Below are 115343 nucleotides of genomic sequence, written 5' to 3'. Positions count from 1 at the left end.
TGCGGGAATCATGGATGCCATGATGCTCATAGGTGATGCCATGCCGGCAGAGCAGCAGGACCGATTCAACAGCATGATGAAATACTTCATTGGAATGGATGAGGATTATTATTACAGCCACAGCACCCATATCGCTTCCCTGATGAAGGCAAATCAGATCATGAACGACGGTTCCATTGAACCCAGAAGCGAATATGTGCTTCACAAGCTGTTTGCAGGCATGGATAAGCTGGTACATATTATGCCGGAATTCGGCTTCGCCCTATCCATGCATTCCAGCCGTACCTATGGGCATGAATTGATCAATGATGAGGGCAAGCGCACCTGGAATATCTCTGATGGCATGACCTACCTTTACAACAATGACAGGGACCAGTACGGGGATGGCTATTGGGCTACTGTAGATCCAAAGCGTCTGGCAGGAACCACCACGGAATATGTAACCCGTCCCAACGGGGCCGGTGACCGCACGAAGAATATTTACAGCTGGGTGGGCGGTTCCAGCCTTGGAAATTACGGCGGTGCGGGAATGCATTACAGAACCCTGGGCAACAGCGGCAGCACCAGGTCAGGTACGGACGCCAAAAAGTCCTGGTTCATGTTTGATGACGAAATCGCAGCAGTGGGAAGCGGGATCACCTCCTCCACAGGCAATTACGTGGAGACCATCATTGACAACCGCAGGCTAAATAAGGATGGAAGCAATGAAGTGCTGATCAATGGGGAAGCAAAGGATATCAGGGACGATGGTGAGGAACACGCATCAAAAGGAACAAAAATAACCGATGCTTCCTGGATCCATCTGGAGGGAAATACGGCTGGCTCTGATATCGGATATTATTTTCCGGAAAAAGTGGATGTCATGGCCCTGAAGGAAAAGAGGACCGGCAATTGGAATACTCAGGGAACCACCGAAGGAGAGGAAACAAACCTCTTTGCTACGTTTTGGTTTGAGCATGGGAAAAAGCCGGCTAATGCGGATTATTCCTACGTGATACTTCCTGGAAAAACTGCGGAAGAAACGGCACAGTACAGCGAAACACCGGACATTGAAGTCATAGAGTGCAGCGAAGACGCTCATGGGGTAAGAGAAAAGAACTTAGGAATTACGGCAGTGAATTTCTGGAACAACAAGGTAACGACTGTGGCGGGAATCACATCTAATAAAGCCGCATCAATAACAATGCAGATCAATGGGGACGAAGCAACCATAGGAGTGTCGGATCCGACTCAGGAGAACAACGGAACCATTGAGCTTTCACTCCCATATACAGGCGGAGATATGATAGAATCTGACGCCAATGTAGAGGTGCTTCAAAAAACTCCGTTTATCAAACTGGCTGTAAGGACGGCAGGGCTGGCAGGCCAGACCAGCAAGATCACGCTTAAGGTGCTGGAGCCTGAAAAATGTGAAATCATTGGCTTTTCCGAAGAGTTTAACCAGATCAAGACAGACCCCGGAACAAAGTTCACGGATCTGCAGCTTCCGAAGACAGTGGATGTCTATGACAACGCCGGTGGCACCCACACGCTGGATATTCTATGGGAGAGAGGGGATTATCAGAAAGACGTGTTAGGGACCTATGATTTAACCGGGCAGCTGGTATTGCCTGAGGGACTGTACAATACGGCAGGATTTGCCGCTTTCATCCAGGTCCAGGTTGGCGACGGATATACTCCAGTTATGGATAATGTTTACGTGCAGGGAGGATCGGACAGTGACAAGAATTTCGGCGGTTCTGCTTACCTGATTGTAAAATATGATGCGGGAGCGCAGAATTACACCAGAAAGTCCCTTATGAAGTTCAGCCTGGAACTGGTGCCGGAATCCGCTCAGGCAGTTTATCTGGCCTTTGAGCTGACAGGTACGCCAAGTGCGGATTTTACCAGTGCGGATATTTATCAGGTGGAGAATGATTGGGAAGGAGCAGCGGTAACCTTCAACAGTTTCCCAGCCCGCATTGGCATAAATCCGGTATCTTCCTTTACAAAAGCCATGACATCGGGGAATCTGATACAAAAGTTGGATGTGACGGAAGCTGTTAACAGGGCCAAAATAAATGGGGAGACTGAAATCTCCTTTGAGATCAGCATACCAACGAAAGCCACAAATAACTATGTGGGCATCCATTCCTCCAGAACGGTTGCAGAGGGCGCTGTGAAGCCGTCGCTTGTGTGGGAATCCGATTATGAAGCGGAAAAGGTAATAAAAAAGAATTTGAGTTTTGTTATTGATCTGGCTTCCAATATTAATGCAGAAGATTACAGCAATGTGGATGAGAAAGTTCTGGCCCGGCTGGTTGAAGATGCAAAACGCGTTCTACAGGATCCGGATGCGGAAATGGAAGAAATTCATGAAATGGAGAGACGTCTGACTCAGGAACTGGTAAAATATAGAAGAATGTAAGGAGCAGGAGGAGACAATGAAACAGAAAGCGCGCAGATGGAACGTGGTAATGGGAACGGTTGTAATCTTAGCTTTATTCGTGGCAGGGGTCTGGTGGTTGAAAAGTCCTTCCCATGGAGTGTTTAAAATTGGAAATTACACCATTACTCAGGACCATCTGGCGCTTTATGAAAGCGACTGCCGGGCCGAAGTTTCGTCCTATTTTTACAATAAGTATCAGCTGGACCCAAATGAAGACGGATTCTGGGAGAATAAAATCCAGGGAGAGATCCCAAGGGAGGTATTAGAACAAAAGGCCATGGACCGTCTTGCCTGGGATACGGTGGAACGGATAAAGGCTTCCCAATATGGGATCCCTGCGGATATCACTTTAAAAGACATAAAAAGATCCCTGGAGGAAGAGAACAAAAAACGGCAGTCCTCCCTAAGCGTTTCTTACGGTCCCGGCCAGTATGGACTGATGGAATATATTTCCAGGACACAGATGGAAGTGAGAGATGAACTGAAGGGAAAACTCATGGAGGAAAAGCTGAAGCCATCCGAGGAAGAGCTTAAAGAGCTCTATGCCAGTGCAGATCCCTCCCTGTTTGATAAGGGGTGTAAAGCCAGGATCGGAATCTATATGTATTACGGCATGAAGGCAGGGGAGTATCCGGAGGAACTGAAAAAGGTCTGGGACCTTGTGGAAAAAGGACTTACTGAAGGTATGGAGCCTGCGGATATTGTTACTGGGATCCATGAAGGGTCACAGGTTAAAATCGAATACGAGGAAGCGGAATATGATACGGCTGATTTTCTCAGAGATAACCAGGAAATGACCTGGCTGGCAGAGCAGACCCGTTTTATGGAACCGGGGCAAAGCAGCGGAGTATTGGACTATGGAGCCTCCCAGGGAATCTTAAAGGTACTGGAAAAGCAAGACTATGGAAGAGCAGCTTATGAGGAATCTGTGACGCTTTTAAGGAATCTTTGGCTGGAAGGAGCCTACCAGGAATACATAAAACAGTGCATGGAAGAGTATGGCTATTCCCTGAAACGATGAAAAAAATTATGCTGTTATAAACGTCAATGAGCGGAACAAAAGAGCGGAATGACCGAGAGAGATACATATTTTTTGATAAACGCCAGTTTATTACGATACGGGGTAATAAAACCGGAATACCAGAAGAGAAAATACCTCAGCCCAAAAATCATTGGGAAAAGCAAAAGGGGAACCGAAGCGGGGGTATATAAAGGTAACCGTAAAAATACCTTTGGAGTATTAAATATGTATCGGATCATGATCGTAGACGACGAACCGCTGATTCTGGCAGGGGTCACTTCCCTTTTAAACTGGGAAGAGCATCAATGTAAAATAGTGAGAAAGGTTTCCAACGGCCGGCAGGCTCTGGCCCAAATGGAGGCCCTCCGGCCGGATATTGTGATAACAGATATTAAGATGCCTGTCATGGATGGGATCAGTTTTATGAAGGCATCTGTAGAAAATGGATATGCGGCATCCTTTATTTTCCTGACCAACTTTGAGGAATATTCTTTGGTGAAAGAAGTGCTGCGTCTGGGCGCTGTTGATTATCTTGTGAAGCTGGAGTTGGATGAGGAGGCGTTAATCGCAGCTCTGGAAAGAGCCAAAGACAGATGCAATCTAACTCATCGCAGGATACGGGCGATGGAAGACGGAGAGATGACAGCAGACGAGCGCATTCAGAATTATTTCAGGCGTATTTTGATTTGTGATGAGGAATCTCATCCGGCTGAAGGGCTGGCTGTGATGATTCGGGAACGTTATCCCGTGCTTCTTTTGATGCTGATTCATTTTAACTACAAATCTGAGGAATTTTCCGAGAAATTTACCAGGGCTGATCAGAAGAAGATCTTAAACTATGCGGAAAATATCATTCATGAAATGGTGAAGGGTTTTTTTGACAGAAGCTGTCTTCTGAGAAAGGATCAAAATGGTTTTATCCTTGTTCTTTCAATGGAAGGAATGGAAGAGTATAAAGAACAGGTTGAAGCAATGAGTATTAAATTCCGTAAGGTGATGAAGGATTATTTTGAGATTCCTGTGTCCATTGCAGTCAGCCGTCCGGTAAGGGAAGCAGAAGGGATCCAGGATCTTCTTTACCAGGCTTTGAGTGTTATGAATGATACGTATTATGACAGTTCCAGCCCGATTGTTTTTTATTCGGAAAATTGTAAAGAAAATTTCAGTCACAGCAGCAGCTTTAATATTAATTTTTTAAAGAAGGAATTAACAGGCATTATCCGTCAAAATGACCGGAAGGGCTTTTCCAATATCATGAACCATATCATTCAGCTGTTTGTCCAGTGTAAGCCATCCCGTTCACAGGCAGTAAATGCGTGCAGCAATCTTTATTACTTTATTACATTCCTTTTGGAAGAAAGAGAGGACCAAAGCTTTCCCTATATTTTAGATGTGGCAGGGCAGTTAAACCGGCTGGCTGACCTAAGCGCCGTGACCGCCTGGCTGGAGGGGTTCCGGGACCAGGTGGCAGAAGCCTTGGAGACCTATAAGGAGGGTAAGAAGGACAAGTATATTGAACTGGTTATGGAATATATCCGGGTGCATTACCGGGAAAAGATAACCTTAAATCAGATGTCCGCTTTATTAAATATCAGCCAGGGGCATTTAAGCTGTATTTTTAAAAAACAGACTGGAAAAAACTTTTCAGATTATGTAACGGAGATTAAAATCGAAAAGGCAAAGGAGCTGATAGAAACGTATCAATATATGATGTATGAAATTTCAGATATGCTTGGTTTTGATACACAGTACTATTTCAGTGCCGTATTTAAAAAGACTACGGGTTATACTCCAAAGGAATATGAGAGTATGACAATAAAAAAGAGCTGCTCCTGATTCAAATGCGTTTTTTTGGATGAAACAGTTGAAGGGCTATCCGCCTGGCGGCGGCAGCCCTTCTGTGTTTCTCCGCTATGGATTAGTCTCAATAAAATATTCGTCAGGAGAAAATATAAACTGCATTGAACCTGTCACTTCTGTAAGGATCATAAAAGCCCTCGCTGATATCCCAGCCTCGAAATTCTTCCTTGGAAAACAATAAGTGTTCATCCCGGTGAGACCGCATGGGGATTTCTCCGATCAGCACGCCTTTTTTGGCAACCCGGAGAAGCTCTTTTGTTGCTTTCTCTGCATACTCCTTATTATCAAAATAAAGGTAAACGCCGTAACAGATCAATTTATCAAAGGATTTATCCTTAAACGGCAGGTCTGCGGCTTCACCGGTGAGGACCGAATTTTGCAGAAACTCGATATGCTTTTGAACCAGGGTAGGGGAATAGTCAATGCCTACGTAATCACAGTCCAGATATTGGGCAAGGGCACCTGCGCCGCAGCCAACTTCAAGGACTTTGTCATTTTTATGTATATCCAGCCGTTTGCTTATCTGACGGGCCACCTCTTCCATATCCACCTTGGTGGCTTCATAACCGTCGTAGGCCAGAAGGTCTGTAACGGAGCTGTCTGCCCGTCCTTTCCGGGTCCAGACCTGTTTCCAGGTTTCTTTTGATGCATTTTGTGTATTCATAATGATTACCTCCTTTTATTCCTCGCAAAGGCAGCGAGCCAAAGTCAAGATCGCTTGACCTTGCCGGCTGTTCGCGGGGTATTTGACTAACGTAATATATGTTTCAGCGCATCCGCCAGACGCTCATTGTCTGCCTCTGTTCTGACTGCAATGCGGATAAACTCCCTGCCTTCCAATCCTGGCTTTTGGGATAGATCTTTTACCAGAATGTTGTAGCGGTTTAACAACAGTTCCGCAATCTGGGAAGCGGAACAGCCATCAGTGATTTCACACATAATGAAGTTGGCCTGAGAGGGGTAAAGCTTTAACTGCCTGATGGATTGAAGAGACTGGTATAATTTATCCCTGGTCCTTTTAAAGTGCTCCAAGGCTTCCTGGTAGTCTGATTGGTATTTCTCAAAGATCTGAAGAAAATACTCCGCCAGAGAGTTGATGTTCCATATGGGCAGTTCTTTCCGCACCTGGTCTATAATTTCCGGGTCGCTGCAGGTGAGGAGCCCTAACCGCAGTCCGGGAACTCCGTATGACTTTGAAATACTTTTGATAAGAACCAGGTTCTTATACTCATCCAATATTTCCTGACACATAAGCGACGGCGATTCCTCCACGGAGGAGAAGTCAATAAAGGATTCATCCAGAATGAATGTGATGTTCCTTGCCTTGCAGTATTGGGCTAGGGAAAGGACTTCCTGCTTTGGTATATAATTTCCTGTGGGATTATCCGGGTTAACTAAAACCAGTGCATCCAGTTCCTTATCTTTGTAAAAGTCCATGATATCCTGGGCGGTATATGTATAATCCGGTGTTGATACGTTGAAATAGACGGCATTTTGCGAACAGATCCCATATTCTTCAAAGGAGGGGCGCAGAACACCGACGGCATTTTTAAAGCTTCGGATCAAAGGCTTGATTAATTCTGCCGCTCCGTTTCCGGTGAGAATCTGGTTTCTGTCTAAGCCCAGGGATTTTGCAGCCAGCAGGTTATTGACATCAAGGCCTGAGGGATAACTGGTGGTAAGGACTTCAAAGCTGGCCTTGATCTCTCCCATGAAACGGCTGTTTGGGAAATAGGGATTTACCAGGTAACAGAAATCCAGAAGGCCGGGATACCGCCAGTAGCCGCCGAAGCGCTTGGATAACCGGGACAGTCTGCTTTGGGAATCTGTAAAAATGGATTCCGCAATATCCAGGTCCTGTTCATCGTCGATTTCATACCAGAAGCCGTTTTCCAGCCTGGTAGCTTTTAAATCGTGGTCATCCAAAAGTGAAATGACCTTTAATACCTGTTCATAATATTCATTGTTTCCCAAGGCCTTGCTGTAGGCTTCCAGGAAGGGAACGTAGTGGGTTGTAGAAAAATTGCGGCTGAATTTATAGATGTTGACGGTCTTATAGTAGGAATGAATATCCTCGAAACGGAAATCCTTCCTTGTGAGGAATTTCATAATATTGTCCTGTTCATCTAACAGGACCACCGTTCCATCCATCCAGCTTTCAAAATGGGCCACAAGAGCCAGATTGGGATAAGGATCATTTATGATCTGGGTCAGCACTTCCTGTTCGAAAATCAGGTCTGATTCCAGCAAAATGGTATCATCCATGAGAAGCTGGTCTTTGGCAAGATAAAGAGAATAGATATTGTTTGTCGTTTTGTAGACCGGATTGTCTATGTACGTGACCGGAGTGGAGAGAGGGAGAGAAGATACAAAGGATTGCAGTTCTTCGCCCTTATGGCCGGTTACAATGATGATTCGGTTCAAATGGCAATGATCCAGCTGTTTCAGCATGCGCTCGATCATTGGAATGCCATTTACGGTAATCATGCATTTCGGTTGGTTTTCAGTTAGCTTTTTTAAACGCCGTCCCATTCCGGCGGCCAGGATAATTGCCTGCATAATACACCTCTTTGTTCAAAAATGTAATATTTTATAAATTAATGAACATAATACCAGGTTGATCATGATCTGTCAATAGATTTGGAATAAAAATGTAATAAGAATTTCCAGTGAAGGCTGTGAAGGACCATTCGCCTTTTGCTGTACCGGTTGATATCTGGCAGTTCATGGTTTATCATTGTAATATCCGTTACAACTATTAGGAAAGATGGAAGGTAAAAGATCATGAACCAAAAGGAAAGAATGTTGGCAGGCCTGCCTTATAAGGCATGGCTGGATGGGCTAAACGAGGAACGTATGGAGAACAAGCTTAAGATTTACCAGTATAATCAGCTGTGTCCGGATGAAGAAGAAAAAATGGCTGAATTGATCCGTAGTATCCTTGGAAAGGCAGGAAAGGAAGTTCATATTGAAGCCCCGTTCCACTGTGATTACGGGACAAATATTGAAGTAGGGGATTATTTTTATGCAAATTATAATTGTACAATCCTTGATGTCGGAAAGGTGATAATCGGGGACAATGTAATGTTTGCACCCAATGTTTCAATTTATACCGCCGGTCATCCCATTCATCCGGATTCAAGAAATTCGGGATATGAGTATGGGATTCCTGTGACCATAGGAAATAACGTATGGATCGGTGGCAATGTCATCATCAATCCGGGGGTTACCATAGGAAACGATGTGGTGATTGGGGCAGGAAGCGTTGTGACAAAGGACATCCCGGATCGTGTGGTGGCTCTGGGAAATCCCTGCAGAGTGGTCCGGCAGATTGTGGAGGATGACCGGAAATATTACTATAAAAATAAGGAATTTGATGTGCAGGACTATCGGTGATTCCGGTTTAAGCCATGCCGTTAAAATTTGGACAGGTATTTTCTTTCAGAATATAATAATATTTTCCCAAAAGCGTATACTAACTGTGGATCAAACAAACAGGACGTGACTGAAAAAAACCAGGGAAGAAAATTCATGAAAGGAGACGGTGTAGATGAAAGGGATGTGTGAGTGCGCCGATGTATTTGTTCAGAAAAGCAGCATAAAGGATTTCGCACTATTAAAGATATGCCTGTGTGCAGTAGGGATCATGGTTGGATTATCGATCCCGGAAAAAAAGAGAAAATGGCCTCTTACGGCTGCAGGTTTTGTTTTCGTATTCAGCTATATTTTGATCATGGCGAAATTCATTAAGATTTGTATGGAAGAACGCTAAGACCGAGCAGAAAGGTTGCCGTGGATAGGGTTATTGTTCCGGGATATGACCGGCTGCACCAGCATTTTATGTGAGATAAAATGCTGGTGCAGCCGTTTTTTTGCTGTCTTAATTTACCGTAGAAAAAGTGTCTGGAAATGATAGCGCCATGCTTTATATGATGCTCTCCATAACCGCACTCCCATAAAATTTTTAAAAACATCTAAGTATGTTGTAATAACAACGGACATGATTCTCTTACAGTGGTATCCTTTAAAAAGAAAGCAGGAGCGCTGAAAAAATGGCGTTATGCATAGAAAAATTTACAATAGGAGGTAATGGAATATGAGTATGTTTTGCTATCAGTGTCAGGAGACAGCAAAAAACACAGGCTGTACCATTAAAGGTGTCTGTGGCAAGAATGAGGAGGTTGCAAAGCTTCAGGACCTGCTCGTTTATGCGGTAAAGGGAATTTCTGAAATTGTTGTAAAGTCAAAAGCCGATGCTGCAGAGATCCATACAATCAATCATGAGGTACTTACAAGTCTCTTTATTACGATCACAAACGCAAACTTTGATGCAGATGCAATTGAAAAGCAGATCGTAAAGGTTCTCAAATTAAGAGACCAGCTTGCAAAGGATACAGGATACAACGGAAACCAGGATGCAGCAGTATTTACTGTGGACTCCAGAGAATCCATGCTTTCCAAGGCTTCTCAAGTAGGAGTTCTTGCTACGGAAAATGAAGATATCCGTTCCTTAAGAGAGCTGATCATCTACGGAATCAAGGGTCTGGCCGCTTACACAGAGCATGCATACAACATCGGAAAAGAAGATGTGTCCATTTATTCCTTTATTTATGAAGGACTGGCTGCAACTCTTGACGACAGCCTTACAGCCGATGATCTGGTAGCCCTGACCTTAAAAACCGGTGAATACGGAGTAACGGGAATGGCTCTTCTTGATGAGGCCAATACATCACGCTATGGAAATCCGGAAATCACTTCCGTTAATATCGGTGTCAGAAAGAACCCGGCCATTCTTATCTCCGGCCATGATCTGACAGATATGGAACAGCTTTTAGAGCAGACAAAGGGAACAGGAGTGGATGTTTACACCCATGGAGAAATGCTTCCTGCCCACTATTATCCGGCATTTAAGAAATATGACAACTTTGTAGGTAACTACGGAAACTCCTGGTGGATGCAGGTTGGAGAGTTTGAATCCTTCCACGGACCGATTCTCTTTACCACAAACTGTATTGTTCCTCCAAAAACTCCTGAAGTTGCAGGCAGAATCTTTACGACAGGCGCTGCAGGCTTCCCTGGATGTCCAAACATTCCCGCGGATGAAAACGGAAAGAAGGATTTTTCAGCTATCATAGAGATGGCAAAGAAGCTTCCTTCTCCGGATGAGATTGAAACGGGCAGTATTGTTGGCGGTTTTGCCCATAATCAGGTACTGGCACTTGCAGATAAAGTGGTTGATGCTGTGAAGTCCGGAGCCATTAAAAAGTTCTTTGTTATGGCAGGTTGTGACGGAAGAATGAAATCCAGAGAGTACTACACAGAGTTTGCAAAGCAGCTTCCAAGCGATACCATCATTCTTACGGCTGGCTGTGCAAAATACAGATACAACAAGCTGGAACTGGGCGACATCGGCGGAATTCCAAGAGTTCTGGATGCGGGACAGTGTAATGATTCCTATTCCCTGGCAGTAATTGCGCTGAAATTAAAAGAAGTGTTTGGTCTTGATGATATCAATAAGCTTCCTATCGCTTATAACATCGCCTGGTATGAGCAGAAGGCAGTTATCGTACTTCTTGCGCTGCTTTACTTAGGAGTGAAGAATATTCACTTAGGACCGACTTTACCTGGATTCTTATCTCCAAACGTTGCCAAGGTTCTTGTTGATACATTTGGAATCGCAGGAATTGGTACCGTAGAAGATGATATCGAATTATTCATGAATGCATAATAACCGGATACCGGCATAATAAAAAGGGATGCTGCATCACTGACGAGAGTTGGTTTTGCAGCATCCCTGTTTTTTACTCTGAAGATCAATCGCGAAGCACCAATCATCAGACTGCCAAATAAACAGGAATGTGTTTATTTCTCATAGGGAAAATAATGTTCTGACTTTGATTGAAATTCTTTCAATGCTTTAATCTTTTTATTATCATCAAAATCAATAATTGAAACTCCATCAAATCCGTCTATTTTATTGTTATAATTGCATTTAAAATACCATTCGACAACAGTTGCATTTCCTTCCGAAACAAACCGCTTCATCGTCCACTCTAAAACTGTTCCCACTTTGTTCCAATCAGCAAACCATTTTAAAACCTGTTCGATTCCATGATATTCCGGGCCATAACATTCACTGTATATAATATCATCTGAAAAGATAGTTTTAAGTACTTCTACATCTTTCTCTATCCATGCCCGAAAATAGTTTTCAATCAATATTTTATTCCACATTTTTACTCCCGAGATTTTAATTATTAGTCATATTTGCTTGATTCTAGTACATTTCTCAACGCATGTTTCCAATCATATTGTGAAATCCCATCGTCCATGTATTCCTTCAGCTTCCTGGTTCATCAAATATAATTTCGCTTCGCATCAGTGAAAGTTGTTATCAAAGAATGTACCACATTTCTTTCGGTATTTCCACACATTTATAAAAGCCTGCCAAGTATTAAACAGACTTTTATGATAATAAAATGGAAAATGTTGTAAGTACAACTGACATGATGCTATGGCAATGGTATTCTGAAAAAAATAAAACATATCTTTAAAAAATGGATAATTTGTAAAGAAATTACCAACAATAAAGATATCTTTGGGAAAGGAGTTGTTGATATGAAAGCTACGGTAGATAGAGAGGGTTGTATTGAATGTGGGTTGTGTGCATCGATTTGTCCGGAGGTGTTCCGAATGGGGGATGACGGACCTGCAGAAGCATATGTTGATGAAGTGCCGGAGTCTGCGGAACAAACAGCAGTTGAAGCGCAGGAAGGATGTCCTGTTTCGGTTATAACAGTAGATTAATAAGGAAGAGCGCCTCCTTCTGAGGGGAATGACCCAATCAGATGGGGGTGTTTTTTATACTGAGGGGAGAAAATACATTCCGCAGGAAGAAGGCGGGGGTTCTGGAGAGCGTTTAGGGAAGAACGTTGATATGATAAGGAGGAGTTCTATGAGTGAATATATTAACAATCGTGAAATGAGGCAAAATGCAATAAAAGAGATCATTAAAAAGCTTCATGAAGGAAAATCGGTGGAAGAGGTAAAGCAGCAGTTTGAGGAGGCTTTTCACGGCGTGTCTGCCTCTGAAATTTCTGCGGCTGAGACTGCGCTGATTGCAGACGGCCTGCCGGTGGAGGAGGTACAGAAGCTTTGTGATGTTCATGCTGCAGTTTTTAAAGGCTCTATTGAGGAAATTCACCAGCCGGACGATCCTACCTTAATTCCCGGACATCCCTTGAATGTGCTGGTCAGAGAAAATAAGAAAATCGCTCATCTTATTGAAAATGAAATCCGACCGTACCTGGTCCTGACAAAAAAGAATGATAAAGAGGAATTTTCAAGACTTAAAGAAGGCATAAATCAATTAAAAGATTTATCCATTCATTACGGAAAAAAGGAAAATCTGTTGTTTCCATATATGGAGAAATACGGAATCACGGCACCTCCAAAGGTCATGTGGGGAGTGGATGATGAGATCAGAAGTCAAGTAAAAGAAATCTTGGAAATCCTTAATAAGAATGTGGAAATCGATGAGCCCCTGGTGCAAACGATTGAGAAGTTACTGGATAAGATAACGGAAATGATATTTAAAGAGGAAAACATCATGGCTCCCATGCTTTTAGAGCAGCTGACCCAGGAAGAGTGGAAGACAATTGCTGATGAAAGCGGAGAAATAGGTTTCATGATCGATCATGTGCCGCAATGGAATCCTGCCGCAGCAGACAAGGGAAGGGAGAAGGCGGAGACAAAGGCAGAGAAGGAAACTGGTCTAATAAAACTGCCATCCGGAGAATTTAAGGTGGAAGAGCTGACGGCCATGTTAAATGCACTCCCCTTTGACATTACCTTTGTAAATAATGAGGATGTGGTAAGGTATTTTTCAGAAGGAAAGGAGCGGACTTTTCCGAGAACAAAAGCCATTATCGGCAGAAATGTTTCCAACTGCCATCCGCCGGCCAGTGTCCACATAGTTGAAAAGATTGTAGAGGATTTTAAAGCCGGAAGAAAAGACCAGGAGGACTTTTGGATTAAAATGGCTGGAAAATATATTTTGATCCGCTATTATGCGGTGAGAAGCAATGAAGGAGAGTATCTTGGCGTTCTGGAGGTGACCCAGGACATTAAACCCATACAGGAGATCACCGGGGAAAAAAGACTGATGTCGGAATAGAAATTCCATATGTAAAGCCGTCCGGCCAGAGGTATTCATGCTCTGGCCGGTTTTTTGAGTCCGGCTTATGGCTGTTTCCGGGAACTGTTTTCTGGAATATATTAAAAAGTTCACGAAGAATCAAGTGTTACATACAGGAAAATTGTTTGATTTGCATGAAAAATAAAATAAAAAGACGCAGTATATTTGGTACTGCGGTTACAAAATTATGTATATTTCGACAATATTCATTATACAACAAAAAAATATTATTTGTCAATTATCTATCAAATTAATAATTGAGGCAATAAAAAAGAACTTTTGTGTGAATTATCGTACCAGATTGTAAGTGTTTTTCTAAAAGTTAGTATATCAGCCGTCAAAAGTATCGTCATTTGGTGGGGCCATGTATTTTATCTTTTCTTTATCTTGGTTAAAAAATGTACTGTAACTGAGCTGCTCCAGTCATAAAATGTAATTTTGTTGCAGAGTGTTTTATTACAGCAAATCATTAGCGCCGGGATTAATAGCCGTCATATTCCCCGTCAATACCTTATAACCCCCTTCTAATATCAAGATTTTTCTACTAATTCGCAGTACCAAATATACTGCGAATCCATTCTGTATTCCATGATATTTATAACATACTTTGTATACTTTTTTAATTCAGGAACAATACATCATCATGAACTGTATTTCAAGACTTGAAATAAAGGGGTATTGTGAGGAGTATAAAGTTGTGCGATATCATTGATAAAAAAGTCATATAGTTTTTCTTCTTACAGAATGTGTTTAATGTTATGCAATGAGGACAGAGCTGCATCCTGGTTGGAGAAGCAGATTGTCCTATATTTAATTATACCTAAGAGAACAGGGAGGAAATAAAATGAATAGCTTTAAGGATTTCAGTATTTCTCGAAAACTGCTGACAGGTTTTTTAGGCCTGGCACTTATTATGTTACTGATTGGAGGTGCAGGAATCGCCGGGCTTACCAGGATCAGTCAAATGGATACTTACATGTACAAAGGGCAGACGGCTCCTATGAAAGATCTGTTTGGGGCGGTTGAAAGCCTTTATCAGTTCCGGGTGGACTCCAGGGCCATGGTAATCTATGCGGGAGATGCGCAGAAACTTGATGAGCTGAAGCTTGATTTTGACCGTGGATCGGAGAAGTTCCTGGCAAGCACAGAGGCTTACCGCAAGACAATAAGCAATTCGGAATCCTTTGCCCTTTTAGATGAGTCTGTTTCGCTGTTTAACGATTCTTTTAAGCCGGCTGTAGAGAAGTGTATGGAGGCGGCAAAGGCAGGTAATGAGGCTGCTGCATGGGACGCGCTCTTTCAGGAAACCGATAATATTCAAAAGATGTTTGATAATTTCAACAAATTAATCGATAACCGGATGGCGGAAGCCGGAAATACAAATATTGCCAATCATGATACTGCGTTGTGGCTGACCGCTGTCCTGGTTCTTTTTGTTGCAATTGGAGCCGGTGTAGCTGTATTTTTAGGGTCAAAAATCTCGAAAATGATCAGTCATCCAATTGAGAAGGTAGTGGAGGCAGCCAATCGGATCGCCCTGGGGCATGTGGATGTGGAGCTTGGCAATATTGATTCAAAAGATGAAACCGGTCAGCTTGCCAGTGCCTTTACTAAAATGATCGACAGCATTGGAAAACAGGTAGATGCTGCGGACAGGATCAGCAACGGCGATTTTACGAATGAAGTACCCCTTCGTTCCGACCAGGATATTCTTGGACTTGCATTGCAGAAAATCAGAAAAGATTTAAATAACACACTCTCATTAATAAGCACTTCTTCAGAACAGGTCAATGCTGGGGCAGAACAGGTTTCCTCTGCGGCTCAGGCCCTTGCTTCCGGAACAGCCGAACAGGCAGCTACGATTGAAGAACTGAATGCTTCCGTCAGTAACGTGGCTGAGCAGGCGGAACAAAATGCGAAAAATGTTCAAAGAGCTGCGGTCTATGTTGGACAGGCAGGAGCTGGAGTGAATGAGAGCAACGAATATATGCGAAAGCTGAATGCGGCGATGAAGGAAATCGGGTCGGCCTCTGATAAGATATCAAGCATTACAAAGGTAATTGAAGATATTGCATTCCAGACGAACATTCTTGCCCTGAATGCGGCTGTGGAATCCGCCCGCGCGGGAGAGGCTGGCAAGGGATTTGCAGTGGTTGCAGATGAAGTCAGGAGTCTTGCCGGAAAATCTGCGGAAGCAGCCAAGCAGACGGCCGATTTGATCAGACATTCGGTGACCAGCGTTGCAGAGGGTGAGAAATTAGCAGATGAGACGGCAAAGGTTCTTCTGGAAGTCGCAGAAAAGGCGGTGTCAGTGGAACAGGAGATTAAGGAGATCGAAGTATCCTCTTCTCAGCAGGTACAGGTGATAGAGCAGATCAATCAGGGGCTATCCCAGGTATCTGCTGTTGTCCAGACAAATGCTGCGACAGCAGAAGAAAGCTCTTCTTCCAGTGAAGAACTGGCTGCCCAGGCGCAGTTACTTCAGCAGGAGGTGGGCAGATTCAGACTCTTAAGGGAAGAGATTCATACTGCCGGTTCCTATTTGGGCCGATAAAAAGAAACGGAAAGAATTGCTTTACAGCTTGCCTCCATATTATGTATAATGTAAAAAATACAAGGAATCAGGATAATTGTGGAGAGACGGAATGAGAGAGCTGAATGAAATAAAAAAAGATTTGAACTGCTGCGATCAGGAGATTTTAGATCTATTGAAGCAGCGTCTTGGTTACGCAGCAGAAATCATGGAATATAAAAAGGAACAAGGTCTGCCCATATTTCTTCCGGAAGAGGAGAACATCCGGCATGAAGATTTACTTGCAGCAATAGGAGACCACGCTTATTGCGATGAATTATTAAGTATTTTTAAACAGATCCATGAGGAAAGCAAATGTGTACAGACCAAAAGTCTGTTTGGCCATAATATTGCCCTCATTGGGTTTATGGGAACAGGAAAGAGTACGGTATCCAAGTACTTGAGGAATATGCTGGCCATGAAGGAAGTGGATGTGGATGCCATGATCGTGGAAGACCAGAAGATGCCGATCCGGGATATATTTGAAAAATATGGAGAGGAGTACTTCAGGGACTGCGAAAGCAATGCGATCCTTAACCTGCAAAACTGCCGCCAGACCATTATCTCCTGTGGCGGCGGCGCGGTTATGCGTGAGGAAAATGTTAAAAATCTTAAAAAGGGCAGCCGTATCGTACTTCTCACTGCCAGACCTGAGACCATATTGGCGCGGGTAAAGGATGATGGCGGGCGTCCAATCTTAAATGGAAATATGAACGTGGAATTTATAAAAGAGCTTATGGCAAAACGTAAGGATTTTTATGAAAAAGCGGCGGATATAATCGTAGAAACCGATCATAAAAGTGTACAGCAGATATGTGAAGAACTGGTCGTTTCCCTGATGTAATTTGAACATTGACTTGTATCCGAATCGTGCTATAATACAGGCATGAACAAAGATTTCAAACGAATGATAAACGATGTACCGGCTTTATGAGCCGGTATATTTTACAGAAAGGACAGGATAACAATGCTTTGGAAGGACAAGTATGAGCTGGGGGTTCCGTTGATTGATGTACAGCATATGGAACTGTTTCAGCGGGTAGAGGTTTTTATGAAAGTGTTACGTTCCTCCGCTTCCTGGGATGAGAAGGTACAAAAGGTTAATGAAACGCTGGAATTTATGAATGCGTATGTGGTAGAGCATTTCCGTGACGAGGAGGCATACCAGGAGAAAATCGGTTATCCAGGCAGGGAGGAGCATAAGAAGATCCATACCGATATGGTAAATTATGTCCTTACAGTTACGGAAGAATATGAGCGCAGCGGTTATGACGAGCAGCTGATGCAGAAGTTCGCAGGAAAGCTTATGGCATGGCTTATCAACCATGTTGCGGCGGAAGACCAGCGCATTGCCACTTATGCGATTTCAAAGGGGGTGGCTGAGAATGACTGACCTTTACGGCCCCTTTTTAGAAGCAACCCGGAATGTATTTAAGCTGATGCTTGAGCTTAACGATGTTTCCGATCACCCTGCAGATTCCTTTGCGTGCGAGGACGAACTGGACGTATCCATCGGCTTTATTGGAGATCTTAAGGGGGAGGTAATTTACCGTCTTCCTCATGAGACATCTCTCGGTATCGTAAATATCATGAGCGGCATGGAATTTGATGCAGTGGATGAGTTTGTTACCTCTGCCGTATCTGAGGTCGCCAATATTATCAGCGGAAATGTTCTTACCATGCTTGCAGGTGAGGATCTGACCTGTGATATCCTTCCCCCTGTTTTGCGCAAGCCGGATGAGAACGGAGAATATACATTCCACACTGCCTGCTGTGTGACCACATCCATCGGAGACGTTTGTCTGGATATAAGGCTTAATCAGGCGGAGTAATTTTAAATACATATTGTGCACGTGCATGTCGTTTGAAAGAACGATATGCACGTGTTTTTTTGTATGATACTCATTGTCCCCAACCTGTTTCCTTCCGCCTTTTTAATTGCCAGAATAATAACAACGATTATCAGACGGATTTTATTTGAAAAAAATCCTCATCTACACAATTTCTACATATCGTCCTGCTATTCTTTGATTCAGAAATTAAAAAGGAGGACAGACGATGGGATCTGCTGTAAGAACTAAGAAAATACGGATCGGCGGGATGACCTGCATAAGCTGTCAAAATAAAATCGAAAAAAAATTACGTAATACGGCTGGAATCGAAAAGGCGGAGGTAAGCTACAGCGCCGGAACTGCTATCATTACCTTTGATACAGATATTATTTCGTATAAAAGCATAGTAGGGATCATTGAGGGTCTGGATTACAAGGTATTAACAGATCATGAACAGCAGAAACCGGATACCAGCCGGGCCATTGGAATTCTGATCATCATTGCATCCCTGTACATGCTGATCCAGCAGTTCGGGCTTCTAAATCTGCTCGTGCCAAGTCAGCTGGCAGACGAAAAGATGGGCTATGGAATGCTGTTTGTCATCGGCCTTGTTACCTCTGTTCATTGTGTGGCAATGTGCGGCGGCATCAATTTATCCCAGTGCATTCCCAGAAGCGGAGATGCTGCTTCAGAAAAGAGCCGCTTTTCTACATTCCGGCCCACTTTTCTTTATAACCTGGGACGGGTGATCTCCTACACTGCAGTAGGCTTCCTGGTGGGAGCGTTGGGTTCGGTGGTAACATTCTCAAATACTCTTCAGGGAGTCTTGAAGCTGGCAGCCGGAGTGTTCATGGTCATTATGGGCATAAACATGCTGGGAATTTTCCCGTGGCTTCGCAGGCTGAATCCGAGAATGCCCCAAATTTTTGCAAGAAAAATTGACAAGGAAAAATCAAAAAACAGCAGTCCTCTGATCGTGGGCCTGTTAAACGGGCTCATGCCATGCGGCCCCTTACAGGCGATGCAGATCTATGCATTGTCAACCGGTAACCCCTTTTCAGGCGCTTTGTCCATGTTCCTGTTCAGTCTCGGTACCGTACCTCTTATGTTCGGCCTTGGAGCCCTTTCCTCAGCACTGGGGAAAAAGTTTACAAGCAAGGTCATGACAGTAGGAGCGGTGTTAGTTGTGGTACTGGGAATGTCCATGTTTTCCCAGGGATTAAGCCTGTCGGGATTCCAGGCGCCGGACTTACTCTCAAATGGAGGTAATAACGCCTATGCGGCCGGAGAGCAGGAGAAAAAGAATGATATAAAAATAGAAGACGGTGTTCAGATCATAAACAGTACACTTTCTCCGGGAAGGTATCCCAACATCAATGTTCAGAAAGGGATTCCGGTAAAATGGATCATCGATGCGCCCAATGGTAGCATAAACGGCTGCAACAACCGGATGATCATCCGGGATCTTAATATTGAATATTCCTTTAAGACCGGTGAAAACGTCATTGAATTTATTCCTGAAAAAACAGGGAAGATCTCTTACAGCTGTTGGATGGGGATGATCCGTGGTTCCATCTCCGTGACGGAAGAAGGAGATACAAAGAATAGCACAGGCTCTGATGGAGAGGGCGTATTAAAAGAATATGCGCCGGAAGAGCCGGTAGCAGCCGGTTATACGATTCCAACGGATGAGATTGCGGTAGCGGAAGACGCCACAGATGAATACGGAAACAGCATTCAGAGAATTACCATGGAGCTAACGGATGATGGTTTTAAGCCGGCAGCGGCAGTGGTGAAATCCGGTGTTGATGTGGAGTGGAATATCATTGACAATACTTCTGATTCCACCTATGGAACCCAGCTTATTGTTCCGGATTTCGCAACCCAGCTTCCTCTTGACGAGGGAGAAAACAACTTTTATTTCACACCCGCAGGAAACTTTGACTTTTCCACAGGGGACAATGCTTTTTATGGGTATATCAAGGTTGTGGATGATTTAAATAACTTAGATATGGACGCCATTAAGAAAGAAATAAGCAGCTTTAAGACCCTTATCTGGCCCGAAGATACCTTCCAGGGAGCAGGCGGTTCCTGCTGCGGATAAACAGGGAATCTATCTGTTTAAGTGAGGAAAGGAGAACTGATTGATGAGCTTGTTATTAAGTCACTGGCACTGCATACTCCCGGTTTTTGGTATTATCATAGCAATGTTTTTTATGGGAAACAAACAGAAAAAGGATTAACAAAGTATAAATTCAGGAGGATATTTTCATGTTACAGAAATTTCAGAGCGGTTATGACAAGAGAAACGGAAAGAAACGCAGTGGGCTTCCAATGAAGCTGGCAGTGCTGGTGATAGCTGCCGCAGCCCTGACCGCATGTTCACCCAAGGAAAAGGCGGAGAAAACAGAACCAACCAAAGCAGCGGCAGAAAGCACCCAAAAGGTAGGGAATGGAGAGACACTTGTAATTCCAGTAAAGGATATTTCAAGTACGGCCCAATTTTATCCGGTTGATGTAGACGGTACCCAGATGGAGGTCATTGCAGTCAAGGCTCCGGATGGAACGATCCGGACAGCATTTAACACCTGCCAGGTATGTTATGATTCAGGAAGAGGATACTATAAGCAGGATGGAGATGTTCTTGTGTGCCAGAACTGCGGAAACCGTTTTCCTATGAACCGGGTGGAAGTGGAGGCAGGCGGATGCAATCCCTGGCCTATTTTTGACAAGGAAAAGACCGTGACAGACGAGTCCATCACGATCTCTTATGATTTCCTTAAGGAATCCAAGGAGATATTTGCCAACTGGAAGGCTTCTTATTAAAAATCTTTTGTGGGGAATTTCATGGAGCAGCTTACGGTAAGGCCATTCTGCCTTAAGTAATCTGCTCCCCAATTATACATGGTTTCCAGTATAGGACGGATGCTGTTTCCCAGATCCGAAAGCATATACTCCACCTTTGGCGGCACTACCGGATATACGGTACGGATGATCAGATGATCTTCTTCCAGTTCCCGTAACTGCTGGGTGAGCATTTTGGGCGTTGCCTGGGGGATAAGCTTACGAAGCTCTCCAAACCGAAGGGTATTGTTGATTAAGTGCCATAAGATAAGGGCCTTATATTTCCCTCCGATCATATCCAATGTGGCGTCTACCGGGCAATGATAAGTTGTGCAGTCGCTGTTCATCAATAGTCTCCTCCTTTAGTATCGTTTTGGGTACTATAACACAAAAAAGTGCATACTTGCAATTTTCGCAATTAGTGCCATAATAATAACATGAGTGCTCGAAAAATACAAGACAACAGGATAGCATATTTTTGGAGACCATGGAAAAATTAGCATTATAGTGATCATTGCCGACGCCGGAGGGGACGCCTAAAGGAAGGGCAGTAAAAAATAGTGAGGTGAATAAGTATGGAAAGTCAAATCCTAAATATAAGAGGAATGACCTGTGCAGCCTGTGCGCAGAGAATTGAAAAAACAGTGCGGAAGCTTTCCGGTATCAGCCAGGCAAATGTAAATCTGGCAAGTGAAAAGCTTTTTGTGGAATATGACAGCAGCACCCTTGAGCTTTCCTCTATTAAGGCAGCAGTATCAAAGATCGGATATGAGGTGGTGGAAAAATCCGATGATGCCAAAGTGACCATACCCATTGGCGGAATGACCTGTGCGGCCTGTGCCAAGCGTGTGGAAAAAGCCGTTGGAAAGCTGGAAGGCGTGATTAGCACATCGGTAAATTTTGCAACGGAAAAAGCTACGATTACCTACGATCCCCAAAAGGTCCGGATGTCGGCCATACGGGCAGCCATTGAAAAAGCAGGCTACGAGGCCCTGGAAGTGAACAAAGCAGATGCAGCGGATGAGGACCGGGCCCGCAAGCAAAGGGAGATCAAGACTCTTTGGACGAAGTTCATCGTATCCGCGGTGTTCTCTGTTCCCCTTCTCTACATTGCCATGGCGCCCATGATCAATATCATACAGCTGCCCTTCCCGGCAGGGATCGCCCCCATGCAGTACCCCCTGATCTATGCTCTGGTGGAACTTCTGCTGGTGGCTCCGGTCATAGGCGTTGGCTATAAGTTCTATACCATTGGTTTTAAAGCCCTGTTTCAGAGAAGTCCAAACATGGATTCTCTGATCGCTATAGGAACCACGGCTGCTGTTCTTTACAGCATCTACAACATGTTCCAGATTGCAGAAGGACATTTTATGGCAGTGGATTCCCTGTATTTTGAATCGGCAGGAGTCATCATCACCCTGATCCTGCTGGGAAAATCCCTGGAAGCTGTTTCAAAGGGAAGAACCAGTGAAGCCATCAAGAAGCTGATGGGCCTTGCTCCCAAGACAGCAATTATTCTTGAAGACGGTGTGGAAAAGGAAATTCCTATTGACGAAGTGGAAATCGGTGATATGATTTTAGTAAAGCCCGGCGAAAAGATCCCCGTAGACGGGACTGTGTTAGGCGGCCACACTGCCATTGATGAATCCATGCTGACCGGTGAAAGTATGCCGGTGGATAAAAAAGAAGGGGACCAGGTTTATGCTGCTTCCTTAAATACAACGGGTACCATCCGGTTCAGAGCGGAAAAGATCGGCAGCGACACCGCCCTGGCACAAATCATCAAGCTGGTGGAGGACGCCCAGGGATCAAAGGCGCCCATTGCACAGATGGCTGACATTGTTTCCGGATATTTCGTTCCTGTCGTTTGTGTGATTGCCCTGCTTTCCGGTATTGCCTGGTATATCGGCACAGCCGGAGACTTAAAGTTTGCCCTTACCATATTTATTTCAGTTCTGGTTATCGCCTGCCCCTGTGCCTTGGGTCTTGCGACACCTACTGCTATCATGGTTGGAACCGGAAAGGGCGCGGAAAACGGTATTCTGATCAAGGGCGGAGAGGCTCTTGAGACAGCTCATAAAATCAGTACCATTGTATTTGATAAAACAGGTACCATTACCGAGGGGAAACCAACGGTGACTGATGTTTTGACCGTAGAAGGTCTTTCCAAAGAAATGCTGCTGCAGTTTACGGCTTCGGCGGAAAAAGGCTCCGAGCACCCTCTGGGGCAGGCAATTGTCCATGGCGCGGAAGATGCAGGACTTACCTTATTTTCAGCGGAGCATTTTGAGTCCTTAACCGGACGGGGGATAGAAGCGAAGATCAACGGAGAAGATATCCTTGCCGGGAACCGGAAGCTGATGATGGAACGCAGCATTTCTTTAGCAGGAATGGAGGATGCGTCGGACCAGCTGGCCGGGGAAGGAAAAACACCTATGTATGTGGCCATTAACGGAAATCTGGCAGGTATTGTAGCTGTAGCGGATGTTGTAAAGGAATCCAGCCGGGCGGCTATTGAACAGCTCCATAAGATGGGCATAGAAGTAGCCATGATCACCGGAGACAATAAGAGAACTGCAGAGGCCATTGCAAAGCAGGTAGGAATTGACCGGGTACTTTCCGAGGTACTTCCTCAGGATAAATCAGACGAGGTCAGAAAACTGCAGGCCGAAGGCCGCAAGGTAGCCATGGTTGGTGACGGAATCAACGACGCTCCGGCACTTGCCCAGGCTGATATCGGTATCGCAATCGGTTCCGGTACAGACGTAGCCATGGAATCCGCTGACATTGTTCTCATGCGTTCTGATTTAATGGATGTGCCGACAGCAATCAACTTAAGCAAGCAGACCATCCGCAACATCAAGCAAAACCTTTTCTGGGCCTTCGGTTATAATGTGATCGGAATCCCCATCGCTGCAGGGCTTTTGCATCTGCTCTTTAACGGGCCGCTTCTCAACCCGATTTTTGCGGCAGCAGCCATGAGTTTAAGCTCAGTTTCCGTGCTGACCAATGCATTGCGGCTGAAACGATTCAAACCAACCACAGGAACGAGGTGAACCGGATATGAACAGTAATGGAAAATTAATTGCAGCAGTGGGAGCAGCCGTCGTATTGGTGGGAGCAATCATTGCAGCGGTTGTACAGACAGCGGGGGGAAAACTGGATGTAGTCGGAAAACAATCTATCACATCCTTTGAAACAATTTTAAATACGATCCCCGACAATGTGAAAGCTGATGAAATCAATGGAGGCTGGTCCTTAAATGCGCCGGATGGCGGTGTACGCTTTATCTGGAGCGGAGATTACAGCCAGAGCCCTTTACATGATGTTATGCTGGAGATTGATTCGGCCCCGTTTGTAAATGCAGGACTTGATGCTGATAAGCTGCCGGATAACTATTCGGCCTATGATGGAATGCTGATGGTAGGAACCAAGCTTGGAACTGAAAAGCCGGTTTATAAGGGAGATGCAACTCCTCTTGCAGCCTATGGGCAGATCGTAAATAAGCACCGCAGCTTTATCAACTACCATATGGATCTTGACCACTATGGGGTAAAGCTGGGAGGCGGCAACATGTTTGAATGGGCGAAAAACATGGAAACAAATACCGTTAAAAACCAAAATCAGGATAAGGACATTGTTTTTGTATTGAACCCCGAACCTCTCATTGCAGCCGGTGTTGATCCGGAGAAAGTGGAAGGCTGGGTATATGCCCCGGTTTCTGTAATGGAAGGCGGAAAGACATTAGAGGTTTATAAATTTTTAAAACCCTTTAATTTAAAATAATAAATCATAACGGAGGTAACTCAAATGGCAAAATCAGTAATAAATGTAGATGGAATGGCATGTGAACACTGTGTAAAGGCGATCACAAATGCGGTAGGTGCGTTAGCCGGCGTATCCGGTGTATCGGTAGATCTGGCAGCAAAGACCGTAACCGTGGATCATGACCCGGATCAGGCATCCGTCCAGACAATCAAATCTGAGATTGAAGACCAGGGATATGATATCATTGAATAACAAATAGAGAGGACGGGAACCGCAAAATAGGGCGGTTCCCGCTTTTCGCGTTTTATTTTCTAATGAGTGCAAGAGAGTGAAGATGAGCTGGCTCATCGGCTCGAAGGTGGATGCTGATCATGAACCTGCGGTTCATGATATCGCAGATAGAGGTGCTAGAATGCTTAAAAACAGCAAAAATGTACTGGTCGTGGATGATGAACCTAAAATAGTGGAGGTCGTCTGCCTGCTTTTGGAAAGCAAGGGATTCCACACATTCCCTGCCGAAAACGGCGGTCAGGCCCTGGAGATATTTGATTCGGAAAATATTTCTCTTGTTATTTTGGATCTTATGATGCCGGATATCTCAGGAGAAGAGGTGTGCATTGCTATCCGAAAAAAATCCCGGGTTCCCATTATCATGCTGACCGCCAAGGTGGATGAAAACGATGTGGTGGAAGGGCTGGGCCTTGGGGCGGATGATTACGTTGTAAAGCCCTTTGGTTTAAAAGAACTGTATGCCAGGGTTGAGGCTGTTCTCCGCAGGACAGAAAGCGACCTGGTACCCCTTGTTAAAAGGAATTCCTGGAGAAACGGGGATCTTGTAATTGATTTTGAGAAAAATGAGGTTCGTAAAAAGGGAATCAGCCTGACTCTGACGCCCAGCGAACTGAAAATCCTGTCAGTGCTCATCAAATACCCAGGGAAAGTCTTTACCCGGGAGGAGCTGATCGAGGCGGCTATGGACAAGGGCTTTGCAGGATATGACAGGGCGATAGACAGTCACATTAAAAACATTAGGAAAAAGGTTGAAGACGATCCCAAAAACCCGGTGTATGTGCGTACCATACCGGGACTGGGATATAAATTCGGAGGGGATGGAGAGTGAAGAGCTTAAGAAAACAGCTGTCTCTTTCTATTTTACTGACGCTTCTGGTCACCATTGGGCTGATTGGCCTTCTTTCCAACTGGTTTATGAACCGGGAGTTTGAGAAGTATATCACTGAGCTTGGGCGGGAGCGCAGGGAAAATATCGTAGATGATTTAAGCAGGCAGTACGATGGGTTCAAACGGAACTGGAAGCTTGACTACGTTCATGCCATCGGCATGAATGCCCTGTATGACGGGTATATTTTGAAGCTGTATGATGTAGGAGGAAACATGGTATGGGATGCGGAAAACCATGACATGAGCCTTTGCGGACAGATTATGAATGAAATTTCAGCGCGTATGGAAGAGAGGGGGGCTGAGGGCGGTTTTGTGGACCACACCTTTGAAATTGATCAGAATGGGAAAACGGTCGGAGCCGTCTCCATTAAGTATTACGGCCCGTTTTTTATGAACGAGGCTGATTTTAATTTCATTAATGTCATGAATACGGTCCTTCTGGTCATCGGTATCTTATCCAGCGCCTGCTCGGTGGTGGTAGGCTGTCTCCTTGCACGCAGAATATCCCGTCCTGTCACAAAAACGGCCTATATTGCCAAACAGATATCAAAGGGCAATTATAACATCCGTTTCGAGCCTGGAACAAGGATACGGGAGCTTGATGATCTTGCGGATGCAATCAATCATCTCTCCGATGCACTTAATAATCAGGAAAAACTGCGCAAACAGATGACTGCGGATGTGGCTCACGAGCTGCGGACGCCTTTAACTGCCCTTGGTTCCCATTTGGAAGCTATGATAGAAGGATTGTGGGATGCAACACCTGAACGGCTGAAAAGCTGCCATGATGAGGTAAAGCGCCTTGGAACCCTGGTTGAGGATTTAGGGCAGCTGGCAAAGATTGAGGGCGAAAACCTGGTTTTAAATAAATCCCGGGTCGATTTACTGGAAATAGTGGGCACGGTGTCAGATACGATGAAGGGAGAAATCAGCAAGAAGAATTTGTCCCTATCCATAGAGGGCAGTGCGGTCTTTGCCGAGGCGGATAAAAACAGATTCAGCCAGGTCGTCGCCAATCTGCTTTCCAACGCCGTCAAATACACGCCAGAGGGCGGAGCCATAGGGATAGAGGTTTATGAGACGGAACGGTGGGGGATTGTTAAGGTAAAGGATACGGGAATCGGGATTCCTGAAAATGAACTGCCTTTAATCTTTGAACGATTTTACAGGACCGATAAATCCAGAAACCGGAAGTCCGGTGGGGCAGGCATTGGCCTTGCCATTGTCAAATCCATTGTTGCCGCCCATGGCGGAACGGTGACAGCAGAGAGTGTGCAGGAGCAGGGAAGCTGTTTTACGGTAAGCATTCCAAAGGAAGGTTAAATGTGTTCATAGAAACCAACGGCATGAGGGATCCTATTGATAAGTTTTGGGATATAAGGGAAACTTTGTTGATTTATTCATGTCATTGGGTTTATACTTTACTATATATGTATTATTTAACCAGAGGAGGAAATTTATATGTTCGAAAATATGGTTGACGCATTGAAAGCACAAAAAAGAAAGATCGTATTTACCGAAGGCACTGATCCGAGAATTCTGGAAGCAGCCAGCCGCCTTTTTAAAGATGGTGTTCTTACGCCGGTCCTTCTTGGCAATCCTGGTGAAATAGATGCAGCTGCGAGAGAATACGGCTTGCCCGTAGACGGCATTGAAAAAATAGATCCGCTTAACTATGAGGGATCAGATGAAATGGCAGCTAAAATGGTGGAATTGAGAAAGGGCAAAATGGATGAAGCAGCCTGCCGGGCAGCCCTTGAAAAAGCCAATTACTTCGGCACCATGCTGGTTAAAATGGGAAAAGCAGACTGTCTGTTAGGCGGAGCCACCTATTCTACTGCTGATACGGTAAGACCGGCTTTGCAGCTGATTAAAGCCAGACCTGGCAGCAAGATTGTTTCCAGCTGTTTTATTCTATACCGGCAGACAGAAAGCGGCAATGAAATGTATGCGATGGCAGATTGTGCCATCAATGTTGACCCTAATGAAGATGAACTGGTGGAAATTGCATTAGAGACAGCCAGAACAGCCAGAACATTTTCCATTAACCCCAATGTTGCGCTTCTTTCTTACAGCACGCTGGGTTCCGGTAAGGGCGAATCCGTTGATAAAGTGCGCGGTGCTGCTGAAAAATTGAAAGCCATGGATCTGGATTTCCCGGTAGACGGAGAATTGCAGTTTGATGCCGCTTTTTCTCCTACTGTTGCTAAAGTAAAGGCGCCGGGCTCTCAGATAGCCGGGCATGCCAACACATTTATTTTCCCGAATATCGATGCAGGAAATATCGGCTATAAAATAGCACAGCGCTTAGGAGGCTTTGAAGCTTTCGGTCCAATTCTGCAGGGTTTGAATGCTCCGATCAATGATCTATCAAGAGGATGTAATGCAGATGAGGTCTACAAAATGTCGATCATTACAGCGGCTCTGATATAGGACTGCTTTCGAATTTAGAGATATCATGAAGTATCAAAAGCATCAGAATGGAATATTTTGATGCTTTTGTTATTTATAAATCGGAAAGTTGTTTTACATATCCATGATTTCCAATACTATTATATTAATAATGAAAAATACAGCCGGACTACGGCAAACATTAAAGGGGAATGAACAGGGGGGCTAATATTTTGAAGAAAGTCATATATATTTGTATAGGAATTGCGGCCATGGCCCTGGGAGTCGTGGGAACGGTGGTACCGGGCCTGCCTACCACGCCGTTCTTACTGCTGGCTTTGCTCTGTTTCACAAAAGGTTCTGAAAAACTCAATTGCTGGTTCAGAGGCACAAGCCTGTATACAAAATACGTAAAAGATTATGAATACGACCGGTCACTGACAAGAAAACAGAAGCTTACTATTCAGGCTTCCGCAGGCCTGATGATGCTTATCGCCTTTTTATTGACCGGAAATCTGGTTATACGTCTGCTTCTTATAGGAGCATTCATTTTGCATAATTATGTTTTTATTTTTGTTATTAAAACGCGTCAGGCTGGCAGGCCGGAAACAACTATAAATGAATTGGGCGGTGACAAATATGAATTATGATGGAATTTTAATCGGTATCGGAACGTTTCTCATCATCGGATTATTACATCCTGTTGTTATCAAATCAGAATATTACTTTGGCGGGAAGATCTGGCCGGTTTTTTTAATTGCGGGAGTCCTGTGCATCGGCTTCTCCCTTGCATGCACTGGAAGAGTTCTATCCGCGCTTTTGGCAGTGCTTGGCTTCTCGCTCTTATGGAGTATAAAGGAGCTTGCAGAACAGAAGCAAAGGGTAGAAAAGGGATGGTTCCCTAAAAATCCCAAGAGAAAATGACTATGATATGCAAAAAAACGATCCCATAAGGATCGCTTTTTGAGCTGAGCAGAAACGGTTGTTTATGCCAGCACTGAAGGAGGAGAATCCCGCTGCCGGGATTCTTTTCTTCTTCTTAATCATCAGACGCAGGTAAACATATCGATCCTGTTCAGTGAAATTCCGGTATATGACCATCCAAATCTTCGATCCCAACGGAACCCTGCAACGGTATTTGCCCAGATCTGGACAGGGAAAAACCAAAACTCCAGTCCGTTGCTTAACCAGATATAAGTAAATCGCCCGATGCAATTTCTCATGGATCCAGGATTGACCATTCTGGTCCCGGCGCGTGCTTGCGCAGGCTTTTGAGGAACGTTGGACGGGGGAGGTCCCATAGGTACCGGACCACCTCCACTTGGGGGCCTGTTAGTGGGAGGCGAAGGGGGTATGTTAGTGGGAGGCGATGGAGGCCTGTTAGTGGGAGGCGACGGTGGCCTGTTAGTAGGAGGTGATGGGGGCCTGTTAGTAGGAGGTGACGGTGGCCTGTTAGTAGGAGGTGATGGAGGCCTGTTAGTAGGAGGTGATGGAGGCCTGTTAGTAGGAGGTGATGGGGGCCTGTTAGTAGGAGGTGATGGAGGCCTGTTAGAAGGAGGTGACGGCGGCCTGTTAGTGGGAGGTGATGGAGGCCTGTTAGTAGGAGGTGATGGTGGCCTATTAGTAGGAGGTTGAGGTCTATCAGTAGGTGGGAATGGGGGCATAGTTTTATTTCCTTTCCGGATGTTGATAGTAATATTATATGAGATATCGGAAAAGGAATTGACATGAACCGGAAGTAAAATTAGGATTGCACCAAATCGGATATAGTTATAGGCGGTTCTCATCTTAATATAGGCATTAAACTAATTATCTTACTTTACGATTCCTCCATGGAAATAACACTCATAAACCTGTAAATCTTTATAATATATTTCTTCATATCCCTGATACCATTTGAAATCTCCGCATACCTTGCAGTTATAAAAGTAATCGTTTTCTTGATAGAAAGCAGGACCACGAAATGGTTTATCCCGGGGCACAGCCAATAAAGCTGCTTTTAAAAAATTACCGCTAAAATTACTGCTTGTTACCCGCCCGGAGTAATTCATTGCATAGATTGGGATGCTGTTTTTCCACACAGCCTCTTCTCCGGAAAAACACTCGCCGCCGATATACGTGTCTAAATATAAAAAAACGCCTTCTTCATATCGTAAATCATGGGAATTTGGCCTTGAAGAAGCGCATTCCGCACTTTTTGCAGCATAAGTTTTGCATTTTGCCTGAATAAGAAAATCAATTAATTCTTTGCTATTGCAGGAATCCTGAGTTACGATGGAAGTAATGCAGGGATCATTGTCTTTTACCAGATGGTCAATCGTAGTTTTATAAAATTCAGAAATACTGATAAGATTGGAAATATCAGGATATGCCTGGCCGCTTTCCCATTTTGCTATGGCTTGACGGGATACGGATATTTTTTCGGCTAATTCTTCCTGCGTTAAGCCTTTGCTTTTTCTTAGAAGCAACAATTTTTCTGGAAAGATCATGGAAATACACCTCCGTGTTTTTTACTATCTTACCATATTTATATAGTTGTTTTGTATCCCCTTTCGGTTGCTTATTTGCTACTTTTATTTGCTTAATTCTCATGGAACTATGATTGAAGATGATATGGACGATTTAGAGGCGGTCTTTTAAGGATTATACCTATTCCTCTTTTAACATAATTTGTAAGGATAAATAAGTTAAGATTTCACATACATTGAAATGCGATGTTGATCGTTAGCAGGTTAGGTGGTAGTATAATTATATAAATTATTTATATTTGACCAAGCGGAGGTGAATGTAATGAAACTCGAAAAAATGGGAGAATTTTTTGATCGTCGTTTAGATGGGTATGAGGACCACCAGTTTAACTGTATTGATTCTGCAAAAATATTTTATCCCTATACGGCATCGCAGCTGCCTAAGACAGAAGGATGCAAAGTGCTTGATCTGGGCTGCGGGACAGGGCTGGAATTGAATGAATATTTCAAGGTTAATCCACATGCAGTAATAACAGGGATCGATTTGGCAAGTGGTATGTTAAAAGCTTTGCAGGCTAAATTTCCTGACAAACAGCTGTCTCTTATCAATGGCTCATATTTTGAGGTTCCGTTTGGAGAAAATGTATATGATGCTGCTGTTTCTGTGGAATCTTTGCATCATTTCACTTCAGAGCAGAAAATTTTGCTCTATAAAAAATTACATAGTTCTTTGAAAGAGGGCGGCTATTTTATTTTAACGGACTATATGGCGGAAAATGATTCAGAAGAAGAGAACAGCTTTTTAGAGCTTTCCCGGCTGAAAATAGAATTGGGAATAAGTGACGGCGAATTCTATCACTATGATACCCCTCTTACAAGGGCACATGAAACAGAAGCCCTGATCACCGGAGGATTTTCAAAAGTCGAAGTTCTGAATAAATGGCAAAGTACGAATACTTTGAAAGCATATAAATGAGTTTTCTTCGGATTATGGCATGATGTGAAGCCAATAAAAGAACATGCAAAGGAAAGCCTCACAGATTGGAAGAGAAGAATTATGGATTTAAGATATGTAAAAGCTGAAAAGAAAGATGCAGATTTATTAATAAATATATATAATGCAGCATTCTATGATGATTATGTTAAACATGGAGAGTGTCCTGCTTATGGGAAAACAAGAGAAAAAATGGAAGCATCTATTGAAAAGTTCCCGAAGCTAATTATTTTTAGCGAAGACTATCCCATTGGAGCCATTTCAGTTGTTGACAGAGGAGATGGAGAGTATTATTTGGGCTGCCTTTGCATTATTCCTGAATATCAGGGCAAGGGGATTGGCACACTGGCATTTCACTATATGCTGGACTCTTATTGCAATTGGAAAAAGATAACATTGGTGACTCCAGCGGACAAAGAGGAAAATATAAAGTTTTATACAGAAAAATGCGGCTTTATAGTAAATGGTACGGAAATGGATGGAAATGTTAAAGTAGCGCACTTTTTATTAGAGCGGTAATCACAAATTCTATCATTATTATTTAGAGGATTGCTGACTTAATCTCAAAATCAGCAGTCCTCTGTTCATAACAGGAAGCTCCATTGCTTCATCTTATGCTATAATTTGCATATCATCATATGTAGATCCCGATACGTACCATCTTTTAATTTTTCTGCATTTTCAATTGTCCCGCATACCTTAAATCCATGTTGTTCGTAAACATGGACTGCTCTTTTGTTATCTGCGACGACCTCAAGCTCAACCTGTTCATAGCCTAGCTTTTTAGCATTATTGAGGCAGCACTTTGTTAACATGTTACCTATTCCCATATCCCAGTAATCTCTTAATACAGCAATTCCATATCCGGCTCTGTGTTTTGTTTTCATATTTCCCCTAATGCAATATATAGTCCCGTTAGCCACCAGTTTATTATCTACAAAGGCGGAGACATCGAAGCTTTTTTCATCTTCCAGCTGTTTGCAAATATAAGAATTTTCTTCATCAACGGTTTTGGTGATTTCTTCAGGATACCTCCCTAAATAATCGGTCTCACCAGCGCATGTTACTAAATATTCAAGTAAATCTTTGGAGTCGGATATTTCAGGACTTCTTAAAACAACTTTTTCACCATTTTTTGATGCATATGTGATTTCTTCTATTTTCATAACAGTTCTCCACAATACTCAAATATTATTTTTATAGTTAAATAGATTTCTTTTTGTATATAATATATTATCAAAAAAAGTATTAGCGTACAATATCAAATTTCCAATCTTAGGTAGTCCGTTAAATTTCTTACCAGATAAGTATTTTATGTCATATACAATCATCTTGCTTATTAATTTGACTATTTTTTTCTGTATTGTTATAATATTGTCGATTACAAGTTTATTCGTAATCAAAAGGAGGCCATCCCGATCTGGACATAACATGTTTGGTATTGGGCAGGATAATTATATGTAAAACTGCAGTTCAGACAATGATCCGTTGAAGAGGATGCCCCATAATTACCATTTAAACTAAGAAGATGAAAGAGGATTGCAATGCAAACAAAGGTTGTTGTAGTAAATGATCATTCTAATATGAGAAAGTTTCTTGAGTTTGTTGAGATACGTACCAAGATTACAAGTCTGCTTCCGTTTCTCATGTCTCTGTCCTATCTGTTTTACCGCAGACTGCCGGTGAACTTGGAGCGTACGCTTTTGTTTTTTAGCTCAATGTTTTTGTTCGATCTGACGACAACCGCAATCAATAACTATATTGATACCAAAACGAACGGCCAGGAGCTGCCCTTTCCGCGGGGTATGGCAAAGCTTATTATTTATCTGTTATTCGGCGTGAGCACTGTTTTGGGCCTTACTTTGGCGTACCGCACGGATCTGGTTGTGCTTCTGCTTGGCGGATTGTGCTTTCTCTGCGGTGTATTCTATACCTGGGGGCCGATTCCGATTTCCCGTTTACCCTTGGGAGAAATCTTTTCGGGGCTGTTTTATGGTCTGTTTATTCCTTTTCTGATGCTTTATATGAACATGCCTTCAGGAACGTTTCTTACATTGACGGTGGATTGGAGTGCAGTACGGTTTGACTTAAACCTTGCGCCTGCGTTCTCCCTGCTTTTGGTTACGGCCGGTCCAATCTGTGCGACTTCCAACATTATGCTGGCTAACAATATCTGCGATTTGGAAAAGGATATTACGGTAGGGCGGTACACGCTTCCTTACTTTTTTGGTAAAAATGCGCTGGACGTTTTTGCCGGGTTATATTATGTTACTTATTTGACATGGGCGGTGTCTATCGCGCTGAGGATTCTGTCCCCGGTTTGTCTGTTGGCGCTGCTCACCATTATTCCTGTGCATAATAACATCTGCCGTTTCAGAGCGGAACATATCAAAGAGAAGACCTTTGTCCTATCGGTTCAGAATTATATTATCATTGTGGGAGCGCAAACGCTGATGATCTTTTTAAGTGGTGTATTGCTTTGACGGGAATGCATTTATTGTATGTTCCTTTAGATAAGATTCTAATTTCCTGACCGGAGTCGCAGCTCCGGTCAAGCAAATCCAAGCCGAAGGGCAGGAAATCAAGGCTTGATTGTCAAGCTGGCTAAAATCTATTGCAAAACCAATAAAATAAATATAGTTAATAAAAATAAGCATTAAGGTGAAAGAAGTCTCCCACACCTTAATGCTTATTTTTATAATAGATAACGAATGCTTAAGTCAGCTTTAAAATCGTTCTTATTTTGAACTACATGAACTTTTTAAAAGGATTATAATAAAAATGTAAAACGTTTTGCGATAATAGTTTAAGAGAGGAATACAGAAAAAATATGAGTATCAAAGGAAATTTTTTATGGGGCTCGGCAACCGCTGCTTACCAATGTGAAGGAGCATGGGACGAAGATGGGAAAGGCTTAAATGAATGGGATGTCTTCAACCATGAAAGTTCCCTGAATATAAACAATGTAGATGGTGATGTTGCCAGTGATTTTTACCATAGGTATAAAGAAGATATAGACCTGATGGCAGAAGGAAACCAAAATACTTATAGACTCTCAATTTCATGGGCTAGAATAATTCCGCGAGGAGTTGGCGAGGTCAATCCGAAAGGAATTGAATTTTATAACAATGTTATTAACTATTGCCAGGAAAAAGGAATTACTCCTAATGTGACATTATTTCATTACGACCTCCCAAATGAAATGGCTAAAATCGGTGGATGGGAGAATCGAAAAGTTGTAGATGCTTTTCATGAATATGCAAAAGTATGTTTTGAAAACTTTGGAGACCGGGTTAAGATTTGGTCTACCATAAATGAACCAAGATATTATGCTTATTGCAGTTATGTTGTAGGAAATTATCCGCCAAACTATAAAGCTGATTTTGGTCGTTTTTGGAAAGTTCTTTATAACCTGATGCTGGGAAGCGCGAAAGCCGTTCATAGCTTTAAGGAGTTAGGAATCGGCGGAATAATCGGTGTGGTTCATGACAATGGAAATGTTGAAATAGACCCTGACACGAAAGAAAAAGAATTAGTTAAATTAAGGGCTGATATTTTTTACAACCGTATGGTCTTAGATACCGCCGTATTAGGTAAAATGCCGGCTGAACTAAACAAGGTTTTAGAGGATAACAATGTCAACGCTTCATTTATTCATGACGAAGATATTTCTGCTTTTGAAAAAGGCAGGATCGATTATATTGGTTTGAATCTTTATAATCGTCAGTATGTAACCGACTATTCTGAGGGTGAGACAGAAATTTTCCATAATAATAAGGGAAAAGGATCAAAGTCCAAAGAAGGCATTCGTATAAAGGATCTGTTTGAAACATCATTTGACCCTGATGTAAGACGCAATCTCTGGGGAAGAGAGGTCTATCCAAAATGTATGTACAATGCTTTAAAGGAAATCAAGGCAAAATATGGAGATATTTTGGTTTATATCACGGAAAACGGATGCGGTCAATATGAAACTCCCGATGATAATGGCTATGTAAAAGATACTGAAAGAATAGAAATATGCAGTGAATTTATTGACTACATGCTACAGGCAAGAGAAGAGGGAGTTAATGTACAAGGGTATTATATGTGGTCTTCCATGGATCTCTATAGTTGGATTAATGGCTATGAAAAGCGGTATGGCATTGTCAGGGTAGATTTTAAAAATAACAATAAACGAATTCCCAAGGAAAGCTACTACTGGTATAAAGAACTTATCGCAGCCAAAAGGGGCATCTAAAAAGGGGAGAAAATCTTATGTTATCCACCTGAAGCTATCGCCACCGATTACAAGGTATTTTTCTATTGAAGGATACGAATATGGTAACGATTAAGCTGTTAACATGGTTGATAAATTTTGATATAGCAATATACTGATAAATTATAATGAAAAATAAATTTGGGTGGAGGATATATAAAATGAAATATGTTGAGATGTCAAAGCAAGTATTAGAACATGTTGGTGGTATTGAAAACTTAAATCATGTTGAACACTGTGCAACCAGGCTTCGTTTACACTACAACAGCAAGAAACTTGTAAATGAAGAAGCGTTAAAAGGAATTGAAAATGTCCTGGGCATTGTCAGCAAAGCCGGACAGGTCCAAATTATCATTGGGCCTAATGTGAATGAAGCATATAACGATTTCTTAGATGCGTCAGGATGGAAAGAAGGCGAAACCAGTGAAACAGCTTCCCCAGAGGAACCGGAAGAAAAAAAGGCGATGTACTATGTAAATAAATTTGGTAACTTCATGGCAGCAGTCTTTATGCCGGTTGTTCCAGCACTGATTACAGGCGGAATGATTCTGGCATTCAAAAACTTATTGGTTAACTACTTTGGTGTTGCCATGGATTCTGGTACTGCGATAATTTTATCTTCGATTTTCAGTGCTGCGTTTACCTTTTTGCCAGTGTATATTGGATTTACAATGGCGAAACGTTTAAAGATGGAACCAATCATGGGAGCTTTTTTAGGTGGCCTGCTGGTTAGCTCACATATTAGCGGTGCAGCAGGATTAAGCTTCTTGGGAATTGGAATTCCGGTGGTAGAATATACAGGCAGTGTGCTGCCAATTATGCTTGGCATTGGATTCATGTATTTTGTGGACAAGCTATTCCAGAAGTATATTCCTGAAACAGTGAGATACTTTTTGAAACCATTATTTACAATGATCGTTGTTGTTCCTGTAACATTGATTATTTTAGGGCCAATAGGAACCGTTTTAAGTACGTATGTAGGTGTTGGAATTACAAACTTAATGAAAGCAATTGGCGGAATAGCCATGCCAATTTTTGCGGTAGTTTACCCTTACATGGTCATGCTGGGATTAGACAAAGCGATTATGCCAATTGGATTTAACAGTGTTGCGACGATTGGATATGATCCGGCTATTATGGTTATGGGATTTATCTCTAACCTATGTATTGGTGGAAGTGCATTAGCGGTAGCTACGACAATACAAAATGATAAAAGCAAAAAAGGTATGATTGCCTCCTTTGGTATTACTGCACTTTGCGGAGTTACGGAACCGGCATTTTATGGGTCATTAATCATGAGGCCAAGAGTATTGATTGGTACTGCAATCGGAGCGGCAAGTGCTGGATTAGTTGCTGGTATCTTTGGATTAAAGAGCTATGTTATGGGAGGATGCCCAGGATTATTAACAGCTTTGTTCTTTGTCGATAAAGATGGCGGCTTGGGAAATTTCTTTTTGGCTGCAATCGTAGGAGTTGTGGCAGTAGCGGTATCTTTTGTATCATGCAAGATTATTCTTTCAAAAACAGAATGAAAAAAGCAAAATAATTGATTTTTAAATTAGGGTGACTGAATCGATTGTATAAGAATATTATAAAAATCACTCCTGTGAATAATATTCATAGGGGTGATTTTTTCTAGTGAGAGGCACACTTTTAACTGTATTCAGGAGGTAGAATGTAATGAAAGTATTGATTGCCCAATTTGTTATTGAATCCAATGCAAATATTCCGTATAAAAGCAAATTAGAAAATTTTAATCTTTTATTTGGAGAAGATTGCATTCGGGAGATGAAATGTGAAGATGTATTTGCGAGAGAAGGAGTCGAAATCATCCCTTCCATTTATGCCAATGCGGCAGCCGGTGGTGTATTAGAGAAAGATGCATTTGATTTTATTGAAAATAGAATTTTGGAAGATGTAAAAAAGCACATTCATGAAATTGATGGTATATACCTTCACCTGCATGGAGCAAGTGAAGTCGAATGTTTAGAGGGCGGATCAGGTGATCACCATATTGTGAAGGAGATTCGCAAATTAGTTGGGCCTTATTTACCGGTTGCAGTGGTTTGTGATCCTCATGGCAATTTATCTAAGGAATATGTAGAAAACACAACACTGATTCGCAGTTACCGGAATTCTCCTCATACAGATATAAAGGAAACGGTTGCGTTTATTTGCAAAAAGATGGCAGCGCTGTTGAAGACGCGTCAAAATATTACACCGGCATATCGTAAATTACCGATGATTTTGGGCGGGGAACAAAGTGTATCTGCTGATGAACCAGTAAAATCCATCAATCAATATTTGGATGAATTAGAAGAAGATAAAAGAATTTTGAGCTGTTCGTGGCATGTAGGATATATTCGCCATGACTGTGATGTTGCAGGATGTGGTATTGTTGTTATCCCATCAACAGAAGCCGACCAGGAATATGCAAATAAAATTGCAGATAAATTGGCCAAGTATGTATGGGATAAACGGCATGAATTCCACTATACCGGACTGACTGCACTGCCGGGAGAAGCAATGAAAATGTCAGTAGAATTTAAAGGTAAGCCTGTATTCATTACTGATTCCGGGGATAATGTAACCTCTGGGGCTGTGGGATGCAATACATTCCTATTGCGCCAGGTGCTGGTACTTGACAATACCGGCAACAAGAAATTTTTGTTTGCCGGCATAAATGATGCAGAAGCATTAACAGAGTTAGCCGGATTGGAAGAAGGGGAAAAAACAGCAATTTCTTTAGGAATGAATTTGGATGAGTTATCCGCAAAAGTAGATTTAGACGTTGCAGTCAAAGCAAAAGGATATTTGGCTGGCTACTGTTATGTAGGAGAAGGGAATTTTGGCGAATGTATTACCATTGGTGTCAAAGATAAACCAATCGATATTATTGTTTCGGGAAATAATCATCCTTTTGTGGAAATTCACCAGTTTAATGCTGCTGGTGTAAATTATGAAGACTATGATATCATTATTGTTAAACAGGGATATATTTTCCCGGAATTAAAAGAAGAAGGCAAATTAACTGTTATGTCATTAACCCAGGGAGCAACGTTGCAGGACACTTCAAAGCTGCTTTTCAAACGTATTATGCGGCCTATGTTCCCGATTGATAACATTTAAAGAAGGAGAAAATAAAATGATACAGCTAAAAGAAATAAAAGTGCCGGAATTAGAACAGAATCTTGTACCGGTTGCATTAAGTGATGAAACAATGGAAGAAAGAAAAGAAAAATTGTTGGCAAAGATGAAAGAGAAAGGTTATGATACAATTGTTATCTATGCCGATTTGGAACATGGAAGTAATTTTGAATACATATGCGGTTTCCTGCCTCGTTTTGAAGAGGCCTTATTAGTGCTTCATTCTTGTGGTAAGGCTTATATGGTATTGGGAAATGAAAATTTGAACAAGGCAGCAAAATCAAGAATAGAAGTGACGGCTGTGCACATGCCGTATTTTTCGCTGCCAAACCAGCCAATGAATACAGATAAAAGCGTCGCTGAAATTTTAGGGCAGTGCGGATTGGATAAAGCAAAAAATATTGGTTTCGCTGGTTGGAAGAATTTTACCGGAAAATCAGAGGATAATACTTCATTATATGATATTCCTTACTTTATAGTACAAGCAATCATGAGCATCTGCAAGGAAGCCAAATTTTCTAATGCTGCGAGCTTGTTTATTGGAGATGGAGGTGTACGAACAACAAACAATGCCAATGAATTTGCACATTATGAATTTGGAGCTGCACTTGCAGGAAATTGCATACTAGAAGCCATGGAAGAGTTTGATGAGGGGAAAACAGAAATGCAGATTGCAGAGAAATTAGCTGCATTTGGACAGCCTCATAATGTTGTAACAATCATGGCGGCAGGGGAACGTTTTGAAAAAGCCAACATATACCCAACTAATAAGGTAATTAAAAAAGGAGACCGTATTTCAATCACTACGGGATTCAAGGGAGGATTACAAAGCCGTGGCGGATATGCGGTATTCTGCGAAGAGGAATTGCCGGAAAGTGAAAAAGACTACTTGAATAAGATAGCATTTCCTTACTTCACTGCTGTAAAGACTTGGTTAGAAACGATTTATATTGGTATGGACGGAAAAGAATTGTATGATAAGATAGAGGAAGTGCTGCCAAAAGTCCAGTATGGATGGTCATTAAACCCTGGTCACTTATGTGCCGATGAGGAATGGCTTGCTTCTCCAGTATATCCAGGCTCTGATGAAATATTAAAGAGTGGAATGCTGTTCCAGATTGATATTATTCCAACCGTTCCCGGATATGGTGGAATCAGCTGTGAGAGCGGAGTTATGCTGGCTGACAAGGCATTACGGGAAGCAATAAAAAAGGAATATCCGGAAATGTGGAATCGAATCCAGAAACGTAGGTCTTATATCAAGGAAGAATTGGCAATCAATCTTTCAGAAGAAGTTATTCCAACAAGTAATGCGACTGCTTACTGCCGCCCATTCTTACTGAATAAGAAAGCGGTATTCACAGGTTCCAAAAAGGAATACTGATGGCTGTTTAAATGTTTATCCTAAATACTTATATTTGCATACCCGTCCGGTTATAAATAGCTTATATTAGAAGAGTAATCATACATTAATAAGCTCAATGGAGGATTGTAATGTGGAAATCAATAACTTAGGTCTCTTAAACTCTTTATCATTAATAGTAAACGCAGGAAAATCAGATAATATTGAATATGTGTTAGCACAGTATATTTTAAAAAATCTATATAGAATTTCCAGTGTTAGTATTTCAGAAATTACGGAAGAATGCTTTACATCTATATCAGCCATTAGAAGATTCTGCGAACAACTAGGATACGATAATTTCAGCAAATTAAAAAGTTCAGTGACTAAATTAGTATTTCCAAGTAATTTAAGATATCGAGATAATGAAGAATACTCCAATTATCAAAGCCATATAAAAAGTCTAATTAATGACATGATTATAGATATTGATGAGCATTTTAATTTTGAAAAGATAAGTTTTTTATGTCAGCTGCTTCATAAAGATGTTAATATCGTGTTCTTATGTGCAAATAATACTAGCGGAACAATCGTAAAGTTTCAGCAAGAATTAATGTTTGCGTCTAAGGTTACTCATGTTATTTCAAATTCATTTACTAAAAACACTGTATTAAAAGCTATCAATGCTGAGGATATCATAATTACCGTATCAGCATCTGGAAAATTTGCAGAGCTGTCGCTGGAATTTGTTAAAAGTTTAAAAGGCCATAAATTTTTAATAACGGGAAACAGGGATCAAAGTTTAAAAAATGCATATGAAGATGTTTTTTATATAAGTAAAAATAGTATCTCAAATGACTACCTTAGTATTTATGGGAAATATGGCATTACCTATATACTTGATCTATTATCTATGCAATATATATACTTATATTCTTAAATGATTAAAAAATAAAGCTTCCTAATAACTGATTCTGGACAAAGTCAGTTATAAGGGGGCAATATATGCAACCTTGACTTTTAAATTATCATACGACGTCAGCGAAAGCGGCGTCTTTTTTTGTGGTAGGCCCAGCGTTCGTGCATACAAACCCCGCATGTATTGTGCGGAAAGCGGTTGATGAACCGCCATATACCTATCCATTCAAAAAAAGTGAAACAAATTGGATTTGCCTGCGGATTCAATGGAATGCTATACTTATCACATAAAGGAGGAAACCATGGAAAACCGACTTTTAGAAATATTCCGCCTTGTCTGTCAGAGCAACCGTGAGTTTACCGTACGGGAGCTGGCACAACAGTTTTCTGTAAGTAGCAGGACTATTTACAGTGATATAAAAAAATTAAATGAATTACTGGAGGCTTCCGGATATCCTGAAATCAATGCAGATAAGGGGAAGATGTTTTATACGGAACCGCTGATGATTGAGTTTGAGAGTCTGATGCACTCAACTCCGGCTTTTGTTTTATCGAATTTAAGAATCCGGCGTCTGCGGATCACCACGTCCATTCTTTTGTCCGGCGATCAGTTCACGGTGGATGACCTGTTGAAAGAACTTGATATTTCAAGAAATACCCTCATCGCTGATCTAAAGGAAGTAAGGGAAATGCTCAGCTTTCATTCCATCGCAGTAGAGGCCACACCCTTTAAAGGGTACCGGATCTCTGGCAAGGAACAAAACATCAGAAACCTTCTGATTCTTTCAATCAGTGAAGATCCGCTGTTTTTTGAAGACAGGTCAGGAAAAGAAGATATGCAGATCCTGTATTCCTGTGAGGCCTTTCTCGATGATGTAGCCAGACGGCTTAATGTAGAACTAAGCGATGTATCATTTAACCGTATGCTGATCGCCATTTATGTCACTTATGCAAGGATCTCCATTGGAAAAGCTTTTACCGGTGGACCAAAGGATGTTTTAACGAGAGAAGAAAAGGCTTTTGTGGAACGGCATGAGGAAATTGAGGCGATATTCGGCAGGAAAGTATCGATTGATGACTGCTTTTATCTGGCAAATAAGCTGGCAGAAGCATCTGTCGTCAAATCCGAGGAGCTGCTGTCTGAAAAATGGCTGCCTTTTAATCTGGTAACGAACCAGTTTATCGATGCAGTGGCACAGGAATACCCCTTTGAAGCTTTTCGCACCGATTCTAAGCTTTATGAGGGACTGCTCAATCATCTGCGTCCTGCCTATAAGCGGGCTTTGGCTGGGGAATGGGCTGAAAATCCATTATTGAGCTATGTTTTGGAAAATTTCTTCCAGCTTAACAAAGCGGTGGCAAAGGGCGTAAAGGTACTTGAAGAAAAGCTTAAAGTGCATTTTAATGAGCACGAGATATCTTACTTCACATTGTTTTTTGCTTCAGTAATAGAAAGAAATGAAAAACAGATCCGCAGGACGCCCAATGTCATCATTGTCTGCAACGCAGGAATCAGCACTTCTGAGATATTGAAAAGCAGGCTGCAAGCCATCTTCCATGTGAATATATTGGGGACATTCAGTGTGAGAAATGCGGCACTGTGGCTGAAGGAGCATACTCCGGACCTGATCATATCCACGGTACCTTTTAAATGGAAGGACACAAAGGTGCTGAAAGTAAGTCCTTATTTATCGGATTATGACATAAAGGAAATACAGAGCCAATTATCGTTTTTAACTGCCCGGATCCATATGACCGAGGTGATGAACATTATTGGCAAATATGTGGAGATCGAGGATCATAATCTGGCACCTTTAAAAAATGAATTGAGCACATATTTGGGAATTACAGAAAATTCAGAACCAAAGAAAGGAATTTATCAACCGATGTTAAAAGAAATTTTGACCACAGATTTAATAAAAGCAAAATTTGAGGCCGCCAGTCGGGATGAAGCCGTTATGGAAAGCGGCAGGCTCCTTGTAGATAAGGGGCTGGCAGATGAGTCTTACATCCAGGCTATGCTTAAAAATGTTGAGGTGAACGGAACCTATATCGTCATCTCACCAGGAATAGCCATGCCACACGCCAGACCTGAGGAAGGCGCCCTGGATATCGGCCTTAGCATTGTAACTTTAAAAGAACCCGTTGTATTCGGACATCCGAAAAACGACCCGGTTAAAATCGTGGTGGGCCTTTGCGCCATTGACCACCAATCCCATTTAAAAGCGCTTACCGAGCTAGCGGACATTTTAATGGACGAAAAAAAGGTAAATGAAATAAATAATGCAGATTCCGCAGAGGAAATATTACAGATCATAAAGGGGGATTCATTATGTTAAAAATTGTTACAGTATGTGGTGCAGGAGTAGGAAGTTCCATGATGCTTCGCCTGTTTACCCAGCAGATTCTTGATGCTGAAAAGATTGAAGCAACCGTGGATGCTTCTGACATCGGTTCCGTCAGCCCGGATTCCTATGATATTTTAATTACAACTTCAGATTTTGCCGATGTTTTAAGAGATTCTAAGGCGCACATTATCCGGATCGACAACATGATGGATAAGCAGTATTTAAAAGAACAGCTTCTGGAAGCAATAAACAAGAGATAAAGGGAAGGCTGATGGCAGCCTTAGAAGGGAGAGAAAAATGGGAGTAGTAATGTATTTGATTAATAATGTTTTCAGCCAGGCTGTTTTCATTATAGGAATTGTTGTAATCGCCGGTATGGTTGCCCAGAAGAAAACCTGGGATCAGATCCTTCCCAGCGTAATTAAGACGATGATCGGCTTTACCATGATCAACGTAGGAGGGCAGACCCTCGGTATGTCTCTGCTGCCTTTGCAGGGAATGATTTCCAAGATATTTAATATGCCGCCTGTGTCAGTGGATATTGGAGCGGCTCAAGCCGAAAGCCTTACCGGGATCGGTACTGAAATGGCATTGATCTTTGCACTTGGCTTTCTGGTGAACCTTTTGCTTGCAAGATTTACGCGCTTTAAATATGTGCATTTGTCAGCCCATGTATCCTTCTTTTATGCCGGATTGATTGCGGCGCTGTTAAAATTCGGAACCAATTTGTCTTTTGTACCGCTTGTAATAACCGGTTCCATATTGTTAGGCCTGTATATGACCTTTTCCTGCGCCTATGTGGCGGTATTTATGAAGGAAGTAAAGGGAGGAGAGGGCTTCACCCTTGCCCATTCCAGTTCCATCGGAATTCTGATTTCTTCCCTGCTTGCCAAAACCTTTGGGAACAAGGAAAATGATCTTGAAAACTTAAATGTTCCAAAGAAGCTTAATTTCTTACGGGAGATGACGATTTCCTTAACCATTGTTATGACGGTTCTCTTTTTGATCATAAGCCTGATTTCCGGCCCGGCCTGGATGCGTGAAAACATTACCGGCGGACAGGATATCGTTGTATTCAGCTTTTTACGGGGCTTGTCCTTCGGTATGTGGATTACAGTTATTATAACAGGTGTAAGAATGATGCTTTCCGAGATCATCTCTGCATTCCACGGCTTTGCCAATAAGATCATACCTAATTCCGTACCAGGGCTTGATATCCCTCTGCTTTTCCCCAATTATCCTAACTCCGTGATATTGGGCTTCCTGACCAGCTTGATTGCCGGTCTGATCGGTATGATGATTCTTGGATTTATCAATTATCCGATTGTGGTATTCCCGGCTCTGATCCCCACCTTTTTCACCGGTGCGGTAACTGCCATCTTCGGAAATGCCCATGGCGGACGCAGAGGTGCGATCATAGGCTCCTTTGTAAATGGTTTGATCCTTATTTTCGGACAGGCTCTGCTTCTTCCCATGATTGGAAGTTATGCGCCGATCATGCGTATTTTAAGCGAGACAGATTATTCCTTCTACGGTCCGATCTTAGGCTGGGTGCTTAAGCTGTTTGGAGGCATCTAATGAAAAATTTAGTGTTTTATCTTACTTTGCATTATCCGGACAGGGACACTTTTTTCCAGATTTTAGAGTTATTGGATAATGAAAAGGCCGGTTTTGTTGAAATCGGCATACCGGTTTCAGATCCTTTTGTAGACGGAGCTGTGATACGGCAGACTCATAAAGAAGCGTTGGAGCAAAAGATAAGCTCAGACGATGTGATACACACGCTGGAAGAAATCCGCAGGCGTTTCACGTTTAAAGTCGTGTTAATGACTTATAAGGAAGGTGTGGAATACTTTCACCTTTCTGATGTACCGAAAGACTTATATGACGGTTTTCTATGTGTGGATGGAGAATTTCCAACCGGATCTTTCCCGAATCAGATCACTGTGCTGGGCCGGTCCCTTAGTGATGAGAGCATAGCAAAGGCTCTTGAGTATAATGACCTGTTTGCCTATATCGTTTCCGGGGAAGGGAAAACCGGATCGTTTGATAAGCTTCCTACGGAATACGTTGAAGTTGTAAAAAAAGTAAAATCTGTTTCAAAGACACCGGCCTATGTAGGCTTTGGTATAAAATCCGCTGAGGACGTGAATGAAGTCATAAAAAATGGTGCCGATGGTGCTATCATAGGTACGGAGTTCATAAAACGTTACCAGGTTGGAGGTATGGATGCTTTGAATGCTTATCTGGAAGAGTTGAAGAAAGCCGATGCATAGGCTGTTTTCCCAATCTGCTTAAAATGACAAGGGGAGTGTTATGATAGAAGCAGAAAAGATGAGAGAGCACATCCTTATATGACCCATTCCGGTACAGTATGTGATTTTCAGTGTAAATAAAGAGATAAGGCGGCAGTTTTCCTGATTATGGATCAGGAGAACTGCTGCTTTTTTAATCTCACTGGATTTATGATTGAGAATTCCGGGATGTCATGCCAAACGGCTCACCTGTTTATTAGTCTGATTCAAAGGAAGTACTATTATAAATTCATGTACCGGTTCAGTCAGAAGAATTTCAGAAAAAAATACAGATCAGTCTTAAAAATAAAAAAACAGTTGACAATAAGTGAATGATCATTTATTATAGAAATATAGAGGTGATGGCATGAGAAAAAAAGACGACGAAAAAGTGAGAAGCATAAAAGAAGCAGTAATAAAGCTGATCCTGCAGGAGGGCTTCCATGGCACTTCTGTCTCTAAAATCGCTAAGATGGCAGGGGTTTCGCCGGCAACGGTATATATCTACTTTGAGAATAAAGAGGATATGCTGCACGATATTTACCTGGAATACTCGGAAGAAATATATGATTATTTATTGGACAGCGTAAAACGGGAAATGGAAGGACGGCAGCAGATCGAGGTGCTCATCCGAAGCTACTATAATTATATATTGGAGAACAAGGAAATTTTCAGCTTTGTGGAGCAATTTTCCAATTGTCCCTCCTTGGCCAACAACTGTTCCGGGAAAAAGGGCATTTGTAATATTTACAGCCTGATGTCGGATATGAAAAGGAGTAATCTCATAAGGAATTACAAAGAGGATAATCTGCTGGCCATCATATTTCAGCCTGTGAAAGCAATTGCTGTTGATAACCGCAGAGACGAGGCACAGAAAGAGGATTTGCTGCAGGAAATGATTCAAATTATACAGAATGCAATATTGCTGTAGGTTTTTACAAGCGGGATTATTTTGTGAATTCATTTTACAAAAAAGTCTCGCAAAAAAATAAATCCATATTAAATGAACATTCACTTTAGGAATACGCACAGAAAGGATAAAACTATGACAAATCATGATAATAATAACATAGGAATCGTTTTTCCAATTTCCAACAAAGTTTTATTGCCGGACGTCGTAACTACGGTTCGTTTGGAAGCCCTTGACGAAACACATATGATGTATCTGGAAAACGAAGAAACTGTAAAGATAGCTTTGCCGCTGAAACAGAATTTTGGTAAAGAACCAAAGAAAGAGGAGGATTTTTACCACACAGGATTGATCTTTGAGGTCACAGGGCTGGACCAGACAGATAAGGGGATCCTGCTTTCCGTAAAGCTTAGGAACCGGGTCAAAGCAAAAGAGCTGCACATAGAAAACGGCATCATTCACGCCCAATATGAGCTTAGTCAGGATCATGAGGATCTGGACGAAAAGAGCCGGGAAGAAATGCTTGGCTACATCAAAAACGTTACCAGTGAGATAAGCTCCAAATTTTCAGGAGGAGAACAGTACCAGAGGATTGTCAATGAGTTTAAGGATCTGAATTCCATTATTGTGTATCTGTCTCAATTTCTTCAGATACCTAACGATGAAAAGCATGAGCTGCTGGAAATGTCCTTAAAAGAAAGAAGCCTTCGTTTCCTGGATTACATGCTGAAACAAAAGGAAATGATCGAACTGCAGATGGAGATTTCCGAGAAGTTTTCAGAGAAGGCAAACCGGTATTACAGGGAGTCCGTACTTAGAGAACAGTTAAAGGCCATTCAGGAAGAACTGAATGAAGGCAAAAAGGACGAAGGAAAAAAGGAGCCGGATTATTTAAATAAGATCGAAGAGGCAGGTATGCCGCCTGAGATCAAAGAGGCGGCTCTTGATGAACTGGAGAAGCTGGATGATCAAGGTCCTAATAAGCTGGATTATAACGTGATACGCAATTATCTGGACCTTTTGGTTCAGCTTCCATGGAAAAAGGAAGAGACAAAGGACATTGATCTTGACGAGGCAAGACGGATTCTTGATGAACAGCATTATGGTCTGCAAAAAGTAAAAGACAGGATCATTCAGCATCTGGCAGTCATGCAGCTGAACAAAGATAAAAAAGGTTCCATCCTCCTCCTTGTGGGGCCGCCGGGAACCGGAAAAACAAGCCTTGGAAAAAGCATTGCAGAGGCCCTTGGAAGAAAATACATCCGTTTAAGTCTGGGCGGTATCCGGGATGAATCGGAAATCAGAGGTCATCGTAGGACTTATGTCGGAGCCATGCCCGGAAGAATTATCCAAAGCATCCGTAAGGCAGGGAAAACCAATCCTGTCATGGTGTTGGATGAAGTAGATAAGATTATGTCCGGAGGCTTCAGCGGAGATCCTGCCAGCGCGCTTTTGGAGGTCCTTGATCCGGAGCAGAACAACACCTTTACTGATCATTACATGGATCTTCCTTATGACCTGTCCGATGTTTTCTTTGTGGCAACGGCCAATTCCTTAGAAAGCATTCCGGGCCCGCTGCTGGACCGTATGGAGATCATCCAGATAACCAGCTATACTATGGATGAAAAATTCCATATCGGCAAAAATCATCTGATCCCGGAGGTTCTTAAAGAACATGGCCTAAAGCCGGAGCAGCTGGTGATCGAAGATGAGGTATTGCAGAAGATTGTAAACGATTATACGCTGGAAGCCGGAGTGAGAGGGCTGAAAAAGCAGCTTTCCAGCCTGGCCAGAATTACAACGGAAAAAATCGTATCAAAAAAAGCAAAGCTGCCTATTAACATAAAGGCAGAGGATTTGGAAGAATTCCTTGGCAGACAGGTTTCCCGACATGACAAGGCACAGCTGGACAATCCTCCGGGAGTGGTTACAGGCCTTGCATGGACTCCAGTGGGAGGAGAAATACTCTTTATCGAGGCAACCGATATGCCGGGAAGCGGAGCGGTCCTTTTGACCGGAAAGCTGGGAGATGTGATGAAGGAATCTGCTAAGATTTCCTTAAGCCTGTTAAAATCCAGACTTCCTTTAAATGCCTTTAATTTTAAAGAAAGAGACCTTCATATCCACGTTCCGTCAGGGGCGGTCCCAAAGGATGGCCCATCAGCCGGAATCGCATTATTTACCGCTTTGGCTTCTCTTGTTACCGGCAATAAGGTAGACTCCAGGCTTGCCATGACCGGAGAAATCACCCTGCGGGGAGCGGTGCTGCCCATTGGAGGATTAAAGGAAAAGCTCCTGGGGGCACAAAGGGCCGGGATCAACAGGGTTTTGATTCCAAAAGACAATGTAAGTGATTTAAAAGATGTACCGGAAGAAGTGAAGAACCAGATTACGATCATACCGGTGGAAACGGTAGAGGATGTACTTAAAGAGTCTTTGGGGATTTTCCTTCCAAGAGTTGAACATGTATATTTTCAAAAGGCGGGGAACGGATTGTTTTCCGAAGGTTTAAATACACCATATAAAAATATTGAAAGAAAAGAGGTAATTTAAATGAATATGACAGTGTCAAAGGATACTTTAATCGGAGAGGTCTTAGAAGCGGACCAAACTACTGCTCACTTCTTTTTTGAAATGGGAATGCATTGCCTGGGCTGTCCTGCATCTGCCGCTGAAACCGTAGAAGAGGCCTGCATGGTCCACGGCGTTCCGGTACAGGAGCTGATCGATAAGTTAAATGACCATATGTCAAAGTAATGATTTTATCAATTTAAAAGGAAGGCGTCTTCAGATGAAGATGCCTTCCTTTTGGTGCGCCCAGCATGGGCAAAAGCGTTCTTACCTGAGGAGGTCTCATAGGTAGGTGTTTATTAACCTAAAGTTAAAAGAATATGGAAGTATGTCTGTACGGCATATACTCTGACAGAGCATGATTAAAAACTTTTTATTCGACTTATATAGGCAAAAACTCGAAAATAGTATTGAACAGTCAAGTATATCTTTGCTATAATAAGAGCAACATATAAAAAGTGAGAGTGATTTCTTTGAATAAATATTATGATATATACTTGGACTTAGTAAAGGATATAAAAGAAAAGAAATATTTGCCGGGAGATTTTTTACCTGTTGAGATGAAGTTGGTTGAAAAATATCATGTTTCCAGAGAAACGGTCAGAAAGGCTCAGGCCCTTTTGATGGAGAATGGCCTTATTCAAAAAAAACAGGGCCGTGGGGCCATAGTTCTTGATATTAATAAACTTAAATTTGCCGGCTCTGGTCTGGTTAGTTTTAATGAAATGCAAAAAGAGCAGCATTTAAAAAGTGAAACAGCCATTTTAAAAAACAAAAGAGAAAGAATTTCAGGAGAATTAGCTAAAAAGCTCGATTTAAGTAAAAGAATAGAAGTGCTTTCCCTTGAGAGATTGCGAAAAATAAATGGAGAAGCCATTATCTTAGATAAGGATTACTTAATAGCTGATATTATTCCGGAGATTCCAACATTGGCGGCGCAGCTTTCCATCTACAATTATATTGAACATGATCTGGGACTGAATATTGGATATGCGAACAAAGAAATTACCATTGAACCTGTGACAGAAGAAGATAAAATACTGCTGGATATTCATAATGACACGCATGTGGCGGTTATTAGAAGTGAAGTTTATTTAGAAGATACGAGGTTTTTTCAATACCATGAAGCAAGGCAGCGTGCGGATACATTTCGGTTTGTTGATTTCGCAAGAAGAAAAAATTTAATAGATTTTTAAACGAGATGAGGCTATGAAAAAGCAATTAATATTTTCATAGCCTCATTCCATATGTTAAGTATAAAATTAATCCTCTTGTAATTGCTTTTCAAAAATTTTCATTTTTGAGAATACAAGAGTGAGAACAACCGTGATCGCAATGGAAGTTCCCATTGCCAGGAAATATACACCCCAATATTCCGTAAAAATAGAAAGGAAGGCAGGTAATCCGGAAATTCCAATTGATCCGGCTTTAACACCGGCAAATGAAACAATTCCTCCTGCAACTCCGGCACCAATCATTGATGCAACAAATGGGAAACGGTATCGTAAATTCACCCCGAAAATAGCAGGTTCTGTAATTCCCAGCCATGCTGAAATAGCGGCTGATACTGCAACACCTTTCATTTTTTTGTTTTTACAGATGAAGAATATTGCCAAAGCTGCGGCACCTTGTCCAAGGCTTGCCATTACCTGGATTGGCCAAAGTGTTGCATAACCAAGAGCCCCAATCATTTGTAAATTAACTCCTAAGAATAAGTGATGCATTCCGGTAACAACAAGGGGAGATACGATAGCTCCGAATATAATTCCGGCTATTACAGGAGAAATATCAAATAAACCGACAACTCCGTTTGTAATCAAGTTTGCGAACCACATTGTTACAGGTCCAATAATTGTAAAAGTAAAGAATCCGGTGATTAATAATGTCAGTGGAGCAACAAAAATCAGCTGAACCATATCCGGAATTCTCTTGGATAAAAATTGCTCAGTTTTCGCTAAAAGGAATGATGAGAATAAAATAGGAATTACTTGCCCTTGATATCCGATTTTTGCAATATTCAGTCCTAAGATATTCCAATATTGAACTTCCTCAGGTGTTTTAGCATATTGTGCACCTGGCATCAATGCAGGGTTTATTAAGATAAGTCCAAGTACAATACCTAAAACCGGATTCCCGCCAAACTTTTTAACAGCTGACCAGCCCACTAATGCAGGTAAAAATGAAAATGATGTACTTGCAATAACATTTATCATATTTGAAATGCCAGCCCAGCCAGGATGAACTTCTAAAACGGGCTGTTTATAAAAAATTCCCGGATTGGCAAGAAGATTGTTCAATCCCATTAATATACCGGCAGCAACAATAGCTGGTAAAATCGGGATGAAAATATCAGCAAGGACCTTTACACCTCTTTGAACAGGGTGTAATTTTTTATTACTCTCCTGTTTTACTTCTTCCTTACTGGCTTCCTTTAACCCTGTTTCCTTGATAAGTGAAGCAAATGCTTTGTTAACCAATCCTGGGCCGACAATGACTTGAAATTGTCCATTGGCAGAGAAGCTGCCTTTTACAATTTCTATTTTTTCCAATTCTTTTGTATCAACCGCCTTTTCATCTTTTAAAATAAATCTTAACCGGGTGACACAGTGTGTTGCGGATGTTATATTGGGAAGTCCGCCGACAGCATTAATAATTTGTTTGACCTGCTCGTTTAAATCCATAGAAACTACCTCCTCCTTAATCGTATGCCCTTTTAAATTTGACTAGACAAATTATAAACATAATTTAACATGATTGAATCATACATGTCAAGATATACTTTAAAAAAACACTGATTTATCTGTTTTTATATTGATTAAATTTTTGCTTTTCATAAAAGTATTGCATTTTTTATAAATAGTGAATATAATTGCTATGTAGGATTTGTCTAGTCAAATTTCAACTAATTGCCTTTGAAAATAAAAATGTTTTAGTTTTAGACAAGAAAAGAATGATAGTGGAGGAGATTACAATGAGACCAAATATTCTGTTTATGATTTCTCATGATAGCGGGAGGAAATTTAGCAGTTACGGATATAAAGTAGATACTCCTGCGATTCAGCAAATGTCAGAAGAGGGTATTCAATTTAATCAATACTTCTGCACAGCGCCGCAGTGCAGTCCCAGCAGGGCCAGCATTCTCACAGGTCTGTATCCCCATAATAACGGAATGATGGGGCTGGCTCACTTAGGTTTCTGCATTGATGGAAGTCATACAACCTTACCTAATGAATTACAGAAGAACGGATATGAAACAACATTGATTGGATTAAGCCATGAAACAATCAACGTAGCTCCGCCTATTGAAGAACGGGTTTTTTCTTCAACTTATGACTTGGGGTATGATAACTTTATTCCTGTTCCAGGTGACAGAGCTCCGAGAGTTGCAGAAGAAGTGATTACGTTCTTAGAAAAGCATAAGGGCAATCAGGAACAGCCATTTTATCTAAATGTCGGTTTTTTTGAAACTCATAGGAGCTTTAACGAGTATGCACCATATGCAGACAAACGGGTAGAAGTTAAAGTGTTTGACTTTCTGCCGGATACGTATAATGTAAGAAAAGATATTACGCTATTTAACGGTTCTGCTAAGGTTTTAGATGCTGCAATTGGAAAGATCAATCATACATTGTCAGAAACAGGATTAGATAAAAACACAATTGTTATTCTTACAACAGATCATGGAGTGGATTTTCCGGGAGCAAAAGGAACTCTAAAGAATGCAGGATTGGAAACCGCATTAATCGTTGTTTTGCCTGATGGTGAACAAAAGAACACTCAAAAAGAAGCATTGCTGTGTAACGTTGATCTGATGCCAACGATTTTAGATTTAATTGGAGCAGAAATTCCGGAAAATCTCGATGGAAAAAGCTTTGCTCATTTATTGAAATCAAAAGAGGATACCGGAAGAGAATCGTTTTATTCAGAGCTGACCTGGCATGACAGGTACCACCCAATGAGAGGAATAAGAACCAGGGAATTCAGTTATGTGAAAAACTTCGCAGATGGTCCGAAAGTGTACTTGCCCATAGATTCTCATTTAAGTTTATCCGGTGTTGATACCAGAGATAAATATTATGTTCCAAATGAAGAAGAAGAATTGTACGATTTACAAAAAGACCCTTTAGAGAAAAATAATGTAATCAATCATCCGGATTATCAGCATATTGCTGCTGAATTTAGAAAGAAAGTAGAGAACTGGATGGTTCAGACGAAGGATCCTCTTTTAAAAGGCCCGGTCGCCGGTACCGGTTCAAAAAGATGGGAGAAAGAGATAGAAGAGGGCCGGGCATACCCTGGAAGAAAGAAGTATTACGAACTGCATCCGGAAGCGGAAGGAGTTCAATCATGAAAGATTTCAAAAAAAGTGTCGTGTATCAAATCTATCCAAAATCATTTAAGGATTCAAACGGGGATGGATTTGGAGATTTAAAGGGTGTAACCGAAAAGTTAGATTACTTGCAGGAGCTAGGTGTGGATTACATTTGGCTGACTCCATTCTATGTATCACCCCAAAATGACAACGGCTATGATGTTGCGGATTATCGGAATATCGATCCTGTTTTCGGGACGATGGAAGATTTTGAAGAAATGGTAGCTGCCGCCAGGGAAAGAAATATCGATATTATGCTTGATATGGTATTTAATCATACATCTTCTGAACATGGGTGGTTTAAAAAAGCAATTGCAGGAGAAACGAAATACCGGGATTACTATATTTTTAAAAAGAGTGAAGTCGGTAAGGAACCAACCAACTGGGTATCTAAGTTTGGTGGTTCAGTTTGGGAGCCTGTTGAAGGAAAAGATGAATGTTACCTTCACCTGTTTGACAAGACTCAGCCAGACTTAAACTGGGAGAATCAAGAAGTAAGAAAAGAAATTTTTGAAGTTGTAAACTTCTGGATTAATAAAGGCATTAAAGGATTCCGCCTGGATGTCATTAACCTTATTTCCAAGCCTGATGATTGGAAGGACGATCATATGAGAGATGGAAGGCGTTTCTACACAGACGGTCCAAGGATTCATGAATATTTAAAGGAATTGAACAGAGAAACATTTGGAAAATGTGATGATATTATTACAGTGGGAGAAATGTCATCTACAACCATAGACCATTGTATTCGCTACTCCAATCCAGAGGAAAAAGAATTATCAATGGTGTTTAATTTCCACCATTTAAAAATTGATTATAAGGATGGAGAAAAATGGTCGTTAAAGGATTTTGACTTTGAGGAGTTAAAAAACATCTTTGATTTATGGCAAAAAGGAATGGCAGAAGGCAATGGATGGAATGCAGTGTTTTGGTGCAACCACGATCAGCCCCGTATTGTTTCACGAATTGGGAATGACAAGGAATACCACAAGCAATCTGCAAAAATGCTTGCCACGGCCATTCATATGCTCAGAGGAACCCCGTATATTTATCAAGGCGAGGAGATTGGAATGACAAATCCTTACTTTGATTCCATTGAACAATATAAAGATGTGGAAAGCTTAAATTATTATGACATTTTATGTGCTCAAGGAGTACCAAAAGAAGAAGTATTAAGGATTTTAAGCGTAAAATCCAGAGATAACTCTCGTACACCGATGCAATGGAATGATAAGGAAAATGGTGGTTTTACAACAGGAAATCCATGGCTGTCCGTTGGAGAAAGCTATCGGTCAATCAACGCTGAAACTGCTCTCCGTGACGAGGATTCTGTGTTTTATCACTATAAGAAGCTTATTAAGCTTCGCAAACAGTATGATATTATTGCTTATGGAAACTATGAAACGTTATCAATCGAGCATCCAAAAGTATATGCATACATGCGGAGCTTTGAGGAGCAGAAATTAATTGTTATAAATAACTTTTACGGAGAAAATACCGAATTTCTCTTACCGCAAGAAATAAATATAGATAGATATAATTCTAAAGCCTTAATATCCAACTATGAAGATTCTCCTGAAATTACCCGTTCAATTTCCCTGCGTCCTTATGAATCAATTTGTTATCTGCTTGATTGATTTCACTCCAATGGACTGTGTGAATTTGACTGCCAAACTTGAGAACGCATTGCTGGGTAACTAATACGTGCGCTTTAAAGGCCTTCCAATGGCAATTATGTGACTGGAAGGCCTTTTAACTGTATCCTAAATATCTTTTAATAGTACCAAAGGGGTGTTCCACAATGCATCTTCGCTGTTTGTAAATATCATTATGCTCCAAAGTCTCTTCTTTGACTTTTTCCAATATCGCCTCATGTTCCCAACGCTGAATATTTCGTCCAGTTTTTGATGTAGTACACAAATTGTTTTCAGAACATTCAGAGCAATCCTGAGGTCGGTAGCTGAATTAATCAGCGACCTCCTACTTATTAAATGGCTGTAGGATAATCTGTTAACCTCTGCCCAGAAGGGCTTCTGCCATGCTATCATAGCCATAAATTGATGATACGTATCTTAATCCGTCGGTAATTTCATTTTTGGAAAAATCATGCTCTTCAAGAAAACTGTAATCGACCTGATTTAAATGATAATAAAACATGAGCGCCATTTTATAATGCTCCATATCTTCGGAATCCAGCTCATCCAATAATTTGTTTTCTGCCTCATTGATTTTTCCGGCTTGGATGAGAGTTAAAAGTTCCTGATATTTAGATACTGTCTCTTGATCTTTAAAATTCAGTTCTTCATTTTCCCCTAATTCAATATGAAAAATCAACTTCAGCAAAGTTGTTACCATTTCATGAATCATGCGCATGATAAAATCTTCTTCTAACATAAAATTCTCCTTTTTTAATCGTAGTTTATGATATATGAAAATGTTTTTGATAAAAGATAATTTACCACAAATCTATAAAAAAGTAAATCCGGGAATCCTCTGCTATTGAAGGGAAAAGCAAAATATGGTAAGCTGTTTCTTAAAATGATGCTGGAAAATAAGACAAACGATTAGCTCCGGGAGGACGCAGATGATAGAAACGGAATTGGCAAAGAAATTCATTGAACAGGTCACACAATATACAGAATACAATATTAACATTATGAATGAGCAGGGAGTCATCATCGCCAGCCGGGATCCGAAACGGGTGGGATCGTTTCATGAGGTCGCCTATTATATTGTAACCGGAAACGAGGACATGGTGGTCACTTCTACGGAAGAGGATTATCCAGGAGTAAAGCCTGGGATCAACATGGTTATTAACATTGACGGCAGGCGGGAGGGTGTGGTAGGAATCACCGGAGATCCGGGTGAGATAAAGCCCGTCGCCCTGATCACCAAAATGGCCATTGAAGCTATGCTGAAATATGAGAAACAGCAGGAGGAACTGAGGCGCAGGAGGAACCGGAAGGAGCATTTTACAAATCTTTTGATCCATGTGGAATATCCGGATCCGGGAGAGCTTCGGAACGTTGCAAAACAGCTTAATTATTCGGAGAACATAATCCGTATCCCCATATTGTGTAAAATGGAGGACATTAAGCCGGAGCCATTTCTGGACATGATCAAGAAAAGTCCCAGGCACGGGTCGGAGGATATCAGTATTGTCCTGGATAGTAACTATATCCTCATATTCAAAACAATGCCGGAACAGACACGAAAATTATTTGCAGATTATAAATACATTATTGCGGAATATTTAAGCACTGCTTTAAAATGGCTGCGGGAGCAGGAGAAGAGCTGTAAATTTTACATTGGCTCGTTTCAGGGAAGCTTTACCCAGTATTATAATGCCTACCGGCACTGCAAATGGCTGGAGGAAAATGCGGTTTCCGGTTCCTCCGCCTTTTTTTATGACTATACTGGAAATTATGTGCGTTCCATAGTACCGATGAATGAATTGCAAAGGATGTTCAATATTTATGAAAGAGAGCTGGGGGAAGAGTTTAAAAAGACATTTATGGAAATTGCCGGTGCTCTCATAAAGACAAATTATAATCTGGTGACAGCATCAAAAGAGCTTTTCGTGCACAAAAACACGCTTTTGTACCGTTATAATAAGTTGAAGGATACCTTGAATATCAATCCCATGGAATCTTCGGCAGACCGGTTTTTTCTGGAAACCTTTTATAGTTTTTTAAGAAAAGAACACTAGTTTTGTATCAACGATACAAAAATCAGGGTCATATTGATACTCATGACAGTAGAAATCTCATGTTTAATGGTGTTATGATACCATAAAGCAGCAGAAACTGTTGTCAATGTTTAAAAGGGGGTCATTTTATGACAGGTTTACCACTGATTTTTATTTTTGTATTGGCAATTATCTTAATGATCGTTGCAATCTCCAAGTTTAACATTCATCCGTTTATTGCCATCATGAGCATCTCACTGCTCCTGGGACTTATTGCAGGGATTCCGCTGGTCGATAAGACATTGGAAGATGGGACCAAGGTAAGCGGCCTTGCAAGCGTAATCGGGGCCGGATTTTCCGGCACATTCTCCAGCATCGGTATTGTTATCATCCTTGGAGCCCTGATCGGGACCATATTGGAGAAGACAGGCGCAGCCCTTAAGCTGGCTGATATGGTGATCCGGCTTGTTGGGAAAAACAATCCGGTCCTTGCTATTGAGATGATGGGCTGGGTAGTATCTATCCCGGTATTCTGCGATTCCGGTTTCGTAATTTTAAACCCTATCCGGAAAGCCCTGGTAAACAGGACTGCCGCATCATCCGTAGCCATGACGGTGGGCCTTTCTTCAGGTCTCTACATTTCCCACGTTTTCATTCCTCCCACACCAGGACCCATTGCGGCAGCTTCTACTCTTGGCATTGGGGAAAATCTGCTTCTTGTTATGGGAATGGGCGCATTGTGCTCTATCTTTCCACTGATTGCCGGGTTCTTTTACGCAAAATACATCGGAGGAAAGGTACGTTCTGACGATGAAGCGGATATGGGAGAGACAGCAAAAACCTATGAGGAGCTGGTTGCCGAATACGGCAAACTTCCCGGCGGTTTCAATGCACTTGCTCCGATTATTCTTCCTATCCTTCTTATGGCTTTTTCCTCAATCGTAGCCATGGCCAATATGGAAGGCTTTGGGGCTGATGTTATTAAATTTTTAGGAACTCCCATCATCGCTCTGGCAGCAGGTACTTTATGCGGTATCCTTCAGCTGAAGGGAGCAGGTAAGATGGAAGAGTTTTATGAGATAACCAATGATACTTTAAAGACTGTGGGGCCGATTCTGTTTGTGACGGCTGCCGGCGGCGTGCTTGGTAAGGTAATTTCTTCCACCGATATGGTGAACTATATCAAAGATCATGCTTCGGTACTCAGCACCATGGGTATTTTCTTCCCATTCTTCCTGGCAGCTATTTTAAAGAGTGCTCAAGGTTCCTCTACCGTATCTTTGACAACCACCGCAGGAATTGTAGCTCCGCTGCTTCCAATGCTGGGTCTTGAAAGCCCTGTACGTGCAGCCCTTGCCTGCATGGCCATCGGGGCGGGAGCAATGACCGTTTCCCACGCAAACGATTCCTATTTCTGGGTGGTGACGAATTTTGGGGCCATGACTCCGGAAAAGGGGTATAAGACACAGACTATGGCAACGCTGATTTTAGGAATCGCAGGAATCCTGGAAATCTTTATTCTGTCATTAATCCTGCATTAATAAGAACAAACGAAAATTAAAATTCACTGGTCAAAGGAGGACTTTGTATATGAAATTACTGTTTGCATCTGACTCGTTTAAGGGGACTCTTTCCAGTGAACAGACCATAGAACTGCTTAAAAAGGCTGCGGCGGAAGTGTTAGATCAATGGGAATGTACCGGAATCCCCGTAGCTGATGGAGGAGAGGGAACCACGGATGCTGTGATCGCAGCCATTCAGGGAGAAAGGATCCCGGTAACTGTCTGCGGACCGCTTCTTGCTCCTGTTAACGCTTATTACGGAAAACTGGATGAGAAACGTGCTATCCTTGAGATGGCAGCGGCTTCCGGGCTTCCCTTGATCCCAATAGACTTAAGGGATCCAAGAAACACGACCACCTATGGAACCGGGGAGCTGATAAGAGATGCTTTGGACCGGGGATTTACCGAGATTTCCATTGCAATCGGCGGTTCGGCAACCAATGACGGCGGAATGGGATGTATGAGGGCGTTGGGTGTAAAATTCCTGGATTCAGAAGGAAGAGAGCTGGAAGGAACGGGAAAGGATCTGGAAAAGGTCGCACATATTGATATTTCCGGCCTCCATCCCAGGGTCTCTGAAGTGAAACTGACCGCCATGTGTGATGTCAATAATCCATTATGCGGAAAAGACGGAGCCACTTATACGTTTGGAGAGCAGAAGGGCGGTACCCCCCAGGTCCTTGATGAACTGGAAAAAGGGATGCGAAACTACCGGGATGTGATTTTAAGGGAATTGGGGATAGATCCCGATAAAATGCCTGGTTCCGGAGCCGCAGGTGGCCTGGGTGCGGCGCTTTTAGTATTCCTTCAAGCGGAGTTAAAATCAGGAATAGAAACAGTTCTGGATTTGATTGATTTTGATTCCCGCTTAGAAGATGTGTCCCTGGTTGTGACAGGAGAGGGGCGGACGGATTGGCAGTCCTGTTTTGGAAAGGTGATTCAGGGGATTGGAATGAGGTGCAAAAGAAAGGGAATCCCGGCTGTTGCTCTGGTGGGAGCTATGGGAGAAGGTGCAGATAAGATTTATGACTTTGGAATCTGCTCCATCATGACAACGGTCAATGGGGTCATGGAACTGGATAAGGCGCTTGAAAATGCCGGGGACTTATATTATCAGGGAGCCCTCCGGATGTTCCGCTTTATAAAAACTGGTATGGCAATACAGGAAAAGGCTGCGGGTATTTGATACCCGCAGCCTTTTTATGGACATTTTTTAAGAGACAGAAATCCTGTCACTATTAATATTTATAATAAGCTTCTTCCGTGTCAGAAACCTCTGATGGTGCCGATGGCTGGACGGACGCAGAAGGCGCATTATCCATCAGCTGAAATTTTCCTACCAGGGATTTTAAATTAAGGGCCTGGGCGGTCAGTTCTTCGGAAGTGGCAGCACTTTCTTCCGATGTTGCGGAGGTGGTCTGTACAACGGCAGATATCTGGTCAATGCCGGTTGTGATCTGCACCAGAGCATCGGACTGTGAGGCTGATGCTTCCGCAATTTCTGCCACCCTTACGGAAGAAATATTTGATTTTTCTACCACAAGCCGCAGCGCTTTAGCAGTTTCATCTGCAATTTTCGTTCCGTTTCCGATGGCTGAAATAGAGTTTTCAATAAGTGCAGTGGTATTTTTAGCAGCTTCCGCAGACTTGCTGGCCAGATTGCGGACTTCATCGGCTACGACTGCAAAACCCTTTCCAGCAGAACCGGCCCTTGCGGCTTCTACGGCTGCATTTAACGCCAGGATATTGGTCTGGAACGCTATATCGTCTATGGTTTTGATAATCTTGTTTATTTCGCCGGAAGTACTTGCGATTTCATTCATTGCAGAGATCAAATCCCTCATCTTCTGATTGCTTTCCAGCATGCCCTCACACGCTTCCAGAGACAGGGAATTTGCCTCTAAGGCATTGGACGCGTTTTCCTTTACCCGTTCTGAAATTTCGCTAATGGCTGCTGACAACTCTTCAATGGAAGAGGCCTGTTCGGTGGCACCCTGGCTGAGAGCCTGGGAAGCGTCGGATACCTGGGACGCGCCGGTGGAAACCTGCTCGGAAGCCTGGTCGATCTCTGAAAGCGTATCGCTTAAAGTAAGGCGGATGTTATGCATTGCTTCTAAGATATGCCGGTATGCGCCGGTGTATTTTTCTTCGTTTTTGGTCATTACCTTAAAGTTGCCCCTGCTCATTTCGCCCAGAACATCATTGATATCCTGAATAATGAAATTTAAGTTTTCTGCCATTTCCATAAATGTCTTGGACAGTACCCCGATTTCATCCTTAGACTTAACCTCCATCTGGATATCTAAGTCACCTGACGCAATGCCGGCGGCAGCGGCCACCACACCGTCAATTGGGCGGAGTGTCTTTGTTAAGAAAACCGGGATGACTATATTAATAAAGACCAGAGCAAGGACTGCAAGAAGGATCATTAATTCAATGATCTGTGTTACATCCTTTGTTAAATCCCTCTTTTCCAGACAACTGGATGCCCACCAGGTCTGTGATCCGCAGGTGATCGGATAATAATGTCTGGATTCCATGGTCCCATTGGATCCCTTGGTGTCAATATGGAATTCAGTTTTAGCCTGCTGTAAAGCTGTAATTTTTGCAAATTCGGAAGAAGAAATCATTTCCTGTAAGTTTTTCCCGATGTGATCGCTGGATTGGCTGTCAAAGACGGTCATGTTTTCTTCTGTGTAAATATTGACATACATGGTGGGATATTTTGAATCCGAAGTTTTAATCTTGGAAAAGTTCGATACATTGATATCGGCCAGAATTACTCCGATGACATCATCTCCCTTCATGATGGGGAACGCAATGGTACTCATCATAATTCCTTCGTAAACATAAGGATCGGTAATATAAGAAGCCTTTGTTTCCTTGGCAACACTGTAATAATCCTTTGTAGAATAGTCGCTGTATGCCCCAAGGGACTGAGCTGTTTTGTTTTGAGCCTCATTTTTATCCACATAGAGAGAATAATCTTTGACCGCAGGATCAAATTTATCAGGTTCAAAAAACGCACCGATTCCATAGATATCAGGATTGTTGCCCACGGTTGACCAGGCAGAATTTAAGATATAATTCTCGATCGCATAATTAACTTCCTTTAGCTGAACATTGTATAACTGGCTCTTGCGGTCAGTGTTTTTCCAATCACCCATCGCGTCCTTGTCGTTGTATGCTCGGTTTAAGTAATCCTGCAAATTCTTGGCAGTGCCGGTGGCATCATTGATTACGGCTTGTACCATAAGGCCGTTCTGTGCGGATATTCCCGAAAATTCTCCGTTGATTGCCTTTGAAACTGCTTTGCTTGCCTGTAACGCAGAGACCGTAATCAGCAATGTCATGCTTGCCGCCAGAATGATTCCTGTAGTAATGGAGGTTTTTGCAGCAAGTTTTAAATTGCCGAACTTCAGCTTTTTCATTATCTTCATAATTGTAATATACTCCCTTTGATTTATTGTTCAGTAAAAATAAGCCCCCAGATGGAGAAAATGGAAAATTTTACCATCAAAGACTGAAAAAAATATACTGCATATTATGCAGTAAAATTTTTAGGTCTTATGCAGATAAAATAGAAGAACCTCCTTTCCAGTTTAAAAATATTTGCATTTATTGTTATACCATCTATATAACAATTATATATTCGACATGAAACGACAAAAAATAATAGTTTATCATTATTTTTCAAAGAATTGCTGTAATTACTGCGCCAATTTCCAAGGCTCATAGGAAGATCTTTGGCCGCCCATTATTTATGGAAGCGGCCATTTTAAGAGAGCAGGGATCGCTCCCGGTGTTTTCTTAAACCACATATAAGATCGTCATTCCTCTTAGCTTTTCTTCAATCTGCTGTCTTAAAAACTGTTCCCCGTCGCTTCTTAAATCATCCCGGTAGCAGTATTTTCCCTTTCCCCGTCCGGTCATGAGTTCTTTGTCATAGAGACGTTCTGCTTTAGGAAATGCATCGGTGTTGATCGCGTTCTGAACGTAGCTGTAGGTCATGAAAATGATCTCAATAGGCGCCTGTTCCCTTACTTTTTGGGAAAGCCGGTCTGAGAGAGTATCAATCAGTTGGGAATACAGATCTTTCCAGTCTTCAGTCATAATGATGGGAGCGATCAAAAGTCCTACCCGGTATCCGGCGTCACACATGCTGTTTAAGGCGGTAATCCTGGCGTCTAAGCCGGAGGTACCTGGTTCAAACCGGGAGATGATGGGCTGGGGGTTGACACTCATCCGCATGATGACACGGCCGCCGTGGCTGATGCCCAGAAGGGGTTCTACCTTATTGAATTTCGTGGGAAAGGTAAGAAATCCATATTTGCTCTTGCTGAATTCTTCAATCGTCCATGCCAGATTTCCGGTTATGGTATTTTCAAGAACAAGGTCACTGTTGCTTCCGATTTCATAGGTATAATTTTTTTCGGAGCGGGCTCCATGGTCCATGATTTTTTTCAGCATCTGCTCCCGGTTTACAAATAAACGCAAATAAGCGCATTTGTTGTAGTTGCATACCAGATAGCAATAGTGGCACATGGCGGTGCAGCCGGACGAGGTATAAGGTACAAGAAAATCCGATACCTTGTGATTGGGAACATAGTTGTGGGTTTTGCGGACCCCTATGATGAGATGGCGCTTCATGGCCGGAAAGTCTTTGTTTGGGCGGGTGCGTAGCTCGTCTATTTTATTGTGGCTTTTAATGGGAATCCATGGAATCGTGCTGTATTTTTCCTTTAGACACTGGCCCAGCTCATATTCAAGGGATTCTGGTTCGTAATAAATCTTATCTGGGAACATAGGATACCTCCAATAAGGAGTAGTATGCGTGAAAAATAAAGAGGTAAACACTTAGAACGGGAAAATTTTTTGTGAAATTTTTGTTGTAATTACAACGGACAGAATCTCAGGATCATAGTATGATAACTTCAGAAAGCAAATTAGAGGAGGATATTAGGAATGGTTCGTAGAATTATTCAGATTGATAAAGAAAAATGCAATGGATGCGGCCTTTGTGCAGCAGCATGTCACGAGGGAGCCATTGGTATGGTAAATGGAAAAGCAGAGCTTATGCGGGATGACTATTGCGATGGACTAGGGGACTGCCTTCCCGCATGTCCTACCGGAGCCATTATATTCGTAGAAAGAGAAGCAGCCGCATATGATGAAGAGGCGGTGGAATTGAATAAGAAAAAGGCTGGGGCAAAAGGAAGCGCTTCCTTTTGCGGATGTCCAGGAAGCCGTGCCATGCAGATTGATCGCTCGGCTGAAGCAAAGAAAACGGCTGAGGCTCCCATCCAGTCCCAGTTAAGACAGTGGCCGGTTCAGATCAAGCTGGTTCCTGTGAGAGCTCCTTATTTTGAGGAGGCAGATTTATTGATCGCAGCGGATTGCAGCGCCTATGCTTATGGAGATTTCCATCAGAAATTCTTAAAGGATAAGATCGTTCTTGTGGGTTGTCCCAAGCTGGATCAGGTGGATTACAGCGAAAAGCTGACAGAGATCATAAAGAACAACGCCATTCAAAGCATTACGGTCGTCCGGATGGAGGTACCATGCTGCGGCGGTCTGGAACATGCGGCCTTAAGAGCCCTTGAAGACAGCGGAAAAGAAATTCCATGTCAGGTAGTTACCATCTCTGTTGATGGGAATATTATATAAAATTAAAAACGGAATCCGGCAGGTAATGATGCCGGATTCCGTTTTTTATATAGTATTTAAAAATTATCCTTCATGAAAATCCTCTTTTAACGTAAACCGGTTCTTTTTATAGGTTAAAATCCCTTCGTCCTGTAATTTGCTCATTTCATTGGACAGGGCGCTGCGGTCAATGGACAGGTAATCCGCCAGCTGCTGCCTGTTAAATGGAATATCAAAGGTGGAGGAATTGGCTTTTAAGGATTCGGCGGAAAGGTAGGAGAGCAATTTTTCCCTGATGGTCTTTTTGGACATATGCTGCATTTTTTTCGTGAGGGTTAAATTCCTTCTGGCAATGGAAGATAAAAAATTTTGTAACAGGCGTGTATGAAAGGTGCATGCGGAGGTGCACACATTCAGTATCCTGTTAAAATCCATAAACAGCACATCGCATTCAGAGTCGGAGATAACACTCATTTCAATCGGAATGGAGGGGATGCAGGCATAGGTTTCTGCAAAAATAGTGCCAGGCATAACATCGGAAATAATGGTCCGTTTGCCCCAGAAATCCTCCTGTATGATGAGAGCGGACCCGGAGAGAAGCATTCCGACGGAACGGATGTAATCTCCGCTTCTTATGATAAATTCCTCTTTTTTAAAATGCTTGATCCGTGCCGACAGACATTGCAGCATTGCTCTTATCTCCTCTGGCTGGACTCCGGAAAACAGGTTTGATTTTTTTAATATGGACAGGTATTCCTCCATTTGCCGTCTCCTTTAAAATTATTTTCATAATGTTGTAATTACAACAGAAATGATGGAATTATTATATTATAATCAGCTTATAAAAGCAAGAGAAAAACAAGGAGGCAGCCATATGTCAGAGAAATTCATTAAAAATATAAAGCATGAAGAAATCGTAATGTTATCTGATCTGGTTCAGGCAAATGAAGGCCAGATTGTCAGCAAGACCCTCGCGCAGAATGAAGCTCTTAGCATTACGTTATTTGCATTTGATAAAGGGGAAGAAATCAGTACCCACGAATCCAACGGGGATGCCATGGTGACTGTTTTGGAAGGAACCGGAAAGTTTACGGTAGATGGTAAGGAATATCTGTTAAATGCAGGTGAGACCCTTATCATGCCTGCCAAAAAGCCACATGCAGTTTATGCTAAAGAACGCTTTAAGATGGAATTGGTTGTGGTATTTTAACAAGTTGGAATAAAAAGACAGAATAGAAAGGTTGGATATAGATATGGATAGTAAGATGTTTTGCTTTCAGTGTGAGCAGACTGCAGGCTGCAGCGGCTGTACGGGCAGCGCAGGAGTGTGCGGCAAATCCGCCAGCACTGCAAATTTACAGGATGAACTGACAGGCGCGCTTATCGGCCTTGCAAAGGCATGCGGTAATAATTCCCCTTTGGAGACCACCACAAGAATCCTTGTGGAAGGGCTTTTTACCACCATCACAAATGTAAATTTCAATGATGAAGTTTTAGTAAAGATGATCGAAAGGGTGCGGGAAGAAAAAGAAAGAATCGTGCCGGATTGCAGCAAATGCACTTCTGTTTGCGGAAATACTTCTGATTATGATATGAAGAATGTCTGGGATGCACAGGAAGATATCCGTTCCTTAAAATCTTTGATTTTATTTGGACTTCGGGGCGTTGCGGCCTATGCCTATCATGCCATGGTTCTTGGATATGAAGATGAAGGGGTCAATCATTTCTTCTATAAGGCATTGTCAATCATTAGCTATGATCTGCCCATGGAGAAGCTTCTTCCGGTGGTCCTGGAAGTGGGAAAGATAAATTTAAAATGCATGGAATTGCTGGATAAAGCAAATACCACCGCATTTGGAACTCCTAAGCCAACCAAGGTGCCTCTTACCATTGAAAAAGGTCCGTTTATCGTAATTACCGGACATGATTTATATGATTTAAAACAGCTCCTGGAGCAGACAAAGGATAAGGGGATCAATATTTACACCCACGGAGAGATGCTTCCGGCCCATGGCTATCCGGAATTAAAGAAGTATCCTCATTTGAAGGGGAATTTCGGAACTGCATGGCAGAACCAGCAAAAAGAGTTTGATGACCTTCCAGCACCCATCCTCTTTAATACAAACTGCCTGATGCCAGTGAAGAAGAGCTATGCTGACCGTGTATTCACAACAGAAGTGGTTTCCTATCCGGAAATGGTCCACATAGGAGAGGACAAAGACTTTACTCCTGTCATTGAAAAGGCGCTTGAGCTTGGCGGATATGGGGAAGACCATAAAATGACGGGAATCAACGGCGGCAAGGAAGTTATGACAGGATTTTCCCATGGAACTGTATTGGGAGTTGCGGATCAGGTCATTGACGCAGTGAAGCAGGGAGCAATCAGCCACTTCTTCTTAGTGGGCGGTTGTGACGGCGCTAAGACAGGAAGAAATTATTATACCGAATTTGTAAAGCAGACCCCCAAGGATTCCATCATCCTGACCCTGGCCTGCGGAAAATACCGTTTCAATGACCTTGACCTTGGAACCATTGGAGGGCTTCCAAGAATCATGGATATGGGACAGTGTAATGATGCATTCAGTGCCATCAAGGTAGCGGTGGCTCTGTCAGAAGCCTTTGGATGCGGAGTCAATGAGCTCCCATTGTCCATGGTATTATCCTGGTATGAGCAGAAGGCCGTATGCATTCTTCTTACCTTGCTGCACCTTGGAATCAAGAACATTTATTTAGGACCATCCTTACCTGCATTCTTATCACCGAATGTATTAACGTTCCTTGTTGAAAACTATGGAATATCACCTATCAGCACACCGGAAGAGGATTTGAAGAAAATTCTTGGATAATATAAATAATGAATAATAAATGATAATTCAGGAGGAAAACCATATGATAACGAAAGAAATGTATATTGGTGAAATTTTAAGAAGCAATCCAAAGGCAGCGGAGATTTTAATGGGCTGCGGCATGCACTGTCTGGGATGTCCGTCATCCCAGATGGAATCCTTAGAGGATGCATGTATGGTTCACGGACTTGATGTAAACACAGTACTGGACAAGCTGAACCAGTAAAGGAAAGAGGTGTAAAATGAGTGCCTTTTTAGGACCAATCCATACTTGGTTATACAACAAAATAAAATTTCAGGATGCAATGACTGATGCAATTTTAGACCTTGCAGAAGAAAATGGTTACAGCAAAGAACTTAGACCCAGGACTGACAGCAGATACGGAGTGCTTGAAAAGGGAAATCTGGAAGATATGATTGATACGGGCAATATCCACGGCTGGCTGCAGGAAAAAGTGAGCCTGGTGGAAAATAGGATGGCTTATGTGGTCACCGAACTTTTAGAACCGGATCAGGAAAGGTTGTCTCATATCATTGATGCTGTCCTGGAATTTGGAAAAAGAAATTCTGCGGATAAAAATATCACAGTCCGTAAAGGCTATGATTACCTTGAAAGCACCTTGCTCAACGGCATGCCCTGTGATAGAGTGAACGAGCTGATCCAGGAATCAGAAGACAAACTGGTATGGAGACAGACCCAGGATATCCATGGCGCTTATTGGGCAATGATCCGCGGAGATGTAACACATTATTACGCCTTAAGAGAATCGCTGATAAAAGGAATGTTTGAGGATTCCGAACTGGAATTTCATCAGATTGAGGATCAGGTATATGAATTGAGGAGACGCTTATGTACGGAATAGATATATTAATGAAGGAGCATGAGAACATTCTGGTTTTCACCGGCTTTTTAAGAAGTATCAGCTCCGATATTCTGGAGGGGAAGCCGGTGGATGCCCCCCTGCTGCGGGAGTGCCTTGAATTTGCAAGAAATTACGCAGATAAGCATCATCACGGAAAGGAAGAAAAGATCCTGTTCCGGATCATGATGGAAAATATGGGGCCTGTGGCGGAAAAGCTTATCAGGAATGGTATGCTTGTGGAACATGATCTGGGAAGATTATACCTTTCTGAGCTGGAAAAAGCCATTGATGAATATGAGAAAAATCCGGGAACAGAGCCAAAGCTGGATATCATATCCAATGCGGTTGGATATGGTGCCTTATTAAAGCGCCATATTGAAAAAGAAGATGAGGCCGCCTATGCATTTGCAGTACGTGCACTGGCAGAAGATAAGTTAAAAGCTGTGGATGATGAGACGGAATCATTTGAAAGACAGGCAAAGGATCAGGGCGTACAGGATAAGTACGAATCCTGGATCCGCGAAAAAACAAGGTAACAAGGACAGGACGGCTTAAAGGGGAAATAAGCCGTCCTGTCTGTTACAGATAAGTTTGAGGCTGTACACTAATACTTAGTGCAACAGTCTCTTTTTTGCTATAAAACCGTAAAAATGGGAAGGCTATTTTTAAATTCCTTTGTATAAAGAAAGCATACAGATTTGATAATATTCAATATCATTTGATAAAATGGATTTACATTGTTATCTTTTTTTCTTATACTTTTTCAGGTGACCTCTTCTCTAATTGAGACCCTGGAAAAGTCCGTAGAGCTGGATATGACTAACGAAATTGTAATTGTGATAAATATTATCTGTGTGCAGGTTTGCAGGCTTTTATACGGTTATGAAAATTTAAGGGCGACATTGCGTTCCCGGTCAGGGAGCTCAAGGACTTATCGGTCACGGAAGAGAAGCTTAAGGAACCAGTGAATGAAACATCTTAATTGAAAGGAGGAGGATTAAGTGGAAAATTGTTATGTAACGAGCGTAGCAGAGACACTTGAGCACTTTAACACGAATGAAAATACTGGATTATCAGATCAAGAGGTGGCAAACCGACAAGGCAGGTATGGAAAAAACGAGTTTGCAGAGCAGGAAAAAACAAGTCTGATTAAGGAAATCCTGCATCATCTGAAAGATATTTCTACGATAATCCTGCTTCTGGCTGCTTTGCTATCTTTAGTCATGGCATTGAGGGAAGGCCATGGCTTTTTAGAGCCAGTTGTAATCGTGTCTATTGTTATCTTAAATCTGATACTGGCAATTACCCAGGAGCGAGGCGCTGAAAAAGCCTTGGAGGCATTGTCAAGCTTAAACTCCCCAAACTGTATTGTATTGCGGGAAGGCATACAAAAAGAAATGGATACAAGTGAATTGGTTCCGGGTGATATCATTCTTCTTCATCTGGGAAGCATTGTTCCAGCCGACGCACGTCTGCTTTCCGGCACCAATTTACAGGTGGATGAGTCGGCACTCACTGGAGAGAGCGAGCCGTCAGAAAAAAATGCAAATATCCTGCTGCAGGGAAGTGTTCCCCTGGGAGATCAGCTTAACATGGTATTCTCCAGCTGTCATGTAACCTCCGGGCATGGGGCAGCTATTGTTACTGCCACCGGAATGCAGACGGAGATGGGAAAGATTGCAGGATACTTAAACAATTCACAGAAATTAAAAACACCGTTACAGCAACGTCTGGAGCGGATTGCAAAGTCCATCAGCATGATCGCTGTTATAGCAGCCGTACTGCTCTTAGTTATCGGTCTTTTACAGGGAGAATCCTTTTGGACTATGGTTATGCTTGCGGCAACGCTGGCTGTAGCAGCGGTACCGGAAACCTTAAATTTAATTGTAACCTTATCCCTTTCCCAGGGAGTTAAAAATATGGTGAATAGAAATGCGCTGATCCGAAAGCTATCTGCAGTAGAAACCCTTGGAAATACATCGGTCATTTGCTCAGATAAGACCGGAACACTGACGCAGAACCGAATGACCATCGAAAAGCTTTGGATTCCTGGAAATGAACCGTTTGAAGCTGTCGATGAATTTGTGAAAGATCAGACAGAGCTGCTTACGCTGTTTGCTCTTGCAAGTAACACGTCTGTACAGGAAAAAGAGGATGGTACCTTAACCATCATGGGAAATCCGACGGAGAAAGCCATCATGCGTCTTCTGTATGAAAAGGGCTTATCCATAGAACGTATTTCTAAACAATACCGTATCGTAGGAGAAATCCCTTTTTCTTCCGAGCGTAAGATGATGACCATTGTTTTGGTGGCTTCCTCGGGAGAATATTTAATTCTTACCAAAGGTGCTCTTGATCGATTGCCTCTCAAGCCGTTTGATGAGGAAACGGAAAAAGAAGTTGGCCGCGTTCATAAGCTTTTTGCCGGAGAGGCACTTCGTGTCCTAGCCCTTGGAATCCGATATGTGAATGAGGCTCCTTCCATGGATAAGCCGGAGGAAATCGAACGGGATCTGGCTTTATGCGGGCTTATTGGTTTAATTGATCCTGCTCGTCCGGAAGCAGCCAAAGCCGTAGAAAGGGCGAAGATGGCAGGAATTCGTACCATCATGATTACCGGCGACCATGCGGCAACAGCAAGTGCGATCGCAAGAAATATTGGAATTCTTGGTGAAAATGAAAAGGTTCTCACCGGACAACAGCTAAAAGATATGTCTGATGAAGCGCTTTGCAGGGATATCCATCATTACTCTGTTTATGCCCGGGTATCCCCTGAGGATAAGATCCGCATTGTTGAGGCATGGCAGGAAAACGGGGAAGTTGTTTCCATGACCGGGGACGGTGTTAATGACACGCCGGCATTGAAGGCAGCAGACGTGGGGATCTCCATGGGTCAAAGCGGGACGGAGGTGGCAAAAAGTGCTTCTGACATGGTTTTAACGGATGATAACTTTGCCACGATTATTGATGCGATATCAGAAGGAAGGAATGTTTTCTCAAATATCAGAAAAACCATTTACTTTCTGCTGGTATGCAATATTTCAGAAATTGTCATTATGCTGGTTGCCCAGTTAAAGGGCTGGGGTATCCCTGTAACACCTATTATGCTGTTGCTGGTCAATGTGCTGGGTGACGGTATTCCGGGACTTTGTTTGTCCAGAGAAACTTCGGATCCTCGTCTTATGGACCGGGAGCCTATACGCAGAGACGAAGGATTTTTAGGCGGAGGTCTTTTTACGGTAATTATACAGCAAACCATAGCATGTTCGGTCGTGGTTCTGATTGGATATTACATCAGTACGTTCCGGGCACTTCCGGGAATGCCTGGACCCTCTCCTGCAATCGGGCAGACCGTTGCCTTTCTAGTTTTGGGATGGACCTCTATCCTTCATTTATTTACAGTCCGCAGCAGAAAGTCCATTTTCAAGAGGGCGATTATGGATAATCCGCCGGTATTATACAGTACCTTTGCTATGATCGGAGTATTCAGCCTTCTTGTGGCTTTCCCGCCCGCTGGAAAAATCTTTGGTTTAACTGCCATAGGAAGTTATCACTGGCTTCTTGCAGTAGTTCTTTCCCTAATACCGACGGTAGTAGCTGAGATTGGAAAATTCATTGATGACCAGACAAACATTCGCGAGATTCGTGAATATCGGAATCGTTTGATCCGTCACCGGATAAATAGGGATGATAGTTTTTAATATTTTTCTTATATAGTCAATAAAGATAAGAGGTAGTTTGTTAAAACCCTAAAAATAGCAGGCAACGAAAAGCCACTGAGAAATCAGAGGTCCAGTAATTGTTTGCTATTTTTTTCTGCCCGTAAATCAAGAATGAAAAAGAACATAAAATCAATTGCCCAAATAAGCATTTAGAAGTATAATAATTTGAAGTGTATTTTTTATTCCTACTAAATTGATAGAAAATTAAAGAAAGAGGTTGAATCAATTGTTAAACCAGTTTTCAAGAACCCAGTTGTTATTGGGTGAAGATGCCATGGAAAAATTGATGAGTGCAAAGGTTGCTGTTTTTGGCATCGGCGGTGTGGGCGGATATGTGGTAGAAGCCTTGGTAAGAAGCGGAGTCCGTTCCTTTGTGCTTGTTGATGATGATAAGGTTTGTCTTACTAATTTAAACAGGCAGATCATAGCTACCAGAAAAACGGTAGGTAAATATAAAGTTGAAGTAATGAAAGACAGAATATTGGAAATCAATCCCGATGCCCAGGTGGAAATGCACCAATGCTTCTACTTACCGGAAAACGCGGATGATTTTGATTTTAAAAATTATGATTATGTTGTGGATGCAGTAGATACCGTCACCGCAAAGCTTGAACTGATTATGCGGGCAAAAGAGGCAGGCGTGCCGGTCATCAGCTGTATGGGTGCAGGCAATAAGCTGGATCCAACAAAATTTGAAGTTGCGGACATTTATAAAACCACCATGTGTCCCCTTGCAAAGGTCATGCGGAGAGAGCTTAAGAAAAGAGGCGTAAAGAAGCTTAAGGTTGTATATTCCACAGAAAAACCTACAAGGCCCCTGGAAGATATGTCCATCAGCTGCAGGACAAACTGTATCTGCCCGCCGGGAGCCAAGCATAAGTGCACGGAACGGAGAGATATTCCCGGAAGCGTAGCCTTTGTTCCTTCTGTGGCAGGGCTTATCATAGCCGGAGAAGTGATCAAGGATCTCTCTCTAAATGGAAAGATTGGGAGGCAATCACATGTTTGACGGCAAAATAGCTCATGAGCAGGATCTATCATTGGAACAAATGAAGCAAATGAGCCCGGAGGAATATGTGCTTGTAGACGTCAGAGACCAGACGGCGTATAACCATGGATTTATACCGGGAGCCTTAAATATAGAAAAAGAGGCATTGTTAAACGGAAATACTTCCCTTCCAAGGGACAAAAAGATCATATTGTATTGCTTAAAAGGGATCATCAGTGAAGAGGCTGCAGTTCATCTGTCAGAAAAGGGATATGAAGCATATAATCTTCGCGGCGGCTATGGGGAATGGCTGCTTCGTGCCATGGAGAAAGAGGACAAGGGAAAAGAACGCCTGGAAGAGATAGAAAAGAGTATCAGGAAGAAATTCCATAAGGAGTTGTTCAGCAGATTTGCAAAGGCTGTCAATGAGTATGAGCTGGTAAAGGAAAACGACAGGATTGCCGTCTGTATTTCAGGGGGAAAGGATTCCATGCTCATGGCAAAGCTGTTCCAGGAATTAAGGCGGCACAATAAATTTCCTTTTGAGCTGGTTTTTCTTGTCATGGACCCAGGCTACAACGAAACCAACCGGCAGGTAATCGAAAGCAATGCAAAGCTTTTGGATATTCCCATCACCGTATTTGAAACCCAGATTTTTGACGCAGTTTATGACGTGAAGAAATCCCCGTGCTATTTGTGCGCCAGAATGAGAAGGGGATATTTGTACAGCAAGGCAAAGGAACTGGGCTGTAATAAGATCGCCCTTGGACATCACTATGATGATGTCATTGAAACGATTCTGATGGGAATGATGTACGGAGCACAGATCCAGACCATGATGCCCAAGCTGCACAGCACGAATTTTGAAGGAATGGAACTCATCCGCCCCATGTATCTCATACGGGAAGATGATATTAAGGGCTGGAGAGATTACAATGATCTGCACTTCATTCAATGTGCATGCCGGTTTACGGATACCTGCACGACCTGCAGGACCGACGGCAGCACCGGATCTAAGAGAATGGAGATAAAGAACTTAATCAGCCAGTTAAAGGAAGTCAACCCATATATTGAAAGCAATATTTTTAAGAGTGTGGAAAATGTAAATTTAAATACCATAATTGCTTATAAAGAAAATGGAAACGTACATCACTTTCTGGACGGTTATGATTTGGACACATAATAATGAATCTGGAGGCTGTTTCTTATGAAGATTTCAACGAAAGGCCGCTATGCGGTCAGGCTTATGATAGATCTGGCGGAACATAATCATGGAGAATTTATTCCTCTCATGGATATTGCAAAGAGACAGGAGATATCGGAAAAATACTTAGAATCCATTGTTTCGATTCTGAGTAAGAGCAATCTGCTCATTTCCCTGAGAGGAAAGGGCGGCGGATATAAGCTGGCGAAAAACCCGGAGGAATATACCGTAGGCAGCATATTAAGGCTTACGGAAGGATCTCTTGCTCCTGTTTCCTGTCTGGAAGGGGATGTGAATAACTGCACAAGAGCCTGTCATTGCCGGACACTTCCCATGTGGGAGGGGTTCAATAAGCTGATCAATGATTATTTTGACGGAATAACCATAGCTGATCTGGCTTCCAGCAGCGATTATGGAGACGATTATATGATATAAAAATCAAACGGAAGAGAGTGCCAAAAGAATTCCCAATTATTTCCACTGGAAAAATGGAAACAAGAGTGTTATCATATATTTGTAACATAAATGAAATACAAACGTAACACAAATGTAACAATTTCAAAGGAGGCAAAAGAATTGAGAAAACTAACGGCACTTGGAATGATTACACTTACTTTAACGAGTATGATACCACTGACAGCTAGCGCGGCGGTGGCAAGACCTTACAGCCAATGCAACAATGGAAGAAATGTGGTAACAGTGAGCAAGAACTGTAATTTAGATGATTTAAAGTCCAGATTGCAGCAATTAGGAGTTGATGGAAATAACGTTGACTGGTCTAAGCTCATCAATAACGGTAATGCAGGCAAGAATTGTAATAATGGCAATAATGGCAATACCGGAAATAATGGCAATACCGGAAATAATGGCAATACCGGAAATAACGGCAATACCGGAAATAACGGCAATACCGGAAATAACGGTAACGGCGGTACAGACAACAACACGAACCCAGGCACGAACCCAGATGACTCAACTGACAATACAACCAATAAGTCTTATACCCAGCAGGTAGTAGACCTTGTAAATGCAGAAAGAGCAAAGGAAGGACTTGCACCTCTTACCATTGATCCTAATGTGGAGAAGGCTGCAACAGTAAGAGCCAAAGAAATACAGTCAAATTTTGACCATACACGTCCAAACGGAAGCTCATTCTCAACTGCTTTAAAGGAGCAGGGTGTGAACTACCGCGGTGCAGGCGAAAATATTGCCTGGGGACAGAAAACTCCTCAGGATGTCATGAACTCCTGGATGAACAGTGCAGGCCATCGTGCAAACATCATGAATAAGAGCTATACACATATCGGTGTAGGCAATATACAGAACGGCTCAGGAACACAGTACTGGGTACAGTTATTTACATATTAATGGTATAAATGCCTTGTGGAATGCGATAAAATAAGGATTTACAAGGGATTTACAAACAAAAAAGTGGATAGTGGCTACCATTTGACAACCCTTTTCGTAGATGTTGTCAAATGGTAGCCACTTTTTCGAATATATCCACGCTCCTAGAAAAGTTTACAAACACAAAAAGGCACCCGCCACAACTGGCGGATGCCCCAAATTTCTAATGGGGTAGTGATTCCTACCGGATCTCCCTGCTTTAAATCTTTATTTTGTTACCAAACTAATCCTTAAAAATAGTTATCATTACCTCTACAATAATTCCAATCAAAATAACAAGAACAATAGTTCCAAATTCAGATTTTATAATATTTAACCAAGAAGCATTAGTTTTAACTCTTTCTCCAATAATTATTACTAAAATTATTGCAATACAGCCCAAATTGTTAATAATGAATTTTTTGATATTACCACCTAATCCTTATAATCTTTTGCATATACAGTAGTTGTAGCAGAACCAATTACTGTTGCGTAATTACTATCGGTATAAAATTTACGTATAGTGCGTTCAACTGCACGCTGCTGCAGAGTTACATTTGGTATTTTAGTCCATCTGAAAGAGACATTTTCTATCACATAAGTCCTTTTAACATTTTCTCTAACAATATAATTTACTATTGCGGATATAGCAGTAACTGCTATTTTAGCATATGGGTTAATGTTCGCAACTTTTACAATTGCAGTAATTGTTGCTGTAACAGCCGTGGTAGTTGTTCCAGTTATACTATAAGAATATTTAAAAGATCCATAATCCTCATAAGTATTGCTTACCGGCCAGCCATCCCATGTCCCTCTTGGGGTAGGTGTATTTATAAGCTCAGATTTATTACTGCTATTAAGATCTAAAACGTTGGTTGTTTCCTGCCCATTTTCGATAATAGTTGTAGTTACCACATTATTGGCTACGTTGACAATTTCACGCCGAATAAGCGTTTCCTCTTGATTTTTTCCAATTTTAAAAATTGATGAATGAGTATAAGTTAAATCACTATTGGCATTATCATATACTCGATAACTTTCACCATTCTGATCATAAGTATAAATTAATTCTTTTAAACCACTTCTGGCGGAGGTAGAATCTAATAAATCCTCTATACTACCTTTTTCATAATGAATATTAGATTTTTCTCCATCGTAAACATTTTCTTGAGCAAAAGCATATGTTGCGGATGATGAGATCATTGCAATTAATAATAAAAAGCTAACAATTTTTTTTAGAAAGTTTTTCATTAGAATTCCTCCCTTATTGTAATCTTATGATATAAGCCCTCAAAATATTCAGTATCTAAATATACCATAATTTATAAACACCAATGGATTCACCCCCAATGTTTACACCCAGCGACACTTAACATCACATGGTTACTTAACTATTATTCGTACTGGCATTATACCATAATAATACTTTAATGAAATATAGTTGCAATTTTCGTAGTTTTTATCTTCCTATGTGTAAATTGCTTTTGCATTAGCCGCAACTCCTTTGATCCTCTCCTATGGCTATGCGTTACCTCTACACACCACCTTTATTGATAGTGTACTAATATGTATTAGTTATACTATCATAACCCACTTGCAATTCAATATATTAAAAATCAGCCTAAACTCATGCCTTATAACGCCGATCACAGCCTCACACCTATATTCATTTACTGGTTCATTGTCATATGTTTTTCATCAGTGCTTTTATTATAATCGCTGACACCGTCTGTATAGCACCTTCCTGATCTTCATACTTAATAAGCAGCGGCCTGGGAGCGTGGCCTGGCGTAAACAGAGCCATGCAAGCAATGGGGTATGTTTTGCCTCTTATTATTCCGCTATCAATTTTCCTTACATTAGCAAATACTCCCATTTGTTTTCCTACCTATCATAGTACTGTTCAAACCATTTAGGTACTTTTTGATTAGCTATTTCCTTTTCCTTCTCCAGTTTCCGGTAGAATCCGCAGTCTGTATGGTCTGCGCCGCAATATTTAATCATAACTACTACTTGGAGGGGAAGATGCTACCGGTATACATATGCGAAGATGAACCGAAGCAGCTCAACATTTATATCGAGCAGTAAATGATATGTTTTATATTGGTGTATATAATCACATATTAATTGACTGAACAAAATAATCCAAATCCCTAGCAGTAAATTTTAAGGGATTTGGATTATTTTGCTTGCAAAGATTTTCAGGTTGAACTTTGCATAAGAAATAGTTATACTTAATTTATGCGGGGCCAGCCAGCATGTAATAGAGGTATGAGCCATGCAGGAAAGGGTATGTTTAACCGAAGCGATCAGGAAGATGAGATTACGAAGACCACGAAAATGCATGTCGATTCAAAATGTGACAATCGTCACATTTATCTGTCTGTTCCTTTTGTCCCTTGTAACTATTGAAAAACTTGTGTTGAACAATTGGCAATCTTCCATAACCAAAGAGACTGCCGGGATGTCTGAAAAGATGAACCATGATACGATTGAAAAGGTGAATTCATTTTTCAGGGTTCCAGTTACGGCAAATGAACTAGGAAAAAAACTGATTGAAAATAAAACCATTAATTTTATTGATGAAAAGAGCCGCAACTCTTTTTTTCTTGGCATTTTAAATTCTTATGAGAAAGAGATTTACAGTTTTGTTTATGCATCGGTTGATGGAGAATACTATGGAGCCCTCAGAAATAAAAAGGGGGAACTTGAACTCATAAAGAACAATGATGAAACTGGAGGAGAAAGCTTGCATTACGCTGTAAATGCGGATTTAACAGCAGGGGCGTTAATACAAAACACCGGCTCCTTTGATCCCAGGCTGCAGGAATGGTATCAGGCGGCCAAAACAGAGAGGGGACCTTCCTTTTCTCCTGTATACAAAGACCTCATCGTGAATGATCTGGCAGTATCTGTTTCATGCCCTGTCTATGATGAAGAAGGAAAGCTTATGGGCGTTTTAGGAGCCCATATACTTCTTTCCGATATCGGCGATTATTTAAAAAACGAGGCGGCTGGTTCCAACGGTTATGTATCTGTTATTGAGGTAGGTACCCGGTATTTAATTGCAAATTCCATGGGGGAGGAAAATTATACCATAGCTAGAGGCGGGGCACTGATGAGAAATACCATCAATGGCCTTTCTCTTCCGGCCGCAAAGAACAGTTATGAGAAGTATCTTAAATCCCATGAGGAAGAATTTGCGCTGAAGATTGGAGATGCAGACTGGTATGCGAACGTACAGAAATACCGGAAAACAGGTCTTGACTGGGTCATTATTTCTGTAATTCCGGGAAGTCTTTTGACTGCGGAACTGAACCGGAATATCGGGGTTTCAGCAGAACTGGCTGTTATTGCAGGCATTCTTTCAATTGGTATCTTTTCCTTGATCATCCGAAGGCTCTATAAGCCAATCAATGGCTTACTGGCCATTGCGGAAAATATTTCTGCGGGAAATTTAGGGCAAAGGGTGGAGATCGTAAGGAATGACGAAATCGGAAGAATATCCAATGTATTTAACCGTCTGGCGGATAATCTGCTTGATATGGTCAAGCACTTAGAATGCATTGTTGAAATGCGGACCAGGGAGTTAAATAAGGCAAATGAAATATTAAAGGAGAGCCAGTCCCAGCTTCAACTCATACTGGATACCGCGGCGGAAGCCATATTTGGTACGGATTTAAACGGATGTTGTACATTTTGCAACAAAAGCTGTCTTCGTCTTCTGGGATATGCAAAGCCTGAGGAATTGCTGGGAATCGATATGTGGTCCGCTTTGGGCTGCGGTGGGCAATCTGGGGAGGCAAGTTTGAACGGAAAGCAGTTTTTTGCCGATTTTCTCAGTTCGGATAAGGCCGGAGGGGAAAAGACCGGCGTGCTAAAGCGGGCCGACGGCACCTGTTTTGATGCGGAGTACCGCGCCCTGCCCCAATTAAGGGAAGGGGAGCATGTTGGATATGTCATAACCTTTGCCGATATTACCGAGCGAAAAAAGGGAGAGGAAAAGATCCGTTTTTTAAGCTATCATGATCCCCTTACCGAACTGGTAAACCGAAGGTGTTTTGAGCAGGAGATGAAGCAGGCGGACACTCAGCAGAACCATCCGGTTTCTTTGATTTTTCTTGATTTAAACGGCTTAAAGCTTATCAATGATACATTCGGGCATACGGCCGGAGATGAATTCATTGTTAAAGTTGCCAAGGTCTTAAAAAATAACTGCCGGGAAGGGGATGTTGCTGCCCGGATCGGCGGTGATGAATTTACGGTTTTGCTTCCACGCACCTCCAGGGAAGAGGCGGAGGTCATTGCTGCAGGGATAAAAAATCAGATTGCCGGAGAAAAGGTAAACATGGTGTCATGCAGCGTTGCGGTGGGAATTGCGACAAAGATCAAGCACTGGCAGAAGATTGAGCGGATACTGGAAACAGCAGAGAACGAGATGTATAAGGAAAAGAGCATTTCTTCCATAAACTTTGGAATTCATGCGATTAACGGCATCATCACCTCTCTTCACATGAAAAGTCCATGGGAGAAAATGCACTCGGAAGAAGTCAGCAAGCTGTGCGAAAAGATCGGTACGGCCATGGAGCTTCCGGAAACAGAGATTAAGAAGCTGCGGGATGGGGCATATCTCCACGATATCGGTAAGATCACCTTAAGTGAGTCGATACTTGAAAAGACTCCGGAACAACTGACGGAGGTTGAAAGTGAGATGATGAGGCAGCATCCGGCCATCGGCTACCGAATCCTCAATCTGTCCCAGGAAACACTGGACCTTGCCAACGGAGTGTACGGACATCACGAATGCTGGGATGGTTCCGGGTATCCCAAGGGCTTAAAGGGAGAGGAGATTCCGCTTATTTCACGTATTCTATCTGTTGCAGAAGCGTATGAACGGATTTTAAACCGGGAAAAGGACCGGAAAGCGGGAATGGAAAAGGCGCTGCAGGCCATTTCAATGGCTTCCGGACAAAAGTATGATCCGGCAATCGCTGAATTGTTTATCAGCATTATGGTGGAGGATAAGTAGCACCGCCTTGGCGCACTTTACTTCACATCTGCTTGTTAATACCGGCGAAGAAAAAAATATAGATGTGAAGGGTTAAAAGGTTATCGATTTGTCAGTCGATAACCTTTTTCGACGAGAAAAGACGGTATGGAAACTGGTTAGAGGCAGAACTTTTACCACATCTGTGCCATGAAATACTGCCTTAAATCATTTTACTTTATCAGAAGTGTATTTTATAATTTGGTCAAGGGAATGAAGTAAAACCTTTAGCTAAAGTGCAACTGCTCAAACCTTAGAATATATGAATAGGAGCATAGCTTATGAAAAAAAGTATTATGTGGCGGCATATCGATCAGGAAAAAGAGATGCTGGAGCGGCTTTTGGATAGCGGTCAGGTTGGAGAATGGGCATCAAGGTGCAACCTGGAACAGATTCAAAAAGTTATTTTCATTGCTTCCGGCAGTTCTCTCAATATTGCGTCTGTGTCGGGTAAACTGTATCAAAAGCTTGCGAAAGTGGAGGTGGTATTAAAAAATCCTTTTCAATATCTTGATGAGGAAGATACGGAAAAGTCGCCGGAGAAAACCCTGGCAATCGTCATTTCTCAGACAGGAACAAGCAATGGTACAATACATGCCATGAAAGCTGCAAAAATGAAAGGAATTCCTGTTCTGGCTTTGACGGAGCGTGAGCAGACACCTATTCAGCAGCTGGGTGATTATTATATGAATTTCCTGTGTGAGCAGGAGGATTGTAATGCCAAAACAAAGGGTTACAGCAATTCGATGGTGCTTTTGTGGTTGATTGCCTTAGAGATTGGCAGAGCCAAAGGCCAGGTGGACGAAAAGACGTTTGATGCATATATGAATGAGATCAGAGCCTGTGTCATGGACATACCGGAGACTGTGGAACAAACGAAAGCGTGGATTGAAAAGAATAAACACTGGGCAATCATCGGGCACTTTCTTGTCATTGGCGGCGGTATGAATTACGGTACTGCGGAAGAGGGAATGCTGAAGTTAATGGAAACCCTTTGCATTCCGGCTTCCGTGTGTGAGACAGGAGAATTTTCTCATGGCGTACATCGGACAATTGGGTCTTCGAGTAATGTGGTTACTATAGTTACCAAAGAAAGCGGTTTTGACGATATGATGAAGATAAACCGTTATCTGGAAGGAAAAGTGGCCCGGCTGCTCATTATCGATGCTGCAGAAGGACCCAGGGCGGACAATAAGATCTGTGTGAATTTCAGGCCATTGACTGCTTCTGCCTTAAACGTGGCGGTGGTATTTCAGGTGTTGGCTGCGGCGTTGCCGGAGATTATCGGCTATGACCCGAACCGCCCTTCCAATGATGAACTGACAAGGCTGGTTGCGACAAGAAACTGATAAAAGTTTTCCTGAAAGGCGTTAATATGGACAAGTGGAAAAAGATATTGCAATTTTTAATAGAAAATGAAAAAATGGTTTCGGCTGCGGAAATTGCACAATATTTGCAGATTTCAGTTAAAACGGTGAGAAATGAACTGCAGAGGCTGGAAACATATGTTTCGGAATATCAGTGTTCTATTGTCAAAATACCTGGAAAAGGGATACGCCTGGATGGGGAAAAGAGTAACATCAGGAAATTGGAAAAGGCTTTGGACAGGCGGGAAAAGAATTGGGAAAATACGCCGGAAGAACGTCAATACCGCATTTGGAATCTGCTTCTGGGAAGCTCTAAGTGCGTCATGATGAAAGAAATCTGTGCGGAGTACTATGTGAGCAAAGCTACGGTAAATAACGATATGAAAGAACTGAACCAGCTTTTGAGCCAATATGGAGTTTCCATTGTTTATGAAAAGCAGCAGGGACTGCGCCTGGAGGGAAAAGAACAGGATATCCGCAGTGCCATGATTCATATTTTTCTGAATGTTCATATGGGAAATCTTAATGACATTATTCGGTTGGATGGGACAAAAATTCTGTACAACGAAAAAATCAGAAATATGGAAGAAATGTGGAATGTGGATTTTTCCAGTCTTGTCCACATAGTTCATGAAATTGAGGCGAAATTCCAGTACAAATTTTCATCTGAATCGGTATTGGAACTGGCAATGTATCTGGCTGTCATGCTTAGAAGGGCGGATTGTGGCTGCAATGTTTCAGTGAGCCGGGAAATCGCGGGTTTTTTATACGGCAGCGTTCAGATGGAAGTCTGTGATCAGGTGGCAGATAAGCTGGAAGAACGTTATGGAATAAGCTTGCCAACGCAGGAGCGCAAGTATTTTCTGGTGCAGATTTTAGGGGCCAGGCGTCTGCAGCAGCCTGACAGCCTGATGAAAGAAACGGATATAGGGGATAACGATATAAAAGAAGCAGTTGAAATATTCATAGAAGCGGTAGGGCGGGAGTTGGGAGTTGATTTTTGTAATAACCGACTGTTATATGAACAGCTTCGCAATCACATAAGGCCGTCTGTCTATCGGATTCTGTTCGGTTTAAATTTAAATAATCCTCTCTCGGTAAGGATTAAAGAGGAATACAGGAAAGTTTTTTCCGTTGTTTATGAAAAGACAGATATATTGAATGAGGCATTTCATGTGGTGTTTCCTGAGGAGGAAATAGCCTATGTTACCATTCATTTTGTAATAGCGCTGGAAAAACTGACACCTAAAATTCGTGTTCTTCTGGTATGTACAACCGGTTTGGGATTATCTCAGCTTATGGTGTCCAAGCTGGAAGGACAGTTTAAGAATATTGAAATTGTGGCCGCTATTTCGGCGTACGATATAGAGCATTACCGCAATGAAGATATTGATATGATTCTTTCGACAATTGAGATTGAAGAGCTGGATTGGGTAAAAACAATTGTAGTGAATCCTATCTTTTCCAGGAAGGATATCGAAAATATAACTCGGGAAATCTGCTTTTGTTCGACAAAAGGTAAGATTGCCTATCTGTTTCAGAAGCAGAATATTTATTTTCTAACGTCACTCATGGATAAAAAAGCGGCCATTGGCTTTCTGGCAGCGGCACTCGTACGCCATGGATTGGTCACAGAAGAATTCGAGGCAGGCATGGAACGGCGGGAACGTCTGGGCTCTACTTATATAGGGAATGGGACAGCAGTTGTACATGGAGAGATGGAACAGGTTCTTAGCAGTACGCTGCAGATTATGCGGCTGGAAAATCCGATTGAGTGGGGAGATGGAAATCGGGTCAACTTGATAATTAATGTTGTTTCAACGAAAGAGGATTCGATTTCTTATTCCAAAATATTCCGGGCTTTGGGAAATTATCTGGATAATGAAGATTTTTGGAAGCGGCTGAAGGCATGTGAAACACCTGAAAAGATGGCCGAATTATTGAATAAGGAGTTAGCTTATGATTATTGATAAAGGATTGGTTGAAGTGAATTTGGAAGTAAAGGATAAATATGAGGCGATTGAATGGCTGGCTAATTTAGCTGGCGTGGAAAACCGGCTCTCCGACCGTTCGGTTTTCTGCCAGAAGGTGAGGGAGAGGGAAGAACAGGTTTCAACAGATATGGGATTTGGGATAGCGATCCCCCATGGCAAGACGGATGCGGTAAAAGATCCCTTTGTCGCAGTTGCGAAGCTGAGAGATCCGATTATCTGGAATGAAGAAACAGGAAGTAAAATCGATTTGATCTTCATGCTTGGCTCTCCGGCAACCAGCGAGGATAATGTTCATCTCGTTATCATGTCAGAACTTGCCAGACGGTTGATGGACGATGAATTTTTGAAGGAAATCAGATCAGCAGAAAGACCGGAAACCATTTTAAAGTATTTTGACAATTTAGTGTCAGTTCCATACTAAAGAAAGGAGTTTTTATGGAATTTGTGAGAGAAGAAGTAATAAGAGTCAAAAAGGCATTGATGACTGGTGTTGGTTATATGATTCCCTTCGTTGTTTTTGGTGGAATCCTGATCGCGCTGACAATTGCGTTCTCGAAAATTGGGGAGGATGGCATCAATATTACCAACCCGCTTCTGGCCAGATTAAATGAATTGGGTTCTTTATCTATGAGCTACATGGTGCCTGTTCTGGGAGCATTTATTGCATTTGGCATTGCGGACAGGGCAGGAATCATGCCTGGCTTTATTGGCAGTGCGATAGCGGCAGAGGCCGGAACAGGTTTCCTTGGAGCATTGGTGGCAGGAATTCTGGCGGGATATATTGTTAATTTAATTAAAAAGATCCCGCTTCCGGTTATGCTGAAATCTTTAATGCCCATTTTTATTATTCCTCTGCTTGGAGGGTTGGCTGTTGCGCTGCTCATGGAATATGTCATCTGTGCGCCGCTTACGTCTTTCAATCAGGTGATGACCGATTTTCTGACCGGTATGCGGGGAAGCAACATCGTGGTTTTAGGAGCAATTCTTGGATTTATGACGGCACTTGACCTTGGGGGACCGGTGAATGTAGTTGCCTGTCTGTTTGCCTGGGCTATGTTTGATGCCGGAATCTATACCCTCGCAGGGCCGGTTGCGGTTGGAATCTGTACTCCGCCGCTTGGAATGGGACTTGCCACGCTGCTGTCGAAAAAGAAATATGATAATGAAGATAGAGAAGCGGGGAAGGCAGCGCTTGCTATGGGCATGATTGGTATTTCAGAAGGAGCTATTCCGTTTGCGGCAAAAGATCCGCTGCGGGTAATTCCGGCCAACTGTATCGGCGGCATGGTGGGGGGAATTATCGCTATGGTGCTAGGGGTATCCTGCTACGCACCTCATGGAGGACCTATTGTAACCATGGTGGTGGATAAAAAGATTCCGTACCTTATTGCAATTCTGGCAGGGGCCTTGGTGACGGCCGTTATTGCTAATACATTAAAGAAAGAAGTTTCCCGGGAAGAGGGATAAATAATAAATTTATGGAGGTAAAATTATGTACATTATCGGAGTAACGTCTTGTTCCACAGGCATTGCGCATACTTACATGGCTGCGGAAGCGATCAAAAAGGCAGCGAAAAGGCATGGGTACAAAGCGAAAATTGAAACGCAGGGTTCCATTGGGATTGAAAATAAACTGAACACAAAGGATATCGAATCAGCTGATCTGATTTTAATCTGTGCAGATGTATCTTTAAGAGAACCGGAGCGCTTTGACGGGCGGAAGGTGTACGAAAGCAAAACTGAACTATTTATCAAAGATGCTGAGAAGGCATTAAAAGCGGCAATGGATTATATGGGAGTGAAGGAATGAGCTTAAAGCTTTAGTTCACTGAAAAAATAAAAACATCACACAAAGTGAAATGTGCCCTCGGAGTAGACGATGATACGATAAAGACACCGTTTATCCTGAGGGTATTTTTTATTGTTTTAATAACCTGCCAGCATAGGCTTTTTCACCCATGAGTATTTTCAAAGCTGCCGGTAAGAATCTTCAGAATTTCTTACTCTGTTATAGCGAGTTCCTCCCTTGACCATATACAATACCAGAATCGTTTCTAGTATGCCATCTCTGCTCATGTCCAGCTCATCCATGGTAAACGTGCACCCATGCTTCGAAAAAATGATGAGCATGATGCGTATTACTGCTAAGTCAATAATATCCTCAAGTACAAACATAATGATAAATTTACCACATAATGTTTGCATACTAATCATATATGTTAAATATGATATTGGTTGGAATCGGGTAGTAGTATTCCTTACGTTTCATTGATCCGCCTTTACCGGACTCATCTTAAATAAAGGTTTACTATGACTCTCTTTTCTGCCGGATAACATATAGGCAATAATAGCTCTTTCAAAAACAGTATCATTATGGTTGTTCCTCGTGAATATATTTTAAAATCCGGGGGTGTTGGGAAAATGAATATTTGATGTCGTAAAAATTCCAATTCCGCCGTAGAATCAGCGTACTATGAAAGGTTTCAGTAGATCACAGTCATTCCCCGTTAAACAAATTTCTGATATTGCAGCGCTCAATATGTATGGTCTTAAGGAGGATATTTATGGATTTATTATGGACTTTGGTCACAATAGCAGTTATTCTTATGCTTGCCGGTATTCTTTACTATATGCAGAAGAAACACATATCATTTTCAAAGAGAGTATTTTCTGCCCTGCTTATGGGAATTGTAGCAGGCAGTATACTGCAGATTTCCTTTGCATCTAATGGACCAATACTTGCAACTTCGCTGGATTGGATATCCATTATCGGTACGGGTTACGTTAATCTTTTGAAAATGATTGTTATCCCACTTATTATGGTCTCCATTATATCGGCCACGGTTAATTTGAAATCCCATAAAAGCTTGGGGAAAATCAGTACATATGTGCTGGCGACATTACTGCTGACTGTATTCATTTCCTCTTTGGTCGGTATTGCAACTGCAAATATATTTCATTTGACGGCGGAAGAAATAACCGTAGGCCAGGCAGAGACAGACCGGGCCGAGTATCTTGAAGGAAAAGTTACAACCGTGCAGGAACAGACGATACCACAGCAGATTTTGAGCTTTATCCCCCAAAATCCCTTCCAGGATATGACCGGAGACAGGGCAACCTCTACCATAGCCGTGGTTATCTTTTCCGCGTTTCTTGGGATATCCGCATTGGGAATACAAAAGAAAAAGCCGGAAGAAGCGGAAACTTTCCTGAAAATCATTAATTCCCTCTATGCCGTAGTTATGCGGATGGTAACTCTTATCCTGAGATTGACGCCGTATGGCATTCTGGCGCTTATGACAAAGACAATCGCAACGACGAACACAGCAGGCATTATTGCCCTGTCCAAGTTTGTTATTGCAAACTATGCCGCTTTGATTGTCATGTTTGCCATACATCTTTTGATTATCCTGCTGATGAAATTGAATCCCGTAACGTATATCAAGAAGGCCTTCCCAACGCTTACCATTGCGTTTACATCCAGATCCAGTGCAGGTACGCTGCCCTTAACGATTGAAACACAGACAAAGAAACTTGGCATACCCGATGGTATTGCTAACTTTGCGGCATCTTTCGGAACCACTATTGGCCAGAATGGTTGTGCAGGCGTTTATCCTGCTATGCTGGCTGTAATGATAGCCCCTGTTGTCGGTATTAACCCTATGAGTATTGGTTTTATTGCAAAACTGTCTATTATCGTTACAATCAGCTCCTTTGGCATTGCCGGTGTCGGCGGCGGTGCGACATTTGCCGCTTTGATGGTTTTATCCGCCATGAATTTACCCGTGGGCCTGGCTGGACTGTTAATATCAGTGGAACCTTTAATTGACATGGGACGGACCGCTTTGAATGTGAATGATGCCATGCTGGCTGGCCTTGTAACAGCAAAGATGACATCGGAACTTGATGTGAATTTGTATGATGCGCCTGTAGACGAAGATACGGCAGTTTCATTATAAAACAATTATTTAAGAGCTGGGCTTGTCCCCAAGTTTAAGACTAATCTGAATTAGGTTAGTCTTTTCTTGTGGTTTTTTCAAACGGGGACCCGGTCTGATATCATATGGATTCAGGCATTTAAGAGTGGAATTCTTATATGCGAAGTTTCAGTTAAAAAAAGGTTGACAAATAGGCAATATAACAGTATATTAAACATATAGGTTTAGTATGAATGAGGAGAGCCAGAAAATGAAAACGAGCTGCAAGTGGAACATAAATCATATGATGAAATGTTGTTGCTGTAGATGCTTCATGAGAAGAGATACAGTTTATTTGCGTGCGCGTCTTGGTTTCTGATTTCCAATTTTTTGTCTTGTGACTAAGAGAAAACAAATGGAAGGAAGCAGGTATATGCGAATGCCTGCTTCCTTTTGCATTTATTAATAAAAAGGGAGGAAAACAATTGATGGATCATATAAGAAAAAAGGAGGGGGAAAAGAAAAATCATGGATTTTGAGTTTATACGTGCCTATATGCCGCTTTATGTAGAGGCGGCAGGTATGACACTTCGAATATCTTTTCTGGGAATCCTGCTGTCAGCGGCCATTGGCCTTTTGTGCAGCCTGGTCAAAATATTTAAGATACCGGTGTTAAAGAGTATTGTGAATGGCTATATTGAGATATCCAGAAATACGCCGCTTTTGATCCAGCTGTTTTTTTTATACTTCGGACTTCCTAAAATCGGCGTTGTTTTGAGCTCTGAAAGCTGTGCTGTGACAGGGCTGGCATTTTTAGGAGGAAGCTACATGGCGGAAGCGTTCCGCACGGGAATTGAGCAGGTGCCGGTCATCCAGTCAGAATCGGGTCTAAGCCTGGGACTTACAAAGGGGCAGGTATTCCGGCATATCATTCTTCCTCAGGCGGTCACCACCTCAGTCCCCGTATTTTGTGCCAACATCATATTTCTTATAAAAGAAACATCGGTGTTCAGTGCGGTAGCGCTGGCTGACTTAATGTTTGTAGCAAAGGATCTGATAGGAATTTATTATAAAACAGATGAGGCCCTCCTAATGCTGGTGGCAGCATACTTAATCATTTTGCTGCCAATATCCTTACTCTGTTCCTGGATAGAAAGGAGGGTCCGCTATGCAGAATTTGGGAATTAGGATACTGTTTGAGGGAAATAATTTTCTGCGGTTATTTGGCGGACTCCTGGTATCACTCAGGATTGCGGTCATATCCATGGTTTTATCCGTGGGACTTGGAATACTTCTTGGAATGGTGATGACCAGCAAAAAAAGGCCGGTTAAGTTTTTTACAAGGATTTATCTGGAGACAGTCCGGATCATGCCTCAGCTGGTTCTTTTGTTTCTTGTTTATTTTGGGGCTGCAAAGCATTTGAATGTGAACTTTTCCGGGCAAATGGCTGCGGTCATTGTATTCACCTTTTGGGGGACGGCTGAAATGGGGGATCTGGTGCGAAGCGCTCTGGAATCCATACCGGTTCATCAGTATCAAAGCGGTTTTGCCTTAGGTCTGTCGGAGCTTGCAGTATACCGGTATATTGTGATTCCCCAAACCATAAGAAGGCTGTTACCGTCAGTCATGAATCTTTTGACGAGAATGATCAAAACCACGTCTCTTGTTGTATTGATCGGCGTGATTGAGGTGGTTAAGGTTGGAAAACAGATCATTGACGCCTCCAGATACTCGGTTCCTGATGCGGCCCTCTGGGTATATGGAGTGATCTTCATCCTGTACTTTGTAATCTGTTACCCGTTTTCCAGGGCCGCTGCCCTTCTAGATAAAAAATTAAAGGATTGATAAAAATGAATCAGGAAATGATTTTAAAGACAGAAAATCTAAGAAAGTCCTACGAAAACGGGCAGCCGGTTTTAAAGGATATTTCCTTTACCTTGGAAAAAGGAGAAGTAGTGGTGGTAGTAGGGCCTTCCGGCTGTGGAAAAAGCACCTTTTTACGATGTCTCAACATGCTGGAGCCTATTGATTCCGGTACGATTCAGTTTAAGGACCAGATCATAGACAGGAGCAAACGGGATGTTTATGAAATAAGACAGAAGATCGGCATGGTATTCCAGAGCTACGATTTATTTCCCCATAAGACCATTCTGGGGAATATTCTCCTGGCCCCTTTAAAGGTGCAGAAAAGAGATAAAAAAGAGGTGGAGAAGGAAGCGGAGCAGCTTCTGGCCCGGGTTGGGCTGCTGGATAAAAAGGATTCTTACCCAAGACAGCTGTCCGGCGGACAGAAGCAAAGAGTGGCCATTGTACGGGCGCTGATCATGCATCCGGAAATCCTGCTCTTAGATGAGATTACGGCAGCCCTGGACCCGGAAATGGTGCGGGAGGTTTTGCAGGTGGTGCTGGAACTGGCAAAGGACGGAATGACCATGGTCATCGTCACTCATGAAATGGAATTTGCCAGGGCGGTGGCTGACCGTGTCCTGTTTATGGATCAGGGTGTGGTGGTGGAAGAGAGCCTGCCGGGTGAGTTTTTCACCTCTCCGCGTACAGAGCGTGCAAAGCAGTTTTTAAATACGTTTCATTATGAAGCGTTATAAAATAAAAAATTTAATGGAGGATGTAATTATGAAGAAGAAATTACTGGGTGCATTATTAGGCATTACCATGGCGGCAGGTCTTTTAGCAGGCTGCAGCCAGGCAAAGGACAATGGAGGAAACACAGGCGGGGCAGCGGCTAAGGCAAATACCCTGTCTGAAATCAAGGATGCCGGGACCATTAAGATCGGCGTATTCAGCGATAAGAATCCATTTGGATATGTGGATTCCAACGGAAAAATCCAGGGCTATGATGTGTATTTTGCAAAACGCCTTGCAAAGGACTTACTGGGAAGTGAGGATAAGGTTGAATTCGTATATGTAGAAGCTGCCAGCCGGGTGGAATATTTAAAGTCCGCCAAGGTTGATGTGATCCTGGCCAATTTCACTGTTACAGATGAGAGAAAAGAGCAGGTGGATTTTGCACTGCCTTATATGAAGGTAGCTCTTGGAGTGGTATCTCCTGATGCCGCTTTGATTACTGATGTGGCACAGTTAAAGGATAAGACCCTGATTGTGGTAAAGGGAACTACTGCGGAAACTTATTTCTCCGAAAACCATCCGGAAGTCAAGCTGTTAAAGTTTGATGAGTATCAGGAAGCCTATGATGCACTTTTAGACGGAAGAGGAGATGCTTTCTCCACCGATAATACAGAGGTTCTTGCCTGGGCCATTCAGAACAAGGGATTTACCGTAGGAATCGAATCCATCGGAAATCTGGATACCATTGCTCCGGCTGTTCAGAAAGGAAACAAAGAGCTTTTAGACTGGATCAACAGTGAGATCGAGACTCTTGGCAAGGAAGAGTTTTTCCACAAGGATTTTGAGGAAACCTTAAAGCCGGTGTATGGAGATGAAATTGATCCGGAAAATCTGGTTGTGGAAGGCGGCCAGGTTTAGGAAACAGGATTTGAGAAAAAACATCAACAGCCGTTTTAAAATGGCTTAATGAGAAAAATAACCGGCAGGGCGTATTGACGTCCTGCCTTTTTCATTCCATAATAGCATTGTTATATAACGGTGTTATAAAAGGAGAAGGAATGAGCGCTCAAATAAACGATACACGTCTGGCTATTTTGGTGGCGGGAAAGAAAGAGTTTTTGGAATACGGCTATGAAGGGGCGTCTCTAAGAAGGATTGCCAGGGAGGCTTCTGTAACAACAGGAGCCATTTATGGATATTTTCCCAGCAAGGAAGCGTTGTTTGATGCCTTGACGGGAGATGCGGCTGATGGACTTTTGGAAAGGTACAGACAGGTTCATGAAGAATTTGCGAACCTTCCACCCATTGATCAGGCGGCTTCCTTAGAGGATATTACCGATGATACGATTCCTTGGATGATCAATTACATTTATGACCGGCTTGATGTCTTCAAGCTGTTATTTTGTAAGGGAACTGCTGGAAGCTGTGACAGCTATTTTGCACAGCTTGCTCAGATCGAAGAGAAGTCCAGTTGGGATTTTATCGAGGCCATGAAGGAATTGGGTCATGAGGTCATGGATATTGACGGTACTCTGATCCATATTTTGGCCCGTTCCTTTTTCCAGCAGATCCTGGAGTTTGTAGCCCATGATGTTCCAAGGGAAAAGGCTCTTTCCTATTCCCTGGTGCTTGGGAGGTTCCAGCATGCAGGGTGGAAGAAGATCATGGGGCTTTGATGAAGCGAAAAATTCCTGAATTGATTGGTTAGCCAAAACTAACTGAGGCGGTTATTGGAATGGCATTACCATTATCTGTTATAGGCATTGGGATCCGTTATGAAAAACAGTTACATTTTAAAAGAAAGGTGGTTTGTTATGAAACAAAATAATTCTGTAGCAGCTAAGCCCAAAACCGGTATGGCCAGGCTGATGGAGCTTGCGGCTACTAAAAAGCCTCTTATGGTTTCTTCAGTGATCTTGTCGGCGCTGGCATCTGTTGCATCGTTTATCCCTTATATTGCCATATACTTTGTGGTTAAGGAAGTCATGGGGGTATTCCCTGATTTTGGGAATCTCGATCTGCAAAAGACCATTGGATTTGGTTGGCTGGCATTTGGGGGCATCATCCTAAATATATTGCTGTACTTTGCGGCTTTGATGTGTTCCCATTTGGCGGCCTTCGGCACCCTGTATGAGCTGAAGGTGAACTTTGCCTCCCATCTGGCCGGATTGCCTTTGGGGTTTCATATGCTGGTGGGCAGCGGTAAGCTGCGAAAGATCATGGATGAAAACATTGAGAAGATTGAGGGCTTCATCGCCCACCAGCTGCCAGACCTGGTGGCCTCCTTTGTGGCTCCTGTGGTCATGTTCATCATTCTCCTGGCTGTTGACTGGCGTTTTGGTCTTGCTGCTGCGGCAGGCATTGTCATTTCCCTTGTGATTCAGATGAAAGCCTATGGCAATGACGGGGCGAAAGTCATGATGGAAAAGTACCAGACTGCCCTGGAGGATATGAACAATGCTTCCGTGGAATATATCCGGGGAATCACCGTTGTCAAGGCCTTTAAGCAAACGGTCTATTCCTTCCGCCGGATGCACAGTGCCATTAAGGAATACACCCGCATGGTAATTCCCTATACCCTTAGCTGGGAAAACTACATGTCGTCTTTTCATACGATTATCAATAACATTTACCTGTTCCTGATTCCCGTGGGCATCCTGATCGGGTTAAATACCACTGATTATACTGACTTTGCCGCCACATTCATTTTTTATCTTATTTTTGTTCCCTCCATTGCAGCAGTTCTGATGAAAATCATGTACGTTTCCACCAGCGGAATGCAGATCATCGGAGGAGTGGAACGAATGGATGAGATCCTGCAGACCCCGCAGCTGCAACAGCCCCAAAATCCCAGGGAAATTTCCAGCCATGAGATCGCATTTGAAAACGTATCCTTTTCTTATACCGGTCAGGAGGCACAGGCACTTTCAGGCATTTCCTTCCGGGCGGAGGAAAACCAGATTACCGCCATTGTCGGCCCATCAGGAGGCGGGAAAAGCACCATTGCCCATCTTATTCCCCGGTTTTTCGATGTGACGAAGGGCAGGATCCTCATCGGAGGCGTTGATGTGCGTCAGATGAGAAGCGAATACTTAATGGAAAAGGTCAGCTTTGTATTCCAGGATGTGTTCCTCTTTAAGCAAAGCATTATGGACAATATCCGGCTGGGAAACCAGAACGCCACCGACGAGCAGGTGATCGCTGCAGCCAAGGCAGCGCAGTGCCATGAATTCATTGAAAAGCTGCCGAAAAAATACCATACGGTCATAGGAACAAAAGGCGTCCATCTCTCAGGTGGAGAGCAGCAGAGGATTGCAATAGCCAGAGCCATTGTAAAAGACGCACCCATTGTACTTTTGGATGAGGCAACTGCATTTTCCGACCCTGAGAATGAACATTTGATCCAGCAGGCATTTCAAAAGCTGATGCATGGGAAGACGGTAATCATGATCGCCCACCGTTTATCAACCATCCGCAGTGCCAATAAAATCATAGTGATAGACAAGGGCAGGCTCATTGAGCATGGCCGCCATGAAGAATTGCTGGAGAAACAGGAGAAATATTTTGATATGTGGAACGTGTATACGAAAGCTCTTGACTGGAAGATGGACAGAAAGGGGATAAGGAAACATGTATAAATGGAAGGAAGTATTGATGCTTACCGATAAAGGCTATTCAGATTTAAAAAAAGCCGTTGCCGCCTGCACGATCACCAATCTGGCGCTCATGCTGCCTTTTGCGGTGACCATTCAGGTTTTTGCCGAGCTTTTAAAGCCGTTGATGGCACAGGAGATTTCCTGGACCAGGATGTGGTTTTTATTTGGCTGCGGTATTGCTTCGGCAGTTCTGGTGTTTCTTGCCAGCAAAAACGATTATAAAAAGACCTATGTCACTTCTTATCTGGAAGCGGAGAATTCAAGAATCAGCATTGCCGAGCGGATCAGGAAGCTGCCCATGAGCTTTTTCAATTCAAAGGATCTTTCCGAACTGACCACAAACATTATGGCCGACTGTTCGACGACGGAACATGTGTTAAGTCACATCCTCCCTCAGCTAGGCGCCAATGCCATCTCCATTACCATTATCTGCATTATGATGGCCGCTTTTGACTGGAGGATGGCTCTTTCCGTATTCATTACCGTGCCTGCTGCACTCCTCGTCATCCTGGGCAGCAAAAAGATCCAGGCACGTTTCAGTGAGAAACAGGTGGAGGCAAAGCTGAAAGCGTCCGATCATGTGCAGGAGTATCTGGAAGGAATCAAGGTTATCAAGGCCTGTGGATTAGACGGCTCAAAGTTTGCCGCGCTGGATGATGCCCTGCACTTAATGATGAAAATGGCGATCAAAATGGAATTTGGAACCGGGATATTTGTCACCGGCGCCCAGATGATCTTACAGGCAGGTGTGGGCCTTACTGTTTTTACCGGAACTTACTTACTGACGGGCGGCAGCATCCAGCTGATTCCAATGCTGATGTTTTTTGTCATCGTTGTCAGGATTTACGGCCCGGTTCTTGTGGAGTTCACTCTTTTGCCGGAACTGTTTTACCACCGGATCGCTACGAAACGGATGCGCACACTCATGACTGTTCCGGTCATGGAAGGAGGATCGGAAAAAAAACTGACACACTGGAATATTGACTTTGATCATGTTTCTTTCGGCTACAATGTGGAAAATCCAAAAGAGGACATGGTGATCAAAAATCTTACGGTATCCATTCCTTCCGATGCCATCACGGCACTGGTAGGACCTTCGGGCTGCGGGAAGAGCACCATCTCAAGGCTGATCGCCCGGTTCTGGGATGTAAACCAGGGCAGCGTAAAGATTGGCGGGACCGATGTAAGAACCCTTGACCCGGAACATTTAATGAGCTATATGTCCTTTGTGTTTCAGGATGTGGTGCTGTTTAACGACACGGTATACAACAATATCCGCATCGGAAACATGGAAGCCACGAAAGAACAGGTCATGGAAGCGGCGAAGGCAGCCTGCTGTGACGGCTTTATAAGCGCTATGCCCCAGGGATATGAGACAATGCTTGGAGAAAACGGCAGTACACTTTCCGGAGGGGAACGGCAGCGAATCTCCATTGCCCGGGCACTGTTAAAAAATGCGCCTATCGTACTTTTAGATGAGGCAACCGCCTCCCTTGACCCTGAGAATGAGGCGCTTATCCAGCAGGCGATTTCCAGGCTGATTGAAGGCAAAACCGTAATCGTCATAGCTCACCGTTTAAGGACTGTGTCAGGGGCGGATAAGATTATCGTACTCAATGAAGGTAAGCTGGCCGAGGAGGGAACCCATGAGGAACTGATGAACAATAAGGGGCTTTATGAAAGGCTGTACCGGATCCAGCAGGAAAGCATGGGCTGGAGTGTCTAAAGGGAACATGGAGGAGGTATATTAAATGAAATCGGAATTAAATTCCCAAACAGTACAAAACACCATGCTTTTACCGCTGTGGGGCCGCGCCACGGCCAGTGCGAAAAACCTTGAAATATTAAATGATAAGGAAGCCATGGAAATCATCAAAAACTGTGATTATGATTTCAGCACCATTGCAAAAACCTTCGGTGAATTCGGTGGAATCTGTTATATCGTCCGCGCCAGGAAAATTGATGATGCAATCCGTAAATTCATCCGAAAACATCCCCGTGCTTCTATTGTAAATATCGGGGCAGGGCTGGATACCACCTTTTCCAGGGTGGATAACGGAAGCATCAACTGGTATAATCTTGACCTGCCTGATGCCATCGCTTTCCGTCAGAAATTCCTTCCCGATTCCCCACGTAACACAAGCATTGCCAAATCCCTGTTTGATACCTCCTGGTTTGATCATGTTATTTTTAATCGCCGGGACGGCATATTATTTGTGTCGGCCGGAGTTTTTTATTATTTCAAAGAAGAACAGCTGAGAGCAATCTTTCAGGCGATGGCTCAACGTTTTCCCGGAGGCGAAATTTATTTTGATGCGGAATCAAGACAGGCGGTTAAGAAGTCAAACCGTATGGTTGAAAAGACCGGGAATAAAGGTGCCATGATGTATTTTTACGTCAATCATTTAAATGATTTGGAACACTGGTCCCCGGATATCCAGGCAATTGCCTGTGAAAAATACTTTAAGGGCATACCGGTTAACAGGCAGTGGGGCTTTGGTATCCGCGTTATGATGAAAATCTCGGACCGGATAAACATGATGAAATTCATCCATCTGCGTTTTTCAGAATAATTAATCATATTAATAATAACCCTATAACGGATAGGAGGAGTGTACCCAGGTGAAAACCAGCCATATTATATATAAAGTAGATGACTTGTACCGGGCAGTAAAAGAATTTAAGGAAAAGGGATTTGAAGTGGAATATGGGGCGGAGAAAAATCCATATAATGCGATTATTTATTTTTCCGAAGGTCCTTATCTGGAACTGCTTGCTTCAACCGGAATGCCGAAATTCATGAAGAGTATTTTACGCATGTTTGGAAAAAGCAAATTGGTAAACCGTCTGGATTATTGGGATAACCATAAAGGAGGCCCGTGCGGAGTCGCAATTGAGAACTATAAAACAGATTTAAGGGAAGAAAAAGAGATCCTGGAGAAATATAAACAAGGATATTTTGAAATGCTCTCACGGAGGAATGATACGAAAGGAAGAAAATTACGGTTTAAGTGTCTGTTTCCGGATGAGATGCAGCTTCCCTTCCTCATGACCTATTTTAACATTGATCCGAAACCTGTGAACTTTATACACCCGAACGGTATAAGAAAAATAAAGAACATATCCTTCGGAACAAGGGATGAATTGATACCAATTATCAAGGAACTCTGTGACGATCCTGTATTGACTCTGTTTATAGGAAACGGAATCAAAGATCTGGAATTTGAATATGCAGTTAAGGAAATATAAAGATGTTTATCAGGGTATTACCGAAATAATGTTTTCATTTTTAGGCCGCCATTTTTTGGCGGCCTAATTGTTTGGGAACAGGATGATCTAAGTCTTATGGATCATTATAACGACTAATCCAGTGGTAGACTTTTTATGTTGGGGATTAGGAAATATGTACATGTAAAATTGAAATAACAATAAAAAATAGTGCAAAAGTTCAGGATGACAAAAGAAATGTAAGAATATTAAATGGAAAAATGCACATTAAAACCTTATAATTAGACCATCAGAACTAAATATTTCCATATAAGCGTGTACCCAAATAATTTTATAAAGGAGAGGTTATTTATGAAAAAAAGATTATTAACAGCTTCACTGGCAGCACTGGCAGCATTAAGCTTATCCGCCTGCAGCGGCAGCGGAAAGCCTGCAGAAACCACAGCAGCTCCCCAGACTTCTGCGGAGACAACGGCAGCTGCTGAAACAAAGGCAGAGGAGACCAAGGCCGGAGCCGGGGCGGCTGCAAAGGCACCGGGGGATTACAAAGGAACCGTTGTCGTATATTCTCCTCATGATGCGGACCCGCTTAATGCAGGCGTGAACTTATTCATGGAGAAGTACCCCAATGTGAAGGTGGAGGTCGTGGCGGCAGGTACTGGTGAGCTGTGCAACCGTATTGCAGCCGAGTCTGCCAACCCCATTGCAGACGTATTGTGGGGCGGCGGTGCTGACTCCCTGGCGGCGTTTAAGGATTATTTCGCTCCCTATGTATGTGCCAACGACGAGTTCATTGGTGATGCTTATAAGGATGCCGATGACATGTGGATCGGTGAAAGTCCCCTGCCTATGGTCATTTTTTACAACAAGGATTTGATCCAGAAGGATGGCCTTGCCATTCCCGAAACATGGGAGGATTTAACAAAGCCTGAATGGAAAGGCAAGATCGCATACTGCCTGCCATCCAAGTCCGGCTCCGCGTACACTCAGCTTTGTACCATGATCCTGGGCCATGGCGGCAAGGAAGCCGGCTGGGATTTCATTAAGAAATTATATGATAATCTGGATGGCAAGATAGTCGATTCTTCCGGCAAGTGCCACAAGATGGTTGCAGACGGTGAGTTCTACGTAGGTCTGACTCTGGAGAAATCCGCAGTCCAGTATAAGGAAGATCCGTCGGTTGGATTCGTATATCCCAAAGACGGAACCAGTGCAGTACCAGATGGTGTAGCTCTTGTAAAGGGTGCCCCCAACGAGGAGAACGCAAAACTGTTTATCGATTTCGTCACATCTAAGGAGTGCCAGACGGAGCAGAGCAAGAACTGGGGACGCCGTCCGGTAAGAAGTGACATGGAAGTAGGCGAAGGAATGGCGAAGTTACAGGATATCGTGCTGGTGGATTATGATTTTGACTGGGCGGCAAATGAGAAAGAAGCCATTATTGAGAAGTTCAATGACATTATGGTGGATTAATAAAAAAGGATAGGAATACATTCTGACGAAAAAAGACTGTCCCGGCCCTTCGGGGACAGGACGGTCTTTTGATGTAAGGGACAGGAAGACATCTGAGGGTTTAAGGAGGAGCGAAAAATATGAGCCATGCAGTAATTATTAAACAGGCCGTGAAAAAGTACGGTGATTTTACAGCGCTAAATGGAGTGGATCTGGAGATGAAGCCGGGGGAATTTTTCACTTTGCTTGGGCCCTCCGGATGCGGCAAGACGACACTGCTTCGTATGATTGCAGGCTTCAATTCTGTGGATGGAGGGGAGATCTGCTTTGATGACAGGGTGATCAACAATTTGGATGCCCACAAAAGGGATATCGGCATGGTGTTCCAGAACTACGCCATCTTTCCCCATCTGACCGTGGCGGAGAATGTGGCTTACGGTCTGAAAGCAAAGAAATATCCGAAAGACCAGATTTCCCGCAAGGTGGAGGAAGCCCTCGACTTAGTGCAGATCAAAAACCTAAAGGACAGGAAACCAAATGAGCTGTCCGGCGGCCAGCAGCAGCGGGTGGCCCTTGCAAGGGCATTTGTCATTGAGCCGGGGGTGCTTCTCATGGATGAGCCCTTATCCAATCTGGACGCAAAGCTCAGAGTGCAGATGAGAACGGTTATTAAGAAACTGCAAAGGCGGCTTGGGATCACTACCATTTACGTTACCCACGATCAGGAGGAGGCTCTGGCTATTTCCGACCGGATCGCAGTCATGAAGGAAGGCAACATCATGCAGGTGGGATCGCCGGAAGAGATTTACAAGAAGCCGGGTAACACCTTTGTGGCCGGATTCATCGGAGTATCAAATTTCATTGAGTGCGAGGTAGATGGAAGCGTACCGGACAGAGCCGTTTTAAACATCAAGGATGAATGCAGCTTAACCTGCAGGCTGAAATCCGCTTACAAGGGGAAAGGGATCATTTCCGCAAGGCCGGAGCAGCTATTCTTTGATGAAAGGGAAGGGCTTCCGGGCAGGATCGTCATTTCCACGTTCCTGGGAGATTTCATTGAGTATGAAATCCAGCTCAACAATGGCCTGTCCATTCAATTAAACGAATACACAAAGGATGCCAGTGATCTCCGGCCGGATGGTCAGGAAGTGCGGGTGAATTTTGATATCAGTGCGGTAGGCGTATACGATGCCCAGACCCAGGAGGTGATATCATGGTAAAGAAAGGATGGAAGCTGGACTTCTGGTTTTGGGTGAAAGTGGCGGTGGTAGGCTTTATGCTGCTGTTTCTGATTTATCCATTCTGCACCCTGATCACGCGAAGCTTCTTCTCCGGCAAGGTAGAAGGCTTCACCCTTGAGAACTATATCCGGTTCTTCACGAAAAAGTATTATTATTCCTCTTTAGGCCGAAGCCTGTTCGTCTCCATTGTCACCACGGCTACGACTCTGGCCGTAGGGGTGCCCATGGCCTATCTGATGTCCAGATACAACGTTTTTGGAAAACGTTTCATTCATATCTTCATCATTATGAGCCTTATGAGCCCTCCGTTTATCGGCGCTTACAGCTGGATTATGCTGTTCGGGCGCGCTGGTTTTGTCACACAGTTTTTTGAAGGCATGGGAATCCATCTTCCCAGTATTTATGGAAAGCTGGGTATTATTCTTGTTTTTACGTTCAAGCTGTTTCCCTACGTGTATTTATATACGTCAGGGGCAATGGGAAGCATTGACTCAAGCCTTGAGGAGGCGGCAGAGAATCTGGGAAGCAACAAGCTGCGAAGGCTTTTGACCATCACCATACCGGTCATCCTGCCCTCCATCGCTGCCGGAGCCATTATGGTATTCATGACCAGCCTCGCGGACTTTGGAACGCCCATGCTCATCGGAGAAGGCTATATGGTTCTTCCCGTGCTGGTATACAACGAATATATGAGCGAGATCGGCGGAAATGCTCATTTAGCAAGTGCCCTGTCCGTAATTGTGGTGCTCTGCTCGACGACGGTGCTTTTGCTGCAGAAATATTTTGTGACCAGAAAAAATTATGTCATGACAGCCATGAGGCCGCCTAAAGAAGAAAAACTTCACGGCCTGAAACGGTTCCTGGTAACAATGCCGGTTCTGCTGGTGACCCTTATCGGCATCCTCCCCCAGATCGTGGTGGTGGTCAGCAGCTTTGTAAAAAGTGATTTTACAGGCTTTAAAAAAGGCTTCAGCATAGAAAGCTATGTGACGATTTTTAACAGACTGTGGACCAATATCCGGAATACGTTTGTATTCTCTGCCGCAGCCATTGTGTTTATCATCGTACTGGGCATGCTGATATCCTACATCGTGGTGCGCCAGAAAGGAATAGCGGGGCAGCTGATGGATCTTCTCATTATGTTCCCCTTTGTCATTCCGGGCGCGGTACTGGGCATCAGCCTGATCGTGGCGTTTAATAAGCAGCCGATGATCCTTACGGGTACGGCCGCTATTATGATTATAGCCTTTGTAGTCAGGAAGCTGCCTTATACGGTGCGGTCGGGAAGCGCATTCCTGCAGCAGATGGACCCCAGTGTGGAGGAGGCCTCTATAAGCCTTGGCGTGTCCCCCATGAAAACTTTTGTCAAGGTAACGGCAAGGCTTATGGCCCCCGGCATCCTGTCAGGAGCTATATTAAGCTGGATCACCTGTATCAATGAGCTGTCTTCCAGCGTTATGCTTTACGGCGGCAAGACAAGTACCATATCCGTTGCCATCTATACGGAGGTCGTCCGAAACAGCTATGGTACAGCGGCCGCACTGGCATCCATATTGACGGTCAGTACAGTCATATCCCTGCTTATTTTCTTAAAAGTAAGCAAGGGGAAGGTTTCGGTTGTATGAGCTTCAATGCGGACTCACGGCAATTAATCCACCCAATACAAGGCTTTGGATGGAATAATAGAAAACAGGGAGGGATACAAAGGATGGTAACATTTGGCACCGGTGGCTGGAGAGCCATTATCGGAGAGGAATTTACAAAAGAAAATATCCAAAAGCTGGCGCTCGCCGTCAGTCTTAAAATGAAAGCGGAAAACGTAGAAGGAGAAGGAATCGTCATAGGATATGACAGACGTTTCCTGTCCAAGGAAGCGGTCATATGGGCCTGTGAGATATTTGGAAATCAGGGAATCAAGGTATTTTTCATAAACCGCAGTTCCCCCACGCCTCTTATCATGTTTTATGTGATGAAGCACCGCTTAAGCTACGGCATGATGGTAACAGCCAGCCATAATCCAGCGATATATAATGGGATCAAGGTCTTCACATATGGAGGGCGAGATGCGGATGAGGGCCAGACAAAAGATATTGAAAAATATCTTTTAAATGCGGAGGGCATATACCAGCCAAACCATGAGGAGGCCGGACAGATGCCGCCAGCCTCTTATCTTCAGCTTGTGAAAAAGGGAGTGGTGGAGGAAATCAACCCATTAAATGAATATCTGGACAATATCATATCCGTCATTGACATGGATGCCATACGCTCCCGGGATTTTCGGGTTGCCATTGACCCCATGTACGGAGTGAGCCTTACGGCCTTAAGCACCATACTTTCCGTTGCCAGGTGTACCATTGAAACCATCAACGACCAGCATGACACTTTATTTGGCGGAAAAATGCCTGCGCCTACGGAGCAGACTCTGCGGAGCTTGCAGAATTATGTGCTGGACCGGTACTGTGATATCGGGATCGCCACGGATGGGGATGCGGACAGGTTGGGAGTCATTGACGATCAGGGCCGTTACCTCCATGCCAACAACATTCTGGTGATGCTGTATTATTATCTTCTGAAATACAAGGGCTGGAGGGGGCCAGTGGTCCGAAGCCTTTCCACCACCCATGTACTGGACCGGGTTGCGGAGAGCTTTGGACAGAAATGTTACGAGGTTCCCGTGGGATTTAAGTTTGTATCCGCAAAGATGCAGGAGACGGATGCCATCATCGGCGGAGAGTCCTCCGGCGGTCTGACGGTTAAGGGGCATATCCATGGCAAGGATGGAATTTATGCGGCCTCCCTTCTGGTAGAAATGATGGCTGTATCCGGGAAAAAGCTGTCTGAGATTGCAGCAGACATCCGTAGAGAGTACGGGACAATCCATATGACGGAGCGGGATTACCGTTTTACAACCGAGGAAAAGGAGAGAATCAACCGGATTCTTATGGTTGACCGGAAGCTTCCCCAATTGCCTTTTGAGATTGAGAAGATCTCTTATGCGGATGGCTGTAAGGTTTACTTTAAAAACGGCGGCTGGGTGATCGCAAGATTCTCCGGCACGGAGCCGCTGTTGCGGATCTTCTGTGAGATGAAGGCAGAGGCAGATTCTGTAAGCGTGTGCAGTTTATTTGAGGAGTATTTAGGGCTGCAGGAAGGATAGGAAAAAGAAAGGCTGCTGCAAAAGGAAATCATTACTTTTGCAGCAGCCCCTCTGTGCTTTCTTTATAAAGTGTCGAAGCGGATATAGGTGCGGTCGTCAAAGCTGTCATTTCCTTTCACCAGCCCTTTGGTGCCTTTATTTTCCCGAAAGCAGAGAGGATCCTTTTCTATGAGCTCCCTAAGGGCAGCCTCACTTTCTGCCAGAGTCTCCTTAAGGACGGGATAGCCGTCGCTTGCCAGGACTAGCCGGGAGCAGGGGGGGACGGGATGTATGATGACATGACCAGGGTGAATGGGGAAGCCGTTTAATACATCATATCCGTAGGGAGAGTCCTCATTGGCGAAAAGAAGCTGGCGGCGCAGGAGGGGAAGGATATATTCCCGTCCGGTGTCGTGGCCGGAAAGAGATGCTTCTGTCCGGCCGGAAAGCAGCTCCGTCTGAATATAAAGGCTTCTGACCTGGGATAGCAGGCTGTCGATGGCCTTGTTATGATGGTAATGGGTGCCGTTAATGAGACACTGGCAGTCACCAAAGGCCCATACCTCTCTGCGGCAGAGGCTGTACAGGATGATGACTGCCTGCAGGCGTTCTTCGGGCTTTTCCTTAAGTATGGAGCGGCGTGTGCGGCAGGCCCGGGCCAGAGCTTCGTTTAAATAGTCCATGGCACCGGCTCCGTCAATGTCGGAGGGCATGGTGCTTAAGGCGTCCAGCAGCACTTCTTTTGCATAGCGGCCGCTGGTCATGTTTCCCGTGCCGTCCCCCAGGTCTTCGGGCCAGGTAAGGACTCCCTTGCTCGTAACTCCGTCAATTACGGCGATAAAGTTCTCATTTACGAACAGTCCATCCTCACATAGGCTGCTTCTGGTGTGTTTTGGGATAACGGATTGTTCTATGATATGTACGGCCATGGCAGGCACCTCCAATTGTTTGTTAGGTAAAGTTTACCATAAATGCGGTCTTCTGCCCATGGAAAAACAAGTATAATATTGATATAATGGATAAAACGAAGCCATATTGCGGACAGGAGAGGAGGAGGCGTCTATGAGTCTTTCTAACAGCACCAAGGGAAAATGGCCGGGGGTCTGCGCGCTGTCTCTTATTTGCTGCGTCCTGCTATCTTCCTGCAGTCCGGAAACGGGAGGGCAGCCCATGCTTTCCCAGGCGGATCTGGTGGTTTATACGGTTCAGGAGAAAGGAATCTGTGAGCCTGTCGTCAAGGAGTTCGAGGAGCGTACAGGTTTGAACGTAAAGGTAGAAGCCGGATCTTTGGAGGAGCTGTTAAAAAAGTTAGAGGAAAGCAGCGGTCCATACGGCGATGCCGGAGAAACATGGGATGTGGTATTTGGGGTGGGAATTGAGACTCTGGAAGAGAAAAGGGAATACTGGCAGTCCTACGAAAGTCCTGAAATCCCATTCATCGCCGGTGCGTTCCGGTGCGAAGATTATAAGTGGACCAGCTTTTCCGCCTGCCCCTTAGTCATCATGTACAACACCAATGTGGTGACATACCGGGAGGTGCCTTTAAGCTGGACCAGTCTGTTGGAACCAAGATGGAAAGGCCGGGTGGCTTTTATGGATCCCGGCATGTCGGATATCTATTCTTCGGCTCTGGCCATGGCTGTCTATACGTACAGGGGAGAAGGAGACTATATAAAGCATCTGGCGGATAACCTGGAATATGGGAGCCTTTCCAGCTTATCGGAGGTGAATTCCGGCATTCTGGATGGCAGGTATTCCCTGGGAGTCACCATAGAGGGGGCTGCCCAGGCTCTCCGCTCCGGAGGAGCGGATGTGGACTACATTTACCCGAAAGAAGGGACCACGGTGCTGCCGGATGGTACGGCCATTGTAAACGGCTGCCTCCACCCGGAGTCGGCAAGGCGTTTTTTGGATTTCACGGTCAGTAAGGATGTTCAGAGGATCCTTGTTTCGGATTTAAACAGGCGCTCTGTGCGGATGGATGTACCTCCTCTTCCCGGACTTTCCCCTGTCAACAGACTTCCCATCATTAATATGGATTTAAAGGAGCTGTCCCGGGAAAAAGGGGAAATTTTAAAACAATGGAATGGGGTCCTTTCCCTGCATAAAAGGAGGGCCGGAGAATGAAGTGGTACGGTCAGTTTTCTTTCAAAACACGGGTGTTTCTGGGATGTCTGCTGGTAGCTCTGGTACCTCTTACCTTTTCAAGCGTGGTGGTGACCAGGCTTTTTACCGCTTCCATTAACCGGCAGCTGGCGGTGGAAGGGAACCGGCAGCTGGACGAGGTAAGTACAAAACTAACCCAGTTATTTGAAAACTGTGAGAAGGCCTGTGAGACCTTTACAGCAGACGGTACAGCGGCCAGGGTAATGATCGACAAGGATGCCATTGAGATGCAGAAGGATTTGTACTTATCCTTATATCAGGCGGTTCAGGAAATATACAGCAGCGCCCAGTTCAGCATTTATGATTCCGGGGGAAAGCTCCGTTTTACAACGGATACTGTTTCCAAAAACAGCACTCTTCCCGTCCGTTGGGGTCTTTTAAGGAAGGTACAGGAGGTGAAAGGGATCACTTATTACAGGACCGATCCCTATCTTCCGGAAACGGATAAAAATATCCTGATGCAGGGAGCCTATTCCCTGGAAAATTCTCACGGAGCCAGAACCGGGTATGTGGTCCTTGATTTTACCCGGGAGAATTTTGATAATCTCTTAAATGGCTTCTATTCCTCAGGGGATACGTTTCTGCTGCTGGATTCCCATCAAAGGCCCATTTACTGCTCAAGGCCGGATTATGGGGAAGAGGAGATGGGCGACATCATCCTCCATGGAATGACGGGACAGGCAGGAGAAAAGGGGAGGGGAGTGTATACCAGATATTTATGGACCAGGGAGCCCTCCCATGGAATCTATATCATCTTAAGACGCTCCGCGCCAATCAGTGCCGGAGCCATCCATACCATGAGGACGGTAAGTTTTCTTTTATCGGCTCTGGGGCTGATCCTCTGCCTGATGATTTCCGGTGCTCTGTCCAGAGGCATTGCCCAGCCGGTGAGCCAGTTGGATAAGGCGATGGCAAAGGTAAAAAAAGGGGATTTATCCATCCGAATTCATACAAACCGGCAGGATGAACTGGGAAGGCTGACAGAAAGCTTTAACCAGATGACAGGGGACTTGCAGAAATACTTAGAGGACACGGTTCAGAAGCAGAAGGATTTGAATAAGACCACCATTAAATTATATCAGACCCAGTTAAACCCCCACTTTCTCTATAACACTCTGGATACTATTAAATGGAATGCCAGGATTAACCAGATACCGGAAATCGCCATATTGGCGGAGAATTTAGCGGTGATCCTGCGAAGAAGCATTTCCAGCCGTCCTTTCATCACCTTGAGGGAGGAGCTGGAAACCATTGAAAGCTATATACAGATCCAAAAGATCCGTTTTACGGGACGTTTCCTCTATGAAACCGAGATACCGGATCAGTTGGAGGACTGCATGGTGCCCAGAATGTTTTTGCAGCCATTGGTGGAGAACGCCATTATCCATGGGCTGGATGGGTGTGAAAATGGATACATCTGCATTTTTGCGGATCAGAAAGACGGAGTGTTAAGCATCTCCATCACGGATGACGGGTGCGGAATGGACCGGGAGATGGTGGACTGGATCAACAGTGACAATCCTTTTAAAAGAGATGGGCACTTAGGTCTTTACAATGTGATCCGCATACTGAAAATTTATTACGGGCAGGAATACGGGATCAGTGCGGAGGTAACAAAGGAGGGAACTACCATCGCCTTAAGGCTGCCGGTCCAGAGGGAGGTGACGGATGTATAAAGTCATAGTTGTGGAAGACGAGACGATGGTCCGCCGGGGAATCATTTTGACCATTAACTGGGCGGCTTTGGACTGTGTCATAGCGGGCGAGGCCGCCAACGGGGAGGAAGGGGCCCGTCTGGCAGAACGGCTCTCCCCGGACATTATCGTGACGGATGTGAAGATGCCCCGCATGGACGGTGTGGAGATGATCACCAAACTGCGGGCAGAAGGGTGTGTGGCCAGGTTCATTATCCTGACTGCTTACGGGGATTTTAAGTACGCACAAAGCGCATTGCGCTTAGGGGTCAGTGATTACCTCTTAAAACCCTTAAAGGATGGAGATTTAGAACAGGCCATCTTTCAAATCAGAAGCCAAATCGAGCAGGGCACGGAAAAGGCGGCAGGTGAGGCTGCGGCACCGGTGCTTCGTTTTAATGCAGACAAGAAATCCAAAAACAAATATGTGGCTGAGGCCACCCGGTACATCCGGATGCATTATCAAGAGAACATCACCATCAGCACGGTGGCGGAATATCTGGAAATCAGCGAAGGATATTTGAGCCGCGTGTTAAAAAAGGAAACGGATTATACATTTACCAGCTATCTCACCTTTTACCGGATGCAGGTAGCCATGTCCTTACTTAAGGACTGCCGGGTCAGGGTGTACGAAGTGGCGGACCAGGTGGGATATTCGGACACGGCCTATTTTAGCGCGCAGTTTAAAAAGCTTTTGGGAGTGTCGCCCTCGGAATACCAGGAAAGATGCGGTAAGTGAGAAGCACTTTGTTTGCCGGCCGGAATCTATTGTAAATTATTGGTATTTATGATATAATGAGAATATAATTCAATAAAGATTCAAAAGACGAAGGAGGTTATTGCTATGAAGTTTTTAAAGTGTAACCGTTGTGGTAATATTGTGGCGGTTGTAGAAGAAAAGGGCGGTACAATTACATGCTGTGGAGAAAATATGCACGAATTGGTAGCCAATACAACAGATGCTGCAACTGAGAAGCACGTTCCGGTTATTGAGATTGACGGACAGCATGTAACAGTTACTGTTGGTTCCGTTGAACACCCAATGCTTCCTGAACATTTCATCGGTTGGATCGCATTAGAGACCGAGCAGGGCAATCAGAGAAAGATATTGAACCCGGGAGATAAACCGGTGGCTGAATTCATGCTTTGCGACGGAGATGAAGTAGTTGCTGCATACGAATACTGTAATCTTCACGGATTATGGAAAGCTGATATCTAAAAAGTTGAAAAGCTCACGGGCCGGATGGTCCGTGAGCTTTTTTTTGCTTTTTTTGGTGTTACCAATTTCTTGACTTCTGGCCTGATTTGCTCTAGTATTAAATTTGCAGTTTTACTTTAGAATAGGAGAATATTGTAGAATGAACAAGAAAGAAGCCAATGAAATAAAAAAACTTTTTACTCCGGCCAACTGCGCCATCAGCCGCATCTGTGGCTGCTATGTAGACGCAGAAAAGAATAAACGAACGGAGCTTAAGGAAGCATTTTTATCCCTCCCAGAGGAAGAAGCGTTTAAATATTTTAACATCTTTAAAAGTGCTTTGTCAGGAACCGTCGGCAAGAATATGGTCAATATGGAATTTCCCTTACATACGGAGGCTGAGGGCGGAACCCAGAATTTTCTGCTAAAGCTCCGGGACAGCCAGTTAAAGGATGATGTCCTGATCGAGGAATTATATGATAAAGTGATCGCCAGCTACGATTTCGGCGAGAATTTTTACATCATCCTCATCCATTGTGCCTACGATATTCCCGCAAGGTCCTCCGATGGTCTGGAAATGGAAGATGCCTCTGATTTTGTATATGAATTCATCCAGTGCTCCATTTGCCCGGTGAAGCTGTCAAAGGCCGGCCTTTGCTACAATTCCCAGGCTAACGTCATTGAAAACCGCAGCAGGGACTGGATCGTGGAGGCCCCTGATACCGGCTTTTTATTTCCGTCCTTTACGGACCGGAATACCGATATCCACAGCCTTTTATACTATACCAAAAACCCGGAGCAGATGCCGGAACGCCTGGTTGACGAGCTGCTTGGATGTGTGATGCCTATGTCTGCCAAGAGCCAGAAAGAAACGTTCCAGGCCATTGTGGAGGAAACACTGGGAGATAACTGCGATTTTGAAACGGTTAAGAGCCTTCATGAAAATTTAAATGAGATTCTTGAAGAAACAAAGGATGAACCGTCTCCCTTTACCCTGGACAAGTACCAGATGAAAAGACTGTTGGAGAACAACGGGGCCAGTCAGGAAAAGCTGGAGGAATTTGAGCAGCGTTATGGCGAAGACGAAGAAACATCTGTGCCCCCCTTCCTTGCTTCCAATGTGATCAATACCAAAAGCTTTGAGATCAAGACAGCGGATGTGAGTATAAAGGTAGCGTCTGATAAAACCCATCTGGTAGAAAACCGGATGATCGACGGCAGGCCATGTATTGTCATCGGCATCAGCGAGCATGTGGAAATAAACGGAATTACGGTAAGGCCCATAGCAGCAGAACGAACAATGGAGCCGGAGGAGTAAAACTCACCGGCTCCTTAGTGGTTGGACCAGCCTTTTAAAAAGGGTCTGAACACAAAGGACTACTGTCTGGTCAAAAAGAAAGGCCGCCGCGGCCGATAAGACCAGAACCAGGAGAAAGGAAAGCAGGGTGCTGCCTGCCGTTCCAAAGGAAAGCCAGTTTATATGAAACCGTTCTCTGACAAAATAGAGCACAGCCCAGTGAACCAGCAGGATGGAATAGCTGTGCCGGATCAGGAAGTTCATTCCCATCCCCGGCTTTGGAAGCCGGTTTTCCAGGGAACGCAGTATAAGAAAAACCGAGGCCCCCAGGAAGAGCGTGGCGGGAGCGCCTTCTGCCATCAGAATGGCCTTGTAATCAGGCCGCAGGGCGGTGCAGAGGATGGTAAATAAGATGGAGGCCATGCCAAATCCCAACCAGGCTTTCCTGTATTTCATGGAAATAGGGTGGGAAAAGTAATAGCCAAGCAAAAATACCCCTTCCCATGGACTGATCATAAGCTCAAAGTTTAAGGGCAGGCCCATAGCAGGCAGATAAACTGCCAGACAGCGGAAGAGGAGGATCAGGACTGCCAGTCCGTGAAGCATGGAGTCGGTAAGGTGCTTTAAAAGAACGCTGAAAAACGGAGCCAGGATATAGAGGGACAAAATGACATAGATCACCCATAAATGAGGCGCCCAGTCAATAGGGCCTGCTGCCATATCCTTTAGTGCTCTTAAGATTCCGTTCATGAAGCCGGAATTGAAATACTGGCAGGAGAGCAGTATATAAATACAGTAGTAGCAAAAAAAAGGAAGAGCAACCTGAAGAAATCGTTTGTAGTAAAAGGCAGCCAGGCCTTCCCTTTGCCCCTTTAGGATCAAAGCGCCGCTGTTCATGATAAACAGCGTGTTGCAGACCAGAAGAATGGAGGAAAGAGACTGCACCGCCACCCATCCTTTCGTCCCGGCGGTAAGCCCGGCTGTGGAAAAATCAAGGCAGTGGACTAAAATAACGAAAAGGGCAGCAATAAGACGGACATAATCCAGGTAGAGAATCCTGCTTTTTCCTGCATCATTTCCTGAAAACAGATGTTTTATGTAATCGCTGTCCTGGAGCTGCCTCCTGATATGAATGCAGCAGGAAATTGCAATAAAAGCAAGTATTGTCATTTGTAATTTTCCCATAATTTCTGTTCCTTTCCGGTCCTGTAATTCTTGCGGAAGCAACGAACTAAAAGTAAGCCCGATTGACCTTGGCGAAGTCTCAACCATTATAACACAGGAAGCCGGTCACCACAAACCAAACCCTTTGGCTGTGCCATGGAAAATTACGTGGTCAATCCCTGGCGGCTATGGTATACTTAAGAAAACACCCTGCGGGTATACCTTTATGCCCAAAGAACATGGGCGGATAAAAGGAAAAGTACAGAGAGGAATTAACAGTGGCAGATCGGACATTTGGCTGGGTACAAGAGGCCTATACCCTGGAAAATTTAAAAAATGTGGTATCCGCATTTGTGCCGGATTCAAAGATCAACAGGATCCTGCGAATGGATAAGATCCCCAGGCTCATATCGGAAAAAGACGGAAGAGACGAGTTTATACAGGAATTAAGCGGTAGGGAAATTTCCATTCCCTATACCCATTTGAAGGGAAAGGGGACGCCTGTAGGCTATACAAGGAGCAATGCCCCTTGTTCCGGAATTGTTCAGGCCGTCCTGCCGGGGCAGCGAAAGGAATACCAAAGCGACTGGCCTGCAGATTCCTTTCTGAGGTGGGCAGTGAGCATCGGTTTTCTTCATTACAGCCGGAAAGAGGATATCTGTTCCCTGTCCCCCTTAGGACAGCAGTACGCGGATGCGCCTGCGGGCAGCGAGGTGGAGACTTTCGCATTAAAGACCGCCCTCCTTTCCTATCCGCCCGTGTGCCGGGTTCTGTCCCTGATGGGAGAAGAAGGGCATCTGACAAAGTTTGAGATGGGAGCAAGGCTTGGCTTCATCGGGGAGGCAGGCTTTACCTCCATTCCCCAGTACATGATCCTGCAGGGGCTGATGGAAGCTGAAACCCGGGAAGAAAAGACAAAGCTGCTTCAGGATACGGAAGGCACCAGCGATAAATACGTCAGGACTATTTGCAGCTGGCTCTTACAGATGGGCTGGATCAACAAGGTGCCAAAGGAGGTAACCGTTTCCATTGGGGGCAGGTCCTGTACCGGAACCATCCCCCAGTCTTACCAGCTGACGCTAAAGGGAAGGACCATATTAAAGCATGTGACCGGCGTTTCAAGATTCCCCAGAATTCCCAAACGTGTGATGTGGGATATGCTGGCTACCAAGGTGGCTGACCGGGAGTATCTCCGCAACCGAAGGACCCATATCATAAAATACTTAGAAGGAGCCTACCGCTCCCCATTGCAGGTAAAGGAGTATCTAAAAGGCATGGGTATGGAAGAGGAGGAGGAGACGATTCTTGATGACATCCGAAGCCTTGAAAATATTGGTCTTCATGTGAAAAAAACCGGAAATACCTATCGGATCATGGATGAGATAACCGGCCTTGAGCTGCCTTGTGAAAACCAGGGACCGGTGCCTGTGAAATCAGAGGTGTCTCTGTGCAAGGATTATTTAAGATCCCATTTGATCCATGTGGACCATAGGTACTTAATCCTTTTGGATTTGGGATTTGACGGCACTTCAGACAGGGATTATGAGATACAGACCGCCCAGCTTTTAACAGCCGAACTGGATTTTAAGGGAGCCAGGCTTGGGGATACCAGAAAACCGGATGTGTGTGTATATTATGGGGAAGATGGGCTGATCATAGATAATAAGGCTTACGGGAAGGGGTACTCCCTTCCGATCAAGCAGGCTGATGAGATGTACCGCTACATAGAGGAAAATAAGGAACGGAATGAGAAGCTTAATCCAAATAAGTGGTGGGAGATCTTTGATAAGGGCGTGATACGCTATCACTTTGCTTTTGTATCCGGAGCATTTACCGGCGGATTTAGGGAAAGGCTTGAGAATATCCGGATGCGTTCCGGGATCCGCGGAGCCGCAGTCAATTCCATGAATCTGCTTTTGATGGCGGAAGAGCTGAAGTCCAAAAGACTGGACTACAACGAATGTTTTAAGCTTTTTGACTGCAATGATGAGATTGGGTTTCAACGTTCTTAGGCACATGGAGGTTTGATGTTATGGTGTTTGGAGAGTACCTTCCTTTCTGGAATAAGCTGACAGAGAAACAGAGAATGCTCTTAAAAGAAAAATCCAGGGAAGCCAGGTTTGAAAAGGGCATGCTGGTCCATGGCGGGGCTGACGGCTGCAGCGGGCTTTTGCTTGTGACCTCAGGGCAGCTGAGGGTTTTTATGATATCGGATGAGGGGCGGGAGCTGACGCTTTACCGTCTGCTTGAACGGGATATCTGCCTTTTTTCCGGTCCCTGTGTGGTCAAAAACATACAATTCGATGTTACGGTGGAAGCGGAGCAGGATTGCGTGGTCTCAGTGATCCCGCCGGAGGTCTATAAGACGTTAATGGAGCAGTCGGCAGTTGTCTCTAATTTTACCAATGAGCTGATGGCCTCCCGGTTTTCCGAGGTCATGTGGCTGATGGACCAGGTCTTAAGCAAGAAGATGGACGGCCGTCTGGCTGCCTTTCTTCTGGAAGAGGGGCTGCTTACCGGTTCCAGAGAACTTTCCATCACCCACGAGCAGATTGCCCATCACTTAGGTACGGCCAGAGAAGTGGTGACCCGTCTCTTACGGCTGTTCCAGGCGGACCGCCTGGTAAAGCTCACCAGGGGAAGCGTGGAGCTTCTTGATGAGAAGGGCCTGGAGCTGCTGGCAGCGGACAGCCTGAGATAGGAATCCTTGTATTATTTGAGGAACATGGGAAATTCCCTTGCATTCTTTTCTTTTCACAGTTATATTATAAAAAGTTTATAAAAAATTTATAATATAAAAGGATAAGAAAAGATGAAGGATATCATACCCCAGTTTTTTATATCAATGAAACATTATACAAGAGAGCAGTTTATAAAGGATATTATTTCCGGAATTATCGTGGCAATCATAGCCCTGCCTCTTTCTATCGCTCTTGCTCTGGCTTCTGGCGTTACCCCGGAGCAGGGGCTTTATACGGCCATTGTCGCAGGCTTTGTGATCTCATTTTTAGGCGGCAGTAAGGTGCAGATTGCAGGGCCAACGGCGGCGTTTGCTTCTATTGTAGCAGGTGTTGTCTTAAAAAACGGGCTTGACGGTCTGGCCACGGCAACTGTCCTGGCCGGAATTATTCTGGTTATCATGGGATTTTTACGGCTGGGAAGCCTGATACGTTTTATACCGTATACCATTACAACCGGGTTTACTGCCGGTATTGCGGTGACTATTTTTATCGGCCAGATAAAGGATTTCCTAGGGCTTACCTTTGAAAAGGCGCCGGTGGAGACCATGGAAAAGCTGGAGGAAGTGGTACGTTCCATCAAAACGCTGAATCCCATGGCATTGGCAATAGGAATGCTCGCTCTTGCCGTACTTATCATCTGGCCAAGGTATTTTAAGAAGCTCCCCCCATCCCTGGTTGCAGTCATTCTTACGGCTGTTCTGGTAAAGGTACTTGAGCTTCCGGTTCATACCATCGGGGATCTGTATACCATTTCCCCCAGTCTCCCGTCTCTGCATGTTCCCAAGCTGTCCTTTGCCATGATGGGAAAGGTCATGCCAGATGCAGTGACCATTGCGGTGTTGGCCGCCATTGAATCATTGCTGTCCTGCGTCGTGGCTGACGGCATGATAGGCAGCAGGCACAATTCCAACATGGAACTGATTGCTCAGGGACTGGGTAATACCTTCTCAGCCTTATTTGGAGGAATCCCGGCCACAGGCGCCATTGCGCGGACGGCCGCCAACGTTAAAAACGGGGGGAGGACCCCTGTGGCAGGAATGGTTCATGCAGTTCTTCTTCTGTTGATCCTCATATTTCTCATGCCATATGCAGCCCTTATCCCGATGCCGGCCATTGCGGCGATCCTGTTTATGGTTGCTTATAATATGAGCGAGTGGAGAGAGTTTGTTTCAATTGTAAAAACCTCCCCGAAAAGCGATTGGTCGGTGCTTTTGATTGCTTTTGTCCTGACAGTGGTATTTGATTTAGTCATGGCTATCGGGGTTGGCCTGGTGCTTGCTTCTCTGCTATTCATGAAGCGGATGGCGGATGTGGCTGAAGTAAACGGCTGGAAGTATCTGGAAGACGAAGAGGAAAATAAAGGTGACCACATTGACTTAAAGCCTGTTCCGGGACATGTAGCCGTATTTGAAATCAACGGACCAATGTTCTTTGGAGCCGCCGATAAGATATCCAAGGTGGTTCTGGAAGATGGAAAGAGAGTGCTGATACTCCGTATGCGGAGCGTTCCGGCCATGGATACGACAGCTTTAAAAAGTTTAAAAAAGCTTTACAACAGCTTAAAAAGAAAGAATGTCACACTGGTATTATCCCATGTAAACGAGCAGCCTATGTCAATGATGGAACGGGCTGGATTTGTAAATGATGTGGGACGAGAGAATATTGCAGGCTGCATTGATGATGCTTTGATGCGCGCCTCCTTTTTATAAAAATACCGGCAAGCCGGAAAACAGGCCATAAGGGCTCAGAGAAAAGGTATGCTCTGACTTCTTACGGCCTGTTTATTTTTTTTGTCAGTCATTTTATTCCCTTCTTAAGACCGGTCAATCACGATCCCTTTTG

98 protein-coding genes and 1 pseudogene (1 of these 99 only partly in view) are annotated in these 115343 nt (G+C 43.4%); 83 read left to right on the top strand and 16 right to left on the bottom strand.

Translation table 11 applies throughout. The annotated features are described in order from the left end of the window. From AC27IJ_RS05215 to AC27IJ_RS05205, 3 genes are all read left to right on the top strand, one after another. Positions 1-2407: the end of a polysaccharide lyase family 8 super-sandwich domain-containing protein gene (locus AC27IJ_RS05215; RefSeq protein ID WP_487147812.1), read on the top strand. It extends 3662 nt beyond the left edge of the window; only the last 2407 of its 6069 coding nucleotides appear in the window; its start codon lies off the left edge, out of view; the stop codon is at positions 2405-2407. A gap of 16 nt (positions 2408-2423) precedes the next feature. Further along, positions 2424-3449, top strand: a complete 1026-nt coding sequence (locus tag AC27IJ_RS05210; RefSeq protein WP_487147810.1) for a hypothetical protein — start codon at positions 2424-2426, stop codon at positions 3447-3449. Between the two features lie 225 nt (positions 3450-3674). Beyond that, positions 3675-5285: a response regulator gene (locus AC27IJ_RS05205; protein ID WP_312502009.1), complete on the top strand. Its 1611-nt coding sequence runs from the start codon at positions 3675-3677 to the stop codon at positions 5283-5285. A 103-nt stretch (positions 5286-5388) separates the two neighbouring features. Here the strand turns inward: AC27IJ_RS05205 and AC27IJ_RS05200 are convergent, their stop codons facing one another. Then, on the bottom strand, positions 5389-5973 hold the full coding sequence (locus tag AC27IJ_RS05200) for a class I SAM-dependent methyltransferase (RefSeq protein ID WP_487147807.1): 585 nt from the start codon (positions 5971-5973) through the stop codon (positions 5389-5391). An 86-nt stretch (positions 5974-6059) separates the two neighbouring features. After that, positions 6060-7868, bottom strand: coding sequence for an aminotransferase class I/II-fold pyridoxal phosphate-dependent enzyme (locus tag AC27IJ_RS05195; RefSeq protein WP_312441707.1), 1809 nt, complete (start codon positions 7866-7868; stop codon positions 6060-6062). 225 nt (positions 7869-8093) lie between these two features. Between AC27IJ_RS05195 and AC27IJ_RS05190 the strand changes: the two genes are divergently transcribed. The 3 genes from AC27IJ_RS05190 (at position 8094) to hcp (AC27IJ_RS05180) (ending at position 11037) form a co-directional block, all read left to right on the top strand. Next, positions 8094-8705, top strand: a complete 612-nt coding sequence (locus AC27IJ_RS05190) for a sugar O-acetyltransferase (protein ID WP_312441708.1) — start codon at positions 8094-8096, stop codon at positions 8703-8705. A 154-nt stretch (positions 8706-8859) separates the two neighbouring features. After that, positions 8860-9081 carry a permease of phosphate ABC transporter gene (locus AC27IJ_RS05185; RefSeq protein ID WP_312441709.1) on the top strand — a complete coding sequence of 74 codons (222 nt, stop codon included), beginning with the start codon at positions 8860-8862 and terminating at the stop codon, positions 9079-9081. A 324-nt stretch (positions 9082-9405) separates the two neighbouring features. After that, positions 9406-11037, top strand: coding sequence for a hydroxylamine reductase (hcp, locus tag AC27IJ_RS05180; RefSeq protein ID WP_487147804.1), 1632 nt, complete (start codon positions 9406-9408; stop codon positions 11035-11037). A 134-nt stretch (positions 11038-11171) separates the two neighbouring features. Here hcp (AC27IJ_RS05180) and AC27IJ_RS05175 read toward each other — a convergent pair whose 3' ends face one another. After that, positions 11172-11543 carry a nuclear transport factor 2 family protein gene (locus AC27IJ_RS05175; protein WP_312441712.1) on the bottom strand — a complete coding sequence of 124 codons (372 nt, stop codon included), beginning with the start codon at positions 11541-11543 and terminating at the stop codon, positions 11172-11174. A 384-nt stretch (positions 11544-11927) separates the two neighbouring features. Between AC27IJ_RS05175 and AC27IJ_RS05170 the strand changes: the two genes are divergently transcribed. The 8 genes from AC27IJ_RS05170 to AC27IJ_RS05135 all read left to right on the top strand — a co-directional run bounded on the left by AC27IJ_RS05170 (position 11928) and on the right by AC27IJ_RS05135 (position 20736). Next, positions 11928-12116 carry a ferredoxin gene (locus AC27IJ_RS05170; RefSeq protein ID WP_312430453.1) on the top strand — a complete coding sequence of 63 codons (189 nt, stop codon included), beginning with the start codon at positions 11928-11930 and terminating at the stop codon, positions 12114-12116. Positions 12117-12264: 148 nt separating this feature from the next. Beyond that, entirely contained in the window at positions 12265-13485 is a 1221-nt protein-coding gene (locus AC27IJ_RS05165) for a DUF438 domain-containing protein (protein WP_312502014.1), read from the top strand. 865 nt (positions 13486-14350) lie between these two features. Beyond that, positions 14351-16060 (top strand): methyl-accepting chemotaxis protein, encoded by a 1710-nt coding sequence (locus AC27IJ_RS05160; protein ID WP_312502016.1) that lies wholly within the window; start codon positions 14351-14353, stop codon positions 16058-16060. 91 nt (positions 16061-16151) lie between these two features. Continuing rightward, complete coding sequence (locus AC27IJ_RS05155; RefSeq protein WP_312441716.1) at positions 16152-16922, top strand: shikimate kinase; 771 nt, start codon at positions 16152-16154, stop codon at positions 16920-16922. Between the two features lie 123 nt (positions 16923-17045). Further along, entirely contained in the window at positions 17046-17471 is a 426-nt protein-coding gene (locus AC27IJ_RS05150; RefSeq protein WP_312441717.1) for a bacteriohemerythrin, read from the top strand. Beyond that, positions 17464-17910 (top strand): chemotaxis protein CheX, encoded by a 447-nt coding sequence (locus AC27IJ_RS05145; RefSeq protein WP_312441718.1) that lies wholly within the window; start codon positions 17464-17466, stop codon positions 17908-17910. Before AC27IJ_RS05150 ends, AC27IJ_RS05145 begins: the two co-directional genes overlap by 8 nt. 226 nt (positions 17911-18136) lie before the next feature. After that, on the top strand, positions 18137-20014 hold the full coding sequence (locus AC27IJ_RS05140; protein WP_487147799.1) for an urease accessory protein UreH domain-containing protein: 1878 nt from the start codon (positions 18137-18139) through the stop codon (positions 20012-20014). 167 nt (positions 20015-20181) lie between these two features. Further along, positions 20182-20736: a DUF2318 domain-containing protein gene (locus AC27IJ_RS05135; RefSeq protein ID WP_487147797.1), complete on the top strand. Its 555-nt coding sequence runs from the start codon at positions 20182-20184 to the stop codon at positions 20734-20736. Here AC27IJ_RS05135 and AC27IJ_RS05130 read toward each other — a convergent pair. Further along, on the bottom strand, positions 20733-21101 hold the full coding sequence (locus AC27IJ_RS05130) for a winged helix-turn-helix transcriptional regulator (protein ID WP_025233796.1): 369 nt from the start codon (positions 21099-21101) through the stop codon (positions 20733-20735). The two genes, AC27IJ_RS05135 and AC27IJ_RS05130, sit on opposite strands and share 4 nt — an antisense overlap. 228 nt (positions 21102-21329) lie before the next feature. Here AC27IJ_RS05130 and AC27IJ_RS05125 point away from each other — a divergent pair, with 228 nt between their 5' ends. The 9 genes from AC27IJ_RS05125 to AC27IJ_RS05085 all read left to right on the top strand — a co-directional run bounded on the left by AC27IJ_RS05125 (position 21330) and on the right by AC27IJ_RS05085 (position 29727). Next, the gene (locus AC27IJ_RS05125; RefSeq protein WP_312441722.1) at positions 21330-23810 is read left to right on the top strand and encodes a heavy metal translocating P-type ATPase; all 2481 of its coding nucleotides are present in this window, start codon (positions 21330-21332) and stop codon (positions 23808-23810) included. 7 nt (positions 23811-23817) lie between these two features. Beyond that, positions 23818-24540 carry a hypothetical protein gene (locus AC27IJ_RS05120; RefSeq protein ID WP_312441723.1) on the top strand — a complete coding sequence of 241 codons (723 nt, stop codon included), beginning with the start codon at positions 23818-23820 and terminating at the stop codon, positions 24538-24540. Between the two features lie 24 nt (positions 24541-24564). After that, positions 24565-24774: a copper chaperone CopZ gene (gene copZ / locus AC27IJ_RS05115; protein WP_312441724.1), complete on the top strand. Its 210-nt coding sequence runs from the start codon at positions 24565-24567 to the stop codon at positions 24772-24774. A gap of 82 nt (positions 24775-24856) precedes the next feature. Beyond that, positions 24857-25642, top strand: coding sequence for a response regulator (locus AC27IJ_RS05110; RefSeq protein WP_487148040.1), 786 nt, complete (start codon positions 24857-24859; stop codon positions 25640-25642). Then, positions 25639-27024 carry a HAMP domain-containing sensor histidine kinase gene (locus tag AC27IJ_RS05105; protein WP_487147793.1) on the top strand — a complete coding sequence of 462 codons (1386 nt, stop codon included), beginning with the start codon at positions 25639-25641 and terminating at the stop codon, positions 27022-27024. The genes AC27IJ_RS05110 and AC27IJ_RS05105 overlap by 4 nt, the downstream gene beginning before the upstream one ends. A 138-nt stretch (positions 27025-27162) precedes the next feature. Continuing rightward, positions 27163-28134 (top strand): phosphate acetyltransferase, encoded by a 972-nt coding sequence (gene pta, locus AC27IJ_RS05100; RefSeq protein WP_487147791.1) that lies wholly within the window; start codon positions 27163-27165, stop codon positions 28132-28134. A gap of 191 nt (positions 28135-28325) precedes the next feature. Beyond that, positions 28326-28742: a YbaN family protein gene (locus AC27IJ_RS05095; protein WP_487147789.1), complete on the top strand. Its 417-nt coding sequence runs from the start codon at positions 28326-28328 to the stop codon at positions 28740-28742. Next, positions 28732-29016: a DUF4491 family protein gene (locus AC27IJ_RS05090; RefSeq protein WP_312441729.1), complete on the top strand. Its 285-nt coding sequence runs from the start codon at positions 28732-28734 to the stop codon at positions 29014-29016. The genes AC27IJ_RS05095 and AC27IJ_RS05090 overlap by 11 nt, the downstream gene beginning before the upstream one ends. Before the next feature lie 429 nt (positions 29017-29445). Continuing rightward, positions 29446-29727 carry a hypothetical protein gene (locus AC27IJ_RS05085; protein WP_312502027.1) on the top strand — a complete coding sequence of 94 codons (282 nt, stop codon included), beginning with the start codon at positions 29446-29448 and terminating at the stop codon, positions 29725-29727. Positions 29728-29906: 179 nt separating this feature from the next. Here AC27IJ_RS05085 and AC27IJ_RS05080 read toward each other — a convergent pair whose 3' ends face one another. Continuing rightward, complete coding sequence (locus AC27IJ_RS05080) at positions 29907-30581, bottom strand: DUF5680 domain-containing protein (RefSeq protein WP_312441731.1); 675 nt, start codon at positions 30579-30581, stop codon at positions 29907-29909. Between the two features lie 301 nt (positions 30582-30882). Between AC27IJ_RS05080 and AC27IJ_RS05075 the strand changes: the two genes are divergently transcribed. Both AC27IJ_RS05075 and AC27IJ_RS05070 read left to right on the top strand, forming a co-directional pair. Next, complete coding sequence (locus tag AC27IJ_RS05075) at positions 30883-31536, top strand: class I SAM-dependent methyltransferase (protein ID WP_312441732.1); 654 nt, start codon at positions 30883-30885, stop codon at positions 31534-31536. 81 nt (positions 31537-31617) lie between these two features. Continuing rightward, positions 31618-32073, top strand: coding sequence for a GNAT family N-acetyltransferase (locus AC27IJ_RS05070; protein ID WP_487147783.1), 456 nt, complete (start codon positions 31618-31620; stop codon positions 32071-32073). A gap of 98 nt (positions 32074-32171) precedes the next feature. Here AC27IJ_RS05070 and AC27IJ_RS05065 read toward each other — a convergent pair whose 3' ends face one another. Continuing rightward, complete coding sequence (locus tag AC27IJ_RS05065; protein ID WP_312441733.1) at positions 32172-32720, bottom strand: GNAT family N-acetyltransferase; 549 nt, start codon at positions 32718-32720, stop codon at positions 32172-32174. 378 nt (positions 32721-33098) lie between these two features. On the opposite strand from AC27IJ_RS05065, the gene AC27IJ_RS05060 reads away from it, so the two are divergent. The 14 genes from AC27IJ_RS05060 to treR all read left to right on the top strand — a co-directional run bounded on the left by AC27IJ_RS05060 (position 33099) and on the right by treR (position 50538). Then, on the top strand, positions 33099-34037 hold the full coding sequence (locus tag AC27IJ_RS05060; protein ID WP_487147780.1) for a UbiA family prenyltransferase: 939 nt from the start codon (positions 33099-33101) through the stop codon (positions 34035-34037). A gap of 347 nt (positions 34038-34384) precedes the next feature. Beyond that, positions 34385-35794: a glycoside hydrolase family 1 protein gene (locus AC27IJ_RS05055; RefSeq protein ID WP_487147778.1), complete on the top strand. Its 1410-nt coding sequence runs from the start codon at positions 34385-34387 to the stop codon at positions 35792-35794. A gap of 179 nt (positions 35795-35973) precedes the next feature. Then, positions 35974-37344: a PTS transporter subunit EIIC gene (locus tag AC27IJ_RS05050; protein WP_487147776.1), complete on the top strand. Its 1371-nt coding sequence runs from the start codon at positions 35974-35976 to the stop codon at positions 37342-37344. Between the two features lie 148 nt (positions 37345-37492). Then, the gene (locus AC27IJ_RS05045) at positions 37493-38941 is read left to right on the top strand and encodes a M81 family metallopeptidase (RefSeq protein ID WP_487147774.1); all 1449 of its coding nucleotides are present in this window, start codon (positions 37493-37495) and stop codon (positions 38939-38941) included. Positions 38942-38957: 16 nt separating this feature from the next. Further along, the gene (locus AC27IJ_RS05040; RefSeq protein ID WP_487147772.1) at positions 38958-40343 is read left to right on the top strand and encodes a M24 family metallopeptidase; all 1386 of its coding nucleotides are present in this window, start codon (positions 38958-38960) and stop codon (positions 40341-40343) included. A gap of 112 nt (positions 40344-40455) precedes the next feature. Further along, positions 40456-41241, top strand: a complete 786-nt coding sequence (locus AC27IJ_RS05035; protein WP_487147770.1) for a MurR/RpiR family transcriptional regulator — start codon at positions 40456-40458, stop codon at positions 41239-41241. Positions 41242-41521: 280 nt separating this feature from the next. Then, positions 41522-43558, top strand: a complete 2037-nt coding sequence (locus AC27IJ_RS05030) for a BglG family transcription antiterminator (protein ID WP_312441735.1) — start codon at positions 41522-41524, stop codon at positions 43556-43558. Beyond that, positions 43552-43827: a PTS sugar transporter subunit IIB gene (locus AC27IJ_RS05025; RefSeq protein ID WP_025233773.1), complete on the top strand. Its 276-nt coding sequence runs from the start codon at positions 43552-43554 to the stop codon at positions 43825-43827. Before AC27IJ_RS05030 ends, AC27IJ_RS05025 begins: the two co-directional genes overlap by 7 nt. A gap of 37 nt (positions 43828-43864) precedes the next feature. Then, positions 43865-45145: a PTS ascorbate transporter subunit IIC gene (gene ulaA, locus AC27IJ_RS05020; RefSeq protein ID WP_487147767.1), complete on the top strand. Its 1281-nt coding sequence runs from the start codon at positions 43865-43867 to the stop codon at positions 45143-45145. Then, entirely contained in the window at positions 45145-45843 is a 699-nt protein-coding gene (locus AC27IJ_RS05015; RefSeq protein WP_487147765.1) for a tryptophan synthase subunit alpha, read from the top strand. Before ulaA ends, AC27IJ_RS05015 begins: the two co-directional genes overlap by 1 nt. 385 nt (positions 45844-46228) lie before the next feature. Continuing rightward, positions 46229-46792: a TetR/AcrR family transcriptional regulator gene (locus AC27IJ_RS05010; RefSeq protein WP_312441739.1), complete on the top strand. Its 564-nt coding sequence runs from the start codon at positions 46229-46231 to the stop codon at positions 46790-46792. 114 nt (positions 46793-46906) lie between these two features. Then, the gene (gene lon / locus AC27IJ_RS05005) at positions 46907-49324 is read left to right on the top strand and encodes an endopeptidase La (RefSeq protein ID WP_487147762.1); all 2418 of its coding nucleotides are present in this window, start codon (positions 46907-46909) and stop codon (positions 49322-49324) included. After that, the gene (locus AC27IJ_RS05000; RefSeq protein WP_331655636.1) at positions 49325-49528 is read left to right on the top strand and encodes a DUF1858 domain-containing protein; all 204 of its coding nucleotides are present in this window, start codon (positions 49325-49327) and stop codon (positions 49526-49528) included. It begins immediately after the preceding gene. Positions 49529-49815: 287 nt separating this feature from the next. Then, positions 49816-50538 (top strand): trehalose operon repressor, encoded by a 723-nt coding sequence (treR, locus tag AC27IJ_RS04995; RefSeq protein WP_312502037.1) that lies wholly within the window; start codon positions 49816-49818, stop codon positions 50536-50538. Between the two features lie 66 nt (positions 50539-50604). Here the strand turns inward: treR and treB are convergent, their stop codons facing one another. Continuing rightward, positions 50605-52023 (bottom strand): PTS trehalose transporter subunit IIBC, encoded by a 1419-nt coding sequence (gene treB / locus AC27IJ_RS04990; protein ID WP_312441742.1) that lies wholly within the window; start codon positions 52021-52023, stop codon positions 50605-50607. Positions 52024-52313: 290 nt separating this feature from the next. Here treB and AC27IJ_RS04985 point away from each other — a divergent pair, with 290 nt between their 5' ends. Together AC27IJ_RS04985 and treC are read left to right on the top strand one after the other, a co-directional pair. After that, positions 52314-53693: a sulfatase family protein gene (locus AC27IJ_RS04985; RefSeq protein WP_487147759.1), complete on the top strand. Its 1380-nt coding sequence runs from the start codon at positions 52314-52316 to the stop codon at positions 53691-53693. Continuing rightward, positions 53690-55351: an alpha,alpha-phosphotrehalase gene (treC, locus tag AC27IJ_RS04980; RefSeq protein WP_487147757.1), complete on the top strand. Its 1662-nt coding sequence runs from the start codon at positions 53690-53692 to the stop codon at positions 55349-55351. Before AC27IJ_RS04985 ends, treC begins: the two co-directional genes overlap by 4 nt. A gap of 115 nt (positions 55352-55466) precedes the next feature. Here the strand turns inward: treC and AC27IJ_RS04975 are convergent. Further along, positions 55467-55661 (bottom strand): annotated as a pseudogene (locus AC27IJ_RS04975) (transposase); the annotation flags it as partial. Between the two features lie 63 nt (positions 55662-55724). Further along, the gene (locus AC27IJ_RS04970; RefSeq protein ID WP_312441745.1) at positions 55725-56108 is read right to left on the bottom strand and encodes a DUF6483 family protein; all 384 of its coding nucleotides are present in this window, start codon (positions 56106-56108) and stop codon (positions 55725-55727) included. 190 nt (positions 56109-56298) lie between these two features. Here AC27IJ_RS04970 and AC27IJ_RS04965 point away from each other — a divergent pair, with 190 nt between their 5' ends. The 3 genes from AC27IJ_RS04965 (at position 56299) to AC27IJ_RS04955 (ending at position 60150) form a co-directional block, all read left to right on the top strand. Then, positions 56299-57423, top strand: coding sequence for a CdaR family transcriptional regulator (locus AC27IJ_RS04965; RefSeq protein ID WP_312441746.1), 1125 nt, complete (start codon positions 56299-56301; stop codon positions 57421-57423). A 128-nt stretch (positions 57424-57551) separates the two neighbouring features. After that, complete coding sequence (locus AC27IJ_RS04960; RefSeq protein ID WP_312441747.1) at positions 57552-58943, top strand: GntP family permease; 1392 nt, start codon at positions 57552-57554, stop codon at positions 58941-58943. Positions 58944-58992: 49 nt separating this feature from the next. Then, the gene (locus AC27IJ_RS04955; RefSeq protein ID WP_312441748.1) at positions 58993-60150 is read left to right on the top strand and encodes a glycerate kinase family protein; all 1158 of its coding nucleotides are present in this window, start codon (positions 58993-58995) and stop codon (positions 60148-60150) included. Positions 60151-60202: 52 nt separating this feature from the next. Here AC27IJ_RS04955 and AC27IJ_RS04950 read toward each other — a convergent pair whose 3' ends face one another. Both AC27IJ_RS04950 and AC27IJ_RS04945 read right to left on the bottom strand, forming a co-directional pair. Beyond that, a complete protein-coding gene (locus AC27IJ_RS04950) occupies positions 60203-62404 on the bottom strand; it encodes a methyl-accepting chemotaxis protein (RefSeq protein ID WP_487147753.1) in 2202 nt (733 codons plus the stop codon). 370 nt (positions 62405-62774) lie between these two features. After that, positions 62775-63770 carry an SPL family radical SAM protein gene (locus AC27IJ_RS04945; protein ID WP_312441750.1) on the bottom strand — a complete coding sequence of 332 codons (996 nt, stop codon included), beginning with the start codon at positions 63768-63770 and terminating at the stop codon, positions 62775-62777. A 159-nt stretch (positions 63771-63929) separates the two neighbouring features. Here AC27IJ_RS04945 and AC27IJ_RS04940 point away from each other — a divergent pair, with 159 nt between their 5' ends. After that, a complete protein-coding gene (locus AC27IJ_RS04940; protein ID WP_487147750.1) occupies positions 63930-64631 on the top strand; it encodes an ATP-binding protein in 702 nt (233 codons plus the stop codon). A gap of 63 nt (positions 64632-64694) precedes the next feature. On the opposite strand, the gene AC27IJ_RS04935 is transcribed toward AC27IJ_RS04940, so the two are convergent. Further along, on the bottom strand, positions 64695-65372 hold the full coding sequence (locus AC27IJ_RS04935; RefSeq protein ID WP_312502048.1) for a Crp/Fnr family transcriptional regulator: 678 nt from the start codon (positions 65370-65372) through the stop codon (positions 64695-64697). 112 nt (positions 65373-65484) lie between these two features. Between AC27IJ_RS04935 and AC27IJ_RS04930 the strand changes: the two genes are divergently transcribed. From AC27IJ_RS04930 to AC27IJ_RS04885, 10 genes are all read left to right on the top strand, one after another. Continuing rightward, positions 65485-65820: a cupin domain-containing protein gene (locus tag AC27IJ_RS04930; protein ID WP_312441753.1), complete on the top strand. Its 336-nt coding sequence runs from the start codon at positions 65485-65487 to the stop codon at positions 65818-65820. Between the two features lie 43 nt (positions 65821-65863). Continuing rightward, on the top strand, positions 65864-67456 hold the full coding sequence (hcp, locus tag AC27IJ_RS04925) for a hydroxylamine reductase (protein ID WP_312502051.1): 1593 nt from the start codon (positions 65864-65866) through the stop codon (positions 67454-67456). 43 nt (positions 67457-67499) lie between these two features. Next, positions 67500-67682 carry a DUF1858 domain-containing protein gene (locus AC27IJ_RS04920; RefSeq protein WP_312441755.1) on the top strand — a complete coding sequence of 61 codons (183 nt, stop codon included), beginning with the start codon at positions 67500-67502 and terminating at the stop codon, positions 67680-67682. A gap of 16 nt (positions 67683-67698) precedes the next feature. Next, positions 67699-68319: a hypothetical protein gene (locus AC27IJ_RS04915; protein ID WP_487147746.1), complete on the top strand. Its 621-nt coding sequence runs from the start codon at positions 67699-67701 to the stop codon at positions 68317-68319. Then, on the top strand, positions 68307-68855 hold the full coding sequence (locus tag AC27IJ_RS04910) for a hemerythrin domain-containing protein (RefSeq protein WP_313155902.1): 549 nt from the start codon (positions 68307-68309) through the stop codon (positions 68853-68855). Before AC27IJ_RS04915 ends, AC27IJ_RS04910 begins: the two co-directional genes overlap by 13 nt. 465 nt (positions 68856-69320) lie before the next feature. Then, positions 69321-72020: a cation-translocating P-type ATPase gene (locus AC27IJ_RS04905; RefSeq protein ID WP_487147744.1), complete on the top strand. Its 2700-nt coding sequence runs from the start codon at positions 69321-69323 to the stop codon at positions 72018-72020. A gap of 247 nt (positions 72021-72267) precedes the next feature. After that, positions 72268-73050 carry a tRNA threonylcarbamoyladenosine dehydratase gene (locus AC27IJ_RS04900; protein ID WP_312441760.1) on the top strand — a complete coding sequence of 261 codons (783 nt, stop codon included), beginning with the start codon at positions 72268-72270 and terminating at the stop codon, positions 73048-73050. Then, positions 73043-74212 (top strand): rhodanese-like domain-containing protein, encoded by a 1170-nt coding sequence (locus AC27IJ_RS04895; protein WP_487147741.1) that lies wholly within the window; start codon positions 73043-73045, stop codon positions 74210-74212. Before AC27IJ_RS04900 ends, AC27IJ_RS04895 begins: the two co-directional genes overlap by 8 nt. Before the next feature lie 24 nt (positions 74213-74236). Continuing rightward, positions 74237-74668 (top strand): RrF2 family transcriptional regulator, encoded by a 432-nt coding sequence (locus AC27IJ_RS04890; RefSeq protein WP_312441762.1) that lies wholly within the window; start codon positions 74237-74239, stop codon positions 74666-74668. 141 nt (positions 74669-74809) lie between these two features. Next, entirely contained in the window at positions 74810-75601 is a 792-nt protein-coding gene (locus AC27IJ_RS04885) for a CAP domain-containing protein (RefSeq protein WP_312502057.1), read from the top strand. A gap of 453 nt (positions 75602-76054) precedes the next feature. On the opposite strand, the gene AC27IJ_RS04880 is transcribed toward AC27IJ_RS04885, so the two are convergent. After that, the gene (locus AC27IJ_RS04880; protein WP_312502058.1) at positions 76055-76870 is read right to left on the bottom strand and encodes a hypothetical protein; all 816 of its coding nucleotides are present in this window, start codon (positions 76868-76870) and stop codon (positions 76055-76057) included. 1027 nt (positions 76871-77897) lie between these two features. Between AC27IJ_RS04880 and AC27IJ_RS04875 the strand changes: the two genes are divergently transcribed. From AC27IJ_RS04875 to AC27IJ_RS04850, 6 genes are all read left to right on the top strand, one after another. Further along, on the top strand, positions 77898-80648 hold the full coding sequence (locus AC27IJ_RS04875) for a diguanylate cyclase domain-containing protein (protein ID WP_487147737.1): 2751 nt from the start codon (positions 77898-77900) through the stop codon (positions 80646-80648). Positions 80649-80947: 299 nt separating this feature from the next. Continuing rightward, positions 80948-82015 carry an SIS domain-containing protein gene (locus AC27IJ_RS04870; protein ID WP_312441765.1) on the top strand — a complete coding sequence of 356 codons (1068 nt, stop codon included), beginning with the start codon at positions 80948-80950 and terminating at the stop codon, positions 82013-82015. A gap of 26 nt (positions 82016-82041) precedes the next feature. Next, a complete protein-coding gene (locus AC27IJ_RS04865) occupies positions 82042-84003 on the top strand; it encodes a BglG family transcription antiterminator (protein ID WP_487147735.1) in 1962 nt (653 codons plus the stop codon). Further along, positions 83993-84448 carry a PTS sugar transporter subunit IIA gene (locus tag AC27IJ_RS04860; RefSeq protein ID WP_312502064.1) on the top strand — a complete coding sequence of 152 codons (456 nt, stop codon included), beginning with the start codon at positions 83993-83995 and terminating at the stop codon, positions 84446-84448. The genes AC27IJ_RS04865 and AC27IJ_RS04860 overlap by 11 nt, the downstream gene beginning before the upstream one ends. Positions 84449-84462: 14 nt before the next feature. After that, positions 84463-85494, top strand: coding sequence for a PTS fructose transporter subunit IIC (locus AC27IJ_RS04855; protein ID WP_312502065.1), 1032 nt, complete (start codon positions 84463-84465; stop codon positions 85492-85494). A gap of 25 nt (positions 85495-85519) precedes the next feature. After that, a complete protein-coding gene (locus tag AC27IJ_RS04850) occupies positions 85520-85837 on the top strand; it encodes a PTS fructose transporter subunit IIB (RefSeq protein ID WP_312441769.1) in 318 nt (105 codons plus the stop codon). 158 nt (positions 85838-85995) lie between these two features. Here the strand turns inward: AC27IJ_RS04850 and AC27IJ_RS04845 are convergent, their stop codons facing one another. After that, entirely contained in the window at positions 85996-86202 is a 207-nt protein-coding gene (locus AC27IJ_RS04845; protein ID WP_487147731.1) for a hypothetical protein, read from the bottom strand. 389 nt (positions 86203-86591) lie between these two features. Here AC27IJ_RS04845 and AC27IJ_RS04840 point away from each other — a divergent pair, with 389 nt between their 5' ends. The 14 genes from AC27IJ_RS04840 (at position 86592) to AC27IJ_RS04775 (ending at position 103262) form a co-directional block, all read left to right on the top strand. Then, entirely contained in the window at positions 86592-87986 is a 1395-nt protein-coding gene (locus AC27IJ_RS04840; RefSeq protein WP_312502068.1) for an L-cystine transporter, read from the top strand. A 486-nt stretch (positions 87987-88472) separates the two neighbouring features. Continuing rightward, on the top strand, positions 88473-89132 hold the full coding sequence (locus tag AC27IJ_RS04835) for an amino acid ABC transporter permease (RefSeq protein WP_487147729.1): 660 nt from the start codon (positions 88473-88475) through the stop codon (positions 89130-89132). After that, the gene (locus AC27IJ_RS04830; protein WP_312441773.1) at positions 89113-89790 is read left to right on the top strand and encodes an amino acid ABC transporter permease; all 678 of its coding nucleotides are present in this window, start codon (positions 89113-89115) and stop codon (positions 89788-89790) included. The genes AC27IJ_RS04835 and AC27IJ_RS04830 overlap by 20 nt, the downstream gene beginning before the upstream one ends. 5 nt (positions 89791-89795) lie before the next feature. Continuing rightward, a complete protein-coding gene (locus AC27IJ_RS04825; protein ID WP_312441774.1) occupies positions 89796-90548 on the top strand; it encodes an amino acid ABC transporter ATP-binding protein in 753 nt (250 codons plus the stop codon). Positions 90549-90576: 28 nt separating this feature from the next. Further along, positions 90577-91446 carry a cysteine ABC transporter substrate-binding protein gene (locus AC27IJ_RS04820; RefSeq protein WP_312441775.1) on the top strand — a complete coding sequence of 290 codons (870 nt, stop codon included), beginning with the start codon at positions 90577-90579 and terminating at the stop codon, positions 91444-91446. 140 nt (positions 91447-91586) lie between these two features. Further along, complete coding sequence (locus AC27IJ_RS04815) at positions 91587-92204, top strand: TetR/AcrR family transcriptional regulator (RefSeq protein WP_312502069.1); 618 nt, start codon at positions 91587-91589, stop codon at positions 92202-92204. Positions 92205-92342: 138 nt separating this feature from the next. Then, the gene (locus AC27IJ_RS04810; RefSeq protein WP_487147726.1) at positions 92343-94166 is read left to right on the top strand and encodes an ABC transporter ATP-binding protein; all 1824 of its coding nucleotides are present in this window, start codon (positions 92343-92345) and stop codon (positions 94164-94166) included. Further along, complete coding sequence (locus tag AC27IJ_RS04805) at positions 94159-95910, top strand: ABC transporter ATP-binding protein (RefSeq protein WP_312502073.1); 1752 nt, start codon at positions 94159-94161, stop codon at positions 95908-95910. Before AC27IJ_RS04810 ends, AC27IJ_RS04805 begins: the two co-directional genes overlap by 8 nt. A 25-nt stretch (positions 95911-95935) precedes the next feature. Then, complete coding sequence (locus AC27IJ_RS04800; protein ID WP_312441779.1) at positions 95936-96757, top strand: class I SAM-dependent methyltransferase; 822 nt, start codon at positions 95936-95938, stop codon at positions 96755-96757. 49 nt (positions 96758-96806) lie between these two features. Next, on the top strand, positions 96807-97433 hold the full coding sequence (locus AC27IJ_RS04795; RefSeq protein WP_312441780.1) for a VOC family protein: 627 nt from the start codon (positions 96807-96809) through the stop codon (positions 97431-97433). A gap of 330 nt (positions 97434-97763) precedes the next feature. Then, entirely contained in the window at positions 97764-98885 is a 1122-nt protein-coding gene (locus tag AC27IJ_RS04790; RefSeq protein ID WP_312441781.1) for an ABC transporter substrate-binding protein, read from the top strand. Between the two features lie 119 nt (positions 98886-99004). Beyond that, a complete protein-coding gene (locus tag AC27IJ_RS04785; protein ID WP_312502075.1) occupies positions 99005-100084 on the top strand; it encodes an ABC transporter ATP-binding protein in 1080 nt (359 codons plus the stop codon). Further along, positions 100078-101730, top strand: coding sequence for an ABC transporter permease (locus AC27IJ_RS04780; protein WP_312441784.1), 1653 nt, complete (start codon positions 100078-100080; stop codon positions 101728-101730). Before AC27IJ_RS04785 ends, AC27IJ_RS04780 begins: the two co-directional genes overlap by 7 nt. An 83-nt stretch (positions 101731-101813) precedes the next feature. Then, positions 101814-103262 (top strand): phosphoglucomutase/phosphomannomutase family protein, encoded by a 1449-nt coding sequence (locus AC27IJ_RS04775; protein WP_312441785.1) that lies wholly within the window; start codon positions 101814-101816, stop codon positions 103260-103262. Between the two features lie 62 nt (positions 103263-103324). Here the strand turns inward: AC27IJ_RS04775 and AC27IJ_RS04770 are convergent, their stop codons facing one another. Further along, a complete protein-coding gene (locus AC27IJ_RS04770; RefSeq protein WP_487147721.1) occupies positions 103325-104170 on the bottom strand; it encodes a hypothetical protein in 846 nt (281 codons plus the stop codon). Positions 104171-104303: 133 nt separating this feature from the next. On the opposite strand from AC27IJ_RS04770, the gene AC27IJ_RS04765 reads away from it, so the two are divergent. The 5 genes from AC27IJ_RS04765 to AC27IJ_RS04745 all read left to right on the top strand — a co-directional run bounded on the left by AC27IJ_RS04765 (position 104304) and on the right by AC27IJ_RS04745 (position 109617). Further along, positions 104304-105368, top strand: coding sequence for an extracellular solute-binding protein (locus AC27IJ_RS04765; protein WP_312441787.1), 1065 nt, complete (start codon positions 104304-104306; stop codon positions 105366-105368). After that, positions 105365-107083, top strand: a complete 1719-nt coding sequence (locus AC27IJ_RS04760) for a histidine kinase (protein ID WP_312441788.1) — start codon at positions 105365-105367, stop codon at positions 107081-107083. Before AC27IJ_RS04765 ends, AC27IJ_RS04760 begins: the two co-directional genes overlap by 4 nt. Beyond that, positions 107076-107840, top strand: a complete 765-nt coding sequence (locus AC27IJ_RS04755) for a response regulator transcription factor (RefSeq protein WP_313260199.1) — start codon at positions 107076-107078, stop codon at positions 107838-107840. The genes AC27IJ_RS04760 and AC27IJ_RS04755 overlap by 8 nt, the downstream gene beginning before the upstream one ends. Before the next feature lie 105 nt (positions 107841-107945). Beyond that, complete coding sequence (locus AC27IJ_RS04750; protein WP_312441790.1) at positions 107946-108320, top strand: desulfoferrodoxin family protein; 375 nt, start codon at positions 107946-107948, stop codon at positions 108318-108320. 139 nt (positions 108321-108459) lie between these two features. After that, positions 108460-109617 (top strand): DUF4317 domain-containing protein, encoded by a 1158-nt coding sequence (locus tag AC27IJ_RS04745; protein WP_312441791.1) that lies wholly within the window; start codon positions 108460-108462, stop codon positions 109615-109617. A gap of 3 nt (positions 109618-109620) precedes the next feature. Here the strand turns inward: AC27IJ_RS04745 and AC27IJ_RS04740 are convergent, their stop codons facing one another. Continuing rightward, positions 109621-110781, bottom strand: a complete 1161-nt coding sequence (locus AC27IJ_RS04740) for an acyltransferase (protein ID WP_487147717.1) — start codon at positions 110779-110781, stop codon at positions 109621-109623. A gap of 257 nt (positions 110782-111038) precedes the next feature. Here AC27IJ_RS04740 and AC27IJ_RS04735 point away from each other — a divergent pair, with 257 nt between their 5' ends. The 3 genes from AC27IJ_RS04735 to AC27IJ_RS04725 all read left to right on the top strand — a co-directional run bounded on the left by AC27IJ_RS04735 (position 111039) and on the right by AC27IJ_RS04725 (position 115210). Further along, entirely contained in the window at positions 111039-112772 is a 1734-nt protein-coding gene (locus AC27IJ_RS04735; RefSeq protein WP_312441793.1) for a restriction endonuclease FokI recognition domain-containing protein, read from the top strand. 20 nt (positions 112773-112792) lie between these two features. Next, on the top strand, positions 112793-113461 hold the full coding sequence (locus AC27IJ_RS04730) for a Crp/Fnr family transcriptional regulator (RefSeq protein WP_312441794.1): 669 nt from the start codon (positions 112793-112795) through the stop codon (positions 113459-113461). Positions 113462-113572: 111 nt separating this feature from the next. Continuing rightward, positions 113573-115210, top strand: coding sequence for a SulP family inorganic anion transporter (locus AC27IJ_RS04725; protein ID WP_487147714.1), 1638 nt, complete (start codon positions 113573-113575; stop codon positions 115208-115210). Positions 115211-115343 lie beyond the last annotated feature (133 nt).

It is taken from the genome of Lacrimispora sp. YZC11 (assembly GCF_057543815.1).
This window is presented reverse-complemented; position numbering and strand designations above follow the sequence as displayed.

Excerpts from the sequence above, each read along its gene's own strand:
- AC27IJ_RS04880 (WP_312502058.1), bottom strand. The coding sequence starts at position 76,870 with ATGAAAAACTTTCTAAAAAAAATTGTTAGCTTTTTATTATTAATTGCA.
- AC27IJ_RS04865 (WP_487147735.1), top strand. The coding sequence starts at position 82,042 with ATGGACAAGTGGAAAAAGATATTGCAATTTTTAATAGAAAATGAAAAA.
- AC27IJ_RS05150 (WP_312441717.1), top strand. The coding sequence starts at position 17,046 with ATGCTTTGGAAGGACAAGTATGAGCTGGGGGTTCCGTTGATTGATGTA.
- AC27IJ_RS05110 (WP_487148040.1), top strand. The coding sequence starts at position 24,857 with ATGAGCTGGCTCATCGGCTCGAAGGTGGATGCTGATCATGAACCTGCG.
- AC27IJ_RS05065 (WP_312441733.1), bottom strand. The coding sequence starts at position 32,720 with ATGAAAATAGAAGAAATCACATATGCATCAAAAAATGGTGAAAAAGTT.
- AC27IJ_RS04895 (WP_487147741.1), top strand. The coding sequence starts at position 73,043 with ATGTTTGACGGCAAAATAGCTCATGAGCAGGATCTATCATTGGAACAA.
- lon (WP_487147762.1), top strand. The coding sequence starts at position 46,907 with ATGACAAATCATGATAATAATAACATAGGAATCGTTTTTCCAATTTCC.
- AC27IJ_RS04825 (WP_312441774.1), top strand. The coding sequence starts at position 89,796 with ATGAATCAGGAAATGATTTTAAAGACAGAAAATCTAAGAAAGTCCTAC.
- AC27IJ_RS04985 (WP_487147759.1), top strand. The coding sequence starts at position 52,314 with ATGAGACCAAATATTCTGTTTATGATTTCTCATGATAGCGGGAGGAAA.
- AC27IJ_RS04740 (WP_487147717.1), bottom strand. The coding sequence starts at position 110,781 with ATGGGAAAATTACAAATGACAATACTTGCTTTTATTGCAATTTCCTGC.
- AC27IJ_RS04935 (WP_312502048.1), bottom strand. The coding sequence starts at position 65,372 with ATGGAGGAATACCTGTCCATATTAAAAAAATCAAACCTGTTTTCCGGA.
- AC27IJ_RS05185 (WP_312441709.1), top strand. The coding sequence starts at position 8,860 with ATGAAAGGGATGTGTGAGTGCGCCGATGTATTTGTTCAGAAAAGCAGC.
- AC27IJ_RS05045 (WP_487147774.1), top strand. The coding sequence starts at position 37,493 with ATGAAAGTATTGATTGCCCAATTTGTTATTGAATCCAATGCAAATATT.
- AC27IJ_RS05030 (WP_312441735.1), top strand. The coding sequence starts at position 41,522 with ATGGAAAACCGACTTTTAGAAATATTCCGCCTTGTCTGTCAGAGCAAC.
- AC27IJ_RS04955 (WP_312441748.1), top strand. The coding sequence starts at position 58,993 with ATGAAATTACTGTTTGCATCTGACTCGTTTAAGGGGACTCTTTCCAGT.
- AC27IJ_RS05125 (WP_312441722.1), top strand. The coding sequence starts at position 21,330 with ATGGAAAGTCAAATCCTAAATATAAGAGGAATGACCTGTGCAGCCTGT.
- AC27IJ_RS04815 (WP_312502069.1), top strand. The coding sequence starts at position 91,587 with ATGAGCGCTCAAATAAACGATACACGTCTGGCTATTTTGGTGGCGGGA.
- AC27IJ_RS05040 (WP_487147772.1), top strand. The coding sequence starts at position 38,958 with ATGATACAGCTAAAAGAAATAAAAGTGCCGGAATTAGAACAGAATCTT.
- AC27IJ_RS05085 (WP_312502027.1), top strand. The coding sequence starts at position 29,446 with ATGTTAGTGGGAGGCGATGGAGGCCTGTTAGTGGGAGGCGACGGTGGC.
- AC27IJ_RS05140 (WP_487147799.1), top strand. The coding sequence starts at position 18,137 with ATGGGATCTGCTGTAAGAACTAAGAAAATACGGATCGGCGGGATGACC.
- AC27IJ_RS04765 (WP_312441787.1), top strand. The coding sequence starts at position 104,304 with ATGAGTCTTTCTAACAGCACCAAGGGAAAATGGCCGGGGGTCTGCGCG.
- hcp (WP_312502051.1), top strand. The coding sequence starts at position 65,864 with ATGGATAGTAAGATGTTTTGCTTTCAGTGTGAGCAGACTGCAGGCTGC.
- treB (WP_312441742.1), bottom strand. The coding sequence starts at position 52,023 with ATGGATTTAAACGAGCAGGTCAAACAAATTATTAATGCTGTCGGCGGA.
- AC27IJ_RS04970 (WP_312441745.1), bottom strand. The coding sequence starts at position 56,108 with ATGTTAGAAGAAGATTTTATCATGCGCATGATTCATGAAATGGTAACA.
- AC27IJ_RS05015 (WP_487147765.1), top strand. The coding sequence starts at position 45,145 with ATGAAAAATTTAGTGTTTTATCTTACTTTGCATTATCCGGACAGGGAC.
- AC27IJ_RS04755 (WP_313260199.1), top strand. The coding sequence starts at position 107,076 with ATGTATAAAGTCATAGTTGTGGAAGACGAGACGATGGTCCGCCGGGGA.
- AC27IJ_RS04725 (WP_487147714.1), top strand. The coding sequence starts at position 113,573 with ATGAAGGATATCATACCCCAGTTTTTTATATCAATGAAACATTATACA.
- AC27IJ_RS05025 (WP_025233773.1), top strand. The coding sequence starts at position 43,552 with ATGTTAAAAATTGTTACAGTATGTGGTGCAGGAGTAGGAAGTTCCATG.
- AC27IJ_RS04960 (WP_312441747.1), top strand. The coding sequence starts at position 57,552 with ATGACAGGTTTACCACTGATTTTTATTTTTGTATTGGCAATTATCTTA.
- AC27IJ_RS05060 (WP_487147780.1), top strand. The coding sequence starts at position 33,099 with ATGCAAACAAAGGTTGTTGTAGTAAATGATCATTCTAATATGAGAAAG.
- AC27IJ_RS05075 (WP_312441732.1), top strand. The coding sequence starts at position 30,883 with ATGAAACTCGAAAAAATGGGAGAATTTTTTGATCGTCGTTTAGATGGG.
- copZ (WP_312441724.1), top strand. The coding sequence starts at position 24,565 with ATGGCAAAATCAGTAATAAATGTAGATGGAATGGCATGTGAACACTGT.
- AC27IJ_RS05080 (WP_312441731.1), bottom strand. The coding sequence starts at position 30,581 with ATGATCTTTCCAGAAAAATTGTTGCTTCTAAGAAAAAGCAAAGGCTTA.
- AC27IJ_RS04800 (WP_312441779.1), top strand. The coding sequence starts at position 95,936 with ATGAAATCGGAATTAAATTCCCAAACAGTACAAAACACCATGCTTTTA.
- AC27IJ_RS04950 (WP_487147753.1), bottom strand. The coding sequence starts at position 62,404 with ATGAAGATAATGAAAAAGCTGAAGTTCGGCAATTTAAAACTTGCTGCA.
- AC27IJ_RS04910 (WP_313155902.1), top strand. The coding sequence starts at position 68,307 with ATGTACGGAATAGATATATTAATGAAGGAGCATGAGAACATTCTGGTT.
- treC (WP_487147757.1), top strand. The coding sequence starts at position 53,690 with ATGAAAGATTTCAAAAAAAGTGTCGTGTATCAAATCTATCCAAAATCA.
- AC27IJ_RS04780 (WP_312441784.1), top strand. The coding sequence starts at position 100,078 with ATGGTAAAGAAAGGATGGAAGCTGGACTTCTGGTTTTGGGTGAAAGTG.
- AC27IJ_RS04870 (WP_312441765.1), top strand. The coding sequence starts at position 80,948 with ATGAAAAAAAGTATTATGTGGCGGCATATCGATCAGGAAAAAGAGATG.
- AC27IJ_RS04890 (WP_312441762.1), top strand. The coding sequence starts at position 74,237 with ATGAAGATTTCAACGAAAGGCCGCTATGCGGTCAGGCTTATGATAGAT.
- AC27IJ_RS04940 (WP_487147750.1), top strand. The coding sequence starts at position 63,930 with ATGGTTCGTAGAATTATTCAGATTGATAAAGAAAAATGCAATGGATGC.
- AC27IJ_RS05190 (WP_312441708.1), top strand. The coding sequence starts at position 8,094 with ATGAACCAAAAGGAAAGAATGTTGGCAGGCCTGCCTTATAAGGCATGG.
- AC27IJ_RS05130 (WP_025233796.1), bottom strand. The coding sequence starts at position 21,101 with ATGAACAGCGACTGCACAACTTATCATTGCCCGGTAGACGCCACATTG.
- hcp (WP_487147804.1), top strand. The coding sequence starts at position 9,406 with ATGAGTATGTTTTGCTATCAGTGTCAGGAGACAGCAAAAAACACAGGC.
- AC27IJ_RS05160 (WP_312502016.1), top strand. The coding sequence starts at position 14,351 with ATGAATAGCTTTAAGGATTTCAGTATTTCTCGAAAACTGCTGACAGGT.
- AC27IJ_RS04750 (WP_312441790.1), top strand. The coding sequence starts at position 107,946 with ATGAAGTTTTTAAAGTGTAACCGTTGTGGTAATATTGTGGCGGTTGTA.
- AC27IJ_RS05135 (WP_487147797.1), top strand. The coding sequence starts at position 20,182 with ATGTTACAGAAATTTCAGAGCGGTTATGACAAGAGAAACGGAAAGAAA.
- AC27IJ_RS04920 (WP_312441755.1), top strand. The coding sequence starts at position 67,500 with ATGATAACGAAAGAAATGTATATTGGTGAAATTTTAAGAAGCAATCCA.
- AC27IJ_RS05145 (WP_312441718.1), top strand. The coding sequence starts at position 17,464 with ATGACTGACCTTTACGGCCCCTTTTTAGAAGCAACCCGGAATGTATTT.
- AC27IJ_RS05090 (WP_312441729.1), top strand. The coding sequence starts at position 28,732 with ATGAATTATGATGGAATTTTAATCGGTATCGGAACGTTTCTCATCATC.
- AC27IJ_RS04860 (WP_312502064.1), top strand. The coding sequence starts at position 83,993 with ATGATTATTGATAAAGGATTGGTTGAAGTGAATTTGGAAGTAAAGGAT.
- AC27IJ_RS04945 (WP_312441750.1), bottom strand. The coding sequence starts at position 63,770 with ATGTTCCCAGATAAGATTTATTACGAACCAGAATCCCTTGAATATGAG.
- AC27IJ_RS05050 (WP_487147776.1), top strand. The coding sequence starts at position 35,974 with ATGAAATATGTTGAGATGTCAAAGCAAGTATTAGAACATGTTGGTGGT.
- AC27IJ_RS05155 (WP_312441716.1), top strand. The coding sequence starts at position 16,152 with ATGAGAGAGCTGAATGAAATAAAAAAAGATTTGAACTGCTGCGATCAG.
- AC27IJ_RS04790 (WP_312441781.1), top strand. The coding sequence starts at position 97,764 with ATGAAAAAAAGATTATTAACAGCTTCACTGGCAGCACTGGCAGCATTA.
- AC27IJ_RS04835 (WP_487147729.1), top strand. The coding sequence starts at position 88,473 with ATGGATTTTGAGTTTATACGTGCCTATATGCCGCTTTATGTAGAGGCG.
- AC27IJ_RS04810 (WP_487147726.1), top strand. The coding sequence starts at position 92,343 with ATGAAACAAAATAATTCTGTAGCAGCTAAGCCCAAAACCGGTATGGCC.
- AC27IJ_RS05055 (WP_487147778.1), top strand. The coding sequence starts at position 34,385 with ATGAGTATCAAAGGAAATTTTTTATGGGGCTCGGCAACCGCTGCTTAC.
- AC27IJ_RS04855 (WP_312502065.1), top strand. The coding sequence starts at position 84,463 with ATGGAATTTGTGAGAGAAGAAGTAATAAGAGTCAAAAAGGCATTGATG.
- AC27IJ_RS05170 (WP_312430453.1), top strand. The coding sequence starts at position 11,928 with ATGAAAGCTACGGTAGATAGAGAGGGTTGTATTGAATGTGGGTTGTGT.
- AC27IJ_RS05195 (WP_312441707.1), bottom strand. The coding sequence starts at position 7,868 with ATGCAGGCAATTATCCTGGCCGCCGGAATGGGACGGCGTTTAAAAAAG.
- AC27IJ_RS04850 (WP_312441769.1), top strand. The coding sequence starts at position 85,520 with ATGTACATTATCGGAGTAACGTCTTGTTCCACAGGCATTGCGCATACT.
- AC27IJ_RS05010 (WP_312441739.1), top strand. The coding sequence starts at position 46,229 with ATGAGAAAAAAAGACGACGAAAAAGTGAGAAGCATAAAAGAAGCAGTA.
- AC27IJ_RS04875 (WP_487147737.1), top strand. The coding sequence starts at position 77,898 with ATGCAGGAAAGGGTATGTTTAACCGAAGCGATCAGGAAGATGAGATTA.
- AC27IJ_RS04770 (WP_487147721.1), bottom strand. The coding sequence starts at position 104,170 with ATGGCCGTACATATCATAGAACAATCCGTTATCCCAAAACACACCAGA.
- AC27IJ_RS05210 (WP_487147810.1), top strand. The coding sequence starts at position 2,424 with ATGAAACAGAAAGCGCGCAGATGGAACGTGGTAATGGGAACGGTTGTA.
- AC27IJ_RS04930 (WP_312441753.1), top strand. The coding sequence starts at position 65,485 with ATGTCAGAGAAATTCATTAAAAATATAAAGCATGAAGAAATCGTAATG.
- AC27IJ_RS04775 (WP_312441785.1), top strand. The coding sequence starts at position 101,814 with ATGGTAACATTTGGCACCGGTGGCTGGAGAGCCATTATCGGAGAGGAA.
- AC27IJ_RS05120 (WP_312441723.1), top strand. The coding sequence starts at position 23,818 with ATGAACAGTAATGGAAAATTAATTGCAGCAGTGGGAGCAGCCGTCGTA.
- AC27IJ_RS05200 (WP_487147807.1), bottom strand. The coding sequence starts at position 5,973 with ATGAATACACAAAATGCATCAAAAGAAACCTGGAAACAGGTCTGGACC.
- AC27IJ_RS04830 (WP_312441773.1), top strand. The coding sequence starts at position 89,113 with ATGCAGAATTTGGGAATTAGGATACTGTTTGAGGGAAATAATTTTCTG.
- AC27IJ_RS04820 (WP_312441775.1), top strand. The coding sequence starts at position 90,577 with ATGAAGAAGAAATTACTGGGTGCATTATTAGGCATTACCATGGCGGCA.
- AC27IJ_RS04730 (WP_312441794.1), top strand. The coding sequence starts at position 112,793 with ATGGTGTTTGGAGAGTACCTTCCTTTCTGGAATAAGCTGACAGAGAAA.
- AC27IJ_RS04745 (WP_312441791.1), top strand. The coding sequence starts at position 108,460 with ATGAACAAGAAAGAAGCCAATGAAATAAAAAAACTTTTTACTCCGGCC.
- AC27IJ_RS04965 (WP_312441746.1), top strand. The coding sequence starts at position 56,299 with ATGATAGAAACGGAATTGGCAAAGAAATTCATTGAACAGGTCACACAA.
- AC27IJ_RS05175 (WP_312441712.1), bottom strand. The coding sequence starts at position 11,543 with ATGTGGAATAAAATATTGATTGAAAACTATTTTCGGGCATGGATAGAG.
- AC27IJ_RS04840 (WP_312502068.1), top strand. The coding sequence starts at position 86,592 with ATGGATTTATTATGGACTTTGGTCACAATAGCAGTTATTCTTATGCTT.
- AC27IJ_RS04760 (WP_312441788.1), top strand. The coding sequence starts at position 105,365 with ATGAAGTGGTACGGTCAGTTTTCTTTCAAAACACGGGTGTTTCTGGGA.
- AC27IJ_RS04845 (WP_487147731.1), bottom strand. The coding sequence starts at position 86,202 with ATGTTTGTACTTGAGGATATTATTGACTTAGCAGTAATACGCATCATG.
- ulaA (WP_487147767.1), top strand. The coding sequence starts at position 43,865 with ATGGGAGTAGTAATGTATTTGATTAATAATGTTTTCAGCCAGGCTGTT.
- AC27IJ_RS05205 (WP_312502009.1), top strand. The coding sequence starts at position 3,675 with ATGTATCGGATCATGATCGTAGACGACGAACCGCTGATTCTGGCAGGG.
- AC27IJ_RS05000 (WP_331655636.1), top strand. The coding sequence starts at position 49,325 with ATGAATATGACAGTGTCAAAGGATACTTTAATCGGAGAGGTCTTAGAA.
- AC27IJ_RS05165 (WP_312502014.1), top strand. The coding sequence starts at position 12,265 with ATGAGTGAATATATTAACAATCGTGAAATGAGGCAAAATGCAATAAAA.
- pta (WP_487147791.1), top strand. The coding sequence starts at position 27,163 with ATGTTCGAAAATATGGTTGACGCATTGAAAGCACAAAAAAGAAAGATC.
- AC27IJ_RS04805 (WP_312502073.1), top strand. The coding sequence starts at position 94,159 with ATGTATAAATGGAAGGAAGTATTGATGCTTACCGATAAAGGCTATTCA.
- AC27IJ_RS04785 (WP_312502075.1), top strand. The coding sequence starts at position 99,005 with ATGAGCCATGCAGTAATTATTAAACAGGCCGTGAAAAAGTACGGTGAT.
- AC27IJ_RS05070 (WP_487147783.1), top strand. The coding sequence starts at position 31,618 with ATGGATTTAAGATATGTAAAAGCTGAAAAGAAAGATGCAGATTTATTA.
- AC27IJ_RS04915 (WP_487147746.1), top strand. The coding sequence starts at position 67,699 with ATGAGTGCCTTTTTAGGACCAATCCATACTTGGTTATACAACAAAATA.